The organism is Nonomuraea sp. NPDC050202 (assembly GCF_040656115.1).
In the GTDB taxonomy this organism is placed as follows: domain Bacteria; phylum Actinomycetota; class Actinomycetes; order Streptosporangiales; family Streptosporangiaceae; genus Nonomuraea.
This window is the reverse complement of the sequence record NZ_JBFALF010000003.1, coordinates 733441-814699: the sequence shown is the minus strand read 5'-3', so window position 1 is coordinate 814699 and position 81259 is coordinate 733441. Positions and strand designations below refer to the sequence as shown.

The window sequence follows — 81259 nt, the reverse complement described above, 5'->3', positions numbered from 1 at the left end:
CTGGCCTCCCGAGCGCTGATCGAACGTGATCAGCCCATCCAATCGGCAGGGCCACCCTGCACGCCAACCCGGTGATCATTTCCGGTCACAGCACTAGCGGCCCGAGCGCCGCCACGGCCCGCAGGGCAGGCAGCGCCGACGCCACCGGATCGGCCGACGCCCGCGCGGTGGTGGCGATGCCGATGACGTCGTCCCGGTCGTGCAGGTGGGCGACGTCCGTGACGAGAGACCCGCTCAGCCCGAACCGCCGGAACTGCCACAGCGCGTCCGTCGCGCCGGTGAAGTCGTCGGCCACGAAGGCGACGAGCGTCACGACGGCACCGCCCCACCGCACCGGAACGCCGCCGCGCGCGACGCCACGCCGGCCCGCCCTGACGCGACCCTCACCGTGCCACCGCCCCGCCGAAGTGCTCCAGCGCCCTGGCCAGTTCCGGCGAGTCCACCTCGGACAGCGGCACGCCCGCGACCGTCGCCGCCCAGGCCTGCCGGATGCTCGTGATCCCGGCCGCCGGACCGTCCGGGTGGCCGAGCACACCGCCGCCGGCCAGCACCAGCAGGTCGTCCGTCCCCGTCCGCTCCAGCGTGACCGGCGCGGTCCCCGCCCACTGCGCCGACGACAGCACCGGCAGGCAGGGGAAGCCGCCGAGCAGCGGCGTGCGCACGGCGGCGACCATCGCCGCCACGTCGTCGTCCGTGACGTAGAACTTGCTGTGGAACCCCCCGCAGTGCAGGTGGTCGATCCCCGTGAGCCGGGCCAGCTTCTGGTACGCCAGGTGCCCGATTCCCAGCCCCGCGTGCCTGGCCAGCGCCCCGATGCCGGTGACGTGCGCGTGGATGGGCACCCTGGCGTGCCGGCGCAGCATGGCCACGGCGGGGAAGCCGACGACGTTGAGGTTGACCATGACGCAGGTCCCGCCTGCGGCCACGACCAGGTCGTGGTTGCGCACCATGCGGTCGGGCTCGTCGCTGATGTTGAAGGCGTACATCGGCCGCCGCCCCGTACGCCGCTCCACCTCGTCGAGCGCGCCCGTCACGGCCCTGATGCGCTGTGGCAGGGGCGCGGGCGGGCAGTCGGCGTTCACCTCGTCGTCCTTGATGAAGTCGGCCCCGGCCAGCCCGAGCTCCAGCACCAGGTCCACGTAGTCGGACGGGCGCAGGCCGACGTTGGGCTTGACGATCGTGCCGATCAGCACCCCGGACGGCCGCCCGACGAGCCGCCGGGTGCCCGCCACGGCGAACCCCGCCGGCAGGTACGCCTGCCCGAACGCGGCAGGCAGCTCCAGGTCCACCAGCTTGAGCCCGGCCAGCTCGCGCAGCTCGTAGAGGTTGCCCGCGACCACGGGGAAGAGGTTGGTCAGGGACGGCCCGGTGTTGTCCAGCGGGAAGCCGATGCGGACGAGGGCGGCGTGCAGCGGTTTGTCGCCGCGTGCCCCCGGCAGGGCCTCGGTGATCGGTGCGGGGATCTCGGTCATGTCGAGCACGACCGCGCTGTGCCGGGCGCGCAGCTCGTCGGTCTCGCCGGCGACGCTGACGAACGTGCCGGTGCTCTGCTCGCCCGCGATCGCGCTCACGGCCTGCTCCAGGGGAAGGCGAGTCACCACCTGGTACGTGGCCACGGTCAGCTCGCGGCCGGAGTCCTGGTTCACCGCCGGCTCACGCATGCAGCTCCTTCGCCAGGTGCTCCATGGCCAGCGGCGGGCTGGCCAGGACCGGGACGGGCACCGGGACCGTCCCGGCCACCCGCGCCATCGACGCCTGGGCCAGCACGACCACGTCCACCTGCCCGCCCAGCTCGCTCAGCGCCTCGGCCACGCGGGCGTCGTGGGTGGCGGCGTCGCCGCTCATCAGCGCCTCGAACGCGCCCTCGCACAGCCGGGCCTCCAGCGAGATCCCGGCCCCGGCCGCGAGGGCGCGCCGCCGTACGAGGTCGGCGGTGGGTTCCAGGGTGGTGGACAGGGTGGCGAGCACGCCGATGCGGCGGCCGGGCGCGACCGCGCGGTCGGCCATCGGCCGGTCCACGCGGAGCACCGGCACGCCGGTCAGCGGCTCGGACGCCTCCACGGCCGGGCCGATCGAGGAGCAGGTGACGAGGATGTGGGAGGCGCCGGCGGCCTCCGCCGAGCCGATGTGGCCGGCGACGCGGCGGGCCGTCTCGGGGGTGAGGCGGCCGGCGGCGATGGTGTTCTTGATCAGGCTGTCGTCGACGATGTTGAACGTCTCGACGCCGGGCAGGTGTCTCGCGCACAGCTCGGCGAACACCGGCACCAGCGTGGCCGAGGTGTGGACGAGTCCGAGTGTTGCCGTCAAGGCCGCTCCATCCGGGGGTGGGTGAACAGGTCGTGCCAGACCTGGAAGTGGTCGTCGCTGGCCTGCCCGGCGGCGTCCGCGTCGCCGGCCAGCAGCGCCTCGTACAGGGGCCGGTGGGCGGCCACCGACACCTCCTTGTCGCGGGGGTGGGTCTTGAGCCGGTCGCGGCGCTGGCGTACGGCGCGGAAGAGCACGCCGGTCATCGCGTCGGCGAAGAAGGTGAGCGCGGGGTTGCCGGTGGCGTGCAGCAGCGCCTGGTGGAAGGCGAAGTCGGCGTGGTCGATGTCCTCGGCGCCGGCGGCGGCCTCCATGTCGGCCAGGGCCTTGCCGACGTGGGCGATGGCGACCGGGTCGCCCCTGCGCGCGGCTTCCCTGGCGGCCTGGCGTTCGAGCGCGACGCGTACGGAGTGCAGGGACTCGATGGTCAGGTGGCTGGCCGACAGGGCGAGGTCGAGCGCGGTCTCCAGCCCTTGGGGGTCGAGCCGCTGGACGTACGTGCCGGAGCCCTGGCGCCTGCTCAGCACGCCGAAGGCGTCGAGCAGCCGCAGGCGGTCGCGCAGCGCGGTGCGGCTGACGCCGAGGCGTTCGGCCAGCTCCCGCTCGGGCGGCAGCCTGGCGCCCTCGCCGAGCTCCCTGATCAGCCCGGACAGGGCGGCGGAGACGGGATCGACGGTGATCACCTCAATTGGTCGTACCATTTGCTCGAATGGTACGACCAAAGTGCGCCAATGTCACTTCATCAGATGAAAATCCAACTTCATCTGATGAAGGTCTATGAAAACGGGCGCGCGCGGGATAGCGTGCGGAGCCGTGGCAACTGATCCCCAGAGGGACTCGGCCAGGAACGTCCAGGTCGTGCACGCCCTCGGCGCCCGCATCGTCGGCGGCTCGCTGGCCCCCGGCACGTCCATCCCCATCGAGGAGGAGCTCGTCGGCGAGCTCGGCGTGGGCCGCTCCGCGGTGCGGGAGGGCGTCAAGGTGCTGGCCGGCAAGGGCCTGCTGGAGACCAGGAGGAGCGCGGGCACGATCGTGCGCCCCCGCGAGTCCTGGAACCTGCTCGACGCCGACGTGCTGAGCTGGCGCTTCGAGCCCGAGCCCCGGCCTGAGGACATCAGGGTGCTGGCCGACCTGCGGGTCGCGCTGGAGCCCGGCGCGGCCAGGGTGGCGGCCGAGCGGGCCGACGCGGCGGCCGTGCGGCGCATCGACGAGGCCCTGGCCGCGCTGTACGCCACGGCCGACGACCCCGAGCCGTTCATCGAGGCCGACCTGGCCTTCCACCAGGCGGTGTTCGCCGCCGCCGACAACGACCTGCTGCTCTACGTCTACGACATGATCAGCATCGCCCTGCGGTCCGTGCGCCAGGTGCACACCCGCTCGGTGGCGCACAACAAGGAAACGCTGCCCGGCCACGAACGCGTGGCCCAGGCGATCAGGCGCCGGCACCACCGCAAGGCCGAGGAGGCCATGCGTACGGTGGTCGAAGTGGCCCGCGCAGACGCCGAGCAGCACGTACGTCTCTGCTGTTAGCTGGAAAGGCTCCCCTTGGACGTCCTCCTCGAGGTCGATGGCCCCGTGGCCGTCGTCATCCTCAACAGACCCGCCAAGCTGAACGCGATCACCCCCGACATGGCCGCCGCGCTGCGTGCCTGCCTGAGCCGGGTGGACGCCGACCCCGACCTCCGCGTGGCCGTGCTGACCGGCGCCGGCGAGCGCTCGTTCTGCGTGGGCAGCGACATCCGCGAGCTCGACGAGTACGCCACGCCGTGGGAGTTCCGCAACCGCGGCGACTACGGCGACGCCGTCCGTGCCCTGCGCAAGCCGATCATCGCGGCCGTCAACGGCTACGCCTACGGCGGCGGCCTGGAGCTGGCCATGGCCTGCGACATCCGGCTCGCCGCAGAGACGGCGACGTTCGCGGCGCCGGAGATCAAGCTGGGCTGGATCGGCGGCAGCGGCCAGTCGGCGCTGCTGGCCCACGCCGTCGGCCCGAGCAACGCGGCCACCATGCTGCTCACCGGCGACCCCGTAGACGCCGCCCGCGCCCAGGCGTGGGGGCTGGTCACCGACGTTCACGCGCCCGACCAGCTCATGAAGGCGGCCAGGACGCTGGCGCACACCATCGCCAAGCGCCCGCCGATCGCCGCCCAGACCGCCAAGGCCAACCTCAAGGCCGCCTACTCGATGCCGCTCGACCAGGCCATCCAGTACGAGCGCGACCTGCAGACCGTCTGCTTCGCCACCGCCGACGCGGCCGAGGGCAGGGCCGCCTTCGCCGCCCGCCGCGAGCCCGTCTTCGAAGGGCGATGACCATGGGAGTGCTCGACGGCTACCGCGTCGTGGACCTGTCCATCGCGATGGCGGGCCCGCTGGCCGCCATGCGGCTGGGCGACCTGGGCGCGGACGTGGTCAAGGTGGAGCCGGTGACCGGCGAGTGGCAGCGGCACGCCCCGGCGGGCGGCGCCAACGGCAACCGGGTCAACGCCTCGTTCCTGTCGCTGAACCGCAACAAGCGCAGCCTCGCCGTGAACCTCAAGTCCGACGAGGGCCGCGAGATCGTGCACAGGCTGGCGGCGACGGCCGACGTGTTCCTGCAGAACTACCGGCCCGGCGTGGCCGAGCGGCTCGGCATGGACTACGGCACGATCAGCGGGCTGAACCCGTCCATCGTGTACGTCTCCATGTCCGGCTACGGCGAGACCGGCCCGTACATCTCCCGTCCAGGCCAGGACCTGCTGCTGCAGGCCATGAGCGGCGCCATGCTGAGCACCGGCCGCGAGGGCGACCCGCCCGCGCCCGCCGGCTCGTACGCGATCGACGCCATCACCGCCTACAGCGCGTTCGAGGGCGCGCTGGCCGCGTTGCTGCACCGCGAGCGCACCGGCGAGGGCCAGCGGGTGAGCGTGAACATGCTGGACGCGGCCGTCGCCGTGCAGATGCAGGAGCTGTCGATCTTCACGGTCGGCAAGGTGCCGCAGCGGCGCGGGCGCGAGCCGCACGGCCACACCTACATCCGCGCCCCGTACGGCGTCTTCGCCACCAAGGACGGGTTCATCGCGCTCGGCATGCCCCGCCTGGACGGGCTGGCCGTGGCGCTGGACCTGCCGGAGCTGGCCGCGATGGACGGCGACGCCGACGGCCACACGCGGCGCGACGAGATCACCGCGCTGGTGGCCGGCCGCCTGCCCGAGCGCACCACGGACGAGTGGCTGGAGATCCTGTCCCGCCACGACCTGTGGGCGGGCCCGGTGTACGGCTACGCGGACCTGGTGAAGGATCCGCAGGTCGAGCACAACGGCTCGTTCGTCACCTACGAGCACCGCACCGAGGGCACGGTCACCACGCCCGGCTTCCCGTACCGGTTCAGCGCCACCCCGCCCGGGGTGCGCAGGGGCGCGCCGCTGGTGGGCGAGCACACCAGGGAGCTGCTCGAAGAGCTCGGGTACTCCGCCGAGCGCACGGCCGAGCTGGCGGCGGAGGGCGTGCTGGCATGCGAGGACTGACCTGGGACCATCCGCGCGGGTACGCGCCGCTGGACGAGCTGACGCGGCTCGACCTGGCGGGGGCGAACCCGTACGGGGCGGTGCCGGAGCCGATCACCTGGGATCGGCAGCCGCTCGAAGGCTTCGAGTCGGAGCCGATCGCGAAGCTGTGCCGGACGTACGACGTGATGGTGATCGATCACCCTGGGCTGGGCGCGGCGACGGACGCGCTGGTGCCGATGGAGGAGCTGTTCGAGCCGGAGGACCTGGCCGGGCTGCGGTTCGCGGGCCGCTCGCTGGACAGTTACCGGCTGGACGGGCGGCAGTGGGCGCTGCCGCTGGACGCCGCCACGCAGGTGGCCGCCGCCCGGCCGGGCGTGCGCGTGCCGTCGTCGTGGCCCGGGGTCCGCGAGGCGGCGCGGTCGGGGCGGATGGCGCTGTGCCTCGGCGGGCCGCACGCCTTCCTCATGTTCTGCGCGGTGACGTGCGGGGACTTCCTCGACGAGGAGGCCGGGCAGCGGGCGCTGGAGCTGATGGCGGAGCTGCTCGCCCTGGCCGACCCGGCGGTGTCGCTGCGCAACCCGATCGGGGTGCTGGACGCGATGGCGGCCGGCGAGGTGGACTGGTGCCCGCTGCTGTACGGGTACGTCACCTATCCGCTCACCTTCGGCGACGCGCCCGCCTGGCCCGGACGGGCGCCGGGCAGCGTGCTCGGCGGCACCGGGCTGGTGGTCTCGCGGCGCCGCATCGGCGAGATCCGCGAGGCGGTGCGGGCGCACCTGCTGCGGCTGACGTCCGCGCCGGTGCAGGGCACCCTCTTCCCGGCCACGGGCGGACAGCCGGCCGCGCGGGCCGTATGGGACACCCCGGGCTTCTACCGCGACACGCTCGCCACCATGGAGGCCGCCTGGGTCAGGCCGCGCTTCCCCGGCTACATCGCCTTGCAGGAGCGGTCGTCCGCGCTGATCCGCGAGGGCCTGCTCGCCGGAACGCCCGCCCGCGACCTGCTCAAGACCCTGCACGAGGAATGGAGGACAGCATGACCACGGCGACCACGGCGCTCGTCACAGGCGCCGCCGGGGCGCTCGGCCGCGCGATCGTGCGCCGCCTGGCCGCCGACGGCCACCGGGTGGCGGCACTCGACGTCGACGCGGGCGGCCTGGAGGGCGCGCTCAACCTGAAGACCGACCTGCGCGACCCGGCGGCGATCGAGGCCGCGTTCGAGGAGACGGCCGCGCGGCTCGGCCCGGTCGGCGTCCTCGTCAACAACGCCGCCGTCTACCCGGCCCGCCCGTTCCTGGAGGTGCCGCTGGACGAGTACGACCACGTGATCGCGGTCAACCAGCGCGCCTACTGGCTGTGCGCGCAGCACGCGGCCCGCCAGATGGCGGAGCTGGGCGGCGGCGCGATCGTCAACGTCGCCTCGATCACCATGCACGGCGGCTGGTCCGACCTGGCCGCGTACGTGTCCACGAAGGGCGCGGCGGCGGCGTTCACCAGGGCGCTGGCCCGCGAGCTCGGCCCCGGGGAGATCCGGGTCAACTGCGTCTCGCCCGGCGCGTTCCCGACGGCCGCCGAGGAGATCCACGAGGACCTGGAGGCGTACAACCGGATGGTGCTGGAGCGGCAGGCGCTGCAGCGGCGCGGCACGCCCGACGAGCTGGCCGCCGTGGTGTCGTTCCTGACCGGCCCCGACGCCTCGTTCGTCACGGGCCAGACCATCGAAGTCAACGGAGGGTGGGTGATGGCATGATGCCGGACCGCAGGCGGCTGGCCGAGCTGACGGGTGACCTGAGCGCGGCCGGCGGGGTCCGCCTGGTCACGCTGGGCGACGGCGTGGAGCGCGGGATCAGGGCGCTGGAGTTCCGAACCGGCTCGGGGCTGGCGTTCGAGGTGCTGGTCGACCGGTGCATGGACCTCGGGCACGCCGAGCACGCGGGGCGCGCGTTCGGCTGGCGCTCCCCCACCGGGTTCCGCCATCCGGGGCTGCACGAGCACAACGACGAGGACGGGCTGTCGTGGCTGCGCTCGTTCTCCGGGCTGATCGTGACGGCCGGGCTGGACCACACGCTGTTCGGCGGGGACGTGCCGGCCGACGCGTACCGGTATCCGCCGCGCGAGTCCGTACGGCACGGGCTGCACGGCCGCGCCGGCAACCTGCCCGCCAGGCTGACCGGCTACGGCGAGCGGTGGGACGGCGAGCGGTGCGTGCTGTGGGCCGAGGGCGAGGTGCGGCAGGCGGCGGTCTTCGCCGAGAACCTGCGGCTGGTGCGGCGGATCGAGGCCGACCTGGGCGGCGACGAGATCCGGCTGGTCGACACGGTGACGAACGCGGGGTTCGAGCCGACGCCGCACATGTACCTCTACCACATCAACCTGGGCTGGCCGCTGCTCGACGAGGGCGCCAGGTTGGAGGCCGACATCCGGGAGACGCTGTGGCAGAGCGACAGCGTGGCCGAGCAGAAGGCCGACCACCTCACGTTCCCGGGGCCGGTGCCGGGGTTCGTGGAGCAGGTGTACGAGCACGCGCTCGTCCCCCGGCCCGACGGGCTGCACCGGGTGGCCGTGGCCAACGACCGCCTGGGCATGCGGGTGGCCGTGGAGTGGCGGGCGGCGGAGTTCCCGTACTTCTTCGAGTGGCTGAACCTGCGCTCGGGCAACTACGCGGTGGGGCTGGAGCCGTCCACGCACCACGTGTCCGGCGACGCCGCGGCCCGGCAGGACGGCAGCATGATCTGGCTCGGGCCGCAGGAGTCGCGCACGTACCACACGACGTTCAGGGTGGAGAGCGCCACCTAGAGCTTGTACGCGCGCCGGGCCGTGCCGGCGAAGACCTCCGCCCGCTCGCTCTCCGACAGCCCGGCGCACAGCTCGTCCGCGGCCGAGACGACCTGGTCGTACCCGGCCGCGAGCAGGCACACCGGCCAGTCGGAGCCGAACATGACCCGCTCGGGGCCGAACGCCTCCAGCACCGTCTCGGCGTACGGCCGCAGGTCGGACGTGCGCCACGAATCCCAGTCGGCCTCGGTGACCATCCCCGACAGCTTGCAGAAGACGTTGGGCCGCGCGGCCAGCTCCAGGATCCGGCCGCGCCACGGCTCCAGCTCCCCCGCGGCGATCGGCGGCTTGGACAGGTGGTCGAGCACGAACGTCAGCTCCGGCAGCGCGCTCACCGTGTCGATGGCGGCCTGGAGCTGGTGGGGCAGCGTCAGCAGGTCGTAGGCCAGCCCCGCGTCCGCCACGGCGGCCAGCCCCCTGCGCACGTCGGGCCGGTTGAGCCAGGCGGGGTCGGCCTCGGACTGCACGCCGTGACGCACGCCCACCAGCCCCTCCGGCAGGGCGGCCAGCGTGTCGGAGGCGCCGGGCTCGGTCAGGTCGATCCATCCGACGACTCCCGACACAAGTCTTGACTCTGCGGCGAGCGTCAGGAAGTCTCTGGTCTCGTCGAGATCGGGCAGCACCTGCACCAGCACGGTCGCGGTCACACCGGTGGCGGCAGCATTCCCGGCGAGGTCATCAAGGGTGAACGTGCGGCGTACCGGGGCCATCTTGGCGGCGTCGAGCCAGGCGTGGGAGCGGGCGGACAGGTCCCAGACGTGGTGGTGGGCATCGATGCGATTCACGACAGACATCCTATGTATGCGACAGGAGTGATCAACAGTGACCAGCAATGGATACACGCGGCGCGGAGTGCTCGCCACCGGGTTAGGTGCGGCGGCCGGGTCCCTGATCGTGAGCGGTGCCGACGCCCTCCCGGCATGGGCTGACGACAGGCAGGCCGATGCGCTGAAGCTCTGGTACACCCGCCCGGCCGAGGTGTGGCTGGAGGCGCTGCCGGTCGGCTGCGGGCGGCTGGGCGCGATGGTGTTCGGCGGCGTGGCCACCGAACGGCTGCAGCTCAACGAGGACAGCATCTGGGCCGGCGGGCCGCACAACTACGACAACCCGGGCGCCCTGGAGGCGCTGCCGGAGATCAGGCGGCTGGTCTGGGAGGACAAGTGGCAGGCCGCCCAGAACCTGGCGGACGAGAAGCTGCTCGGCACGCCCAGCGAACAGGCGTGGTACCAGGTGCTCGGCGACCTCACGCTGAGCTATCCCGGCTCGGCCGAGTTCACCGACTACCGGCGCGAGCTCGACCTGACCAGCGCCGTCACCAGCGTGCGGTTCACCCGTGACGGCGTGCGGCACGAGCGCGAGGTCTTCGCCAGCAACCCCGACCAGGTCATCGTGCTGCGGCACACCGCGGACCGGCGTGGCTCGATCTCGTTCACGGCGGCCTTCTCCAGCCCGCAGCAGTCCAGTTCGGTAGGCGCCGGGCGGGCCACGATCGCGTTGAACGGCGTCAGCGGCCAGACCGAGGGCATGCCGGGAGAGGTGCGCTTCCAGGCGCTGGCCAGGGCCGAGGCCAAGGGCGGCACCGTGCGCGTGGACGGCGGCACGCTGGTCGTCGAGGGCGCGGACGAGGTCACGCTGCTGATCTCCATGGGCAGCAGCTACCGCAGCTACCAGGACGTCGGCGGCGATCCGGCACAGGTCGCGGGCCTGCATCTGACGAAGGCGGGCGGGCGGCCGTACGAGGTGCTGCGGCGCAGGCACGTCCAGGACTACCAGCGGCTGTTCGGCAGGGTCTCGATCGACCTGGGCACCTCGGAGGCGGCGGCGCTGCCCACGGACGAGCGCATCCAGCGCAAGCAGCTCGACACGGACCCGCAGCTCGCCGCCCTGTACTTCCAGTACGGCCGGTACCTGCTGATCTCCTGCTCGCGCGCCCCCGGCTACGCCGCCAACCTCCAGGGCATCTGGAACGACTCCATGGAACCGGCGTGGCAGTCGAAGTACACCATCAACATCAACTGCCAGATGAACTACTGGCCCGCCGCGCCCGGCAACCTCGTCGAGTGCATGGACCCGCTCTTCGACCTGATCAAGGACCTGTCGGAGACCGGCGCCCGCACGGCCAGGGACACCTACGGGGCGCCCGGCTGGGTCGCCCACCACAACACCGACGGCTGGCGCGGCACCGCGCCCGTGGACTTCGCCTTCTACGGCGTGTGGCCGACCGGCGGGGCGTGGTTGTGCCTGACTCTCTGGGAGCACTACCAGTACACCGGGGACGAGCGGCGGCTGCGCGAGCACTTCCCGCTGATCAAGGGCTCGGTGGAGTACTTCCTGGCCACCCTGCAGACCGACCCCCGCACCGGCTACCTGGTCACCAACCCGTCGCACTCCCCCGAGGTCGGCCACCACGAGGACAACGGCGAGAACGTCTCCATCTGCGCGGGGCCCACCATGGACATGCAGATCCTGCGGGACCTGTTCACCGCCTTCGAGCAGGCGTCGGAGCTGCTCGGCGTCGAGGAGGGCATGCGGGCCCAGGCCGCGGCGGCCCGCTCGCGGCTGGTGCCCAACCAGGTGGGGCATCTCGGGCAGATCCAGGAGTGGCAGGAGGACTACCGGGGCGACGCGGCGCTGTCGCGCAGCCGGCACATCTCCCACCTGTGGGGCCTGTTCCCCAGCCACCAGATCGACCCCCGCCTGACTCCCGACCTGGCCGCCGCTGCCCGGCGCACGCTGGAACTGCGGGGCGAGGCGGGGGCCGGGTGGTCGCTGGCCTGGAAGATCAACTTCTGGGCGCGGCTGCTGGACGCCCCCGAGGCTTACAAGCGGCTGAGCAACCTGCTGGTGCCCGCGCGTACCGCGCCGAACATGTTCGACCTGCACCCGCCGTTCCAGATCGACGGCAACTTCGGCGGCACCTCGGGCATCACGGAGATGCTGCTACAGAGCCACGGGGACCAGGTGCACCTGCTGCCCGTCCTGCCCGCCGCGTGGCCCGCGGGGTCGTACCGGGGGCTGCTGGCGCGGGGCGGGTTCGAGGTGGACGTGTCGTGGGACGGCGGCGCGCTCCGGCGCGGTCGCGTCCGCTCGCGGCTGGGGCGCAAGCTGACGCTCCGCACCGCCGGGCCGGTCACCGTCACGGAACGCGGCCGGCCGGTCCGGGTCGAGCGGCCGGAGCCTGGCGTGGTCGTCCTCGACACCCGCCGGGGCGCGACGTACGAGGTGACGCCGTCGGCCTGACGTGACCCGGGGTTCCGCCGCACGCCCGCACGCCCGTGCTGAGCACGGGCCACGTTGCGGCGCACCCCACCGCACCTCGCCGCCTGCGCACCACGGCCCCGCTTCTTCCCCGAAGACCCCAGCCGGAGGACGGCGGGGAAGAGGCGGACGGTGGCGGGCCGGGTGACGGGCCGGGGCTCGGGCCGCGCGGGCCGGAGGCCGGGTCTCGTGCACCGTAGGCCGGGTCGCGTGCGCCGGAGGCCGGGTGACGGGCCGTGGGCCGGGTCGCGTGGGCCGGAGGCCGGGTCAGGCGGGCCGGGGGGCGCGGGGCCGGGTGCGGGAGGCCTCGCCGCGGGCGTGGGCGGCGAAGAGGCGGGCGGCCTCGTCCGGGTCGCCCGACGCGAGCGCCGCCACCAGGTCGTCATGGTGACCCGCCATGGCCGACCAGTCACCGGCGTAGAGCGGGTTGCCGACCACGTGCAGGCTCCACAGGTTCGACTCGATCGTCCGCCACAACCGCAGCAGGAAGGAGTTGCCGCACGCCGCGCACACCCGGCGATGGAAGGCGAGGTCCGCGTCGCGGAAGGCGCCGATGTCGCCGTCGCGGGCCGCCTGGCGCATGGCCAGCACGTCGGCCGAGAGCTGCCGCAACGTGTCGGGCTGGATGCGGACGGCGGCGCCGCGTGCGGCATACTCCTCCAGCAACACCCTGATGTCGCGCACCTCCCGGGCCTGCTCGTCCGAGATCTCCGCGACGTAGCTGCCCCGGTTGGGATAGGAGATGACCAGCCCCTCGTGCGCCAACCGTTTGATCGCCTCCCGGGCAGGGGCCTGGCTCGTGCCGACCCGCCGCGCGATCTCCGCTTCGACCAGCCGCTGCCCGGCCACCAGTTCGCCCGAGACGATCCAGCCGCGCAGCAGCGCGTAGACGCGGTCCGACAGCAGCTCCCTGGGCAGCACCCGGGCCGCGTCCGGCGCGATCTGCTGCTCCTGCCAGATGCGGGCCACCGTCGACTGCGACAGCCCGAGCTGGGCGGCCATCGTCCGGGTGGACGGCACGGCGCCGCCCCCGGCCGCGGCGGCGATCACCCGCTCGGCCTCCTGCCGTTCGGCGCTGCGCGGCCGCCCCGGCCTGGGCGCGTCGGCCAGGCCGTCGAGGCCGCGTTCGACGAAGCGGGCGCGCCACTTCGCCACGGTCGCCGGGCTCACCGACAGCCTGCTCGCGATGTCCTTGCGGGGCAGCCCCTCGGCGCACGCCAGCACGATGCGGCTGCGCAGTGCCAGCCCGCCGCCGCCGTCGGGCTTGCTCCCGGCCCACTCGCGCAGGGTGGCGAGCTCCTCCGCCCCCAATACCAGTCGTTTGTCGTCCTCGTGTCCTGCCACGCCGCAACCTTAACGTATTTATGACTCAGCTACCCGCAGGACACGTATTTGTAGCGTCACGTTTGCCCTTGACGGGCCCATGTGACCAACGTATTAAATAATCGCTAATCGAGTACGACCCATTAAAAGGCGTCGCAGATCTCGCCCCCTTGGAGGTGCGATGCGTTCCCCCCGTCCATCCCTCGCCCTTTCAGCCCTCGGCTGCCTGCTCCTCGTCACCGGCTGCGGTGGGGGCGGCTTCGCCGGCGAGTCCCAGGCACAGCAGAGCGAGGGCGGCCCGGTCACCGTCCGGATGCTGGTCAACATCAGCCCGAACCTCACCCAGACGTACTGGGACGGCCTGGTCAAGCCGTTCGAGCAGGCCAACCCCGGCATCGACGTCAAGATCGAGGCGCCGACCGGCAAGGGCGTGGCCGACACGCTGCCGCAGCAGCTCGCGGCCGGCAACGCGCCCGACGTGGTGGAGACGCTGATGGCGGACGAGACGCTAGCCAAGCAGATGCTCGACCTCACCGACCAGCCGTGGGCCAAGGACACCCCGCTGGCCGAGCAGGCCAAGCTGGGCGGCAAGCTCTACCAGGTCGGCGTCGGCGTGCAGGCCCAGTCGCTGGTCTTCTACAACAAGGCCGCCTTCGACAAGGCGGGCATCGAGCAGCCGCCGCAGACGTTCGACGAGCTCGAGAGCGCGATGGGCGAGCTGAAGAAGGCCGGCTACCTGCCGCTGCAGACCGGCGGCGACTTCCTGACCGGCCTGCAGCTCCTCCAGCTCTCCAACCCCAGCCGCGCCCAGACGCACCCCACCTGGCAGCAGGACGTCAAGGCGGGCAAGACCAAGGCGGGCGAGTCGCTGCTGCCCTACCTGGAGCGCTACCAGGGCTGGATCGACAAGGGGTACGTGGACAAGAACGCCCTCGGCCTGAAGTACGCCGACGCCGAGACCCAGTTCCTGTCCGGCAAGTCCGCCATGTACGTCATGGGGAGCTGGTTCACCGCCACCGAGGCCAAGGCGAAGAAGGACTTCGAGGTCGGCGTCTTCCCCGCCCCGGTGGACAAGGGCCAGGCCTACCCCGGCCCGCAGGGCGCCACGCTCGCGGCCCCGTACATGATCCTCAAGTCCACCCCGAGCAAGGACGCGGCGCTCAAGCTGGTCCAGTGGCTGGTCACCGACCCGGCGGCGGTCAAGAGCCAGCTCGCGCAGGACGGCAACTTCCGCACCGGCGTGCAGCGCGAGTTCACCCCGCTGGAGAAGCAGGTGCAGGAGATCCTCGACCAGGCCCCTTCCGGGGTGCCGCAGGGTGAGGGTTACGGCGACGCCACCCTGCCCAAGGGCTTCAACTCCGCGTGGAACACCGAGGTCCAGGGCCTGTACGTGGGCAAGTCGCCCAAGGAGGTCGCCGAGGGCGTGGACCGCTGGCTGGCCGGACGCTCATGACGCTCACCCGAGAGCAGGCACCACCGGTCGTCGTGAAGGCGCCCGTCCAGAAGCGCAGAAGGCACGATGGGCTGGCCACCACCCTCATGGTGGCCCCGGCCACGATCCTCTACACCGTGATGCTGATCGTCCCCGTCGGCCTGGCCTTCTACCTGAGCCTGACCGACTGGGACGGCTTCAGCGCCGACCCCGCCTTCGTCGGCGCCGCCAACTACCTCGACCTGCTGGACGACCCCGAGCTGCAGCGCGCCTCCCTGGTCACGCTGCTGGTCGCGGCGGCCGGCACCGCCGGGCTGAACCTGCTCGGCCTCGGCTTCGCCCTCCTGGTCAACGGCGCCTCCAGGGCCAACACGTTCTTCCGGATCGTGCTGTTCTACCCGCACGTGCTCAGCGCCCTGGTGGTCGGCTTCCTCTGGTCGGCCATCCTGGGCACCAGCGGCGCGGTCAACAACCTGGTCACGACCTGGGGCGGCGAGGTCATCCCGTTCCTGTCGGACCCGACCTGGGCCACGGTCACCATGATCGCGGTGCTGGTGTGGGCCGGGTTCGGCGTCAACGTGGTGCTGTACCTGGCGGGCCTGCAGGCGGTGCCGCACTCGCTGATCGAGGCGGCCCGCATCGACGGGGCCACCCGCTGGCAGGTGTTCAGGAACGTGACGCTGCCCGCGCTGGGCCCGTCGGTGACGGTGAACATCGTGCTGTCGCTGGTGACGCTGCTCAAGACGTACGACCTGGTGGTCTCGCTGACGGCGGGCGGCCCGGCCGGCCAGACGCAGACCGTCGCCTACCTCATCCTGTGGAACTCCTTCCACGACGCCCGCCTCGGCTTCGGCTCCGCGCAGTCGGTGCTGCTCATGCTGGTGACGGCGGCGCTGGCGTTCGTGGTGACCAAGCTGCGCAGGCGCGGCGAGCTGGCGGTGCACCAATGACGAAGAAGACCTTCCTGTGGGCCACCGTCGCCTTCATGCTGATCCCCCTGTACGTGCTGACCGTCAACGCGTTCAAGGGCCAGCAGGACATCCTGTCCAACCCGTTCGGCCTGGGCGGGCTGACCCTGGAACCGCTCGGCAGGGCGCTGACGAACCCGAACTTCAACGTGTTCAAGGGCTACGCGATCACGCTGCTGTTCGTGGTGGCCGTCAACGTGCTGTCGGTGGGCCTGGCCGCCCCCGCGGCGTACGTGATCGCGCGCAGCCCGAAGCGCCGCTTCCGCGTCCTCATGCTGTTCTTCCTGGCCGGCACGTTCATCCCCGGCCAGGTGCTGGTCATCCCCGTCGTGTACGTGCTCAAGACGCTCGGCCTGATGGGCACCATCCGCGGGTTCGTGCTGTTCGAGACCACGCTCACGCTACCGTTCTCGATCTTCCTGTACGCGGGCTACATCGCCACCATCCCGGCCGTGCTCGACCAGGCGGCGGCCGTCGACGGGGCGGGCAGGCTGCGCACGTTCTGGCAGATCGTCTTCCCGCTGATGCGGCCCGCGGTCGCCACGATGGTCATCCTCAACACCTTCTCGGTGTGGAACGACTTCGTGAACCCGCAGATCATCCTGGGCCCCGGCAGCGGTCTCTACACGGTCACCACCGGCGTGTACGCGGCGGTCAGCCAGTACTCCACCGACTACACGGTGGTCTTCCCGACGCTGCTGCTGGCCATCGCGCCCCTGCTGATCTTCTTCGTCTTCATGCAACGGCACATCATCAGCGGCCTCACGGCAGGAGCAACGAAAGGGTGAACATGCGCGAGATCAGAGCGACGGTGCCACTCGGCGAGCCGCCGGCGTGGGCGGTGCTGGAGCGCAGGCTGTTCGACGCCCTCGACGAGGCGTGGCGCGGCTTCGCCGCCCGCTACTGCGGGCCCGACGGCCGGCTGGTCTACCACGGCCCGGCAGCGGACCGGGACGGGGCCGACGACTTCTACGAGGCGTTCTTCAACTGGCCGACGCTCTACCAGCTCGGCGGCGCCGACGACCTGCTCGACGCCGCCAAGCACCACTGGGAGGGCGTCACCACGCAGCTCACCGAGCTGGGCTACCTGGTGGAGGAGTACGAGCGCGGCTACGACTGGTTCCACCAGGGCGAGTCGATGCTGCTGTTCTACGGCATCTGCGCGGCCGACCCGCGCGACGAGCGCTTCCGCGAGCGGGCCCGCCGCTTCGCCGACCTGTACCTGCCCGGCTCGGCCAACTACGACGCCGAGCACGACATCATCCGCGCCCCGCACAACGGCGCCGTCGGCCCCCGCTACGGCCTGCAGTGGGAGTGGGCCTCCTACCACACGGACCTGACCAGCATGCGGCCGTTCGGCCTGCCGCTGCGCGACCTGCCCGGCATCGAGCGCTGGGAGGACCTGGGCGACCCGAGCAACGCCGCCCGGATGGGCGCGGCGATGAGCGAGCGCATCGGCCGCGGCGACGTGGCCGTCAACCTGGCCGCGACCAGCCTGGCCGTCAACGCCTGGCTGTACGACGGCGACGACCGCTACCGCGACTGGGCGCTGCGCTACATCGGCGCCTGGCAGCGCAGGGCCGAGGCCAACAACGGCATCATCCCGGACAACGTGGGCCCGTCGGGCGTGGTCGGCGAGCTGCACGGAGGCCGCTGGTACGGCGGCAACTACGGCTGGCAGTGGCCGCACGGCCTCTACAGCATGGGCGCCGCCGCCGCGATCGCCGCGGTCAACGCGTACCTGCTGACCGGGGACGACACCGCGCTCGCCATCGGCCGCGGCCCCCTCGAGACCGTGTACGGGCGCGCCGTCCAGGCCGCCGTCACCGAGACCGAGATGAGCATCAGCGACCGCTGGCTGGCGGAGCTGGGCGACGAGGCCGGCAAGCCCACCATGCTGGTGCCGAACCGGCACGACGACAGCGGCTGGTTCGACTTCCAGCCGCCGCAGCTCGGCCTGCCGGTCTGGCTCTGGCACGTGTCGCAGGGCCGGGGCGACGCGGACCGGCTCGACCGGCTGCGCAAGGCGTCCGGCTACGACTGGGCGACGGTGCGGCCGTTCCGCAACAAGGAGGAGGCCGGGCACGAGGCGCCGTGGCTGGAGTTCCTGCGCGGCGCCAACCCCGGCTTCCCCGAGCAGATGCTCACCACTGCTCTCGGGCAGGTGCAGCGCCGCATGGCGCTCATCGACGCCGACGAGGCGGACCTGGCCACCGTGCACGTGCACCACTGGCAGCGGCTCAACCCCGTGCTCACCGAGGCGCTGCTGCAGCTCGTCACCGGCACCCCGCAGGTGCTCTACAACGGCGGCCTGCTGCCGACGCGGCTGGCCTACTTCGACGCCGACCGCGCCCGCCCCGGGCTGCCCCGCGACGTGGCCGCGCTGGTCGACTCCGTACGCCCCGACGGCGCCCGCGTCGAGCTGGTCAACCTGAGCCTCACCCACCCGCGGCGCGTCGTGGTGCAGGCCGGCCAGTTCGGCGAGCACCGCATCGACACCGCGACGTTCACCCGCGCCGCCGCCGCGGACTACCCCGGCGACCCGCGCGCCTACACCTCACCCCCCATCCACGAAACCGGGCAGGAGGTGACGGTGGACGGCCCCCGCCTGCTCGTGGAGCTGCCGCCCGGCCGCCGCATCCGGCTCGACCTGCACACGACCGCGCGCGTCCGCACGCCGTCGCACCAGCACTACTGAGGAGTTACATGGACGACGCCATCTGGGATCTGCCTGTACGCGGGAAGCTGCCCGCCGCGCCCGATCCCGCCCTCGTGGAGGGGCTGTCCCGGATCAGCTCGGCCACCGCCTGCGCCAAGCTGCACGCGCAGGGCATCCGGCGGACCTTCGTCGAGGGGCCGCGTCCCATCGCGCCGGGGCAGAAGATCGCCGGCCGGGTCCGCACGCTGCAGTTCATGCCGCAGCGCGAGGACATCGCCTCCGGCCTCGGCCAGGAGTACGTCGAGCGGCACACGGCCCTGTGGCACGTGCTGGAGGAGATCGAGCCCGGCGACGTGCTCGTCGTGCAGGCGTACGGCAGCGCGTACACCGGCTGCTTCGGCGACATGCTGGTGCGCTACTTCAAGCGCAAGGGCGGCGCCGGCATCGTGGTCGACGGCCGGATCAGGGACCTGCCCCGGGTGAGCGGCATCGGCCTGCCGATCTGGTCCACCGGCGCCACCCCGCACTACGCCTCGCAGGCGGAGCTGTTCCCCTGGGCGTACGACGTGCCGGTGGCCGTCGGCGGCGCGCTCGCGCTGCCCGGCGACCTGTGCGTGGCCGACGACGACGGCGCCGTGGTGGTGCCGCTGCGCCGGGCCGGCCAGGTGCTCGAAGCCGCCGCCGACCACGAGCAGTGGGAGCGCTACAGCCGCGCCCGCATTGAGGAGGGCGGGGCGCTTTCCGACTACTACCCACTCACCCCCGAGACCCGCGCCGAGTACGAGCGGTGGCGGGACGTTAAGGAGAGCCAGTGATACTCAGGTCCGTGGGCGCGATCGTCTTACTCGTGGGCGGCTTGACCACCCCCGCGCCGGCGACGGCGGCCAGACCGAACTGCGACTACTACGTATCCACCCAGGGCAGCGACCGGGGCGACGGCAGCGCCCGCAGCCCGTGGAAGAGCATCGAGCAGGCCCGCGACGCCCTCCGGGCGAAGAAGGGCAGGCAGAGCTGCGACATCGTCGTCAACGTCAAGGCCGGCGACTACGTCGTGGACAGGACCATCGAGTTCACCGAGGCCGACTCGGGCAGGGACGGCCACAGGATCACCTATCGCAGTGCGGACGGCCCGGGCAAGGCCCGCCTGCTGGGTGCCAAGCCGGTGACGGGATGGCAGCTCTACAAGGACAACATTTACAAGACCAAGGTCGATCGTACCTTCTACACGCTGTTCGAGGACGGCAAACGCGCCACGACCGCCCGCTACCCCAACCGGACCAGCGACGACCTGTGGTCGCCCTACCTGTTCTCGGTGCTCGGGGAGCCGGAGAAGGAGGCGGTGCGCCAGTGGCTGTACTTCAAGCCCGAGGACGTGCCCAAGGAGTGGGACGCCGACTTCGACAAGAACTCGCAGATCGTCGTCTGGTCCGGCGGCTCGTGGAGCTGGTTCACCGACACGGTGCCGCTGGGCGGGGCCGACTTCCGCAAGAACTTCTTCACGCTCAACCACTGGGCCCGCTACTCGTTCGTCAACAGCCGCAGCGGCTCGCGCTACTTCCTGCAGAACACGCTGCGCTTCCTCGACCAGCCCGGTGAGTACTACTTCGACTTCGCCAACAGCGAGGTCTACTACTGGCCCAAGGGCTCGATCGACAAGGTCATGGCCCCGACCGTCAAGACCATCCTCTCGCTCAAGGGCAGCAGCCCGCAGGCGCGGGTGCAGAACCTGTCCTTCGACGGCCTGGCCCTGCAGTACAGCGACTTCGTGGACTGGTACCGGGCCGGCTGGATCAGCGAGGGCGACTCGGGCTACGAGCACAAGTACCCCGTCTACGACCGGCAGATCGAGATGCCGCGCAACCGGTTCGGCATGATCACGCTGGAGAACACCCGCGACATCGACCTGACCAGGCTGCACGTCTCCGACAGCGGCTTCATGGGCGTCTACCTGCTGTTCGCCAACGAGCGGGTCAAGGTGTCGGACAGCCTGCTGGAGAACATCGGCGCCGACGGCATCAAGGTCGAGGGCGGCTACCCCGGCGAGGGCGACATCTCCGGCCACCACACGATCACGAACAACTACATCTACCACGTCGGCGAGCTGGTGCCCGGCGACGCGGCCGGCATCGAGCTGCTGAGCACGGGCAACAACACCGTCAGCAACATCAACGTCAAGCACAGCGCGCGGTACGGCATCAGCCTGGAGGTCCGCCCGGAGATCAAGCCGGAGGACAACTACGCCCGCAACAACACCTTCTCCTACATCAAGCTGGAGGAGACCGGCCTGGACAGCGGTGACATGGGCGCCTTCTACACCTACGGCGTCAGCAACGTCGAGCCGCACCCCATGGACAACCACGTCAAGCAGATGGTGATCACGGACGTCGTCAACGACCCCGCCGGCGCGATGCCGGACAGCGGCACCCGCGGCGTGCACATGGACGCCGGCGGCTGCGGCTTCACCTTCGACAACATCGAGGTCGGCAAGGTCAGCGACGACAAGTACCAGAGCTACCAGTGCAACCAGGTGACCAACGCCAACTGGGCCGAGGGGTTCGACGCCTCGAAGATGGAGTACGACAAGATCGGCGTGACCAGCGCGTTCCCGTACCCGATCCCCGGGGCCGCGCAGTGAAGGCGGTGATCACGGTGGCGGTGACCCTCGGCGCGCTCCTCGTCGCCCCCACTGCCTCCGCCCAAGCGCCGTGCGAGCCGATCGACTTCTACGTCGCCCCGAACGGCGCCGACCGGGGCCCCGGCAACAGCGCCCAGCGGCCGTGGAAGACCATCGAGCACGCCCGCGACCAGATCAGGGCCGTCAGGCACCAGAGCTGCGACATCGTCGTCAACGTCAAGGCCGGCGACTACGTCGTCGACAAGACCATCGAGTTCACCGAGGCCGACTCCGGCAAGAACGGCCACCGGATCGTCTACCGCAGCGTGGACGGCCCCGGCAAGGCCCGCCTGCTGGGCGCGCGGCCGGTGACCGGGTGGGAGAGGTACAAGGACAACATCTACAAGACGAAGGTCGACCGCGCCTTCTACACGCTGTTCGAGGACGGCAAGCGGGCCACCACCGCCCGCTACCCCAACCGCCGCTCCGACGACGTGTGGGCGCCCTACCTGACCTCGGTGCTGAAGGAGCCGGAGAAGGAGGCGGTCTACCAGTGGCTGTACTCCAAGCCCGGTGACTGGGACAAGAGCTGGAACCTCGACAACGCGCAGGTCATGGTCTGGTCGGGCGGCTCGTGGAGCTGGTTCACCGACACCGTGCCGATCCAGAACCCGTCGTGGGACGACAACCAGCTCACCCTCGAACACTGGACGCGCTACGCCCTGGTCAACAGCCGCGGCGGCTCGCGCTACTTCCTGCAGAACTCGCTGGACTTCCTCGACCAGCCCGGCGAGTACTACTTCGACTTCGACAACAGCGAGGTCTACTACTGGCCGAAGGCGTCGATCGACAAGGTGATGGCGCCGTCGGTGAAGACGATCCTGTCGCTGAAGGGCAGCACGCCGGACAAGCGGGTGCGGAACCTGTCCTTCGACGGGCTGGCCCTGCAGTACAGCGACTTCGTGAGCTGGTACCGCAACGGCTGGATCAGCGCGGGCGACGCCGGTGAGCCGCACAGGTACCCCGAGTACGACCGGCAGATCGAGATGCCGCGCAACCGCTTCGGCGCGGTGACGCTCACCAACACCAGCGGCATCGACCTGACCAGGCTGCACCTGTCGGACACCGGGTTCACCGGGTTCTACCTGCTGTTCGCCAACGATCACGTACGGATCTCCGACAGCCTCCTGGAGAACATCGGAGCCGACGGGATCAAGGTCGAGGGCCCGTACCCGGGCGAGGGCGACGTCGCCGGGCAGAACGTGTTCACCAACAACTACATCCATCACATCGGCGAGCTGGTGCCCGGGGACGCGTCCGGGGTCGAGCTCATGAACACCGGGAACAACGAGGTCAGCCACACCGTCGTCAAGCACAGCGCCCGGTACGGGGTGAGCCTCGAGGTCCGGCCCGAGGTGAAGGACGGCGACGGGTACGCGCACGGGAACGTGTTCAAGTACCTGCGGCTGGAGGAGACGGGGCTGGACAGCGGCGACATGGGCGCCTTCTACACCTACGGCGTCTCCAACCTCGACCCGCACGAGATCACCAACCACGTCTCCCAGGTCGTCATCGGGGACGTCATCCCCGACGCGTCCATGCCCGACAGCGGGACCCGCGGGGTGCACATGGACGCCGGCGGCTGCGGCTTCGCCTTCGACAACATCGAGGTGGGCAAGACGACCGACCAGTCCTACCAGAGCTACCAGTGCAACGAGGTGACGAACGCCAACTGGGTTGACGGGTTCGACGCCTCGAAGATGGAGTACGACAAGATCGGGGTGACGAGCGCGTTCCCGTACCCGATCCCGAGCTAGCCGGCGGGGGCGCCGGGCCAGGCCGGCCCGGCGCCCCGTCCGACCGGCGACCCCCCACAGGACCGGCTTCCTGGAGCGCCCGTGAACGACCTGACGCAGCACGGCATTCCCACGACACCCGGCGGCTCATCCTCCGCGCCCCGCGCACGGAGGCGGCACAGCAGCCTCACCGCACAGCCTGACGGCCCCACCGCACAGCCTGACCACCCCACCACACAGCCTGACCACCCCACCACACAGCCTGACCACCCCACCGCACAGCCTGACCGCCCCATCGCGCGGCTCGGTGGCCCCACCCCGCGGCTCGGTGGTCCCGAGGCGCGGCTTGGTGGTCTTGCGGTGACGCGGCGGGGATTTCTCGCGCTCGGAGCCGCGGCCACCGCCGCCTTCGCCCTCGACGACCTCTCCCCCTCCCCCGCCGTCGCGGCCTCCGCGCCGCCCTCGGCCGCCTGGTTCGCCCGGCCGCGCCGCGAGGTGCGCCCGATGGTGCGCTGGTGGTGGCCCGACGCCCACGTCGATCCCGAGGAGATCCGGCGCGAGGTGGACCAGCTCGCCGACGCCGGCTTCGGCGGCGCGGAGATCGCGGCCGTGCACCACAGCATCCGCGACAAGTCCGTGCTCGACCCGGCCGGTCACGGCTGGGGCACCCCCGCCTGGAACGCCGCCGTCGAGGCCGCGCTCGACCAGGCGGCCGAGCGCGGGATCACCATCGACCTCACGATCGGCCCCGCCTGGCCGGCCGCCGTCCCCACCATCACGCCCGGCAGCGCGGCGGCGGCCAAGGAACTGGCCCACGGTTCCGTCACCGTCCCCGCCGCAACCACCTACTCCGGCCCGGTGCCACCACCCGCCGTCGCCCCAGCCGCCCGCACCACCGAGACACCGGCCACCGTCCCCACCGGCCTCCGCACCACCGGGACCTCGGGCACCCTCGCCCCAGCCGCCGAGGCGCCGGCCACCGGCGCCGACCGGTCCGGCGGTGAGCTGCTGTTCGTCCAGGCGGCCAGGGTCGACCCCGCCCACTCGACCCGCGACGAGACCGGCCTCGACCCCACCTCCCTCCAGGCCATCACCGTCACGGACGAGCAGACGATCACCTGGACCGCCCCCGCCGACGGCGACTGGCTGCTCATCTCCTACTGGCAGCGCGGCTCCGGCCAGCGCCCCGAGTCGGGCCCGCACACCGCCCCCGAGGCGTACGTCGTGGACCACTTCAGCCGCGCCGGCACCCAGGCGGTGATCGACTACTGGGAGTCGGCGCTGCTCACCCCCGCCATCCGCAAGCTGCTCAAGCGCGCAGGCGGAGCGCTGTTCGAGGACTCCATCGAGATCGAGACCGACGCCCTGCCGTGGACGCCGGACCTGCCCGCCGAGTTCGAGCGGCGGCGCGGCTACCCGCTGGCGTCCATCCTGCCGGTGGTCGTGCTCGCGAACGAGGACCCGGTCTTCGCCTTCGACCCCGCCCGCACCCGGCACGCCCGCAAGGACTACTGGGACACGGTGTCCGAGCTGTTCAACGAGCATCACTTCACCGCGCTGCGCGACTGGGCGCACTCGATCGGCCTGCGGTTGCGGGCGCAGCCGTACGGGCTGCAGACGGACGCCATCGAGGCCGCGGCGATCCTCGACGTGCCGGAAGGGGAGTCGCTGGGGTTCAAGAACCTGGACGACTACCGCTGCCTGGCCGGAGGCCGGGACATGGCCGGGCGGGAGGTGCTGTCCTGCGAGGCGGGGGCGTACCAGGGCGGGGCGTACACGACGACGTGGAAGAAGCTGTTGCGCACGATGGGCGGGGCGTACGCGGCCGGCCTCAACCAGACAGTCCTGCACGGCTTCTCGTACGCGGAGGCGCCCGGCGCCGCATGGCCGGGGTTCGCGGCGTTCACGCCGTACAACGGGACGGTGGGCTATGCGGAATCGTGGGGGCCGCGCCAGCCCACCTGGGACCACATCAGCGACATATCCACATACTTCGCGCGGATTCACTTGATCATGCGACAAGGGCTGCCTCGCGCTGATGTGGCGGTGTTCCGGCAGACCGGTTACACCAAGACCGGCATCGGGGCCTCCTGGTTCACCGCGAGCGGCGTCCCGAGCGGCTGGACTCACCAGTTCGTCAGCGGCCCGCTGCTCGACCTGCCCGCCGCGCGGGTCTCGGACGGGCGGCTGGGCCGGCCCGCGTACAAGGCGCTGTTCGTCGAGGGCGACAAGTTCTACGCGGGCGAGTGCACGATGACCGTCGGCGTGGCGCGGCGCCTGCTGGAGTACGCCGACGCCGGCCTGCCCATCGTCCTGCTCGGCGACTGGCGCAACGCCTCGGTGCCGGGCATCCCGCGAGACGGCGACCGGCGCAGCACCGCAGAGCCGGGCGGCACGCTGGACGGCGAGAACGAACGGCTCCGCGCGATCCTGTCGGACCTGCTCGCGCGGCCCACCACGCGGATGGTCGCGTCCGCCGCGGACGTGTCCGCCGCGCTCGCCGCCCTCGGCGTCCACCCCGACGTCCGGTACGCGACCCCGTCCACGCTGCTCACCATGCGCCGCGTGGACGGCGACGTGGACTACTACTACCTGTGCAACGGCAAGCACCAGGAGAACGCCAAACCGCCCGTGACCGCGATCGACCACGAGGTCACGCTGGCCCGCAGCAACCGGGACAGCGTCCCGTATCTGCTCGACCCGTGGACGGGCCGCGCCTCGCGCATCGCCCGGTACGTGGCGGACGACGACGGCATCCGCCTGCGCGTGACCCTGCAGCCGGGCCAGGCCAGGATCGTGGCCCTCGGCCGGCCCGGCCTGTTCGGCGACCGCACGGGACGGCGCGCGCACGCCACCAGCACGGACGCCGACCTGGTGCGGTACAGCGAGGGCCGCCTGGTCGTGCGGGCCGCCAAGGCGGGCGTCTACACCACCACCCTCTCCGACGGCCGCACGCTCACCGCCGAGATCGGCCCCGTCCCCGCACCCGTCGAGCTCAACGCCTGGCGCCTCCGGGTGGAGGGCCGGGGCCCGGCGCCGGCCGCGCACTCCCTGCGGCTCGACCGGCTCGCGCCCTGGCCGGAGATCCCCGAGCTGGCCGATGTGTCCGGCGTCGGGACGTACACGACCACCGTCGAGTCGGACGGTCCCGCCTATCTGGAGCTGGGCGAGGTGAGCGACACCTGCCGGGTGAGCGTCAACGGCCGGCGCCTGGGTCCGGTGGACCAGATCCACCCCGTCCTCGATCTCGGCCCGCACCTCAGACGCGGGTCGAACACCATCCAGGTGGAGGTGGCGACGCCGCTGGGCAACCTGCTCAGGGTGGCGGACCCGGCCGTGTACGGCGGGCTGGCGCGGCAGCCGTACGGGCTGGTCGGGCCCGTCAGGCTGGTCCCGTACGGCGAGGCGCCGCTCCGGTAGCCCCCTGGCCGGCGACGTACCTGTCGAAGAAGGAGAAGGTGCGTCGCCAGGCGTCGTCCGCCGCCGGTCGGACCAGGCCGTGACGGAGCGGGAACAGTGCGAGGTTCGCGATCGGGTGGTGCCCGTCGGTCATGAAGGAATGGCCGGCCTCCTGGTAGATCGTGACGTCGTGGTCGATGCCGAGTGCCCGCAGGTGCTCCCGCAGCCGGGCACCGTGCGCGCGGAAGCCCTGGTCGCGGCCGCCGTAGGAGGCCACGACCGGGCACACGGAGGCCAGCTCTGCCTCGCGGCGCGGAGCCGCGCTGGTGGAGGGCCTTGGCCAGGCACTTGACTCTGGAGCCGTGGCTGTAGAGATCGGGCAGCACTGCCGCGTACCCGTGTTCGGCGAACGACCGCGCCACATCCAGCATGTCTGGTTCGACGCCATAGATCTCGTGCACGACCACGACTCCGGGCCAGCCGGAGGCGGGTGCGGTCCCCTCTGGCAGCGCCAGCGCCGCAGCCAGCGAACCGCCGTCCGGCAACGGAATGCGCACGTTTCGCATCAGTCAGCATCACTCCTTCGCGGCCTCTGCGGCCCTGAACGCTCTTGACCTCGTCCTCTGGCGTCTGAATGCCCGCGGCTGCAAGCGGCCGCAACGGCACCGCTACGCCGGCAGGCCGATCAAGGCGGCGCTGTCCTGCCAGAGCGCCTCGCCTGCCGCGCGGTCGCATGCCGTCTTCGACGGTTCCGGCCAGGTCAGCCGGCCCCGTACGAGCGAGGCGTACCGCTGGCCGGCGGGCGGGGTGATCGAGCCGAGGCAGAGGTCGGCCAGCGTGTGGCCGGCGGCCCGCCGGCTGTTCATGCGCGGGACCAGGGCTCCCAGCCGAGTGCCGAGCAGGGACCAGAGGAGCCGGATGGGCAGGCTGAAGTTGCGGGACAGGCCGGTGCCGGGCGTCGGCCCGGGGTCGTAGGCGAGCACGGTGAGCTGCTTGGCCAGGGCCTCGGGGCGCGTGGCGAGCGTCCGCGCGGTCATCAGGCCGCACAGTTTGGACGCCGTGTACGCGTGACCGCCGGCCGCCCGGGGATCGGTGTCCCGGTCGGGGTCCAGTTCCGGGTTGGCGAGCAGTGTCGCGGTGGCGTGCCTCGGGGGCGGCAGTGTCCCGCCGAGCTCGGGGTCGTGGACGGAGCTGCTGGTGATCACCACTCGGCCGCCGCGGGCGAGCTTGGGCAGGAGCCGGCGCAGCAGGAGATAGTGGGCGAGGTGATTGACGGCGAACGTGGTCTCGTACCCGTCGGCGGTGCGCTGGTCGATGCCGTGGAAGGACACGCCGGCGTTCAGCACGAGCACGTCGATGGGGGTGGATCCGAGGTGGTCGCCCACCGCCGCGGCGAACCTGCGTACGGAATCGAGCCGGGCCAGGTCCAGGGCCGGTAACCCGTCCACGGTGTGCGGGCCGGGGCTGCGCGCGCCGACCAGCAGCCGCGCGCCGGCGGCGGTCATGCGGGCGGCGGCGAGCTCGCCCAGCCCGGAGGTGGCTCCGGTCATCACGATCGTGGTCATGGGTGGCACCAGCCTCACGCCGTACGGCCGCGGGCGGCACGCGGCTGCCTGCCGGGTCCGGCTGCGCCGATGTGGGCGTGGAAGACGCCCATGGCCAGCACGCCCACCGCACCCGCGGCGAGCGCGGCGACCGGGTGGGCGACGACGTCGGCCATGATCGTCAGGACGGCGGCCAGCACGTACATGAACCATCCGGCGACCAGGTTGACCAGCGGGCTGGGGCCGAGGAGCGTGGGGAACTCCTCCTTCGTGATGCCCTTCACGAAGTGCGGGGTGGCGTTGGCGGCGAGCAGGCCGGCGACGAAGCTGAGCAGGATCGTCTGCGTCATGGGGGCTCCTGTGATCAGGTGAGGCTTCCGACGGTGATGTCGACGAGTTGCCGCAGCCGCGTGCGCAGCACGTGTGCCTCCTCCTCCTGCTGGGAGATGCCGGTCAGGGCCGCCAGCAACAGTTCGGCGGCGTCATCCGCCGACAGGACGGTGCCGAGCCGCGGCAGGTCGTCCTCGGCGGCGAGCAGAACGGACTTGATGACGGCGACGTGACGTTCCTTGAACGAGCGCGTCAGGTCGGGGGCGAGCACACTCACCTCCGCGAGCATCTCGCCCCGGAACCCCGCCTCGACGCTGCCCGTGACGAACTCCAGCTTGAGGTTCAGGGCGCGGAACACCCGGTCGGCGACGTCGCCGTCCTCCTGGCCGATCTCCGCCGCCTGGGCGATGAGCCGGTCGATGGCCCGCTCGGCCACAGCTCGGAAGATCTCTTCCTTGCCCGCGTAGTGCTTGTAGAGGGCGGGACGGGACACCCCGGCGGCCTGCGCGATCAGTTCCATCGAGGTACGGCGGAAGCCGTAGCGGCCGAAGACCTGGAGCGCGGCATCAAGGATCTGCTGCTTCTCTGCACTCTGTGACATCGTGACAATCTTATTCAAGATTGTCACAGCGTCAAGGCCCGGCCACCGCCGTGACGGAAGGACCGACAGCACAAGATTCCGGACCGTTCACCGGCGAGACGACGATGAGCCGTGCGCGCCGGACCACAGTGTGGCCATGACCGACTCTGCTGCCCCCGCTCCCGGCGCGGCCGATGACCCTGCCGGTATCCGGAACACCGCCCCCAGACCCGCGTGGCTGCGCGCGCTGACCGCCGTGGGCCACCGCTGGCCCAGCCTGCTGGCGCTCGCCTGGGCCGTCTACAGCCTGTCCGACATCGGCGACGGCCTGGAGTACATGATCCTGTTCGTCCTGCCCGCCGCGGGCTACCTGTTCCTCGCGGTGGCCGACCGGCCCCGCATCACGTGGGCGGTGGTGCTCGCCCTGCTGGCGGCGGTCGTGGTCCTGCGCGCGCTCGACATCGACCCGTGGCCGCCACTGGCGTCCGTCGTGATCGCCCTCGCCGCGCTGGGCCTGGTCAACGGCCGGCTGCGCGGGCCACGCGTCTTCGCCCTGCAGGCACCGGGCGCGCTGGCCTTCATGGCCGCCGGCCTGCTGGTGCTGTCGGTTCCGCCTGCGGCCGGAGGGTATCTGGTGGCGGCGGGGCTGGTGGGTCACGCCATGTGGGACGGCTTCCACTGGCGGGCCAACAAGATCGTCGCCCGGACGTTCGCCGAGTGGTGCGGCATGGTGGATCTGGTGCTCGGTCTGGGCCTGCTGGTCGTGCTCATCGCCCGCTGACACCCTTGGGCGCGCTCCCGCCGTTCCAGTCGTTCCCGCCGTTCCAGTCGTTCCCGCCGTTCCAGTCGTTCCCGCCGTTCCAGTCGTTCCCGCCGCCCGCAGGACGCCGGCCCTCTCCGTACCGGTGTCGAAAAGCTCCCGCCTGCTCCGACCACCTCCCGAAACGTCGAAACAACAGGGAGTTCTCGAGTATGCGTACCAATCGAGCGTGGTGGGGGCTGGTCGTTCTCCTGCTGCCGACCTTGCTCGTCGCGATGGACATGACGGCGTTGTTCCTGGCGCTCCCCCAACTGAGCGCCGAACTGGGCGCCACCAGCGTCGAACAGCTGTGGATCAGCGACAGCTACGGGTTCATGGTGGCCGGCCTGGTCATCACGATGGGCACGCTCGGCGACCGGATCGGCCGCCGGCGGTTGCTGATGATCGGGGCGGCGGCGTTCGCCGTGCTGTCGGTCGTGGCCGCCTTCTCGGCGGGCCCGATGATGCTGATCGTCTCGCGGGCCCTGCTGGGCGTGGCCGGCGCGACCCTGATGCCGTCCACCCTCGCCCTGATCACCAACATGTTCCCGGACGAGCGGCAGCGCGGGCGGGCCATCGCCATCTGGGCGACCTGCCAGTTCACCGGCGGCGCGCTCGGTCCCGTGCTCGCCGGATTCCTGCTCCAGTACTTCTGGTGGGGATCGGTGTTCCTGGTGGCCGTGCCGGCGATGGCGGTGCTGCTGCTCGCCGGGCCGGTCGTGCTTCCCGAGTACCGCAGCGACCAGGCCGGCCGGCTGGACCCGGCCGGCGTCGGGCTGTCGCTCGTGGCCGTGCTCCTGATGGTCTACGGCATCAAGCAGCTGGCAGTCGAGAGCGTCGCGGCGGTGCCGGCGGTGGCGCTCGTCGCCGGGGCGGTCATGGGGTTCCTGTTCGTACGCCGGCAACTGCGCCTGGAGTCGCCGCTGCTGGACCTGCGGCTGTTCCGGAACCGCCCGTTCACGGCCGTGATCGTCGCGCTGGTCTTCGCGGGCATCGCGATGGCCGGTACGGGCCTGCTGGTGACGCAGTACCTGCAGAGCGTCCTGGGCTTCTCGCCCGCCGCGTCGGCGGTGCTGTTCGCGCCCATGGGCCTGGGCACGGCGGCCGGCACTCTCGCGGCGCCCGCGCTGGCCCGGCGGATGAAGCAGACGACCGCGATCGCCGGCGGGCTTGCGGTGTCGGCGCTGGGCAGCCTGCTGCTGGTCGGCGTCGGCGTCGAGGCGAGCGCCCTGCCGCTGGTGATGATCGGCATCACCGTGCTGGCGCTGGGCACCGGCCCGCTGTTCGCGCTGGGCACCGGGCTGGTCGTCGGGTCGGTACCGCCGCAGCGCGCCGGATCGGCGGCGTCGCTGTCGGAGACCGGCAACTACTTCGGCGGCTCACTCGGCTTCGCGCTGCTCGGGCTGACGGCCGCGGTGGTCTACCGCGCCCGGATGGACGGCACGTCCGACTCGCTGGCCGGTGCGATCGCCACAACCGCGCACCTGCCCACCGGCGAGGGCGCGGAGCTGCTGCACGCCGCTCGGGAGGCGTTCACCGCCGGCCTACATGTCAACGGCGTCGTCGCGGCGGTCATCTTCGCCGGGCTGGCGGTGCTGATCTGGACCATGCGCCCGGCAACCCGGCCGGCACCTGAGCCTGCTCCTCATCACGAAATTCCATCACACTAGGTGAGCGCATCGATACGCTAAGCGCCATGCCGTCCCCAGCATGACCCTCGCCCTCGACTGGTACGTCGGGGTCCGAAATCCGGAAGCTCCTGGAGGAGATCATGGCGTCCACCGCCTGGCCGGTCTACAGTCCTTTCGCCCGCGAACACTTCGGCCGTGGCCGGGAAGAAGGCAAGGCCGAGGGCAAGGCCGAGGGCAAGGCCGAGGGCAAGGCGGAAGAGGCCGCCAAGTCGGTGCTGCTGGTGTTGGACGCCCGCGGCTTCGACATCTCCGACGACACCCGCGCCATGATCACAACCTGCACGGACCTCGCACAACTCCACGCATGGCTCACCCGCGCGGCGACTGCCTCCACGCCTCAGGACTTGTTCAGCGAGCCCGACGAACAGCATCACCAGGGCGAAGAGTAGGAGCTCACCGCACTCCGCTCCGCCGAGACCGTTCGGGGACAGGTAGCCGGGCCCGAAGCTGGTCACCGGTGAGGCCGTCCCCGGTCCTGGATCCGCTGCCTTCAGCCGGGCGAAGGAGTGCGCCGGTCAGCCGCTGTACGCGAGGGCCGGTCAGTCGAGCCCGGCGGCGCGCTCCAGGAACAGCTCCCGCTCGCGGGCGTTGCGGGTCAGCCCCGCCGCGCGACGGAACTCCGCGGCGGCCTCATCCGCCCGGCCGAGCCTGGCCAGCAGGTCGCCGCGGACGGCCGGCAGGTGCGCGTAGTCGCGTAGCGCGCGCTCCTCCAGGAGGGCGTCGGCGATCTCCAGCCCGCGCTCAGGACCGTGGGCCATGCCGACCGCGACCGCCCGGTTCAGCTCGACGACGGGCGAGGGCGTGAGGTGGGCCAGCAGCCGGTACAGGGCGGCGATCCTGGCCCAGTCGGTGGCCTGCGGGGTGAGGGCGCGGGCGTGGCAGGCGGCGATGGCGGCCTGCAGGCCGTACGGGCCGAGCGTGCCCAGTTGCTCGGCGCGCCGCAGGCCGTCCAGGCCGCGGCGCACGAGCAGCCGGTCCCAGCGGCTGCGGTCCTGGTCCAGGAGGAGGATCGGGGAGCCGTCGGGGGCGGTCCTGGCCGGGATGCGCGACGCCTGGATCTCCATGAGCGCCAGCAGGCCGTGCACCTCGGGTTCGGCCGGCATGAGCCCGGCCAGCACCCGGCCGAGCCGCATCGCCTCCTGGCAGAGCGACGGGCGGATCCAGTCCTCGCCCGCGCTGGCCGCGTACCCCTCGTTGAAGATCAGATAGATGACCTCCAGGACGGAGGCCAGCCGGGCGGGCAGCTCGGCGGGCGGCGGCAGCTCGATGGCGATCTTCTTGTCGGCGAGCGTGCGCTTGGCGCGGGAGATGCGCTGGCCGGCGGTGGGCTCGGGGGCGAGGAACGCCCGCGCGATCTCGGCGGTGGACAGGCCGCCGAGCAGCCGGAGGGTGAGCGCGAGCCGCCCCTCGACCGGGAGTTCCGGGTGGCAGGCGGTGAAGATCAGGCGCAGCAGGTCGTCGCCGATGTGGTCGTCGAGGGCGTCGTCGAGGTCGGCTTCTGCCCATTCCTGGCGGAGCTCCATGTCGCGGCCGATCTGTTGCAGCTTGCGCTGGTAGGTGTCGCGGCGGCGGAACTGGTCGATGGCGCGATGCTTGGCGGTCAGCGTCAGCCAGGCGCCGGGATTGTCCGGTACGCCGTTACGCGGCCATTCTTCGAGCGCCGCCACCAGGGCGTCCTGGGCCAGCTCCTCCGCCAGCCCGATGTCGTTGACCATGCGGGCCAGGGTGGCGATGACCCGGGCGGATTCGATGCGCCAGACCGCCTCGACCGCCCGGTGGGAATCGGCTACCGTCATGCGTCCTGAATATCGTGATCAGGCGGGTGGTGCGAAGTCCGCGGGGCCGAACAGGCGGAGCACGTCCGCCTCCCCCTCCCAGCCGGGCCACAGGTCGCGGTGCAGCTTGACGAAGCGGGAGGCCCATTCCACGGCCTCCTCCTTGCTCCTGACCTCGTACACGGCGTAGCTGATCATCTCCTTGGCCTCGGCGAACGGGCCGTCGCTGACGATCAGCCGGCCGCCGGAAACCTCGACGCGAGCGCCCTCGGAGCTGGGGGCCAGGCCGCTGGTGTCGAGCAGGGCGCCGGACTCGGTGGCCTCCTGGCCGAGCTTCATGATGGCCTCCATGAGGTCGGCCGGGGGCGGGCCGTCGGGCTGGGCGGTGACTTTGAGGGTGACGAGGTAACGCATGGTTCGACGCCTTTCAGTGCGGGATGAGCTTTCGTGAGAGATGGGCTTTCAGCGCGACACGGGCTTTCAGGCAGTGCGGGACAGGTCCAGCGACAGTAGCGACACCCAGCTCCAGAGGGCCAGGATGCCGGCGACGAACGCGAGGTTGGACCAGGCGATCCCGCCGCCGCCGGCGATGCCGGCGAACGAGCCGAGGAAGAGCGTGCCGGTGATGCGGGAGTACCAGGCCCAGCCCTTGCGTCCGTCGCGGGCGTAGCGGGAGGCGACGACGTAGCAGGCCGCGACCGCGCACAGGAAGCCCACGCCGCCGACGGCCATGTGCAGGATGCCGGAGAGGGTGACGGCGCCGGGGCCTTCCGGGGTCCCGGCGGGGAATCCCATGGCGGGGTCGGCGGGGAAGAGGGCGGCGCCGATCATGCCGGCGCCGAACGCTCCGAGGAGGACGGGGGCCCACCGGGCGCCGCGTCCCGGTGCGAGGGCACGGCGCAGGCCGAAGGCGGCGGCGATGGTGGCCAGGGCGGTGAGGACGAAGTTGAGGGTCTGGATCCAGCCGAGGTCGCCGTTGGCCAGGAAGCTCCAGGGGTGGCGGGCCAGGTCGAAGCCCTCCCTGGTGAAGGCCTGGGCCAGGGCGACGGTCACGTACATCGGGCCTGCCAGGACGCCGCAGCCGAGCAGCAGGCGGGGGCGGGAGATCGGGCGGGAGATCGGGTGGGAGGAGGTCTGGGCGAGCTGAGCCATGGTCGTCCGCCTTGCGTCGCGGGGGCCGGCCGGTCCGGCCCTCTGGCTAGGCAGCGAACGAGCCGGGCCGGTTTCGACACGGCCCGCGGATTTCTTCTCGATTTTTTTCCCGAAGCCGCGGGAGCACAGCTCGGCGTCCGCATGCGGAGGCGCGATGGTCGCCGCGTGGCGAGCCGCACACCGAGCGGCGGACTCGACGACAAGCGCCCGCCGCGCCTTGATCGCCATGCTCGATCGGCTGTGATCGCGTCTACAGGACGTAGCCAAGGGACCGCGCCGCTCTGCGGAAGGCGGCCTCGTCCTCAAGGGACACGCACAGGTGACGGTCGCCGAGGAGGCGGCACAGCTTGCCGGCCTTGCGGTCGCCCGCGATGAGGGCCGCCGTCGCGGCGTCGTCGGCCTCGATGAGCCGCACCAGTCCCCTGTCCCGCACCTGGCGGGCCTTGCGCTCCACGTCCGTGAGCAGCGTGGCCACGGTGCCGGGCAGCGGCTGCCCGCTCCGCTCGTCCAGGAACGCCCGCAGCCGCCCCAGGTCGCCGCCCTTGCCGAGCGCCTCCCGGAGTGATCGTGCCGACAGGGTCCAGACGCGGTCGGAGGTCTGTACGGCGTAGGCGTCGAGGGTCAGCCGATCCACCGGCGGCAGGGTGCCGGTGACGACGACGTCGAAGTTCGGCAGCACCTTGAGCCCCAGGTCGGTCGTGCTCTCGGGCGGCTCGTAGGTGTCGCTGCGCCCGAGCGCGAAGGCGCCCAGATCGTTGATCCGGATGGCCCGCAGCCCGTCGTAGCGGCTGAGCCGCTCCAGCCCGTCCGATCCCCAGTTGTCGTGGTAGTCCTCGCGCGCCCCTTCGGGCTCGACGTAGGCCACGTCGATCAGGCCGAGCGTCGCGGCGTACTCGAACACCACGGCGAGCGTGTAGCGGCCCTCGAGGATCGGCCAGTCTCCGAAGCCGTCGTATCCCAGGCTGCCGTACTGCGGGTCCAGGAGGTACAGCTTCCACATCGCCCGTGCGCTGCGCGCGATCACGGGAGAGAGGCCCTGCCTGCGCATCAGGGCGAACAGGTCGTCGATCGCCACCCACTCGCCCTGCTCGCACAGCGCGAGCGCGGCGGCGACGTTCTGCCGTCGCGGTTTCACCGCCGTCAGCACGTTCTTGCCGCGCTGGCCCTTGATCTCCTCGATCCGGCTGAACTCGTCGATCAGCGTGTTGTCCGTCCAGCGCCGCCACAGATCTCTGATGGTCTCCGCAGCGGGCCTGGTGAGCGCCGCGCGCCCGCGAGCGGTCAGCCGCAGCTTGCCCTCCGTCAGCGCGGCCAGCCCGCCGGCCTGCAGTAAGAGCGGCCAGGCGAACGCCGCGATCGGTTCGCCCGCGTAGAAGTCGCCCGCGGCCAGGACCGAGGTCACGGCCGTCACCGTCGCCGCGCTCGGACGGCGGGTCTTCTCGCTGCACCGCAGCTTCCCCGCCGCGCAGAGCTGGAGCACGGCCTGGAGGTTGGCGGGAGCCTCCGCCGCGGTCACCCGTACTGCCGCCTCGCCGTCGTCGTACGTCACACGGCGACACTACAGACGCCGGACGGGATCGACTTGCCGGTTCATGCGCGAGGACAGGGCTCACAACTCTTGACCGGACCTGTTAAGCGGTCTACATATATATTCACTCCTCATTATCCATTCGTGCACAGAGAGGCCGAATGTGAAGGCATCGATCCCCGTTCTCGTCACAGCGCTCGTCTTAGTCACGACCCCGGCCGCCGCGGAGACCGCCCCCCGGTTCTCGGCGCCGGGACGCGGCGGGACCTGCGTGGACGCCCCCCTGACGATCACTTTCCCGCAGCCCGTCACCCTGGGCTCCTCGGGAGCGATCGAGATCCGGCGCGCGGACGGCACGCTCGCCGACCGCATCGAGGCGGCCACCGCCAAGACGGACAAGAAGAACATCGGCCAGGCGATCTCGGACACGGGGCTGCCGCACGACTTCTCGTACGAATCGATCATGGTGGAGGGCGACACCGCCACCATCCATCCGCACCGTCAGCTCGAGTACGGCCAGAGGTACACCGTCACCGTCGACGCCGGCGTCTTCCCCGGGCACGACGCGGCGAGCTGGCAGTTCACGACCAGGAAGCACCAGCCGCGCAACCCGCGCCACCTGACCGTCTCCGCCTCCGGGGCCGGCGACTTCTGCACCGTCCAGGGCGCCATCGACGCCGTGCCCACCGGCAACACGCGGCCGGTCACCATCGACGTCAAGCGCGGCGTCTACACCGAGATGGTCTACGTCCGCGAGGACCGGCCGCACCTGACCGTCAAGGGCGCGGGCGCGGGCCGCACCGTGATCCGGTACCCCAACAACGACCTGCGCAACGGCGACAAGGCGCTGGTCAACGGCGGCCCGGCCGACGTCTGCCCGCGCCGCGTGCTGGAGACCTCCGACCTGCACAACTGCTGGCGGCAGACGTTCGGCGTGGACGCGGCCGACTTCCGGCTCGCCGACCTCACCGTGCACAACACGACCCCGGACGGCGGCTCGCAGGCCGAGGCGTTCCGCGGCAACAACGACCGCATCGTGCTGGAGCGCGTGAACCTGTTCAGCAACCAGGACACGCTGCGGCTGCAGGGCAAGGGCTTCGTCACCGACAGCCACATCCGCGGCGACACCGACTTCGTCTGGGGCACGGGGACGGTGTTCATCCAGGACTCGGTGCTGGAGTCCACCGACCGCGGTTACATCTCGCAGAGCCGCAGCGACCACACGCGGCCGGGCTACGTGTTCGTGCGCACCAAGCTGACCAGGGCGCCAGGGGTGCCGGACGCGTCCGTGGTGCTGGGGCGCACCGCGGTGTGGCGGTTCACGCACAGCCAGGCGGTGTTCATCGACACGACCATGGACGCCCACGTGGCGCCGGTGGGCTGGCAGATCGATCCGAACGACTGCGAGCAGGCCCGGTCGGCCTCGTTCTGGGAGTACGGCAGCACCGATCTGGACGGCCGCCCGATCGACACCTCGCAGCGGCTGGCCTGCTCCCGCCAGCTCACGCCCGAGGAGGCGCAGCAGTGGAGCGACCCCTCGTTCGTGCTGGGCGGCTGGAATCCCCTGGATGGAGTGACGCGATGACGGACCTCGACGCGAGCAGGCGCAAGGTGCTCGGCGGCGTGCTGGGCGGGATCGGCGCCGCGCTCGCCGCGGGCCTCCCGGCGGGCGCCGCGCACGCGGCCGTCCCCGGCGGGAGCGGCGCCGCGGGGGCGGTCGCCGGCGGGAGCGGTGTCACCACGCACGGCGGCAAGCGGCCGCCGCGCCCGGTCGCGCCGGTGAACCAGGAGGCGGCGGCCAGGTTCGGGCCCGAGTACAGGACGCTGCCCACGGCCGTGGCGGGCGTCGACGTCGAGCCGCTGATCGGCATCGCGAAGGCCGAGGACATCGCCGCCCGCCGGCAGAAGATGGTCGACTTCATCTGGAAGGGCGCCGGCCTGCCCTCGGCGGTCCCGACCGTCGAGACCGGCGTGAGCGCCCCCGAGTTCGCCTCGCTCACCGGCGTACGCAGGATCGACCGGCTCACGGTCCCCCTGCAGTACAAGATCACCGCCAAGGTGTACGACATCCTGCCCCGCAAGGCGTGGAACCGCCGCCTGGCCCTGTACCACAACGGCCACGGCGAGCCGCTCGACACCATGCTCCGCACCGTCCAGGCCCTGCTCGACCGGGGTTACCGCGTGATGGCGTACGCGATGCCGTTCCACCACTGGAACGGCGGCCAGCAGATCGAGGACCCGCGGAGCCCGGGCACGATGCTGCCGAGCCCTTCCCATCGGGAGCTCGTGCCGTGGGAGAGCGAGACGTTCTCCACGCTGACGTTCTTCCTGGAGCCGCTCGTCGTCACGCTGAACCACGCGCAGGCGGCCTACCGCCCGGCGTCGGTCGAGATGCTGGGCCTGTCCGGCGGCGGCTGGACGACCACGGTGTACGCGGCGCTGGATCCGCGCGTCAACCACAGCTACCCGGCCGCCGGCTCGCTGCCGTTCTTCCTGCGGGCCGCCTCCCCCAAGCCCAGCCCCACCACCGGCGACTGGGAGCAGACCAGGGCGTCGTTCCCCGGTTTCTACTCCTCCATCACGGCCGGCACGGCCGACGACTACCTCGAGATGTACGTCATGGCCTCGGTCGGCGAGAACAGAGGGCAGCTCCAGATTCTCAACCGCTTCGACGACTGCTGCTTCAACGGCGTGAGCCACCGCGTCTACCAGGCCCCGGTGCGCGACCGGGTGGCGCTGCTCGCCGGCGGGCGGCCCGAGCGGGGGCGGTGGGACCTGCTGGAGGACGCCACGCACGACGACCACACCATCTCGCCGCACGCGCTTTCCGTGATCCTCTGGGATCTTGACACGGCAAATGTCACAACATAATATCAGAATATAGATACATTGCTGAATAGATATTCAGGCGGAGGTCGCATGGCGGACAGGACTTTTTCCCATCGGCGCCGGGTGATCATCAACACCGATGCGAAAAACGAGGCGGACGACCAATTCGCCATCGTGCACGCCCTGCTCTCCCCGAGCCTGGACATCCGCGGCCTGGTGGCCGCGCATTTCGGCAACCGGCGCACCCGGTCGAGCCTCGAGGAAAGCCGGGCGGAGATCGAGCTGCTGCTGCGGCTCATGAAGCTCGACGGCCGGGTGCCGGTGGCGGACGGCGCGCCGTACGCGCTGCCCGACGCCGGCACCCCGGTCCCGGCCCCGGGCGTCGAGCTGATCGTCGAGGAGGCCATGCGCGACGTGGCCGAGCCGCTCTACGTGGCCTTCCTCGGCCCGCTGACCGACATGGCCTCGGCCCTGATGCTGGAGCCGCGCATCGCCGAGCGGGACGTGACCGTGATCTGGATCGGCGGCGGCGGGTACGACGGCGTCGGACCGCAGAACGGCAGGCCCGAGTTCAACCTGTCCAACGACATCGTGGCGGCCAACATCGTCTTCTCCTCGGCGCTCAAGGTGTGGCAGATCCCTGCGCCGACGTACCGGATGACGGCCGTCGGCTACGCCGAGCTCGACGCGAAGGTCGCGCCGTGCGGCGAGATCGGCGACTACCTCGTGCGCCAGCTCGTGGAGTGGAACGAGCGGCAGCACGGCGGGTCGATCGAGTTCCGCGTGCTCGGCGACTCCCCCGCGATCGGGCTGATGCTCCACCCCGACTGCGGGACCTGGGTGGAGCGGCCGGCGCCGGCCTTCCGTTACGACGGCACGTACGACCACTCCGCCGCCGAAGACGGCAACCGGCCGATCCGCGTCTACGGCTCGATCGACGCGCGCTTCATCCATGAGGACTTCTTCGCGAAGCTACGCGCCTTCGCGGATCACCGCTGACAGGGAGGGACGAGGACCATGCTGACGTTCGGCGCCGGGATATGGGCGTTCGGGCAGATCGTCGACCGGTACGCGACCGACGGTTACGGCCCGGCCAGGACGATGACGCAGATGCTGGACCTGGCGGCGGCCGTGGACGGGCTGGAGTGCCTGGACATCAACGTGCCGTTCGCCGAGGGCATCTCCAAGGCGTCGGAGCTGGCGCAGGCGCTGGCCGAGCGCGGGCTGCGGGCCAGGGCGATCACGCCGCACCTCTACACCAGGGAGTTCGCCAGAGGGGCGTTCACCAACCCCGAGCCGGAGGTGCGCCGCCGCGCCGCCGAGCGCGTGCACGAGGCCGTCGCCGTGGCCAGGGAGCTGGGCGCCGACTACGTGAAGTTCTGGCCTGGTCAGGACGGGTTCGACCTGCCGGGTCAGGCCGACTACGCGCGGCTGTGGGAGCTGACGGTGAGCGCGATCCGCGACCTCGCCTCGGCACATCCCGACGTGCAGTTCGCGATCGAGTACAAGGCCAAGGAGCCGCGCGTGCGCATCACGCTCGCCGACGCGGCCCGTACGCTGCTGGCCATCGACGAGGCCGGGCAGCCGAACGTCGGCATCGTCATGGACTTCGGCCACTCGCTGCTGGCCGGCGAGACGCCGGCCGAGGCGGTGCAGCTCGTGCACCGGCGCGGCCGGCTCGTCTCGGTCGAGCTGAACGACAACTGGCGCGGCTGGGACGACGACCTGCCGGTGGCGTCGGTGCACCTGTTCGAGACCGTCGAGTACCTGCTGGCCGTGCGCCGGATCGGCTGGGACAAGCCGGTCCTGCTCGACCAGTTCCCGTTCAGGGAGGACCCGGTACGCGCCCTGTCCGAGAGCATCAGGACCATCCGGGCGCTGGAGGAGGTGTGCGACCGGATCGACCTGGAAGCGCTGGAGGACGCGCAGGAGCGGCAGGACGCGCTCGCCGCGCAGGCGATCCTCTGGTCGGCGATCGGGATGGCACGTGCGACCTAGCCAGACGACGATCACGGCCACCCCGCCCGGCCGGGACGTCACCGACCTCCTCCCCGACCGCGAGGCCATCGCCGAGTGGCGGCGGCTGCGCGAGCGGCTGGCGCACGCCGGCAGGGACGACTCGGCCGCCACCCTGGCGGCCCTGGCCGGCGGCATCCGCCGCACCGTGATCAGCACGATCGCGGCGGCGGGCCTCGGCCACGCGGGCGGCGACCTGTCGGTGACCGACATCCTCACCACCCTGTACGGCGCCGTGCTCCGCGTCGACCCGGCCGACCCCCGATGGCCGGAACGCGACCGGCTGGTCATGAGCAAGGGCCACTGCTCGGTCGCCCTCTACACCACGCTCGCCACGTGCGGCTACTTCCCCGCGGAGCGGCTGAGCACGTTCGCGGCCCCGATGTCGCCGCTCAACGGCCACCCGAGCCGCAGGTCGGTGCCCGGCGTCGAGACCAGCACCGGCCCGCTCGGGCACGGCCTGCCGGTGGGCGTCGGCATCGCGGTCGGCCTGCGGATGCGCGGCTCGGCGGCCAGGACCGTGGTGGTGCTGGGCGACGGCGAGCTGCAGGAGGGCAGCAACTGGGAGGCGGCCATGGCCGCCGGGCATCGGGGGCTCACGTCGCTGACGGCCGTGATCGACAGGAACGGCCTGCAGCAGGGCGCCAGCACCAGCGCGACCAACGAGCTGGAGCCGCTGGCCGACAAGTGGCGGGCGTTCGGCTGGGAGGCGGTCGAGGTGGACGGCCACGACCACCTGGCCCTGCTGGACGCCCTGACCGCGCCGCGCGACGCGGGCCGGCCGCGCTGCGTGATCGCCAGGACCGTCAAGGGCCGAGGGGTTTCGTTCATGGAGGATCGGGTGGAGTGGCATCACAAGGTGCCGGACGCCGAGCAGGCCCGCATGGCACTCGAGGAACTGCGTTGATCCTCCGGCGAGCACACGAGGAGACGCACGACTGCAGGGACGCCTTCGCGGACGAGCTGGTCCGGCTGGCGCGCGCCGACAGCCGCGTCGTGGCCGTCTGCAACGACTCGGTGGGCTCCAGCAAGCTGGGCGCGTTCGCCGCCGAGTTCCCCGACCGGCTGGTCAACGTGGGCATCGCCGAGCAGGACATGGTCGGCATCGGCGCCGGGCTGGCCAACGCGGGGCTGGTGCCGTTCGTGTGCGGGGCTGCGACGTTCCTGACGGCCAGGGCGCTGGAGCAGATCAAGGCCGACGTGGCCTACAGCCTGGCGAACGTCAAGCTGTGCGGGATGAGCCCCGGCCTGGCGTACGGGGCGCTGGGGCCGACGCACCACTCGACGGAGGACCTGTCGTGGCTGCGGGCCATCGCCGACCTGCCCGTGATCGTGCCCGCCGACCCCGCGCAGACCCGCGCGGCGATCAGGTGGGCGGCGGAGACGGAGGGGCCGGTGTTCCTGCGGATCGGCAGGTACCCCGTGCCGGACGTGTCGCCGCCGGGCGCCCCCGCCTTCACGTACGGGCGGGCGGTGCGGCTGCGCGAGGGCGTGGACGCGACGATCGTGGCGACGGGCACGATGGTGAGCCGGGCGATGCAGGCAGCGGCGCTGCTGGAGGAGCGCGGGGTGCAGGCCCGGGTGGTGAACGTGTCCACCATCTCGCCCCTCGACCGGGAGGAGATCGTGGCGGCGGCCCGGCAGACGGGAGCGGTCGTCACGGCCGAGGAGGCGGTGCCCACCGGCGGGCTCGGGGCGGCGGTGGCGGAGGTCGTGCTGGAGACGCGGCCGGTGCCGATGCGGCTGCTCGGCACCCGCGCGTTCGCGCCGACCGGCGAGACGGGTTTCCTGCTGGAGTACTTCGGGCTCACCGCCGACGGGATCGCCCGGTCGGCGTTGGAGGTGCTGGGGCTTGACCACGCATGAGAACCCGCTCGGCCCGAGGACGGTGACCGCGTGACCGCGCTCGGGGACCCGCTCGTGCTGGGTGTGGACCAGGGCACGAGCGCGACCAAGGCGATCCTGGTGGACGCGGCGGGCGAGCTGGTGGCGCGCGCCTCGGCGCCGCTGTCCAGGCGGCATCCCGAGCCGGGGCTGGTCGAGCAGGACGGCGAGGAGCTGTGGCGCAGCGTCCTCGACGCCGTGGCCGGCTGCCTCGCGCAGGCGCCTCCAGGGCGGATCACCGCCGTGGGCCTGAGCGTGCAGCGCGAGTCGGTGATCCTCTGGGACCGGGCCACGGGCGCCCCGCTGGGGCCGCTGGTGAGCTGGCAGGACCGCCGGGGCACCGGCCTGTGCTCCCGCCTGGCCGCCGGGGGCGCCGCTCCCCTGGTACGCCGGGCCAGCGGCCTGCCCCTGGACCCGATGTTCTCCGCGGCCAAGGCGGCCTGGCTGCTCGACCACCACGACCCCGCGCGGGCGCGATCCCTGAAGGGTGAGCTGTGCCTGGGCACGGTGGACTCGTGGCTGCTGCACCGGCTGGGCGGCCGGCACGTGATCGAGGTCGGCTGCGCCTCCCGTACGCAGTTGCTGGACGTGCGGCGGCGGGCGTGGAGCCCGGAGCTGCTCGACCTGTTCGGCGTGCCGGTGGAGGCGCTGCCGCACGTGGTGGCCTCCACCGCGACCCACGCCGACGCCAAGGCGCTGCATCCCGCCCTGGCGGGGGTGCCGGTCGCTGCGGTGCTCGGCGACTCGCACGCCGCCCTGTTCGCGCACGCGGCGGGGCAGCCGGGGCGGGTCAAGGTCACGTACGGCACGGGCTCGTCGGTGATGGGGCTGGTCTCGGGGCCGGAGACGGTGAGCGACGAGGGGCTGTGCCTGACCGTCGGCTGGGACGACGGCGTGCCCGCGTACGCGCTGGAGGGCAACATCCTGTCCACGGGGGCCACGATCGCCTGGCTGGCCGGGGTTCTGGGGACCCGGGCCGAGGAGCTGGCGCGGCTCGCGACCGCCGGCCGCCGGGGTAGGCTGCAGATCGTGCCGGCGTTCGGCGGCCTCGGGGCGCCGTGGTGGGACGACCGGGCAGAAGCGATCATGACGGGTTTCGGCCTGGACAGCCGGCGGGAGGACATGGCGAGGGCGGCGGTCGACTCGATCGGCCTGCAGGTCGGCGACGTCGTGTCGGCCATGGAGCGCGCGGCGGGGCCGATGGCGGAGCTACTGGCCGACGGCGGGCCCACCGCCAACGCCGACCTCATGCAGTGGCAGGCCGACGTGACCGGTCACGCCGTGCGCGTCGCGCGCCGGCCCGAGCTGTCGGCCCTCGGGGCCGCGCACCTCGCAGGGGCCGCATCCGGTGTATGGTCCCGCCGGGAGCTGTCCGGGCTGCCGCGCCATGGCCGGCGCTACACACCCGTTCTGCCGGTGTGCGAACGGCGTCGCGCCCTAGCAGAATGGCACTCGGCAGTGGCCCGGGCTCGCCACCGGACCAGCAGGAGCGGCGGAGCCGAAGCGGAGGCCAGCGATCGTGGGAGCTGACAGTCAGTTCGAGAAGGGCCGCGCGGAGTCCGTGCGGTTCGGCGGGCGCAGGCTCAGCCAGGAGTCCGAGCGCATGCGGCTGCTCGTCCGCGTGGCCCGGCTCTACCACGAGCACGGCGTGCGGCAGCCGCAGATCGCCGCCCAGCTGCGCATCTCGCAGCCGCGCGTGTCCCGGCTGCTGAAGGAGGCCGCCGAGATCGGCATCGTGCGCACGGTGGTCGTGGTGCCCAGCGGCGTGCACGCGCTGCTGGAGGAGGACCTGGAGCGCAAGTACGGCGTGGAGCAGATCATCGTCGTGGACGCCTCGGGCGACAGCCACGACGTGGTGGCCGCGCTGGGCTCGGCGGGCGCGACGTACCTCGACGCCACGCTGATCGGCGGCGAGCACCTCGGCATCTCCTCGTGGAGCGCGAGCCTGCTGGCCACGGTGGAGGCCATGCAGCGCCGCCCGGTGCGGGTGGCCGAGGAGGTCGTGCAGCTCATCGGCGGCGTGGGCAAGGGCTCCGCGCAGGTGCAGGCCACCCGGCTGGCCGCCCACCTGGCCGACCTGACCGGCGCCGAGCCGGTCTTCCTGCCCGCGCCGGGGCTGGTCGGCTCGGCGGTGGCGCGGCAGGCGCTGTCCGACGACCACGTGGTGCGGCAGGTGGTGGACGCCTGGTCGCGGCTGACGACGGTGCTGGTCGGGATCGGCAGCCTCAACCCGTCGCCGTTGCTGCAGGAGAGCGGCAACGCGATCGGCGAGGAGGAGATGGAGACGCTGCGCGGGCTCGGCGCCGTGGGTGACGTGTGCCTGCGCTTCTTCGACGCCGAGGGGCGGCTGGTCGACTCGCCGCTGGAGGAGCGCATCCTCGGCATCCCTGCCGCCGACCTGCTGCGCGTGCCGCGGCGCATCGCGATCGCCGGCGGGCGGCGCAAGACCGCCGCCATCAGGGCCGCGCTCAGGGGCGGCTGGGTCAACACGCTCATCACGGACGTGGGCGTGGCCGAGGAGCTGCTGAAGGACTAGCCCCGCCCCCAGGACAGGGCCGTCGTGCGCACGCCGCACGGCGGCCTTCGCCGTTCCTGGACGAGTCCTGGGAATTTACCGGCGCGTCATCTGGCGGAGAAACCGCTCTTGACAGTCACATCCGTGTCGTTCACGATGTGATGCAATCCACTCCATTCATGGCTGAATAAAAATTCTCACCTATCGACAGCGTGGTCCGGAGTGTGCCGATCCACGGCACAGCCCTGCCTGTTTCCGGGGCGGAAAGAGAGCGTTTCGATGACCGAGGCCCCTGGCTTCGATCCCCAGCAATCAGAATTCAGCCGCCGTGCTTTCGTGCGCTCGGCGGCGCTGGCCACCCCCGCCGTGGCGCTGGCCGGGCAGGCCGGCACGGCCGCCGCCGCCTCGGCGCCCACGCCGTCCCCGTCGCCTGCTCCGAGCACCCGGGCGAGCGCGGCGGCGCCGAAGATCGCGGCCTTCCCCGGCGCCGAGGGCGCGGGCAAGTACACGACCGGCGGCCGGGGCGGCGCCGTGTACGAGGTGACCACCCTGGCCGACGACGGCCCCGGCTCGCTGCGCGAGGCGGTCGCCAAGTCCGACGGCACGATCGTCTTCCGGGTCGCCGGCACCATCAAGATCAAGGGCGGGCTCGACATCACCGGGTCCAACCTCACGATCGCCGGCCAGACCGCCCCGGGTCACGGCGTCACCGTCGCCGGCAACGAGACGGCGATCAAGGGCGACAACATCATCCTGCGCCACCTGCGCTTCCGCGGCGGTGACGAGATGGGCACCCCGATCGACACCTTCGCCGCCCGCGGCGTGAAGGATCTGATCATCGACCACTGCTCCTTCTCCTGGGGCGTGGACGAGTGCTTCTCCGTCTACGGCAACACCAACGTGACCGTGCAGTGGTGCATCATCTCCGAGGGCCTGACCAACTCGGTGCACGACAAGGGCCGGCACGGCATGGGCGGCCTGTGGGGCGGCGACACGGTCACCTACCACCACAACCTGCTGATCCACCAGAACGCGCGCAACCCGCGCTTCAGCTTCGAAGAGGGCATGGCCCTGGTGGTGGACCACCGCAACAACGTGATCTACAACCACGGCATCACCTCCTGCTACGGCGGCGAGTGGTCCAACGGCATCAACCTGGTCGGCAACTACTACAAGCCGGGCCCCAACACGCTGCCGAAGACCGCCAGGGAGATCGTCGCCCCCGGCCGGTTCGGCCAGTGGCACGTCAGCGGCAACGAGATCGAGGGCCACGCCGACGTCACGGCCGACAACGCGCTCGGCATCACCTACCCGGTCGGCGGCATCACGCTGCTGCCCAAGCCGGTGGAGTTCGAGAACGGCATCACCGAGCAGAGCGCGCAGCAGGCGTACGCGGCCGTCCTGGAGCAGGCGGGGGCCACCCTGCCGCGCCGGGACGCCATCGACGCCCGGCTGGTCGGCGAGGCGCGCACCGGCACGGGCCGGCACATCAACTCCCAGAAGGACGTGGGCGGCTTCCTGCCCTTACCCACCGAGGTGCCCGCGCCGGCCGACACCGACAAGGACGGCATCCCGGACGAGTGGGAGACCGCGCAGGGGCTGGACCCGAACAACGCCGACGACGCCAAGGCGGCCGGCGGTGACGGGTACACGAACCTGGAGCGGTACCTGAACTCGATCCAGCGAGCCGGGGCCCGCAACCCGGAGGTGACGATCACCTCCCCCCAGATCGACCAGGTGTTCGCGGCCAACAAGGACAAGCAGCCGGTCACGATCACGGCCGACGCCAAGGCCCTCGACGGGGCGAGCATCGCCAAGGTCGAGTTCTTCCACGGCGACGAGAAGATCGGCGAGTCGACGGCGGCCCCGTACCAGGCGACCTGGAGGGGCGTGACCGACGGCACCTACTTCCTGACGGCCAGGGCCACCGACAGCACGGGCTCGGCCACCACCTCCTCGCTGGTGCCGATCCACGTCAACCGCACCAGGACGCACCCGGGCTGGCAGGTCAAGGACATCGGCGAGGTGCCGATCCCCGGCAACACGGCGCTCAAGGACGGCGTGTTCACGATCAAGGGGTCCGGCAAGATCGCCGGCTGGAAGGACGCCTTCCACTTCGCCTACAAGGCGGTCGGGTTCAGCAAGCGCGGCGAGGTCCTCGAGATCACCGCCCGGCTGGACGGCGTGAGCAAGAATCACGTCGACGCCGTGGCCGGCATCATGGTGCGGCAGGACCTGGAGCCCAACTCGCCGTTCATGATGGCCGGCATCGGATACTCGGCCAGCAACGAGGACGGCTCCCGCAAGCGCGCCAAGGCGATCAGGGTCGCCTCCCACGGCACGGCGCCGAGCGTCGGCGTGTACCCGCCGGCCGGCGAGGACCCGCTGGACGACAAGCCGTACTGGCTGCGCCTGGTCTGCCGGAGCCTGCCGACCGGCGGGGACACCGAGTTCGAGGCCTTCCTCTCGGAGAACTCGCTCAACTGGGAGCGCATCGGCTACGAGCGCATCGTCATGCGGACCGGCCGGTTCTACATCGGCCTGGCCGTGGACGGCAACCAGGAGGCGAACGGCGTCCACGTCTACACCACGGCGACCTTCAGCCAGGTCAAGGTCAATCGTTAGACCTCCAGAACGGAGCACCCATGACAGAGCACGCGTTGACGAGGAGGAGCCTGCTCCGCGGCGGGGGACTGCTCGCGCTCGCCACGGCGAGCGGCTGCAGCTTCTTCGACACCAGCCCGGACACGGGCGCCGCCGGCGCGGCGCAGGCCGCCGACATGTCCGCCAAGGAGGCGCCGGCGCTGGCGGAGCTGGTCAAGGCCGGCAAGCTGCCGCCGCTGGAGCAGCGCCTGCCGAAGAACCCGCTGACCGTCACCCCGCTGCAGGAGCCCGGCAGGTACGGCGGCACGTGGAACTCGGCCCTGGTCGGCGAGGACGACTGGGACTGGTTGACCTTCACGCTCTACGAGCCCCTCGTCCGGCTCAAGCCCGGCACCAACGGGCAGAAGGGCCCGGACGACATCATCCCCAACGTCGCCGAGTTCGAGGTCAAGGACGGCGGCCGGGAATACGTCTTCCGCCTGCGGGAGGGCCTGAAGTGGTCCGACGGGCAGCCCTGCACGGCCGACGACATGCTGTTCGCCTTCGAGGACGTGGCCACCTACCACGACCTGCACACGACCGGCATCTACGACCTCTACCTGGAGAACGGCAGCACCACCGAGCGGGTCAAGGTCGAGAAGGTGGACGAGCGGACCGTCCGCTACGTCTACAAGGAGCCGAAGGCGGGCCTGCTGTTCCAGATCGCGGTGGCCACGTTCGAGCGGGGCGGGGCGAGCGGGTTCCTGCTGCCCAAGCACTACCTCAAGCAGTTCCACAAGAAGTACAACCCGGACGCCGACAAGCTCGCCAAGGAGCAGCAGCTGGAGGACTGGACCCAGCTGTTCATGCAGAAGAACGACGTCCCGCACAACGCCGACATCCCCACGCTGCACGCGTGGAAGATCAGCAACGCGATCGGCAAGGGAACGGCGGTGGTGGCCGAGCGGAACCCGTACTACTGGAAGGTCGACCAGCAGGGGCGCCAGCTCCCCTACATCGACCGGTTCAGGTCGGAGATCCTCGGCGACGTCGAGGTGGAGCTGCTGAAGATCATGAACGGCGAGCTCCACATGCAGCTGCGCAACTTCAACACGCCGGAGAACAAGCCGCTGGTCGCGCAGAACGCCACCAAGGGCAAGTACCGGCTGTTCGACGTGCAGAGCCGGCTGAGCAACACGATGATCATCCAGTTCAACCAGACCATCTCCGACGAGAACCTGCGCGAGCTGTTCAGGAAGAAGGACTTCCGGGTCGGGCTGTCGTACGCGATCAACCGGAAGCAGATCATCGACGGCGTGTACGCGGGCCAGGGCGAGCCCTGGCAGGGCGCGCCCTCCAAGGCCAACGCCCTCTACGACGCGGACTTCGCCAAGCAGTACACGGAGTACGACGTCGCCAGGGCCAACGAGTTCCTGGACAAGGCCGGGCTGACCGAGAAGGACGCCGACGGCAAGCGGCTCGGCCCCGACGGCAAGCCGCTGATGATCACGGTCATGGCCGACACGGAGTTCCCCCACCACGTGCAGGCGCTGGAGTTCGTCAAGAAGGACTGGGAGGCGGTGGGGGTCGGGCTGCGGGTCGATCCGGTGGCGTCCACGCTGTACGACGAGCGCACGATGGGCAACAACCCGCAGGCGTCCGCGTACACGTGCAGCGACTTCGACGTGATCACCGGCACCGGCGGCGACCACTACTACGTGCCGAGCAACTCCGGCAGCGCCCGCTACGCCATCCGCTGGGCCCAGTGGTACGGCAGCAAGGGCAAGAGCGGCGACGAGCCGCCGGAGGAGGTGCGCAAGCAGCTGGAGGCGTTCACCACCATGCGCACCGAGCCCGACTTCACCAAGGCGCTGGAGCATGCCAAGGAGGTCGTGCGCATCTCCAAGGAGCAGTTCTACTCGATCGGGATCAGCTCGTACCCGAACGAGTACGGCATCGTCTCCAACAGCTTCAAGAACGTGCCCGAGTCCATGGCCGCCGCCCCGGTGAACCCCGGGCCGACCATGCCCGAGCAGTACTCCCTCTGAGGGGCCGACGTGCTGGGTTACTTCGGCCGCCGCCTCCTCTACGTGGTGGTGACGCTCTGGGCGATCTCGATCGTCACGTTCGTCATCATCAACCTGCCGCCGGGCGACTACGTCTCGACCCTGGTCGCGAACGCGGATTCGGGCGGCGAGGGCATCACACCCGCGGAGGCCGCCAACCTCAGGCAGCGCTACGGCCTCGATGACCCGATCTTCGTCCAGTACTGGCGGTGGATCTCCGCCATCGTGCTGCACGGCGACTTCGGTCAATCGTTTGCCTGGAACCAGCCGGTTGCCACGCTGATCGGCGAGCGGGTCGTCCTGTCGGCGGTGCTGTCGATCGCCTCGCTGCTCCTGGTCTGGGCGATCGCGTTCCCGATCGGGATCTACAGCGCGGTCAAGCAGTACTCCTGGGGCGACTACGGCTTCTCCTTCCTCGGCTTCATCGGGATGGCGGTCCCCGAGTTCATGCTGGCGCTGGTCCTCATGTACGTCGGGTTCCGCTACTTCGGGCAGAGCGTGGGCGGGCTGTTCTCACCGGAGTTCCAGGACGCGGCCTGGAACCTGGGCAAGGTCCTCGACCTGTTCGGCCATCTCTGGGTGCCGATCGCGGTCATCGCGGTCTCCGGAACGGCCGGCATGATCCGGGTGACCAGGGCGAACCTGCTCGACGAGCTCTACCGGCCCTACGTGCACACGGCCAGGGCCAAGGGGCTGCCGGAGTGGAAGCTGCTGCTGAGGTACCCGGTGCGGATGTCGCTCAGCCCGTTCTTCAGCACGGTGGGCTGGTTGCTGCCGGGGCTGATCGGCGGGGAGACCATCGTCTCGGTCGTCATGAGCCTGCCGACCGGCGGCCCGCTGCTGCTCAGCGGGGTCATGAACCAGGACATGTACCTGGTCGGCAGCTTCATCATGATCCTCAGCCTGCTCACCGTGGTCGGCACCGTGATGAGCGACCTGGCGCTGGCGTGGTGGGACCCGCGAATTCGCAAACGGTACAAGAGAGAGTAGCGCCGCATGTTTCTCAGGCGACCCACGACGAAGGAAGTAGGGACGCTGCCGCAGTGGCGGCTGATGTGGCGGCAGTTCCGGCGGCACCGGCTCGCGATGGCCGGCGCGGCGATCCTGATCCCGGTGTACTTCGTGGCGATCTTCGCGGAGTTCTTCGCGCCGATGTCCAGCTCGACCGCGAACACGTCGATGACGTACGCGCCGCCGCAGGTGCTGCACTTCTCCGGCGAGCACGGCCTGCACGTGTACGGCTACACGACCGAGCGCGACCCGGACACCTTCGAGCAGCGCTACACCGAGGATCCGGCCAAGGTGATCGAGGTCGGGCTGTTCGTGCACGGCGACGAGTACAAGCTGCTCGGCCTGATCCCGTCCGACATCCACCTGATCGGCCCCGTGCAGCAGGGCGAGCCGTTCTTCCTGCTGGGCTCGGACCAGAACGGGCGGGACCTGCTGTCCAGGCTGATCCACGGCGCCAGGGTGTCGTTGTCGATCGGCCTGGTCGGGGTGGCGGCCAGCTTCCTGCTCGGCATGCTCATCGGCGGCATCTCCGGATACTTCGGCGGCGGCGTCGACAACGTCGTGCAGCGGGTCATCGAGTTCCTGATGGCGATCCCGACGCTGCCCCTGTGGATGGCGCTGTCGGCCGCGCTCCCCACCGACTGGGGGCCGCTGACCCGATATTTCGCCATCACGGTGCTGCTGTCGCTGATCGGGTGGACCGGGCTGGCCCGGGACGTGCGCGGGCGGTTCCTGTCGCTGCGCGAGGAGGACTTCGTCACGGCCGCCCGGCTGGACGGCGTGGGCCGGCTGTCGATCATCTTCCGGCACATGATCCCGTCCTTCGCCAGCCACATCATCGCCTCGCTGTCGCTGGCCATCCCGGCCATGATCCTCGGCGAGACCAGCCTGAGCTTCCTCGGCCTGGGCCTGCAGGCCCCCGCCGTGAGCTGGGGCGTGCTGCTGGAGGGCGCGCAGAACGTGCGCGTCGTCGCGAACGCGCCGTGGCTGCTGGCGCCGGGCGTCGCGGTGGTGGTCGTGGTGGTCGCCATGAACTTCTTCGGGGACGGCTTGAGAGACGCCGCCGATCCGTACGGAAACAGGAAGGTGAGCAGGCGTGCCCGCAGACGACGTGCTGCTTGAGATCGAGGACCTGCGCACGCACTTCCTCATGGACGACGGCGTCGTGTGCGCCGTGGACGGCGTGAACCTGAAGGTGCGCAGGGGCGAGACGCTGGCCATCGTCGGCGAGTCCGGCTGCGGCAAGAGCGTCATGGCCCGCTCGATCCTGCGCCTGGTGGACCCGCCGGGGCAGATCGAGGGCGGCAAGATCACCCTGCACCGCGAGAGCGGCCCCGTCGAGCTGGTCGGCGCCGATGCGAAGCTGCTGCGGCAGATCAGGTGGAACGACATCGCGATGGTCTTCCAGGAGCCGATGGCCTCGCTCAGCCTCGTGCACACCATCGGCAGCCAGATCGTCGAGGCGGTGCGGCTGCACGAGAACGTCGGCAAGGCCGAGGCCCGCAGGCGCGCGATCGAGATGCTCGACCGGGTCGGCATCCCCATGCCGCAGCGGCGGGTGGACGCCTACCCGTTCGAGCTGAGCGGCGGCATGCGGCAGCGGGCCATGATCGCGATGGCGCTGGCGTGCAACCCCGGCCTGCTGATCGCCGACGAGCCGACGACCGCGCTGGACGTCACCACCCAGGCGCAGATCCTGGAGCTGCTGCGGGACCTGCAGGGCGAGTTCGGCATGGCCATCATGCTGATCACGCACGACCTCGGGGTGGCGGCGCAGGTGGCCGACAGCATGGCCGTCATGTACCTGGGGCGGGTGGTCGAGTACGGCTCCGCCGAGCAGGTGCTGGCCGCGCCCCGCCACCCCTACGCGCAGGCGCTGCTGCGCTCGATGCCCCGGCTGGGGCGGGCCAGGCAGCGGCGGCTGACGGCGATCAAAGGCATGGTGCCGCCCCCGTACGCGCGGCCGGACGGGTGCTTCTTCCACCCGCGCTGCGACCACGTGGTGGCCGGGCGGTGCGACGCGGTCGAGCCGCGCCTGCTGCCCGTGGGCGACCGCGAGGTGTCCTGCCTGCTCTACGAGGAGGACGAGTGAGCAAGGAACCCCTGCTCAGGATCGAAGGCCTGACCAAGCACTTCCCCATCCGCAGCGGCCTGCTCGGCCGGCAGGTCGGCACGGTGAAGGCGGTCGACGAGGTCGATCTGGACATCGCGGCGGGCACCACGCTCGGCCTGGTCGGGGAGTCCGGCTGCGGCAAGACCACGCTGGGCCGGTGCATCGTGCGGGCGCACGACCCGACCGGCGGGCGCATGCTCTACCGGCGGCCCGACGGCTCGGTGATCGACGTGGCGGGGCTGAAGGAGAAGGAGCTCAAGCCGTACCGGGCCGAGGTGCGGATGATCTTCCAGGACCCGCACTCGTCGCTCAACCCGCGCAAGACCCTGCGCGAGATCATCGGCGAGCCGATGCGGGTGCACCAGGTCGGCACCAAGGAGGAGATCGACGCCCGGGTCGGCGAGCTGCTCGAACGCGTCGGCCTGCGCCCCGAGTACGCCAACCGCTACCCCCACGCGTTCAGCGGCGGTCAGCGGCAGCGGGTGGGGATCGCGCGGGCGCTGGCGCTCTCGCCCCGCCTGGTCGTCGCCGACGAGGCGGTCAGCGCGCTGGACGTGTCGGTCCGCGCCCAGATCCTCAACCTGCTCATGGACCTGCAGGAGGAGTCGGACCTCGGCTTCCTGTTCGTCAGCCACGACCTGGGCATCATCGAGCACGTCGCGGACGTGGTCGCGGTCATGTACCTGGGCCGGGTGGTCGAGCAGGGCCCGACCGAGGAGCTGTACGCGCGGCCCCTGCACCCCTACACCGAGGCGCTGCTGTCGGCCGTGCCCGACCCGGACCCCGCGGCCAAGCGGCACCGCGAGCGGATCAAGCTGCTGGGCGACATCGCCGACCCGGCGCACGTGCCGCCCGGGTGCCCGTTCAACCCCCGCTGCGTGTACGCCAGGGACACCTGCCGCACCGAGCGGCCCCCGCTGCGCGAGGTGCGGGGCCGGCGGGTGGCCTGCCACTTCGCCGAGGAGCTGGAGCTGCGCGGCGTCCCCGATCCCGACGTACGAGAGGACCCGGTGGTCAACGTATGACCGACCCCCGTTTCGACGGCATCGTACGGCCGTCCGCCATGCTGGCCGGCGCGCGCGAGGCGCTGCTGCCGGCGCCGCACGGCCCCGACAACCACGCGGCCAACCTGCTGCGCACGCGCGGCGGCGAGCTGCTGTGCGCCTGGTTCAGCGGCCCCCAGGAAGGCGATCCCGGCACGAACGTGGTGGTCTCGCGCCTGACCGGCGACCGCTGGCAGGAGCCGCTGCTCGTGGCGGCCGACCCGCTGCGCAGCGAGCAGAACCCGGTGCTGTTCGAGGACGGCGGCGGGCTGGTGTGGCTGCTGCACACCTCCATGGAGCCGCACGACCAGACCACCGCGCACGTGGTGGCCCGCACCTCGGCCGACGCCGGCCGCACGTGGAGCGAGCCGCGCGTGCTGCTGTCCGAGCCGGGAATCTTCGTGCGGCACCCGCCGATCGTCCTGGACGACGGCGCGTGGGTGCTGCCCGCCTACCACTGCACCGCCGGCGGCGACCACAGCGTGGCCGAGGTCAGCGCGGACGGCGGGCGCACGTGGACCGAGCACCAGGTTCCCGGGAGCGCGGACCTGGTCCAGATGACGATCGCCCAGCAACCCGACGGGCGGCTGCTGGCGATGTTCCGTGACCGGCGGGCGGGGCGGATCTACGCCTCCACCTCCTCCGACGGCCGCACCTGGTCCGCTCCGACGCGGACCGAGCTGCCGAACAACGACTCCTCCGTCCAGCTCACGAGGCTCGGCGACGGACGGCTCGCGCTCGTCTACAACGACGCGAGCCTGGAGCGCGACCAGTTCAGGTGGGTGACCAAGAACGGGGAACGGCGCAAGAAGGCGCTGCGCACCCCCTTGGTCGTCGCCGTCTCCGAGGACGGCGGCGCGAACTGGCCGCACCGGCGTGTACTGCAGGATTCCGACTCCGAATATTGGCAGAGCGAGCTCGGCTATTCCTATCCGAGCGTCACCGACGGCCGGGAGGGGCGGCTGGACGTCGCCTTCTCCTATTTGCGGAAGACCATCAAGTATCTGGAGATCGACGCTTCATGAAAATTCGGCAGAGCCTTTTATACGGTGCCCTGGCGGTGGCCGTCGGCGTGCCCTCGTACGTGACGGGCGCGCACGGCGACGGCGACGTGCAGGTGGCGCCCACCGGCGCGTACGCCTGCCGCCAGGACGTGGCGGCCCCCGACCCGAACGTCCCCAAGGTCCACGCGGCGGCCGTCACGCAGGCCCCGACGGGTGACATGCTGACGGTCTACTACGGCGGCACGTCGGAGGGCGCCGCCAACCAGGCGCTCTACCTGTCGCGGCTGGCGACCGGCAAGAAGAGCTGGTCCAAGCCGGAGGTCGTGGTCGACGAGCCGGGCAAGGCCGACGGCAACCCCGTGCTGTGGTCGGACGGCAAGCGGGTCTACCTGTTCTACGTCGTCATCGAGGGGCACGGCTGGGAGCAGGCCTCCATCCGGCTCAAGACCTCCGACGACGGCGGCCACACCTGGAGCGAGCCCACCGTCATCCGCTCCGAATGGGGCTGGATGGTCGGCACCAACCCGATCCGCATGTCGAACGGCGAGGTGCTGCTGCCCATCTACGACGAGGCCAGCTCCAGCTCCGGCTTCTACGTCTTCAGCCAGGACCTGAGCACGTGGAAGGCGTACCCGGAGGACACCGGGGCCTGGATCCGCACGCCGGAGGGCTCGATCCAGCCGACCGTGGTGGAGGTGGAGCCGGGACGGCTGGCCGCGTACATGCGGACCGGCGACAAGGCGATCTACAAGAGCGAGTCGACCGACTTCGGCCGCACGTGGAGCGCTCCCGTGGCCGAGCCGATCGGCAACCCGAACTCCCGCGTCGCCGCGCTGAAGCTGGACAGCGGCAAGCTCGTGCTGGCCTACAACCCGTGGGTCGAGCACCGCTCCCCCATGCGCCTGTCGCTCTCGCCGGACAAGGGGCGCACGTGGGAGCACTCGGTGGACGTGGAGGCCCAGTCGGGCCCGCAGTTCACCTACCCGGTGCTCACCCAGAGCGCCGACGGCTTCATCCACCTGGTCTATTCCTACAACCGCAACAACATCCGGCACGTGGTCTTCAACGAGGAATACCTGCGCAACGCGGTGGGCCTGCTCTCGAACTGGCCCGAGCACACGATCACCGAGTTCAAGAACGGCGTCCGGCGCAATGTCGTGCGCCAGTGCAGTTATTCCCCCGTCAAGGAGAGTGAATGATGAGCAAGGTTCGTGGGATCGCGCTGCTGGCGCTCGCTCTGTCCGTCACCGCTGTGCCCGCCGACGCCTCGGCGGCCGCCTGCAAGGACGTGGGGAACAAGTACAACCTGCCGTTCCAGGTCTGCGACGACGAGCTGTTCATCTTCGCCGCCAACTACAAGCCGTTCGAGGCGACCGTCGACGAGTCCCGGCAGGGCACCCGGGTCTTCGACGAGATCATCGGCAACAAGCTGCGGGCGGCGTTCCCCGACGTCAAGATCAAGTACGCGACGTGGGACCTCCCCGTGCGGTACGAGGACCTCAAGAAGGCGGGCGTCACCCCCGACATCATCATCGAGGACCCCAAGTCCCGCATCGACCGCGACCTGGAGCCGATGGGCTGGGTCGGCGACCTCACCGCCGACCTCCAGAAGGCCGGCATCGACCTGAACACGCTGAACAAGGCCGCCGTGGAGCTGACCAGGTCGCGCTCCGACGGCGGGATCTACGGCGTGCCGCTGTTCATCGACGAGCACGTGCTGCTCTACAACAAGAAGATCTTCGACAAGTTCGGGGTGCAGCACCCCAAGCCCGGCATGACGTACGACGAGGCGTACAAGCTGGCCAAGAAGCTGACCAGGGACGACGGCCTGGACCACTACAAGGGCTACATGCAGCACCCCGACCAGTACCTCGAGTTCAACCAGGCCGGCCTCTACCCGTTCCAGCCGACGGCGGGCGAGGAGCCGAAGCCCGAGGAGCTCAAGGTCGACATCACCGGTGACGGCTGGAAGCAGTACGTGGAGAACCTGTACCGCTTCCTGACGATCCCGCGCAACGAGTTCACCACCGTCACGGACTTCTTCAAGGGCGACATGAGCCAGCCGGGCCACCTGGCCATGGCCGTCGAGACGGTGTCGCGGCTGAACATGTACGCCGGCAACGAGCTGTTCATCGAGGACGGCGACGAGGAGTCGTTCAAGGAGCAGGCCAAGAGCGTCGACATCGGGGTCACCGCGATCCCGGTGCTCAAGCGCGGCTCCACGACCATCTACCAGCCGAACACGCGGGCCGCGTTCGTCCCGCCGTCCGCAGCGCACAAGGATCAGGCGCTGCGGATCGTGAAGTGGCTGGTGTCGGAGGAGGCCCAGACGGAGATCTCCAAGCAGGGCATCAAGGCCGTGCTGCAGACCGAAGGCGTCGTGTCGAACTTCGGCAAGAGCGTCCCCGCGCTGGCGAACCTCGACACCTCGGCCGTCTACTGGGGCGAGAACGCCGCGGTGTCGAACTACCAGAACACCGAGTTCTGGGACCTGCCGCTGTGGTCGGTCTTCCGCCAGCACGTGCTGCGTGACGGCATGACGCCCGAGCAGTCGCTGGCCGTCTCCGAGCAGCAGGACATCCCCAACTACATCAAGGCGCAGGCCGCCGCGGGGAAGGATTGGTAACACTGTCCCCCACCGTGGAACGCTGGGGCGTCCACGAGATCGAGCTGGCCGGGCCGTCCGACGGCAACCCCTTCGCTGACGTTCGTCTGTCGGCCCGGTTCCAGTTCCGCAATCGCATCGTCGAGGCCGACGGCTTCTACGACGGCGACGGCGTCTACCGCGTCCGGTTCATGCCGGACGCGGTGGGTCCGTGGAGCTACACCACCGTGAGCAACGTGACCGAGCTGGACGGCCACGCGGGCGCCTTCGAGGTGTCGCCCGCGTCCGAGGGCAACCACGGCCCCGTGCGCGCGTCCGGCACCGCATTCGAGTACGCCGACGGCACGCCGTACCTGCCGTTCGGCACCACCGCCTACCACTGGACGCACGACATGGACGACGAGCGCGAGCGGCAGACGCTGCGCACGCTCGCCGCCTCGCCCTTCAACAAGCTGCGCATGTGCGTGCTGCCGACCGGCGCGATGACGCCGCCGCAGGTGCCGTTCGCCGGGAAGGACCCGGACGGGCTGGACAAGACCCGGTATAACCCGGTCTTCTTCCGCCACCTGGAGTCCCGCGTCCGGGACCTGCTCGACCTCGGCATCGAGGCCGACATCATCCTCTTCCACCCCTACGACTTCGGCCGGCGCGGCATCGAGGACATGGGCAGGCAGGCCGACCACGCCTTCCTGCGGCACGTCATCGCCCGCCTGGCCGCCTACCGCAACGTGTGGTGGTCGGCCGCCAACGAGTACGACTTCAACACGGCCAAGACCGTCGAGGACTGGGACGACATCCTGCGCACGATCGCCCGGCTGGACCCGTACGAGCACCTGCGCTCGATCCACAACGGGACCCGCATGTACGAGGTCGCGACCCTGTACGACTTCACCAAGCCCTGGGTGACGCACCAGAGCATCCAGCACTGGGACGTCACCCCCACCGACGAGTGGCTGCGCGCCTGCCCCAAGCCGGTGGTGCTCGACGAGATCTGCTACGAGGGGAACATCGGCAAGCGCTGGGGCAACGTCACCGGCGAGGAGCTGGTGGACCGCTTCTGGGAGGGCATGGCGCGCGGCGGTTACGTGGGCCACGGCGAGTCGCTGGCCGGCTTCCAGGAGCGGGCCTGGATCGGCAACGGCGGCGGGCTGTACGGGCAGAGCCCCGCCAGGATCGCCTTCCTGCGGCAGGTCATGCAGGCGCGCCGCGAGGGCGTGCTGCTGCGGTACCTGGGGCGGCGGCAGGCGGCCTCCGTCACGGTGGACCTGCCCGACGACGGCTGCGCCTACGAGGTCGAGCTGATCGACGCCTGGAACATGACGATCACCCCGGTGGACGGCGCGTACCGGAAGCAGGCGCGGGTGGCGCTGCCGCGCCGGCCGTACCTGGCGCTGCGGATGACGAGGGTTGCACCATGATCATCGATGGGATGGCGACGACCGCCCTCGCCTGGCACCTGCAGGGCGCCAACCGGCGCGCGCGGACGCTCGCCACGCTGCAGGCCTCCCCCTTCGACCGGGTGCGGATGGCGGCGCTGGCCGGCCGGTGCACGCTCGACTCGCTGGAGGAGCGGGTGGCGGAGCTGGCCGGGATCGGGGTGACCGCCGAGCTGGTGCTGCTGCACCCCGACGACGGCATCGCCGACGTGGCGGCCGCGACGCGCTACCTGGAGGAGGTGGTCCCCCGCCTGGCGGCGCACCCGAACGTGTGGTGGTCGCTGTCGGCCGGCCCCGCGCGCCTGCCCGGCATCTCCGAGCACGACTGGGTGCGGCTGGCGGACCTGGTGGCCGAGGAGGATCCCGGCCACCATCCGCTGTCCATCACCGTCCCGGCCGACTCGCCGCTGCTGTGGCGGCGCGGCTTCACGCACGGCAGCGTGACCGCGCGCAGCCCGCGCGACGCGTGGGTCCAGACGCGCGACCACCACAAGCCGGTCGTCATGGACATGTGCGGCTACGAGGGCGACGCGCCCGATCCGTGGCTGAGCCTGACCCCGCAGGAGGTCGTGACCCAGGCCTGGGACGGGGCGGTGCGGCGGCGGTGCGTCACGCACGGGGAGTCGTACCTGGACGAGGACGGGCTGACCTGGTCGCAGAGCGGCGGGACGCTCGTCGGCGAGGCGGTGCCGCGGCTGCGGCTGCTGCGCCAGGTGCTCGTCGCGATCCCCGAGCAGGCACGGTACCGGGACAGGGACGCGCCGATGCTGGAGCTGCCCGGGGAGTTCTACCTGGAGTTCTGCGGTGAGCATCGGTTCCCGCAGCGCGAGTACGACGTGCCGGAGGGGCGCTACGAGGTCGAGGTGATCGACACGTGGGAGATGACGGTGACGCCGCACGGGGTCCAGGAGGGCCCGGCGGTGAAGGTCCCGCTGCCCGGGACGGTCGGGCAGGCCGTCCGGCTGCGGCGGGTGCCATGACGCCGGTACGCGACTCCACGCCCGCCGGCGTGCTCGCCGCCATCGCCGAGCCCGGCGGGAAGCTCGTCGAGGTGGTGGCGGGCCCCGGCGGCCCCGAGGTGCGGCTCGGCCGTCGCGACGCGGCCGGCCCGCACCTGCGGGCACCGCTGCGCGGCCTGCTCACCGCCTCGGCGGGCCGCCCGTGGCGCGTCGAACCCGCCGAACCGGGCACCGTGCGCCTCCAGCGGGGGACGGTGGTGGTGACGGCGCGGGCCGGCGGGCTGAGCGCGGGACTGGAGCTGGCCTTCACCCCGGACGGCCTGCTCACCCTCACCACCACCTGGCGCAACGACTCCGCCGCCGCGATCACCGACGTGGCGGCCGGCCTCCTGCTCCCCCTCCCCACCCAGGACGCCCACGTCACCATGCCGGGCGTGCTCTACAACGACAACCCCTCCTCCGACCCGGCGAGGAAGGTGCCCCGCATCCCGTACGTCGCCGAGGAGCATCGCCTCCCCGTCCCCGCCGTGAACGCCGCCTGGGACGGCCGCTACGTCAGCCTGTTCGCCCACCCGGAGGCCACCCGCGGCCACGACGGCAGGGTGACCTACGGCTCGCTCGGCGTCGTCCGGTCCCCCGGGCTGACCGTGGCCGCCCTGACGGGCGTGATCATGTTCGACGGCGAGCCGGACGTCTGTTACGTCAGCAAGGCGCAGGTGGCGGACCGCCCGATCGGCTACCGGGACCTGGCCCCGGGCGAGACGATCACCACCCGCCACACGCTGGACTGGGGCCCGGTGGAGCCGCGCGGGTTCGGCTTCAGGACGCTCGTGCACACCAGGCTCTACCGCGACGAGCCCGCCAGACCGCTCTCGGCGGACGACATCGTCCGGCTGAAGACGGGCGCCATGGACGCGCGCTGGAACGGCGACGGCTACCTCGCCTACGAGGGCACCCGCCACGGCCGCCCCCGCTCGTACCTGTACGGCTGGACCGGCCAGTGCATGAAGCTGGCCCTGTGCGACGCCCTGCTCGGCATCGAGCGGGGCGAGCCGGAGCGGGTCGAGCGGGCCCGCCGCGCCGCGGACTTCTACGTCGAGGGCAGCGCGACGCCGGTGCGCGGCCTGCGCGCCGCCCGCTACCTGGTCGACGAGGGCAGCTGGGAGATGTTCCGCAAGGACGGCGCGGACTTCGTCTCCAGCCGCGCCCACGGCGAGACGATCACCGACCTGGCGGCGCTGGCCCTGCGGTTCAGGGACGCGGGCCTGGAGGTGCCGCCGGAGTGGGCGGAGGCGGTGGCGGACGCCGCCTCGATCTTCTGGCACACCAGGCTGCCCGAGGGCGTCGTCCCGCTCGGCTGGACGCCGATGGGCACCCCGGTCTCGCCGATGGTGAGCGCGGCGGGCATCTCCTGCGTGCAGGCGATGCTGGGCGCGTACCGGCTGAGCGGGGAGCGGATGTGGCTGCTGCGCGCCGAGGAGGTGCTCGGCCACTACCACCGGCTGCACGCGGCCACGTTCGAGCGGCCGTTCGCGCACGCCACGCTGGACGCCTCGGGGGAGGACAAGGAGGCCGGGATGTACTTCTTCCTGGCCGCCCACGAGCTGTTCCGGCTGACCGGGCGGGAGACGTACGCGCGGTGGGCGGAGGCGGCGGCCGACTGGCTGCTGACGTTCGTCTACGTGTGGTCGCCGGAGTTCGACGAGGGCAGCACGTTCGAGCGGCGCGACTTCAAGGCGTGCGGCTGGCCGTCGGTGAGCGTGCAGAACCACCACCTCGACGTGTTCTTCCCGACCTCCGAGCTGATGGAGTTCGGCCGGGCGACCGGCAGGGCCGACTACGCGGAGCAGGCGGACCGGATCCTGCACGCCATGGGCCAGGGCATCTGCACGGAGCCGGGCGACTGGGGCTTCCTGACGCCGGGCGAGCAGGGCGAGGGGTTCTTCCAGACCAACTGGCAGCGCACGGGTGAGGCGAACACCTGGAACCCGTCCTGGGTGATCGCGCTGCCCCTGTATCACGCGCTGCGCATGAGGAAGGTGGCATGAGCTTCGTGACCGAGGAAGAGGCCTGGCGGTACGCCGACGAGCTCCGGGAGCGGGTGCGCCCGCCGGAGTTCCCCGACCGCTGGTTCGACGTGACCTCCTACGGCGGCGGGGAGAAGTGGACCAGCGCGTTCCGCGCCGCGATCGCGGCCTGCCACGAGGCGGGCGGCGGCCACGTCCTGGTGCCGCCGGGGACGTACCCCACCGGGGCGATCCACCTGCTCAGCAACGTGGACCTGCACGTGGAGGAGGGCGCGACGATCCTGTTCAGCACCGACCCCGCCGACTACCTCCCGGCCGTCCACACCCGCTTCTCCGCCATCGAGTGCTACAACTACTCCCCCTTCGTCTACGCCTACGGCCAGGAGAACATCGCCATCACCGGGGGCGGCACGCTGGACGGCTCGGCCGGGCCCGAGCACTGGTGGCCGTGGGTGGGCACGCCGGAGTTCGGCTACCGGGAGGGCATGCCGTGGGAGGACGAGGACTGGGCCGAGCTGCAACGCATGGCCGCCGAGGGGGTGCCGGTCGAGCAGCGCGTCTTCGGCGCAGGCCACTACCTGCGGCCGAACCTGATCCAGCCGTACCTGTGCAGGAACGTGCTGGTGGAGGGGGTGCGCATCGTCCGCTCCCCCATGTGGGAGATCCACCCGGTGCGCTGCGAGAACGTGCTGGTCAGGAACGTGTCGATCTACTCGCGCGGGCCCAACAACGACGGCTGCGACCCCGAGTCGTGCAAGTCCGTGGTGATCTCCGGCTGCGTGTTCGACGTGGGCGACGACTGCATCGCCGTCAAGGCCGGCCGCGGCCCTGACGGGCGGCGGGTCGGGGTGCCGTGCGAGGACGTGCTGATCGAGGACTGCGAGATGCGCTACCGGTACGGATCCGTCGCGATCGGCACGGACACCACCGGCGGCATCCGCAACGTGTTCGTGCAACGCTGCCGCTGGGGCGGGGAAGGGCTCTACTTCGGGCTCTACATCAAGACGAACTCGGTGCGCGGCGGCTTCGTGGAGAACGTCTTCGTGCGCGACGTGGAGATCAGCGAGCTGACCAAGGAGGCCGTCTCGATCGATCTCTACCACGGCGACGGGCACAACGGCGACGATCCGCCGCCGATCCGCAACATCCACGTGGCGGGGGTGCGCAGCGACCGTACGCGCAGCGCGTACCTGCTGCGGGGCTATCCGGAGCAGCCGCTGCGGGACGTCACGATCAGGGACAGCTCGTTCGCCCGGGTGTCGCGTGCGGACGTGGCCGCCGACGTCGAGGGCCTGTCGATCACCGGGGTCACGGTCGGCTAGCAGTTTCAGGCGCCCGGCGGAGGCCAGTGGCAGAATGTGACCATGCGGCCACCCGGAGCGAAGTACTTCAACACCACCGGCCCCTGCGGCCCGCGGCACCACTACATGTTGCCTCCCGCGCAGCGGCTTCCCGAGGCGCGGGTGCTCATCGAGATGGATCGCTACTTCGTGCTGCACGCGCCCCGGCAGACCGGCAAGACGACCACACTGGACGCCCTGGCCTCCGAGCTGACAGCTGAGGGCGACATCGCCGCCCTGATGTTCTCCTGCGAGCGCGCCGAGTCGGCCGGTGACGACTACGCGGCCGCGGAGGAGATTCTGCTGGACTCCCTCCGCGAGGCCGCGGAACGCACGGGATGGCCGGCAGAGCTGTTGCCGCCGGATCCCCGGCCGGAGGCCCCGGCGGGCGCCCGGTTCGGCTCGGCGCTGACCGAGTGGTGCCGCCGCTGCCCGCGCCGGGTGGTGCTGTTCATGGACGAGATCGACGCCCTGCAGGGCAACAGCCTGGTCAGCATCCTCAGCCAGCTCCGCCACGGCCACAACGCGCGGCCAGGGGGCCATCCGTTCCCCGCGTCCGTGGTGCTGTGCGGGTTGCGCGGCCTGCGTGATTACGAGGTCGCCTCGGGCGGCGAATCCGGCCGGTCTAACTCGGGCAGCCCGTTCAACATCGTCGCCGAGTCGCTGCGCCTGGGCGACTTCACCGCCGATGAGATCGCCGAGCTGTACGGCCAGCACACGCAGGCGACCGGCCAGGAGTTCGCCAAGGACGCGGTGGACCGGGTCTTCGAGCTGACCCAGGGACAACCATGGCTGGTCAACGCCCTCGCCTACGAGGTCGTCACCGAGATGGGAGTGACCGGCACCATCAACGCCGGGCAAGTGGAAGACGCCAAGGAGCGGCTGATCCGGAACCGGGCCACTCATCTCGACGCGCTGGTGGCCAGGCTGCACGAGCCGCGGGTCAAGCGGGTGATGGAGCCCGTGGTGGCCGGGGTCTTCCCGCCCATGGACCTGACCTTCTCCGACGATCTGTCCTACGCCCGTGATCTGGGCCTGATCAAGCAGAAACCCCCGCTGGAGGTGGCGAACCCGATCTACCGGGAGGTCGTCCTGCGGGTGCTGGGTGACCCGACGGAACAGTACGTGATGGCCGATCCGCGCAGCTTCGTGCTGCCGGACGACCGTTTCGACCTGCCGCGCCTGCTGCAGGAGTTCGTCGTGTTCTGGCGCGAGCACGGCGAGGTGCTCATCCAGCAGGAGGGCTACCACGAGGCCGCCTGCCAGATCATCCTGATGGCCTTCCTGCACCGCCTGGTCAACGGCGGCGGCCAGCTCGACCGCGAGTACGCCGCCGGCACCAAACGCCTGGACGTCCTGGTCCGATGGCCCTACCCCGGCCCAGAAGGCGACCGCCTCGTGCAGCGCGAAGCCATGGAGCTGAAGGTCTGGCGGGCAGGCGAGAACGACCCCCTGCCCGACGGCCTCGCCCAGCTCGACCGCTACCTGGACCGCCTCACCCTCTCCACCGGTGTACTGGTGATCTTCGACCGGCGCCCCGAGGCCCCACCGTGGAAGGAACGCGGCGCCTTCGAACAGGCGGTCACCCCGTCCGGACGCCAGGTCACCGTCCTGCGGGCGTGACGGGCCTTCGGAAGGCTTGCGGCCGCGTCAGTGCATCGGCGCCCAGATCGTCATCGGGCCGGTGCCGCGGTTGGCCCAGGTGTAGTACGGCACGAACGTGAGGCCGACCGGGCCCTCGTGCTCCGGCTCCCGTGGCGCGCCTGCGGCGCGGTACGGGAAGCCCGCGTCGTCCGCGCGGTGCACGTGCGCCCTTCCCCGTGCGGTGACCGGCACCACCTCGGCGGGCAGGCCCGTCATCGGGGTCCCGTCGCGCAGGCCGGGGTCCGTGGCCAGGCACAGGTCGTCCACGATGACGCCGGGGTGGTCGGCCTGCTCCAGGCAGTAGACGAGCGGGCCGCGCTCCACCGCGACCTGGCCGCGGGCCACGTCCAGGCGGGGCACGGCGACGGTCAGGCGGGGCCGGACGGCGAGGTCCAGCGTGACCCGGTCACCGGGCCGCCAGGTGCGCCTGACACGGTGATACCCGCCGGCCTCGACCGGCCGCCCGTCCGCGCCGGACGCGACCGGCCGCCCGCCCGCGCCGAACCGCGTTTCCACACCGGCCCCGTCCGCCCACGCCGGGATGCGCAGCGCGAGCGTCCACGGGCGATCGGGCGTCTCCCGGACCACGAGCTCGACGCGCCCGTCCCACGGGTAGTCGGTCTCCACCTCCAGCAGCACGTCCCCCGTCCGGATCGTGCCGGGCGCGTACAGGTGGACCTGGACCCCCTCGGCGTCCCGGGTGGCGAGGTAGTGGCCGAGCGAGGACAGCAGGCGCATGACGTTGGGCGGGCAGCAGGCGGTGCCGTACCAGTCCTGGCGGCCCCGGGCGGCGGCGCGGCGGTCGTCGGGGTTGGCGTCGGCGCGCACCCGCAGCGCGTTGACGTAGAAGAAGCGGTCGCCGCCGAGGGAGATGCCTGGCAGGACGGCGTTGAAGAGGGTGCGCTCCATCAGGTCGGCGAAGGCGGGCTCGCCGGTGGCCAGGAGCATGCGCCAGGACCACTGCACGCTGCCGACGGCGGCGCAGGTCTCGCAGTAGGCGGTCTCGGGGGTCAGCTCGTGCGGGCCGCCGAACTGCTCGCCGTACCAGACGGAGCCCAGCCCTCCGGTCAGGTACGTCTTGGTCGCCACCATGTCGCGCCACTGCCGGGCGAGCGCGGCGAGCAGGTCGCCGTCGGCGGTCTCGACGGCGACGTCCGTGGCTCCGGCGGCCAGGTACATGGCGCGGACCGCGTGCCCCTCGACCGTGGTGGCCTCACGCAGCGGCACCCGGTCCTGGCGGATGCCGGGGCCGTGGTGGCCCTTGAGCGGCAGGCTCTCCCGGCCCCGGTCCGTGACCATGCGGGCGGCCAGGTCGAGGTAGGGGCGTGCGCCGGTCTCGCGGTAGAGCTCGGCCAGGGCGGTCTCGATCTGCGGGTGCCCGTCGAGCGCGGCGGCGGGCAGGTCCTTGACGAGGTGGTCGGCGAAGCGGGTCGCCACGCGCAGCAGCGTGCCGTCGCCGAGGGCGCGGCTGCCGGCGACGGCTGCCTGCATGAGGTGGCCGGCGCAGTAGAGCTCGTGGCTGGAGGCCAGGTCGGAGTAGGGTTCGCGGCCGGTGAGCTGGGTGTGGGTGTGCAGGTAGCCGTCCGGGCGCTGGGCGGCCGCGACCAGCGCGACGGCCTCCTGGTACGACCGCGCGAGCTCGCCGCCGTCGGCCCGGCCGCGCTCCCAGGCCACCGCCTCCAGCCACTTGTAGACGTCGGAGTCGGCGAAGACCTTGCCGCGGTGCTCCCCTCCGGCACCGCGGGCGGCCGCCTCCAGGTTGGCGAACGTGCCGGACTCGCGGATCCGCTCGCCGCCCAGCGGGATCGTCACGTCGCGGTTGACCCGCTGCCGCTCGCCCCAGAACCCGCCCTCGATCCGCACTCCGGAGGCGGGTCGCAGGGTGACTGCCGCTTCCGGGCGCGGCCGCACCACCGAATCATCGCTCATGCGGCCATCGTGCCTCAGTCTCACATATCCAACAAGATATGAATATTTATACAGATCTTGACGCGGGCGCCAGAAGCGAAGGAGGCTGAATGGGCAGTTTATGCGACCTTGAATATTTATGAGGTGTTGGCATGCCGGAGATTCCCGACACAGTGTTGCTGGAGGAACGGGCCGGGCTGGCGATGAACGCGGTGGCCGGGCTGCCCGACGCGGGCATGGGCGGCATCCCGTACTTCAGCGCCGACCTGCTGGCCCGCCCGGCCACGCTCCAGCACGGCGACTGGGACTGGGGCTCCAGCCACGGCCGGCTGCTCGACGCCTGCCTGCTGGCCAGGCAGATGACGGGCAAGGACACCTGGCGGGAGGTCGAGGACGGCTTCCGTACCAGGCTCATCGGCTTCTTCGGCGCCGACGGGCTGAGCTACCGGCAGGCCAGGCCCGAGCGCGGCTGGCCGGCCAACGCCAACCTCATCGACCAGCGGGCCGTGCTGCTGTCGCTGACCACGTGGTTCGTCTCCGACGGCGACCCCGAGGCCAGGAAGCTGGTGGACCGGCACGTGGCCGCGCTCAAGCGGATCGCCATCAAGGAGCGGGACGTGTGGTTCTACCCCGCCTCCGAGTACACCCCCGAGGGCTGGCCCTCCCCCAACGCCGTCGCGCTGCACCTGGCCCCCGACCCGGCCTCGTTCAGCGGCCGGTTGATCATGCCGCTGCTCCGCTACCACCAGGCGACCGGCAACGAGGACGCGCTGGAGCTGTGCGGGTGGTTCGCTCGGCTGATCGTGCACAAGAGCGGCGTGTTCCACGAGGACGGCAGCTTCAACGCCGCCCGCGCCTACCGCAGCGGCCACTTCCACACCCGGCTGGGCACCCTCGAAGGGCTGGCCCGCTACGCCCGCCACACCGGCGACCACGAGCTGACCGCGTTCGTGCGCAGGAGCTACGACTGGGCGCTCGGCCAGGCCACCGCGTTCGGCTGGACCCCGGGCGACCTGGCCGACCAGCGGTACGAGCACGAGAGCTGCTCGCTGGTCGACCTCATCGGCACCGGCACCACGCTGGCCGGGTCCGGGCACAGCGCGTACTGGGGCGTGGTGGAGCGGTTCCTGCGCAACCACCTCGTGGAGTCGCAGCTCCTCGACCTGGGCTGGGTCGAGTCCGCGCCCGACTCCTCCGGCGACGAGCCGGGCTGGACGACGCACGTACGGGTGGGCGAGCGCGTACGCGGCGCCTTCGCCGGCTACGGCGCGCCCAACGACTTCGTCTGCGACGTCGAGCTGGGCCGCGGCCACACCGCCGACGTGCAGGCGTGCTGCGTCGGCTCCGGCGTGCGCGGCCTGTTCTGGGGCTGGAACTCGATCGTCACCGGCAACCGGATCAACCTGCTCCTCACCCGGGCCACCAAGCAGGTCACCGTGCTCAGCCACCTCCCCCACGAGGGCCGGGTGGACCTCGACGTGCACGAGGACCTGCCGGAGCTGCGGATGCGGGTGCCCGACTGGGCGGGGTACGCCAAGGTCCGCGTGATCCGCGGCACCGAGGGCTTCGACGGCACCCAGGCCGGGGCGTGGGCCCCTGACGGTTACCTGTCGATCCCCGCCCCGCGCGCGGGCGAGCGCGTCACCGTCACCTTCCCCGTCCCCGAGACGACCAGCACCGAGGTCGCGGCCGGCCGGGAGTACCAGGTGCGCTGGCGCGGCGACGACGTGATCGGCATCAGCCCGGAGGGCACCGCCCGCCCCATGTACAGCGGCCGCAAGGTGCACCCCAGCGCCCCCCGGCGGAACTACGAGCTGGCCCGGCCCGCGAAGGAGTGGACGTGGTGAACACCATGCCGGACAACTGGTCGCTGCCCGAGCCTCCGGACGCCCCGGAGCTGACCCCGTACGACCTGCGCTGCGAGCACCGCCGCACCCCTCTCGGCATCGGCACCCGCACGCCCAGGCTGGCCTGGCGGCTGGCCTCCGACCGGCGTGGCGACGCCCCCGCCGGCCACCGCGTCACCGTGCACGGCCCCGGCGACGCCCTGGCCTGGGACAGCGGCTGGATCGACGGTCAGGACGTGAGCGCCGACTACGGCGGGGCGCCGCTGGTGTCGTTCGCCCGCTACACCTGGCGGGTCGAGGTGCGCGACGGCGGGTCGGCGCAATCGTGGTTCGACACCGGGGTGCTGCACGCCGACGAGTGGCGGGCCGCCTGGATCGAGCACGACCCGGAGACGGAGCCGCCGTTCGAGCCGCCCACGGACGACCGCGAGCCCCGCACCGTCCGCACGGCCCACCTCCCCGCGCCCCGCTACTTCCGGCGCGTCGTCGACCTGCCCCCGGCCACCGCCGTACGGATCGCCGTCACCGCCCGCGGCCTGTACGAGCTGCACGTCAACGGCCACCGCGCCGGCGACGGCGAGCTGACCCCCGGCTGGACCGACTACCGGCAGCGCGTCCCGTACCAGGTGTACGACGTCACCGACCTGGCCGGGGACGGGCCGCTGTGCGTGGGCGCGATCCTGGCGGACGGCTGGTGGTCGGGCAGCCTCGGCTGGGACGGCCGGCAGCAGGCCCAGCGCTACGGCCGGCGCCCGCAGCTCCTGGCTCAGATCGTGGCCGAGCACGCGGACGGCTCCCGCACCGTGATCGGCACGGACGAGCGCTGGCGGGAGACCACCGGCCCGCTGCGCTACGCCGACCTGCTCATGGGCGAGTGGTACGACGCCCGCCTCGACCTCGGCGGCTGGGACCTGCCGGGCTTCGACGACTCCTCCTGGGCCCCGGCCCGCGTCGCGGACACCGGCCTCACGGTGCTCGTGCCGTCCGTGGCCGAGCCCGTACGGGTGACGCAGGACCTCGAACCGGTCGAGATCCGCGCCCAGGACGGCAGGACGATCGTGGACCTCGGCCAGAACATCGCCGGCCGCGTCCGCCTGACCGTGCGCGGCGCCGCGCCCGGCACCCGCGTCACGCTCCGGCACGGCGAGGCGCTCACCGACGACGGCGGCCTCTACACCGCCAACCTGCGCTCCGCCGAGGCCACCGACCACTACGTGACGGCAGGCCGGGCGGAGGAGACGTACGAGCCGCGATTCACCGTGCACGGCTTCCGCTACGTCGAGGTCACCGGGCACGCCGACGTCGGCGTCGTGGGCCGGGCGATGCATTCGGACACGCCGGTGGCGGGCGAGTTCTCCTGCTCCGACGCCATGGTGCGGCAGCTCATGAGCAACATCTGGTGGAGCCAGCGCGACAACTTCGTCTCCGTGCCGACCGACTGCCCGCAGCGGGACGAGCGGCTCGGCTGGACGGCCGACGCGCAGGTGTTCCTGCCCACGGCCTGCTACAACGCGGACGTGGCGGCGTTCTTCACCGGCTGGCTGGCCGACCTGCGCTGCGCCCAGACGGCCGAGGGCGCGGTGCCGGACGTCGTGCCGCACGTCATCACCGAACGGCACGGCACCCCCGCCTGGGGCGACGCCGCCACGATCGTGCCCTGGCACCTGTACGAGGTGTACGGGGACGAGCGGGTGCTGCGCGACAGCCTGCCCAGCATGCGCCGCTGGGTCGACCACGTCGAACGCCACAATCCCGGCCTCATCTGGCGGAACCGGGTCGGCAGCCACTACGGCGACTGGCTGCAGGCGGACGTGCGCACCGACCGGGACGTGCTCGCCACCGCCTACTTCGCGCTCAGCGCGGACCTGACGGCCAGGGCCGCCGCCGTGCTGGGCGACACCGCGGCCCGTGATCGGTACGCGGGGCTGCGGGAGCGGATCGGGGAGGCGTTCGCGCGCGAGTTCGTCTCGGCCGACGGGCGCGTCACCGGCGACACGCAGACCGGCTACCTGCTGGCGCTCGCGCACCGCCTGGTCCCCGCCGGCCTCGTGCCCGCTGCCGTCGCCCACCTGGTGGCCGACCTGGAACGGCGGGGGCGGCGGCTGACCACCGGGTTCGCCGGGGTGGCGCTGCTCGGCCCCGTCCTGTCGGCGCACGGGCACGCCGACCTGGCCTACGCGCTGCTGCACGACGACCGGTACCCGTCGTGGGGGTACTCGATCAAGCGGGGGGCCACCACGATCTGGGAGCGGTGGGACGGGTGGACGGAGGAGACCGGCTTCGGCCCCGTCGCCATGAACTCCTTCAACCACTACGCGCTGGGCTCCGTCGGGGCGTGGCTGTACGGCGGGGTCGCCGGGCTCGGGCAGGAGGAGGGGTCGGTGGGCTTCCGCCGTCCCCGGATCCGGCCGCTGGTCGGGGGCGCCCTGCGGTGGGCGTCGGCCGCGTACGAGACGCCGCTCGGGCGGCTGTCCAGCCGGTGGGAGATCGACGGCGGTGAGTTGCGGCTGTCGGTGCGGATCCCGCCGGGAGCCCTGGCCACCGTGCACGTGCCCACCACGGACCCGTCGTCGGTGCGCGAGTCCGGCGAGCTCGTGACCGGGGTGGGGTGGACCGGGTCGGCGCTGGTGTGCCGGGTCGGGTCCGGGCGGTACTCGTTCACCTCAGCCTGGTGACGGCGGCCCTGGTGACGGCGGTCCTGATGATCGGGGCCCTCACGACGGCGGCCCTCACGACGGGGGCCCTCACGACGGGGGCATGGTGACGGTCGGCGGCAGGGGGGCGGTCGGCGGCCGTGCGGTGACCACCTGGGCTGCCGCCGCGGAGGCGCTCGGGGCTCGGCTGCGTGACGTGACCGTGCGGAACGTGGTGCGTACCTCCGTGGGCGGGGCCGGGCTGCGGGTGCGGCTGACCAACGCGTTCGGAGGGCGGGCGGTGACGTTCGGGCGGGTGTGCGTGGGGGTGTCTCGGGCGGGCGCCGCGCTGGAGCCGGGGTCGAACCGGGCGGTGACGTTCGGCGGATGTGCCGAGGTGACGGTGGGAGCCGGGGAGACGGTGCTCAGCGATCCGGTGGCGGGGCGCGTGGCGGGACGGCGGCGGCTGGCGGTGAGCGTGTACGTGCGGGGAGAGTGCGACACGCTGACGGGCCGCAACCGCGCCACCGCCCCGTCCTACCCACCGCCTGCCGCACCATCCGCCGCATGGGACGCGCCCGGCACGCAACCCGCCGCGTGGGACGGACCCCGCGCCCGCTCCGGCGTACTGCCGGGGTCCGGCGCACTGCCGTCCGTCGGTGCGTGGGAGCCTGCCGTCTCGCCCGCCTACCGGTCCCTCCCGGGCGATCATGCCGCCGACGAGGGCGATGGCGCGTACGTCGAGCCCGTCGCGGTCTGGCACTGGCTCGACGCACTCACCGTGGTCACGCCCGAGCCGGTGCCCGTCGTGGCGGCGCTCGGCGACTCGCTCACCGTCGGCGTCGGCTCGGAGACCGGCCACGGCTGGGCCGACCTGCTCGCCCACCTCTCGGGGGTGGCGGTGCTCAACGAGGGGGTGTCGGGCGGGAAGGTGCTCGCGGCGGGGACGGGACGGCCCGCCGAGGCGCGGCTGACCGCCGAGGTGCTGACCAAGCCGGGCATCGGCACCGTGATCGTCCAGGCGGGCGTCAACGACCTCGGCGCGGGCGCGCGGGCGGGCGACCTCGTCGCCGCGTACCGCCGCATGGTGGCCTCGGCGCACGCGGCCGGGGTCCGCGTGATCGGCGGGACGATCACGCCGTTCGCGGGCGCCGACTACCACACCCGGGAGGGCGAACGGGCCCGGCAGGCGGTCAACGCGTTCATCAGGGAAGGCGGCGCGTTCGACGCGGTGGCCGACTTCGACGCCGCCCTCCGCGACCCCGCCGCCCCCGCCCGCCTGCTGCCCCGTTACGACAGCGGCGACCACCTGCACCCGAGCGCGGCCGGCCACCAGGCGATGGCGTCCGCGCTCACCGTGCCGCCGGCCGCCTAGGCCGGATACCTGATCGCCGGTTCCGGGCGGTGGATCCCCCGGGGCCGGTAGCCGAGGGTGTCCGAGATCCCGAGGTAGTCGGCCAGCAGCCAGATGATGGCCAGCCACATCTCCGTGCCCTGCAGCCCGGGCGTGCGTGCCGCGCCGCTCCCCCCGCTCAGCGCGAAGCTGAGCCCGGCGCCGTCGTGCCAGCCGCCCAGCGCGCGGGCGAGGTGCTCCCTGGCCCACGCCTCGCCCTCCGCCCTGCGGTGCGGGGTCTGCCGGCCGAGCAGCCACAGGGGGTGGATGACGTCGAGCACGTTGCAGGCGTTGCCGGTGTCCGGGCCGAAGTAGCGGGGGTCGCGGGCCTGGGCGAGCACGGTGTCCACGGCCCGCTCCGGGTACGGCAGCGGCATCCCGAACTGCGCGAACGTGCCCCGCGTGAGCCGGTAGAAGCCGTTGACCACCATCAGCCAGCCGGAGTCGTTGTCCGGCTCGCCCCACATGCCGTGGGTCTGGCGCACGCGGGTCAGCAGCCACCCGTACAGGGTCTCGACGTCGCCGCGCAGGCCGAAGTCGGCGAGGTTGCGGTAGAGGCCGGTGCCGATCGCGTCCACCACCGAGCCGGACGTCCACGCCTCACGCGTCCAGTCGAGGCCGTCGAGCAGGGCGGTCAGGTCCTGGGAGCGGAGGTCGTGGACGGCGTGGACGGGGTGGTGGAAGGCGGTGCCGAGCAGGTTGAGCGCGTATCCGACGCAGAGCACGTGGTACGCGGTCACGCCCTCCAGCTCCGGCCGTCCGCCGTCGCCCGCCTCGGGCGAGCCGGGGGCGCCGAGCTCGGGGACCAGGCCGGTGCCCGGGTCCTGGCGGTCGCGGAGGAAAGCGACGATCTCGTCGCGGGCCGGGGTCGGCGGCGGGCCGCCGAGCAGCAGGTCGGCGATCTCCACCGCGTCGCACCAGGCGCGCACGGTGGGCTGGGCGCCGGGCCGGTCCACGTACCGGTCGCCGGTCCAGCAGCGCGCCAGCACCGCCTCGGCCTGCTCCCGCGCCCGACCGGCGAACGCCACCAGCCGCCCTTCCAGATCCCCGCCCGCCGCACCACCCGCCACGCCGCCTGCCACGCCCGCGGAAACCCGGACCCCGCCCGCCGTAGGCAGCTCTCCGCCGACCGGCGGTGCCTCACCCGCCGTGGGGCGGGGGGTGCGGCGGTCGCGGAGGGGGCGGGCCGGGTTGCCCGCCACCATGGCCCAGGCGGGCACGTCCTTGGTGACGACCGAGCCCGCGCCGATGATCGCGTGGTCGCCGATCGTCACGCCGTCCAGCACGACGACGTTCGAGCCGATCCACACGTCGTCCCCGACGCGGATGCCCTTCGAGGTGATCGGCTGGCGGAAGACCGGCCGGTCGGGCGCGGTGCCGTGGTTGAAGCCCAGCAGGGACGTGTGCGCCCCGATCCGCACCGCGTCCCCGAGCTCCACCCGCCCCCGCACCACCGCGTACGGGTTGACGGTGCAGTCCTCCCCCATCGAGACGTCGTCCGTGACGTACGCGTGGGCGGCGATGTAACAGAAGTCCCCCATGCGCAACCGGTCGGTGTGCACGGCGGCCAGCGGCGAGACGAACACCTTCCCCGCCGCGTCGAGCCCGATCCGGTCCCGGAGCCCGGCCTGGTGGAGCTCCTGGGCACGGCGGTCCTCGTCGGTCGCGTGGTCCCAGAACAGCCACGGGCAGAAGTCGAACTTGGACGGTTCTGTCATGCGATCAGCTTCCTCTCGCCACGGTCAGCGTCATGGACCAGGAGTAGCGGCGGACCTCCAGGCGGTACCGCTCGGGCAGCGCCGGGCCGCAGGAGGCGCTGCCGATGCCCTGCTGGCCGTGGTCGAGGTTCAGCCACACGCGCCCCGAGTCGGTCAGGTCGTGCGGGCGGCGGGCGGCCTGCAGGGCCTCGCTCGTCCAGCGGCGGGCGGTGAAGTCCAGGTGCGGTTCGCCGTCCACGCGCAGCATGGGCAGCCCGGGGCCCGACAGCTCCAGCCAGCGGGTCTCGACGTGGTTGCCGTTCTCCTGGGGGACCGGGTACGGGGTCTGGAGCGCGTCGATGGACCGGGCGTACCTGCCGACGCGGGCGGCGGCGCGGCTGTCGGCGTACGACTCGCCCGGGCCCCGGCCGAGCCAGGTGACGTCGGTGTAGCCGCCGGGCAGCGACCATCTGGTGCCCATGCGGGGCGGGTTGACGGTGAGGTGGCCGTAGGCGGTGTCGTCCCAGTCGCCCACGGGGTCGGCCTCGACGAGGAGGTGGAGCGCGCCGTCCCGCCAGCGGTAGGTGTAGGTGGTGCGGAAGCCGAGGGTGCGGGTGGCGGGGCCGCTGCGGCCGCGGACGACGAGGGTGTGGTCGTCGGGGCGCTCGATGCCGCCGCCGCGGTGCAGGAAGCGGTCCAGGCCGACCGCCTCCCAGTCGGCGGCCAGGGCGTTCCTCGGGCCCTGGCCGCGGTCGTTCTCGGTGGGGGCGCGCCAGACGTCGAGCACGGGTCCGTCCAGTTCGAGCCCGCCGAGGCGGGTCAGGCGTCCGGTCCTGCCGTCGAACGCCGCCTCGCCGAGGCGCACCTCCCCCGCCCGGCTGCCCGCGCCGGTGGGGTGCGGGTGGCGGGGTGAGCGGCGGTGGGGGGTCCGGCGGTGGGGGGTGGCAGAGCCGAGCCTGGCCTGGCCCCAGGCGATCACGTGGCCGGCCCGAGCCCAGCGGGCGTCCTCGGCGAGCACGGCCTCGACGGTCAGCCACATCTCACCGGACGCTTCTGCCGTCCGCGGCTCGCCACCGCACGGCGTCGCAGGCTGCCGCTCTCCGTCCGGCGCCGCGGGGTGCGGCTCGCGCATCATGGCGGCGACCTCGTCGGGCAGCGGCACGCGCACCTCCGACCGCGGCGGGCAGCCGGGCACCACCAGCGGCCCCGCGGCCCGGCGGATGCCGTCCACCTTCACCCGCCACCGGAAGCCCAGGTGCGCCAGCGACACCGCGTCGTGCTTGTTGACGACCACGATCTCACCGCCCTCCACCGAGATCGACACCGGCTCGATGGCCTTGCGCAGCTCGGCCAGCCCGGGCGACGGCGTGCGGTCGGGGAACAGCAGCCCGTCCAGGCAGTAGCGCTCGCCGTTGGGCTGGTGGTCGATGTCCCCGCCGTGCCGGTAGTACCGGCGCCCGAGCTCGTCCACCCCCGTCAGCCCGTGATCGATCCACTCCCACACGAACGCCCCGCAGAACCGCTCGTACGACTCCAGGATCGCCTGGTAGTCCACGAGCGAGCCGGGCCCGTTGCCCATGGCGTGCGCGTACTCGCACAGCAGGAACGGCAGCCCGCGCCGCCGCACGTCGTCCGCCGACCCGGGCACGACCCCCTCGGGGGTCTCCTCCTTGCGCCGCCCGATGCGTTCGAGGTCGTCCAGCGACGGATACATGAGGCTGTAGAAGTCGGAGTGCCGGTAGCTGGGGTCGCGTTCGTAGTGCAGGGGCCGGGTGGGGTCGCGCTCGCGGATCCAGGTCTCGATGTCGGCGAAGGCGGGGCCGCTGCCGCTCTCGTTGCCGAGTGACCAGATGACGACGCTGGGATGGTTCTTGTCGCGCTCGACCATGCGGCGGGCGCGGTCGAGCAGGGCCTCGCGCCACATCGGCTCGGCGGGCGGGTTGCCCTCCCAGCCGGCGTAGATGAAGCCGTGGGTCTCGATGTCGCACTCGTCCACGACCCACAGCCCGTACTCGTCGCACAGCCGCAGGAACTCCGGGTGGGGCGGGTAGTGGGCGGTGCGGACGGCGTTGACGTTGTGCCGCTTCATCAGCTCGATGTCGCGGATCATGGTCTCGCGGTCGAGGGAGCGGCCCCTGTCGGGGTCGTGCTCGTGCCGGTTGACGCCGCGGAACAGGACCGGCGCCCCGTTGATCAGCAGCCGTCCGCCGGAGATCTCGACGGTTCTGAAGCCGATCGCCAGCGCGATCGTCTCCCCGGCGGCGGAGAGGGTGCCGTGGTAGAGGCGGGGGTGCTCGGCGCTCCACGGCTCCACCCGGCCGATCGTGACCTCCTGCCCGGTGGGCACGGTGATGCCCAGCTCCGGTACCTCCACCAGGCCGGGGGCGTCGGCGGTGACCAGGAGGGTTCCCGAGCCGGATGAGTAGGAGGCGCGTACGGTGAAGTCGTCGATGCCGCCCTCGGGCCGGGACAGCAGCTCCACGTCGCGGAAGATGCCTGGCAGCCACCACATGTCCTGGTCCTCGAGGTAGCTGCCCGACGACCAGCGTTGCACGCGTACGGCGAGGAGGTTGCCGCGCGGCAGGACCATCCCGGTGACGTCGAACTCGAACGGCAGCCTGCTGCCCTTGGAGTGCCCGAGCAGCTCGCCGTTCAGCCAGACGGTGCCGCAGGAGTCGACGCCCTGGAAGCGCAGCACCGCGCGCCCGCCCGGCCAGCCGGGCGGGAGGTCGAAGCGCAGCCGGTAGTCGCCGGTCGGGTTCGAGTCCGGCAGGTACGGCGGGTCGATGGGGAACGGGTAGGCGGTGTTGGTGTAGAGGGGCTGGTCGTGCCCTTCCAGCACCCAGTGCGACGGCACCCGGATCGTCTCCCAGCCGGTGTCGTCGAGGCCGGGGTCCGCGATCGACGGGCCGGTGCCGCCGGCCGTGCCGGAGAGCCGGAAGCGCCACTGCCCGTTGAGCGACAGCCGGGGCGCGTCGGAGACGAAGTCCGCGCGCGGCGCCCGCCGCCCTGAGCCCGGCCCGGGGTCCTCATGGAAGTCGAGCATTTCTTACGAGCGTCCCTCCGCCGAGGTGAGACAAACGTTTTAACCCTATAGACGTGATCGTCTTTCCACCAGATCTCATGAGCATTGACATCCGGGCATGAATAAATATATCATCTGGTAAATCGTTTTAAGATTCGCTGGGGATCTCATGACGCCATCACCCCCGACGAGCAGCACCGGCATCCGCTTCGGCACCGCCTACTACTGGGAATACCAGCAGTCTCCCGACCTCGATCGCGACCTCGACCTCATGGCGCAGGCCAGGATCGACACCCTCCGGGTCAGCGAGTCCGTCTGGTCCACCTGGGAGCCCCGTGACGGCGAGTTCGACCTCGACTGGCTGACCCCCGTCCTGGACGGCGCCCACGAGCGCGGCATGAAGGTCCTGCTCGGCACCCCAACGTACGCCGTCCCGCCGTGGTTGCAGCGCAAGCACCCCGAGCTGGCCGTCGTGCGGGCCGACGGCCGCCGGATCCCCTGGGGCGCGCGCCAGGAGGTGGACTTCACCTCCCCCGTCTTCCGCCGGTACGCCGGACGCGTCATCCGCCAGGTCGTCGGCCACCACGGCGGACATCCGGCCGTGTTCGGGATCCAGCTCGACAACGAGCCCGGCCTGCACCTCATCCACAACGAGCCGGTGTTCGAGCGGTTCAAGTCCTGGCTGGCGGAGCGGTACGGCGACGTCGGGCGCCTGAACGAGGAGTGGGGCCTGGCGTACTGGTCGCACCGCCTCGGCGCCTGGGACGAGCTGTGGCCGCCCGCCGGCAACACCACCCCGTCCTACGACCTGGCCTGGCGGCGCTTCCAGGCCGAGCTGACCACCGAGTTCATCGCCTGGCAGGCGGCCGTCGTGCGCGAGCTGGTCCCGCAGGACCGCGAGCTGACCACGTGCCTGGCCTACCAGCGCCCGGCCCTGCACGACGTCGAGCTGTCGGAGCACCTGACGGTCACCAGCGGGAACGCGTACTACCTGCCCCAGGACGCCCTGGCCCGCGCCTTGCCCCCGGAGATCACCTGGTTCGCCACCGGCCCGGCCGGGCTGTTCCAGGCGGCCGACCGGATGTACGCCGCCAAGCAGCGGCGCTTCTGGGTGACGGAGACCAACGCGGGCTCCATCGCCGGGTCCCAGCTCAACCTGCCGCCCTACGACGGCCAGCTCCGCCAGGCCGCGTGGGCGCTGGTGGCGCGCGGCGCGGAGCTGATCTCGTACTGGCACTGGCACACGCTGCCCTACGGCGCGGAGACGTACTGGGGCGGGATCCTCGGGCACGCCATGGAGCCGGGCCGCCTCTACCGCGAGATCGCGGCGCTGGGCGCGGAGCTGGCGCGGGCGGCCGAGGACGTCACCGGCCTGACCCCGGACGCCGACGTGGGGTTCGTGTACTCGCACGACAGCAAGTGGGCCCTGACCTTCCAGCCGCCGCTCACCCTCGACGGCCGCAACCCCGACAACGACTCCTACGAGCGCATCCTGGCCACCTTCTACCAAGGCGCGGCCGACGCGGGGCTGCAGGCGGCCTTCGTGACGCCCGCACAGGTCAAACGTTTGCCCGCGCTCGTCGCGCCCGCGCTCTACTGCCTGTCCGCCGCGACGGCGCGGGCGCTGGAGGCGTACGTGCGCGGCGGCGGGCACCTCATCATGACCTTCCGCACCGGCTACGCCGACGAGGAGGCCAGGGCGCGCACCGAGATCGCGCCCGGCCCGCTGCGTGCCCTGGCCGGGGTGCGGTACCTGGAGTACTCGACGCTGCTGGAGCCGGTCCCCCTGCACGGCCTCGGGAAACGGGACGTCGCCCGGCACTGGGCCGACGCCCTGGAGCTGGAGGGAGCCGAGCCGCTGGCGTTCTACGACCACCACCACTTCGGCCGCTGGCCCGCGATCACCCGCCACCGCGTGGGCGCCGGCACGGTGACCTACGTGGGCACCCTGCCCGGCCCGGAGCTGACCGCCGAGCTGTTCCGCCGGGAGCGGCCCGCGGGCCTGGTGACCACGGAGTCGCCGCGCGTCACCGTGCACTCGGCGGTCAACGCGCGCGGCGAGCGCCTCTGGTTCGCCCACAACTGGTCCGGCCATGAGAGCACGGTGACCCTGACCGCCCCGGCGACCGAGGTCACCGGCCGCCGCGAACCGCTCCGGCCGGGCCCCCTGCGCCTGGCTCCCTTCGACGTAAAAGTGGTGAAATGACCGAGTTCCAGCCCACCTGGGAGTCCCTGCGCGCGCACCGCATCCCGCAGTGGTTCCGCGAGGCGAAGTTCGGCATCTGGTCGCACTGGGGCCCGCAGTCCGTGGCCCGCTCAGGCGACTGGTACGCCCGCCACCTCTACGGCATGCAACCCTGGTCCGAGCCCTGGGAGCGCAAGCGCGCCGGCCGCCAGCACGCCCACCACCGCGCCCACTTCCAGGGCGGCGCCAAGGACCTGTTCCGGCACTGGCGGGCCGAGCGCTTCGACCCTGACGAGCTCATCGACCTGTACGTGGCCGGCGGCGCCCGCTACTTCGTCGCCCTGGCCACCCACTGCGACAACTTCGACCTGTGGAACTCCGGGCAACGCGGCTGGAACGCCGCCAGAGTCGGGCCGGGGCGCGACATCGTGGCGGCGTGGGAGCGGGCGGCCCGCGCGGCCGGGCTGCCGTTCGGGCTCAGCTTCCACCACAACTGGACCTGGCGCTGGCTGGACGTGGCCCACGGCCGCGACCCGGAGACCGGCGAGCCGTACGACGGCGCCCTGACCAGGGACGACGGCGCCGGCACGTGGTGGGAGGGCCTCGACCCCGCCGAGCTCTACCCGGAACGCCACGAGCCGGGCACGAAGCCGCCGGCCCGCGAGGCCGAGCGGTTCTACGCCCGCGTCCGCGAGGCCCTCGACCGCTACCGGCCCGACCTGGTCTACCTCGACGACGGCCGCCTGCCCTTCGACGCGGGCAGCGTGGTGGAGTCGCAGCCGATCAGCACGGCGGGCCTCGACCTGCTCGCCCACTACTACAACACCTGCGCCACCGGCGGCCTGGTCACGATCAAGGACGTGCCGGACGCGGACCGCACGGCCGTGCTCCTGGACTGCGAGCGCCGCCAGCTCGACGAGGCCCAGCCCCATCCCTGGCAGTTCGACACCAGCGACGGCGAGTGGTTCGACTGCTCCGACGACGACCCGATGTTCCACCCCCGAAAGAGCGCGCAGCAGGTCATCCACACGCTGATCGACGTGGTCAGCAAGAACGGCTGCCTGCTGCTGAACATCCCGCAGCACGCCGACGGCACGGTGGACGCCCGTGCCCGCGAGCTGCTGGCCGAGGTGGGCGCCTGGCTGCGGGTCTGCGGCGAGGGCGTGTACGGCACCACGCCGTGGCTGCGCGCGGCAGAGGGCACGACCGGGCTCGGCGGCGTCAAGGGGTACGAGGGCTACAACGAGGCCGACCGCGCCTACCGGGCGAGCGACGTGCGCTTCACCCGGCGCGGCGACACCCTCTACGCCACCCTCCTGGCCTGGCCGGAGGACCGGACGGCCACGATCACCAGCCTGAGCAGCACCGCCGGGCTGCTCGAGCGGCCACCCGTCGCCGTCGAGCTGCTCGGCCACGGCCCCGTCCCCTGGCGGCAGTCCGGCCGGGCGCTCCACGCGGACCTGCCACCGGAGCCGCCGACCAAGGCCGCCCACATGCTCAAGATCACGGGAGTGTGATGGTGAAGAACCTGCGTACCTGCGACCTGACCGACCCCCTCGGCCTGGAGACCACCCGCCCCGCCCTGAGCTGGCAGCTCGCGGGCGCCACCGCGCAGACCGCCTACCACGTGCGCGTGGACGGGCTGTGGGACAGCGGCGAGGTGGAGTCGGCCGACCAGCGCGTGCTCTACGGCGGCGAGCCCCTGACCAGCAGGACCGCCGCGCGCTGGCGGGTGCGGGTGCGCGATGCGGACGGGAACTGGTCGGGCTGGAGCCAGGAGGCGCGCTTCGAGCTGGGGCTGCTCTCGCCGGACGACTGGAGCGCCGCCTGGATCACCCACCCCGACTGGTACGGCGAGAACGACGACCCCCGCGTCGGCGAGGGCCGCCCGCTGCCGCTGCTGGCAGGCGAGTTCACCCTGGCCGGTCCCGTGCGGAGCGCCCGGCTGCACGTCGCCGGCCTGGGCGTCTACGTGGCGTCGGTGAACGGCTCCCCGGTGACCGACGCCGTGCTGGAGCCGCCGT

Annotated in this window: 63 protein-coding genes and 1 pseudogene (1 of these 64 cut by a window edge); 46 read left to right on the top strand and 18 right to left on the bottom strand. The window is 71.8% G+C overall.

All coding sequences use genetic code 11. From position 1 onward, the window contains the following. Positions 1-85: 85 nt before the first annotated feature. The 4 genes from AB0I79_RS13725 to AB0I79_RS13710 form a co-directional block, all read right to left on the bottom strand. Entirely contained in the window at positions 86-313 is a 228-nt protein-coding gene (locus tag AB0I79_RS13725) for a four-carbon acid sugar kinase family protein (RefSeq protein WP_357871602.1), read from the bottom strand. 70 nt (positions 314-383) lie between these two features. After that, the gene (locus tag AB0I79_RS13720) at positions 384-1661 is read right to left on the bottom strand and encodes a RuBisCO large subunit C-terminal-like domain-containing protein (protein ID WP_357871599.1); all 1278 of its coding nucleotides are present in this window, start codon (positions 1659-1661) and stop codon (positions 384-386) included. Next, complete coding sequence (locus AB0I79_RS13715) at positions 1654-2307, bottom strand: aspartate/glutamate racemase family protein (RefSeq protein WP_357871596.1); 654 nt, start codon at positions 2305-2307, stop codon at positions 1654-1656. Before AB0I79_RS13715 ends, AB0I79_RS13720 begins: the two co-directional genes overlap by 8 nt. After that, positions 2304-3005 carry an FCD domain-containing protein gene (locus AB0I79_RS13710; RefSeq protein ID WP_357871593.1) on the bottom strand — a complete coding sequence of 234 codons (702 nt, stop codon included), beginning with the start codon at positions 3003-3005 and terminating at the stop codon, positions 2304-2306. Before AB0I79_RS13710 ends, AB0I79_RS13715 begins: the two co-directional genes overlap by 4 nt. Positions 3006-3117: 112 nt before the next feature. Here AB0I79_RS13710 and AB0I79_RS13705 point away from each other — a divergent pair, with 112 nt between their 5' ends. The 6 genes from AB0I79_RS13705 to AB0I79_RS13680 are packed head-to-tail and all read left to right on the top strand — an operon-like array spanning position 3118 to position 8585. Next, entirely contained in the window at positions 3118-3834 is a 717-nt protein-coding gene (locus AB0I79_RS13705; protein ID WP_357871590.1) for a FadR/GntR family transcriptional regulator, read from the top strand. Positions 3835-3849: 15 nt separating this feature from the next. Beyond that, complete coding sequence (locus tag AB0I79_RS13700; protein ID WP_357871587.1) at positions 3850-4614, top strand: enoyl-CoA hydratase/isomerase family protein; 765 nt, start codon at positions 3850-3852, stop codon at positions 4612-4614. 2 nt (positions 4615-4616) lie between these two features. Further along, positions 4617-5807 (top strand): CoA transferase, encoded by a 1191-nt coding sequence (locus tag AB0I79_RS13695; protein WP_357871584.1) that lies wholly within the window; start codon positions 4617-4619, stop codon positions 5805-5807. Further along, on the top strand, positions 5795-6829 hold the full coding sequence (locus AB0I79_RS13690) for a hypothetical protein (RefSeq protein ID WP_357871582.1): 1035 nt from the start codon (positions 5795-5797) through the stop codon (positions 6827-6829). Before AB0I79_RS13695 ends, AB0I79_RS13690 begins: the two co-directional genes overlap by 13 nt. Further along, positions 6826-7539, top strand: coding sequence for an SDR family oxidoreductase (locus tag AB0I79_RS13685; protein WP_357871579.1), 714 nt, complete (start codon positions 6826-6828; stop codon positions 7537-7539). The genes AB0I79_RS13690 and AB0I79_RS13685 overlap by 4 nt, the downstream gene beginning before the upstream one ends. After that, a complete protein-coding gene (locus AB0I79_RS13680) occupies positions 7536-8585 on the top strand; it encodes an aldose 1-epimerase family protein (protein ID WP_357871576.1) in 1050 nt (349 codons plus the stop codon). The genes AB0I79_RS13685 and AB0I79_RS13680 overlap by 4 nt, the downstream gene beginning before the upstream one ends. Here AB0I79_RS13680 and AB0I79_RS13675 read toward each other — a convergent pair. Next, entirely contained in the window at positions 8582-9409 is an 828-nt protein-coding gene (locus AB0I79_RS13675) for an amidohydrolase family protein (protein ID WP_357871573.1), read from the bottom strand. The genes AB0I79_RS13680 and AB0I79_RS13675 overlap by 4 nt on opposite strands. A 37-nt stretch (positions 9410-9446) precedes the next feature. Here AB0I79_RS13675 and AB0I79_RS13670 point away from each other — a divergent pair, with 37 nt between their 5' ends. Continuing rightward, positions 9447-11864, top strand: coding sequence for a glycoside hydrolase family 95 protein (locus AB0I79_RS13670; protein ID WP_357871570.1), 2418 nt, complete (start codon positions 9447-9449; stop codon positions 11862-11864). A 285-nt stretch (positions 11865-12149) separates the two neighbouring features. Here the strand turns inward: AB0I79_RS13670 and AB0I79_RS13665 are convergent, their stop codons facing one another. Then, positions 12150-13226, bottom strand: coding sequence for an FCD domain-containing protein (locus AB0I79_RS13665; protein WP_357871567.1), 1077 nt, complete (start codon positions 13224-13226; stop codon positions 12150-12152). Between the two features lie 160 nt (positions 13227-13386). Here AB0I79_RS13665 and AB0I79_RS13660 point away from each other — a divergent pair, with 160 nt between their 5' ends. The 8 genes from AB0I79_RS13660 to AB0I79_RS13625 all read left to right on the top strand — a co-directional run bounded on the left by AB0I79_RS13660 (position 13387) and on the right by AB0I79_RS13625 (position 26094). Then, positions 13387-14658, top strand: coding sequence for an extracellular solute-binding protein (locus AB0I79_RS13660; protein WP_357871564.1), 1272 nt, complete (start codon positions 13387-13389; stop codon positions 14656-14658). Next, on the top strand, positions 14655-15587 hold the full coding sequence (locus AB0I79_RS13655) for a sugar ABC transporter permease (RefSeq protein WP_357871561.1): 933 nt from the start codon (positions 14655-14657) through the stop codon (positions 15585-15587). The genes AB0I79_RS13660 and AB0I79_RS13655 overlap by 4 nt, the downstream gene beginning before the upstream one ends. After that, the gene (locus tag AB0I79_RS13650) at positions 15584-16393 is read left to right on the top strand and encodes a carbohydrate ABC transporter permease (RefSeq protein WP_357871558.1); all 810 of its coding nucleotides are present in this window, start codon (positions 15584-15586) and stop codon (positions 16391-16393) included. The genes AB0I79_RS13655 and AB0I79_RS13650 overlap by 4 nt, the downstream gene beginning before the upstream one ends. Positions 16394-16395: 2 nt before the next feature. After that, complete coding sequence (locus AB0I79_RS13645) at positions 16396-18303, top strand: hypothetical protein (RefSeq protein WP_357871555.1); 1908 nt, start codon at positions 16396-16398, stop codon at positions 18301-18303. 8 nt (positions 18304-18311) lie between these two features. After that, a complete protein-coding gene (locus AB0I79_RS13640; protein ID WP_357871552.1) occupies positions 18312-19079 on the top strand; it encodes a hypothetical protein in 768 nt (255 codons plus the stop codon). Between the two features lie 11 nt (positions 19080-19090). Further along, positions 19091-20899, top strand: coding sequence for a right-handed parallel beta-helix repeat-containing protein (locus tag AB0I79_RS13635; protein ID WP_357871550.1), 1809 nt, complete (start codon positions 19091-19093; stop codon positions 20897-20899). Positions 20900-20904: 5 nt separating this feature from the next. Continuing rightward, positions 20905-22695, top strand: coding sequence for a right-handed parallel beta-helix repeat-containing protein (locus AB0I79_RS13630; RefSeq protein ID WP_357871548.1), 1791 nt, complete (start codon positions 20905-20907; stop codon positions 22693-22695). Positions 22696-23034: 339 nt separating this feature from the next. Next, the gene (locus tag AB0I79_RS13625) at positions 23035-26094 is read left to right on the top strand and encodes a glycosyl hydrolase (protein ID WP_357871545.1); all 3060 of its coding nucleotides are present in this window, start codon (positions 23035-23037) and stop codon (positions 26092-26094) included. Here AB0I79_RS13625 and AB0I79_RS13620 read toward each other — a convergent pair. The 5 genes and pseudogenes from AB0I79_RS13620 to AB0I79_RS13600 form a co-directional block, all read right to left on the bottom strand. Next, positions 26057-26497 (bottom strand): dienelactone hydrolase family protein, encoded by a 441-nt coding sequence (locus AB0I79_RS13620; RefSeq protein WP_357871543.1) that lies wholly within the window; start codon positions 26495-26497, stop codon positions 26057-26059. The genes AB0I79_RS13625 and AB0I79_RS13620 overlap by 38 nt on opposite strands. After that, positions 26442-26639: pseudogene (locus AB0I79_RS13615) on the bottom strand (dienelactone hydrolase family protein); the annotation flags it as partial. The pseudogene AB0I79_RS13615 and the gene AB0I79_RS13620, both read right to left, overlap by 56 nt. Before the next feature lie 102 nt (positions 26640-26741). Continuing rightward, positions 26742-27638, bottom strand: coding sequence for an SDR family NAD(P)-dependent oxidoreductase (locus AB0I79_RS13610; RefSeq protein ID WP_357871541.1), 897 nt, complete (start codon positions 27636-27638; stop codon positions 26742-26744). A gap of 14 nt (positions 27639-27652) precedes the next feature. After that, positions 27653-27967 (bottom strand): hypothetical protein, encoded by a 315-nt coding sequence (locus AB0I79_RS13605; protein WP_357871538.1) that lies wholly within the window; start codon positions 27965-27967, stop codon positions 27653-27655. A 14-nt stretch (positions 27968-27981) separates the two neighbouring features. Next, positions 27982-28548: a helix-turn-helix domain-containing protein gene (locus AB0I79_RS13600; RefSeq protein ID WP_357871535.1), complete on the bottom strand. Its 567-nt coding sequence runs from the start codon at positions 28546-28548 to the stop codon at positions 27982-27984. 136 nt (positions 28549-28684) lie between these two features. Here AB0I79_RS13600 and AB0I79_RS13595 point away from each other — a divergent pair, with 136 nt between their 5' ends. From AB0I79_RS13595 to AB0I79_RS13585, 3 genes are all read left to right on the top strand, one after another. Next, positions 28685-29308 (top strand): hypothetical protein, encoded by a 624-nt coding sequence (locus AB0I79_RS13595; RefSeq protein ID WP_357871532.1) that lies wholly within the window; start codon positions 28685-28687, stop codon positions 29306-29308. A gap of 191 nt (positions 29309-29499) precedes the next feature. Beyond that, a complete protein-coding gene (locus AB0I79_RS13590) occupies positions 29500-30996 on the top strand; it encodes an MFS transporter (protein WP_357871530.1) in 1497 nt (498 codons plus the stop codon). Positions 30997-31097: 101 nt separating this feature from the next. Continuing rightward, positions 31098-31406 carry a hypothetical protein gene (locus tag AB0I79_RS13585; RefSeq protein WP_357871528.1) on the top strand — a complete coding sequence of 103 codons (309 nt, stop codon included), beginning with the start codon at positions 31098-31100 and terminating at the stop codon, positions 31404-31406. Between the two features lie 150 nt (positions 31407-31556). Here the strand turns inward: AB0I79_RS13585 and AB0I79_RS13580 are convergent, their stop codons facing one another. The 4 genes from AB0I79_RS13580 to AB0I79_RS13565 form a co-directional block, all read right to left on the bottom strand. Continuing rightward, positions 31557-32813, bottom strand: coding sequence for an RNA polymerase sigma factor (locus tag AB0I79_RS13580; RefSeq protein ID WP_357871526.1), 1257 nt, complete (start codon positions 32811-32813; stop codon positions 31557-31559). An 18-nt stretch (positions 32814-32831) separates the two neighbouring features. Next, complete coding sequence (locus AB0I79_RS13575; RefSeq protein ID WP_357871523.1) at positions 32832-33206, bottom strand: YciI family protein; 375 nt, start codon at positions 33204-33206, stop codon at positions 32832-32834. Positions 33207-33272: 66 nt separating this feature from the next. After that, on the bottom strand, positions 33273-33944 hold the full coding sequence (locus AB0I79_RS13570; RefSeq protein ID WP_357871521.1) for a DUF998 domain-containing protein: 672 nt from the start codon (positions 33942-33944) through the stop codon (positions 33273-33275). A 250-nt stretch (positions 33945-34194) separates the two neighbouring features. Continuing rightward, positions 34195-35493, bottom strand: a complete 1299-nt coding sequence (locus tag AB0I79_RS13565) for a hypothetical protein (protein ID WP_357871518.1) — start codon at positions 35491-35493, stop codon at positions 34195-34197. 250 nt (positions 35494-35743) lie between these two features. On the opposite strand from AB0I79_RS13565, the gene AB0I79_RS13560 reads away from it, so the two are divergent. The 22 genes from AB0I79_RS13560 (at position 35744) to AB0I79_RS13455 (ending at position 64526) form a co-directional block, all read left to right on the top strand. Continuing rightward, the gene (locus tag AB0I79_RS13560) at positions 35744-37057 is read left to right on the top strand and encodes a pectinesterase family protein (RefSeq protein WP_357871516.1); all 1314 of its coding nucleotides are present in this window, start codon (positions 35744-35746) and stop codon (positions 37055-37057) included. Further along, positions 37054-38343 (top strand): hypothetical protein, encoded by a 1290-nt coding sequence (locus AB0I79_RS13555; RefSeq protein ID WP_357871513.1) that lies wholly within the window; start codon positions 37054-37056, stop codon positions 38341-38343. The genes AB0I79_RS13560 and AB0I79_RS13555 overlap by 4 nt, the downstream gene beginning before the upstream one ends. An 81-nt stretch (positions 38344-38424) precedes the next feature. Beyond that, positions 38425-39300, top strand: coding sequence for a nucleoside hydrolase (locus AB0I79_RS13550; protein ID WP_357871510.1), 876 nt, complete (start codon positions 38425-38427; stop codon positions 39298-39300). An 18-nt stretch (positions 39301-39318) separates the two neighbouring features. Then, positions 39319-40299, top strand: a complete 981-nt coding sequence (locus tag AB0I79_RS13545; protein ID WP_357871508.1) for a TIM barrel protein — start codon at positions 39319-39321, stop codon at positions 40297-40299. Further along, a complete protein-coding gene (locus AB0I79_RS13540) occupies positions 40289-41224 on the top strand; it encodes a transketolase (RefSeq protein ID WP_357871505.1) in 936 nt (311 codons plus the stop codon). The genes AB0I79_RS13545 and AB0I79_RS13540 overlap by 11 nt, the downstream gene beginning before the upstream one ends. Continuing rightward, the gene (locus tag AB0I79_RS13535; RefSeq protein ID WP_357871503.1) at positions 41221-42183 is read left to right on the top strand and encodes a transketolase C-terminal domain-containing protein; all 963 of its coding nucleotides are present in this window, start codon (positions 41221-41223) and stop codon (positions 42181-42183) included. Before AB0I79_RS13540 ends, AB0I79_RS13535 begins: the two co-directional genes overlap by 4 nt. 30 nt (positions 42184-42213) lie before the next feature. Continuing rightward, positions 42214-43731 (top strand): FGGY family carbohydrate kinase, encoded by a 1518-nt coding sequence (locus AB0I79_RS13530; protein WP_357871500.1) that lies wholly within the window; start codon positions 42214-42216, stop codon positions 43729-43731. Continuing rightward, positions 43721-44737: a sugar-binding transcriptional regulator gene (locus AB0I79_RS13525; RefSeq protein ID WP_357871497.1), complete on the top strand. Its 1017-nt coding sequence runs from the start codon at positions 43721-43723 to the stop codon at positions 44735-44737. The genes AB0I79_RS13530 and AB0I79_RS13525 overlap by 11 nt, the downstream gene beginning before the upstream one ends. A gap of 258 nt (positions 44738-44995) precedes the next feature. Further along, positions 44996-47341 carry an Ig-like domain-containing protein gene (locus AB0I79_RS13520; protein ID WP_357871494.1) on the top strand — a complete coding sequence of 782 codons (2346 nt, stop codon included), beginning with the start codon at positions 44996-44998 and terminating at the stop codon, positions 47339-47341. A 20-nt stretch (positions 47342-47361) separates the two neighbouring features. After that, the gene (locus AB0I79_RS13515) at positions 47362-49347 is read left to right on the top strand and encodes an ABC transporter substrate-binding protein (RefSeq protein WP_357871491.1); all 1986 of its coding nucleotides are present in this window, start codon (positions 47362-47364) and stop codon (positions 49345-49347) included. Between the two features lie 9 nt (positions 49348-49356). Continuing rightward, positions 49357-50355: an ABC transporter permease gene (locus AB0I79_RS13510; RefSeq protein ID WP_357871488.1), complete on the top strand. Its 999-nt coding sequence runs from the start codon at positions 49357-49359 to the stop codon at positions 50353-50355. A gap of 6 nt (positions 50356-50361) precedes the next feature. Further along, positions 50362-51498: an ABC transporter permease gene (locus tag AB0I79_RS13505; protein WP_357871485.1), complete on the top strand. Its 1137-nt coding sequence runs from the start codon at positions 50362-50364 to the stop codon at positions 51496-51498. After that, a complete protein-coding gene (locus AB0I79_RS13500) occupies positions 51473-52468 on the top strand; it encodes an ABC transporter ATP-binding protein (protein ID WP_357871483.1) in 996 nt (331 codons plus the stop codon). The genes AB0I79_RS13505 and AB0I79_RS13500 overlap by 26 nt, the downstream gene beginning before the upstream one ends. Then, on the top strand, positions 52465-53514 hold the full coding sequence (locus AB0I79_RS13495; protein WP_357871480.1) for an oligopeptide/dipeptide ABC transporter ATP-binding protein: 1050 nt from the start codon (positions 52465-52467) through the stop codon (positions 53512-53514). Before AB0I79_RS13500 ends, AB0I79_RS13495 begins: the two co-directional genes overlap by 4 nt. After that, positions 53511-54557, top strand: coding sequence for a sialidase family protein (locus tag AB0I79_RS13490; protein ID WP_357871477.1), 1047 nt, complete (start codon positions 53511-53513; stop codon positions 54555-54557). Before AB0I79_RS13495 ends, AB0I79_RS13490 begins: the two co-directional genes overlap by 4 nt. Then, positions 54554-55735: a sialidase family protein gene (locus AB0I79_RS13485; protein ID WP_357871475.1), complete on the top strand. Its 1182-nt coding sequence runs from the start codon at positions 54554-54556 to the stop codon at positions 55733-55735. Before AB0I79_RS13490 ends, AB0I79_RS13485 begins: the two co-directional genes overlap by 4 nt. Further along, entirely contained in the window at positions 55735-57162 is a 1428-nt protein-coding gene (locus AB0I79_RS13480) for an extracellular solute-binding protein (RefSeq protein ID WP_357871472.1), read from the top strand. Before AB0I79_RS13485 ends, AB0I79_RS13480 begins: the two co-directional genes overlap by 1 nt. Positions 57163-57176: 14 nt before the next feature. After that, on the top strand, positions 57177-58559 hold the full coding sequence (locus AB0I79_RS13475; protein ID WP_357871469.1) for a DUF5060 domain-containing protein: 1383 nt from the start codon (positions 57177-57179) through the stop codon (positions 58557-58559). An 11-nt stretch (positions 58560-58570) separates the two neighbouring features. Continuing rightward, positions 58571-59557 carry a DUF5605 domain-containing protein gene (locus AB0I79_RS13470; RefSeq protein WP_357871466.1) on the top strand — a complete coding sequence of 329 codons (987 nt, stop codon included), beginning with the start codon at positions 58571-58573 and terminating at the stop codon, positions 59555-59557. Further along, on the top strand, positions 59554-61584 hold the full coding sequence (locus AB0I79_RS13465; protein WP_357871463.1) for a hypothetical protein: 2031 nt from the start codon (positions 59554-59556) through the stop codon (positions 61582-61584). The genes AB0I79_RS13470 and AB0I79_RS13465 overlap by 4 nt, the downstream gene beginning before the upstream one ends. Next, entirely contained in the window at positions 61581-62885 is a 1305-nt protein-coding gene (locus tag AB0I79_RS13460; RefSeq protein ID WP_357871460.1) for a glycoside hydrolase family 28 protein, read from the top strand. The genes AB0I79_RS13465 and AB0I79_RS13460 overlap by 4 nt, the downstream gene beginning before the upstream one ends. Positions 62886-62927: 42 nt before the next feature. Continuing rightward, on the top strand, positions 62928-64526 hold the full coding sequence (locus AB0I79_RS13455) for an ATP-binding protein (RefSeq protein WP_357871457.1): 1599 nt from the start codon (positions 62928-62930) through the stop codon (positions 64524-64526). A 27-nt stretch (positions 64527-64553) separates the two neighbouring features. Here AB0I79_RS13455 and AB0I79_RS13450 read toward each other — a convergent pair whose 3' ends face one another. Beyond that, complete coding sequence (locus AB0I79_RS13450; protein WP_357871454.1) at positions 64554-66476, bottom strand: beta-L-arabinofuranosidase domain-containing protein; 1923 nt, start codon at positions 66474-66476, stop codon at positions 64554-64556. A gap of 131 nt (positions 66477-66607) precedes the next feature. Between AB0I79_RS13450 and AB0I79_RS13445 the strand changes: the two genes are divergently transcribed. The 3 genes from AB0I79_RS13445 (at position 66608) to AB0I79_RS13435 (ending at position 72310) form a co-directional block, all read left to right on the top strand. Beyond that, positions 66608-68302, top strand: coding sequence for a hypothetical protein (locus AB0I79_RS13445; RefSeq protein ID WP_357871452.1), 1695 nt, complete (start codon positions 66608-66610; stop codon positions 68300-68302). Next, positions 68296-70977, top strand: coding sequence for a family 78 glycoside hydrolase catalytic domain (locus AB0I79_RS13440; RefSeq protein WP_357871449.1), 2682 nt, complete (start codon positions 68296-68298; stop codon positions 70975-70977). The genes AB0I79_RS13445 and AB0I79_RS13440 overlap by 7 nt, the downstream gene beginning before the upstream one ends. An 82-nt stretch (positions 70978-71059) precedes the next feature. Next, positions 71060-72310: a GDSL-type esterase/lipase family protein gene (locus AB0I79_RS13435; protein WP_357871446.1), complete on the top strand. Its 1251-nt coding sequence runs from the start codon at positions 71060-71062 to the stop codon at positions 72308-72310. On the opposite strand, the gene AB0I79_RS13430 is transcribed toward AB0I79_RS13435, so the two are convergent. Both AB0I79_RS13430 and AB0I79_RS13425 read right to left on the bottom strand, forming a co-directional pair. Then, positions 72307-74046, bottom strand: a complete 1740-nt coding sequence (locus AB0I79_RS13430) for an acyltransferase (protein ID WP_357871443.1) — start codon at positions 74044-74046, stop codon at positions 72307-72309. The two genes, AB0I79_RS13435 and AB0I79_RS13430, sit on opposite strands and share 4 nt — an antisense overlap. Positions 74047-74050: 4 nt before the next feature. After that, positions 74051-77071: a glycoside hydrolase family 2 TIM barrel-domain containing protein gene (locus AB0I79_RS13425; protein ID WP_357871440.1), complete on the bottom strand. Its 3021-nt coding sequence runs from the start codon at positions 77069-77071 to the stop codon at positions 74051-74053. Positions 77072-77219: 148 nt separating this feature from the next. On the opposite strand from AB0I79_RS13425, the gene AB0I79_RS13420 reads away from it, so the two are divergent. The 3 genes in view from AB0I79_RS13420 to AB0I79_RS13410 are tightly spaced (each overlapping or abutting the next) and all read left to right on the top strand, a layout consistent with a single transcriptional unit that may run on beyond the window. Continuing rightward, a complete protein-coding gene (locus AB0I79_RS13420) occupies positions 77220-79256 on the top strand; it encodes a beta-galactosidase (RefSeq protein ID WP_357871437.1) in 2037 nt (678 codons plus the stop codon). Continuing rightward, positions 79253-80752 carry an alpha-L-fucosidase gene (locus AB0I79_RS13415; RefSeq protein ID WP_357871434.1) on the top strand — a complete coding sequence of 500 codons (1500 nt, stop codon included), beginning with the start codon at positions 79253-79255 and terminating at the stop codon, positions 80750-80752. Before AB0I79_RS13420 ends, AB0I79_RS13415 begins: the two co-directional genes overlap by 4 nt. Continuing rightward, positions 80752-81259, top strand: partial view of a family 78 glycoside hydrolase catalytic domain gene (locus AB0I79_RS13410; RefSeq protein WP_357871431.1) — the 5' portion only. It continues 2036 nt past the right edge of the window; the window shows 508 of its 2544 coding nt (coding positions 1-508); it begins with the start codon at positions 80752-80754; the stop codon falls past the right edge of the window. The genes AB0I79_RS13415 and AB0I79_RS13410 overlap by 1 nt, the downstream gene beginning before the upstream one ends.

Excerpts from the sequence above, each read along its gene's own strand:
- AB0I79_RS13570 (WP_357871521.1), bottom strand. The coding sequence starts at position 33,944 with ATGGCTCAGCTCGCCCAGACCTCCTCCCACCCGATCTCCCGCCCGATC.
- AB0I79_RS13720 (WP_357871599.1), bottom strand. The coding sequence starts at position 1,661 with ATGCGTGAGCCGGCGGTGAACCAGGACTCCGGCCGCGAGCTGACCGTG.
- AB0I79_RS13660 (WP_357871564.1), top strand. The coding sequence starts at position 13,387 with ATGCGTTCCCCCCGTCCATCCCTCGCCCTTTCAGCCCTCGGCTGCCTG.
- AB0I79_RS13595 (WP_357871532.1), top strand. The coding sequence starts at position 28,685 with ATGACCGACTCTGCTGCCCCCGCTCCCGGCGCGGCCGATGACCCTGCC.
- AB0I79_RS13435 (WP_357871446.1), top strand. The coding sequence starts at position 71,060 with ATGGTGACGGTCGGCGGCAGGGGGGCGGTCGGCGGCCGTGCGGTGACC.
- AB0I79_RS13455 (WP_357871457.1), top strand. The coding sequence starts at position 62,928 with ATGCGGCCACCCGGAGCGAAGTACTTCAACACCACCGGCCCCTGCGGC.
- AB0I79_RS13515 (WP_357871491.1), top strand. The coding sequence starts at position 47,362 with ATGACAGAGCACGCGTTGACGAGGAGGAGCCTGCTCCGCGGCGGGGGA.
- AB0I79_RS13655 (WP_357871561.1), top strand. The coding sequence starts at position 14,655 with ATGACGCTCACCCGAGAGCAGGCACCACCGGTCGTCGTGAAGGCGCCC.
- AB0I79_RS13650 (WP_357871558.1), top strand. The coding sequence starts at position 15,584 with ATGACGAAGAAGACCTTCCTGTGGGCCACCGTCGCCTTCATGCTGATC.
- AB0I79_RS13485 (WP_357871475.1), top strand. The coding sequence starts at position 54,554 with ATGAAAATTCGGCAGAGCCTTTTATACGGTGCCCTGGCGGTGGCCGTC.
- AB0I79_RS13610 (WP_357871541.1), bottom strand. The coding sequence starts at position 27,638 with ATGACCACGATCGTGATGACCGGAGCCACCTCCGGGCTGGGCGAGCTC.
- AB0I79_RS13505 (WP_357871485.1), top strand. The coding sequence starts at position 50,362 with ATGTTTCTCAGGCGACCCACGACGAAGGAAGTAGGGACGCTGCCGCAG.
- AB0I79_RS13415 (WP_357871434.1), top strand. The coding sequence starts at position 79,253 with ATGACCGAGTTCCAGCCCACCTGGGAGTCCCTGCGCGCGCACCGCATC.
- AB0I79_RS13465 (WP_357871463.1), top strand. The coding sequence starts at position 59,554 with ATGACGCCGGTACGCGACTCCACGCCCGCCGGCGTGCTCGCCGCCATC.
- AB0I79_RS13425 (WP_357871440.1), bottom strand. The coding sequence starts at position 77,071 with ATGCTCGACTTCCATGAGGACCCCGGGCCGGGCTCAGGGCGGCGGGCG.
- AB0I79_RS13640 (WP_357871552.1), top strand. The coding sequence starts at position 18,312 with ATGGACGACGCCATCTGGGATCTGCCTGTACGCGGGAAGCTGCCCGCC.
- AB0I79_RS13590 (WP_357871530.1), top strand. The coding sequence starts at position 29,500 with ATGCGTACCAATCGAGCGTGGTGGGGGCTGGTCGTTCTCCTGCTGCCG.
- AB0I79_RS13580 (WP_357871526.1), bottom strand. The coding sequence starts at position 32,813 with ATGACGGTAGCCGATTCCCACCGGGCGGTCGAGGCGGTCTGGCGCATC.
- AB0I79_RS13480 (WP_357871472.1), top strand. The coding sequence starts at position 55,735 with ATGAGCAAGGTTCGTGGGATCGCGCTGCTGGCGCTCGCTCTGTCCGTC.
- AB0I79_RS13430 (WP_357871443.1), bottom strand. The coding sequence starts at position 74,046 with ATGACAGAACCGTCCAAGTTCGACTTCTGCCCGTGGCTGTTCTGGGAC.
- AB0I79_RS13620 (WP_357871543.1), bottom strand. The coding sequence starts at position 26,497 with ATGTGGCGCGGTCGTTCGCCGAACACGGGTACGCGGCAGTGCTGCCCG.
- AB0I79_RS13420 (WP_357871437.1), top strand. The coding sequence starts at position 77,220 with ATGACGCCATCACCCCCGACGAGCAGCACCGGCATCCGCTTCGGCACC.
- AB0I79_RS13490 (WP_357871477.1), top strand. The coding sequence starts at position 53,511 with ATGACCGACCCCCGTTTCGACGGCATCGTACGGCCGTCCGCCATGCTG.
- AB0I79_RS13520 (WP_357871494.1), top strand. The coding sequence starts at position 44,996 with ATGACCGAGGCCCCTGGCTTCGATCCCCAGCAATCAGAATTCAGCCGC.
- AB0I79_RS13545 (WP_357871508.1), top strand. The coding sequence starts at position 39,319 with ATGCTGACGTTCGGCGCCGGGATATGGGCGTTCGGGCAGATCGTCGAC.
- AB0I79_RS13555 (WP_357871513.1), top strand. The coding sequence starts at position 37,054 with ATGACGGACCTCGACGCGAGCAGGCGCAAGGTGCTCGGCGGCGTGCTG.
- AB0I79_RS13695 (WP_357871584.1), top strand. The coding sequence starts at position 4,617 with ATGGGAGTGCTCGACGGCTACCGCGTCGTGGACCTGTCCATCGCGATG.
- AB0I79_RS13575 (WP_357871523.1), bottom strand. The coding sequence starts at position 33,206 with ATGCGTTACCTCGTCACCCTCAAAGTCACCGCCCAGCCCGACGGCCCG.
- AB0I79_RS13585 (WP_357871528.1), top strand. The coding sequence starts at position 31,098 with ATGGCGTCCACCGCCTGGCCGGTCTACAGTCCTTTCGCCCGCGAACAC.
- AB0I79_RS13690 (WP_357871582.1), top strand. The coding sequence starts at position 5,795 with ATGCGAGGACTGACCTGGGACCATCCGCGCGGGTACGCGCCGCTGGAC.
- AB0I79_RS13685 (WP_357871579.1), top strand. The coding sequence starts at position 6,826 with ATGACCACGGCGACCACGGCGCTCGTCACAGGCGCCGCCGGGGCGCTC.
- AB0I79_RS13445 (WP_357871452.1), top strand. The coding sequence starts at position 66,608 with ATGCCGGAGATTCCCGACACAGTGTTGCTGGAGGAACGGGCCGGGCTG.
- AB0I79_RS13710 (WP_357871593.1), bottom strand. The coding sequence starts at position 3,005 with ATGGTACGACCAATTGAGGTGATCACCGTCGATCCCGTCTCCGCCGCC.
- AB0I79_RS13645 (WP_357871555.1), top strand. The coding sequence starts at position 16,396 with ATGCGCGAGATCAGAGCGACGGTGCCACTCGGCGAGCCGCCGGCGTGG.
- AB0I79_RS13450 (WP_357871454.1), bottom strand. The coding sequence starts at position 66,476 with ATGAGCGATGATTCGGTGGTGCGGCCGCGCCCGGAAGCGGCAGTCACC.
- AB0I79_RS13470 (WP_357871466.1), top strand. The coding sequence starts at position 58,571 with ATGGCGACGACCGCCCTCGCCTGGCACCTGCAGGGCGCCAACCGGCGC.
- AB0I79_RS13680 (WP_357871576.1), top strand. The coding sequence starts at position 7,536 with ATGATGCCGGACCGCAGGCGGCTGGCCGAGCTGACGGGTGACCTGAGC.
- AB0I79_RS13460 (WP_357871460.1), top strand. The coding sequence starts at position 61,581 with ATGAGCTTCGTGACCGAGGAAGAGGCCTGGCGGTACGCCGACGAGCTC.
- AB0I79_RS13600 (WP_357871535.1), bottom strand. The coding sequence starts at position 28,548 with ATGTCACAGAGTGCAGAGAAGCAGCAGATCCTTGATGCCGCGCTCCAG.
- AB0I79_RS13605 (WP_357871538.1), bottom strand. The coding sequence starts at position 27,967 with ATGACGCAGACGATCCTGCTCAGCTTCGTCGCCGGCCTGCTCGCCGCC.